Below are 113,530 nucleotides of genomic sequence, written 5' to 3'. Positions count from 1 at the left end.
TGGAGAACAGCGGCAATTTCGCCCCGATTTGGAAGCCCCCCTTCATCGACAAGATTGTTGGCGAGGATCGCTGCCACCTGAACGGCTTCTGCCTTGAGAAGGGTGAGCTTGCCTATGTCACGGTCATCGCGCCGACCAATAAGCAGGGCGCGTGGCGTGAGCATCGCGCCGATGGCGGCCAGGTCATCGATGTGCGGACCAACGAGGTCATCGCCAAGGGGTTGGCGATGCCGCATTCGCCGCGCCTGCATGAAGGACGCCTTTGGATAACCGAGGCCGGCACCGGCTGGATGGGCTGGATTGATCGCAAGAACGGTGAGTTCAAGCGCATGGTTTGGTGCCCGGGCTTTGTTCGCGGGCTTCGCCTTGCCAACAACGTGGCACTGGTCGGTGTCTCCAAGCCGCGCAACAAGGTCTTCACCGGATTACCGCTCGATGACGAGTTGAAAAAGCGCGCCTGTGACCCGGAGTGCGCGGTCTACGTCATCAATATCGCGACCAAGGAAGTGGTCCACAAACTCCAGATCACCGGGTCGGTGGAAGAGCTTTACGACGTGGCCTTCCTGCCCGGCGTGCGGCAGCCGCTGCTTGTCGGATTACAGGGTAAGGAAATTGCGCGCCTCGTGCGTGTCGGCAAAAACACAACCGGCTAACCTCCAATGGTTTCGACGAGGGAGTGCGCGCCATCCGGTGTGTAGATTCAGAGGGTGTTTCGCTGATTCGTGTCTAGCTACTTTACTGCAGGCCGAACAGCGCACACCCGAAATCCAGCATGTAACCTGAACCCACGTGTCAAGAATCCTCCGGAATGTCTTAATATTGTAATATTAAATCAATTTTAATATTAATTTTCGTAATAAAGCGTCTCCTTCTTTATAATTCTACAAAGAAAAATACAAAGGGAGGCGGATATGCGTTTTGGATTTTTTCTCACTGTAGCTCTTGTCGTCAGTCTCGGTGTTGGCCTAGCAGCCGTGGATCGGGCGCAAGCCCAACTGGCCACGGATCTGGTTTGCAACGGCTGCGTGGATTCGACGGACGTTCAAGATGGCTCGCTGGGTCCGCAGGACCTGATCCCCGGTTCGATCAACACCACGACCATCGCCAATACCTCGATCACCGGCAATAAGATCTCCGGCGGGGCCGTCACCGGCGCCAAGATCGCGAACGGCACCATCAGCCCGTTGAAACTCATACCGGGTTCGATCAACACCTCGACGCTGGCCACCAACTCGATCACCAGCAACAAGATCAACAACGGCGCCGTTTTGCTGGAGGATTTGAACGCGGAGGTCGTGGGCAAGCTGGAACCGGTCAACGTCGTCGTCGTGGGCGCCGATGGCACGGCGACGGAGAACTGCACGGCGCTGCGTAATGCGATCGCTGGAATCACCGATGCTTCGGTCAGCAATGGCTATCTGGTCAGGGTGGGCCCTGGAGACTTCGACTGCGGTGGCAATGCGGTGGTGATGAAATCCTTCGTCGATGTTGAGGGCTCGGGCCAGAACGTGACCTTGATCCGTGGCATAAACACCAGCGACGTTTCCGCAATTGTGATCCTTGCGGACAACAGCGAGTTGCGGCAGGCGACGATCCAGAATGATGGTGTGGGGGATAACAGTACTCTGTTTCCACACACTCTCCGAAAAAACGGTGGCGTCGGGCGTGTATCGGACCTACAGATCGTGGGTTTCGATGCCGAGCTGATTTTTTGTAGTAGCAGCCGCGTGATTGTCAGAGATTCAAGGTTGGTGACACCGGAAAACGCAACGGTTTTTTGTGGCAGTGGTGTGACTTTTATTGGCAGTGAGCTTGATGTCGATTTAGCCGTCGACGGCTTGGGCAGTTCCGGGTCACTCTGCACCGCGACCGTGGACGAAGCGGGCGCTCTGCTCAGCAATAGCTGTGGTCCTCTACTCTGAGCCTTTGGTCCAGAAAGGGTAGGTCCTAGAATCTACAACCACCCCCGTCCGACGGCGGGGGTGGTACTCGTTGCTTCAATCGCATAGACGAACCGGCCCTATTTTGGCCCCATACGGGCCTTTTTGCTGACGGATTCCCATAAGACCCTCTTCTTGTCGCAACAGGAGTTGCGGTGCCGGGGGAGTTTCAGGGAGACGCCGTCATGCAGACCACCAGGATTTTCAGCGCCGCATTTTTCATGGCCGTGGCAACGCCCTTCGTGGCGGATGCCAAGATGGCCATTGAACTCAGCCAGGCCCCCATCGATTCGGTCACGGTTTATCCGCAGGGTGCGCGTATCGAGCGCCGCCTGGCGCTGGCCATGTCGGTCGGATCGGATACGTTGGAGCTATCGGGCCTGACCGCCGCCCTTGACCCCGGCAGCATCCGCGTCGCCACGACGAACGGCGGGCTGCGGATCGCCTCGGTCGAGAGCCGCCTTGCCTACAGCACGCTTGCGCCGCGCGCCGAGGTGCGCCGCCTGGAGGCCGAGATCGAGGCGCTGCAGGACGAAAGGACGATGCTGGAGGACCGCTTGCGGGTCGCCGACCGGCAGCTCGATCTGGTCGGCGCGTTGATCGATGCTGCCGCCAGCAGCGAGGATGCAGAAACCACCGCGCCGCGTTCGGCGGATCATTGGCGGCAGATGCTGACCCTGATCGGCGAGGGGTCCGAAGCGGCCTACGCCCGCCAGCGCGAGGCCCGCAAGGCTCTGCGCGGCTTGATCCGTCGGCTGGAGACGACGCAACAGGAACTGGCGGCCCTGCAAACGCCGGGCCGGGAGACCTACAGTCTGGTCCTGGCGCTGGAGGCCAGTGAGGCCGGATCGGCCGAGATCAACCTTTCCTATCAGGTACAGGCGGCCCAGTGGCGGCCGCTCTATGATGCGCGCCTCGACACCAGCGAGGGTAAGCTGGCGCTGACCCAGCTTGCTGAGGTGACCCAGAACAGCGGCGAGGATTGGTCGCAGGTGGCGCTGACGCTTTCGACCACGCGACCGCGCCAGATGGGCGCTTTGCCAAATCTGGGCCCCTGGTTCCTCGACCTATACGATCCGCGCCGCCGCGCGTCCATGGCACAGGACAAACTGGCCGAGGCACCGGCGGCTGAGTCGGAATCTTTGCGTAAGAATGAGCTGGCGGATGCCGCCGGCGCTGGCTGGGAAGCACAGATTGTCGCCAGCGAGTTCGCCGCCGAATGGCGGGTGCCGGGCCGGGCCACCTTGCCCGCCGACGGTGCGGCCCACAAGCTGCGCCTGGAGGAACGGGGCTTCGAGGTGGCGCTGAGTGCCAAGATCATGCCGAAGGTCTCGCCGGTTGCCTATCTGGTGGGCGAACTGGACTACGACGGCGACGCGCCGCTGCTTCCGGGTGAAGTCTCGATCTACCGGGACGGCGCCTTCGTCGGGCGCCAGAGTTTCGGGCTGTTACGCCCTTCCGAAACCCGCGAGATCGCCTTCGGGCTGGATGATCGCATCGCCGTCGAGTACCGGCTGGTGACCGGCGAGGTTGCGAGCGCCGGGATCATCGCCAATGACCGCAAGGAAAGCAGGCTCTACGCAATAAAGGTGCAGAACCATCACGCCCGGCCCATTGCGATATCGGTGCTCGATCAGTTGCCGGTTTCCCGCCACGAGGAGATCGAGGTGGCGTTGTTGGACGAAAGCACCACGCCCAGCGAATTCGATGTGGAAGAGCGCAAGGGCGTGCTTGCCTGGCGCTGGAATGCGGAACCCGGCGAAGTGAAGGACCTGCGATTCGGTTACAGCATCCGCTTCCCGGAAAACATGGCGGTCGTCGGTCTTTAGGCGTTGCCCGCCGAATGGGCGGCTCGGTCCAGGTTCCGGGCCGCCGCGGTGTAACCGCCGTCGATGCCGTCCAGAAAGTGGAAATGACGGTTGGTGTAAATCGAGGGAACGATGCAGGTCATGATCGCCGCATCCTGCGTATGCTGTCCGAACTGCAGGATGCCTCGGTCACGCTCCCGGCCAAGCAGCACGTCAATCTCTGCCTGGGTTTCCGGGCTGCAGTCCAGGGTCATGCGCAGCCCGTCCTCGAACTTCCGATAATCGGAGTTCATCATGGTGTAGCGGCGATAGACGGTCGGGTCGAATTCACCGAGATTCCATCCGGTGCGCCCTAGTATCCACGCGAGGCAGCCGACGAGCCACAGTCGGATTTTTCGCGCCGCGAGACTGCCTTCCTCCGAGGTCAGCGCCTCCAACGTCACACCGCGGGGCGGCCAGGCGAACTGCGCGCCTGTCGCCGGAATAGGGTGGCCGTCGCGCTCAAGCTTGTTCACCAGAGTCAGCAGCCTGTCCACGGCGACCGAGAATTCCTCCCAAGCGGCTTCGGGTTGCTTCTTGACGATCAACGAGAGGATCACACCCTTGCGGCTGGGCGATGGCGCCCAACGACAGGAAAGGCCGGTCAAATCCGCAAAGGTTGGATCGTCTTCCCGGCTCAGATGAAAACGGCCGACCTTCATCGCCTCGGCCGCCCAGTCCGCGCCGCCACCCGAAAACATGGCATAACTGACGGCGTCAGAGGGGGCGAAGCGCGCAACCGCGACCTGGTGCCCGCTCAGGCGGACCTCCGATACAGGTACCAGAGCGGCGCGCAGTTCCAGGCCCAGTTTCTGTTCTACCCAATGGCGCGTACCCCGCAGGGCGGCAGCCAAGGCCTCGGCGTCGTCTCCCGGCACCGCGATCAGGGCGCCATCACCGCCAAAGGAATAGGGAAAACTTTTCCCCGACAGGGCGTTCATGGCCGCCGATATGGCGGCCGCACCAGCCATGTTAACGGCTTTATAACGCCCTGCCGCAATGGCGCCGGTCGAATCGACCACATCCGTCAGACCGAGCACCCAGTCGTCGGGCAGAGCGGTATAGACCTTTCCGTCGCAAAGCTGCCGGAAGTCGGTGAAGGGCTTGATCTCCTCGAAGCTGAACATGGAATCTCCCGCTATCGTCCCGCAGTATGCACGGCTTCTCCCTAGGTAAGATGGTGCGAATTTTGACGATGGCAAAACCACGTTGCCACTTGACGGTTTTTGAGTCGCGAGATTATACTTACATGTAAGTCAGTATTGCCACTAGAACCACATTAGCCGCCTTTTGAAAGGATCCGCCATGCCGGGACGCTTGCAGGACAAAATTGCCATTATTACCGGTGCAGGCTCTGGAATCGGCCATCGCACGGCCTTGACCTTTGCACGTGAGGGCGCGGTGGTGATTGCGGCGGACAAGAACGCCGAAGCCGCCGAAGCAGTAGCAGCCGAAGTGCGCGCGGCTGGCGGAACGGCGGAATCCTGTAGTGTGAATGTCGCCAAGTCCGATGAAGTCAGGGCCATGATAGACGGTGTCGTGCAGCGGCACGGACGTCTGGACATCCTGGTAAACAACGCTGGTTACGGGATCGCGGGCAACGTGGTGGAAACCAGCGAGGAAGATTGGGACGCTATCATGGCGGTGAACGTCAAGGGCGTCTTCCTCGGCTGTAAGTATGCCGTGCCGGTGATGGAGAAACAGGGCGGCGGCGTGATTGTCAACACAGCCTCGACCACGGCCAAGGTCGGCATTCCCGACCGTGCGGCCTACTGCGCCACGAAGGGCGCGGTAGCCTCCTTGACCCGAGCCATGGCGATCGACCATGTCGCTGCTGGCATCCGGGTGAACTGTGTTGCGCCGGGCACCATTGAATCGCCATACTTCAACGAGATTTTTGCCAAGAGCCCGGATGCGGCACAGCTGCGCGCCAAGCTGGAGGCTCGCCAAGTGATGAACCGCCTCGGCCAGCCGCAGGAGATCGCCAACGCGATTCTGTTCCTGGCGAGCGACGAGGCCTCGTTCTGCACGGGTTCCACCATGCTGGTGGACGGTGGCTGGACGGCGAAGTAAGGCCGACATCATGCCAAAAAACACCTTCGATGTGGTCGTTGTCGGCGGCGGTGGTTCCGGACTCACGGCGGCACTGACGGCGGGCCGCCTGGGCCGCGAGGTCGTGCTGTTGGAAAAAAACCCCGCGCTTGGCGGGACTACCGGCTTGTCGGTGGGCTCGATCTCTTGCAACTCCACGCCACAGCAAAAAGCGGCGGGCATCAGTGATTCGCCCGATGAGCATTTCGAGGACATGGGTAAGTTCGCCGGGGCGCTGGAGCCGCGCGACAATCTTGATTTGCGGCGGCTTTACGTTGAGAACGTACCCGAAGCCTTCCGTTTCTTGATGGACCTCGGCATTGAATTCATGGGGCCGGTTCCAGAGCCGCCCCATCGCTATCCGCGGCTCCACAATATTGTCCCGCATTCGCGCGGTTATATTTACCGGCTGGTCAAGCACTGCCGTCGGGAAGGGGTGGAGATAAGAACCAACGCCCCGGTCGTTGAACTGCTGCGCGATGGAGATCGTGTCACGGGTGTTCGGCTGGCTGACGGAACGGAGATCAAAGCGCGCCGCGGGGTCGTTTTAGCCAGCGGCGACTACAGTTCGGCGGATGGTGCGCTGAAATCGGAGTTCCTGCCGGAAGCGCTGTGCGATGTTGAGGGAATCAATACCACCAGTACCGGTGACGGACAGCGTCTGGGACGTGACGCCGGCAGCGAAGTGCTCAATCCCGATCTGGCCTGGGGCCCGGAGATGCGCTTCATCGCGCCGCCGAAGCCCAGCATCATCACGCGAATTCCGCCGATCCGCCCCTTTGCACGCCTAGTGAACTGGGCGATCAAGAATTTGCCGCAACCTATTCTGCGTCCCTTCCTGATGTCTTTCGTGACAACCTTTCTGGCGCCTTCGCACGGGCTATTCAAGGAAGGCGCACTGCTGGTCAATAGCGAGGGGAAACGTTTCTGTGACGAGCGGGACGGACCGCAACACAAGGTCTCCGCCCAGCCCGGCAGAACGGCCTATATCCTGATGGACGACGCGATGGCGCGCAAGTTCACGGCCTGGCCGCATTACATCTCGACGGCGCCAGGCGTGGCCTACGCTTACCTGCCTGACTATCAGCGCAACCGAAAGGACATCTGCTTCAAGGCGGCAACCGTTGCAGCGCTTGCGGCGAAGGTAAATCTGCCCGCAAAAGCTCTCCAGGAAACCCTGGACCAGGCCAACGCGGAAGCAAGAGACAGCGGACGGGCGCCGCTCTCGGAGGGTCCATTCTATCTATTGGGGCCCCTGAAATCCTGGATCTGCTTCACGGAAGGCGGATTGAAGGTCGACAAAACACTGCAGGTACTGCGTGGCGACGGCTCTCCCATAACGGGGCTTTTTGCGGCCGGATCCACGGGGCAGGGCGGCCTGCTGCTCGAAGGTCACGGGCATCATCTTGGGTGGGCTGTAACCTCGGGTCGCATCGCAGGGCGCTCCGCCGCATTCCAGACTGTCGTTTGACAAGCACTAGCTGGCCGGAAAGGCCGATGAGGGAGAAAGAAGGCTCATGTACGAACTGAAAGGCAAGAAGGTCGTTATCACCGGCGGTGCGGCGGGCATCGGGCGTTCCATCGCGCTGCGGTTGGGCCAGGAGGGCTGTGATGTCGGGCTTTTCGACGTCGACGGCACGGGTGCGGAGGCAACCGCCGCCAAAATCCGGGACTTGGGATGCAAGGCGGCCGCGGTGACCGGCGATGTCGGTGACAAGACCTCGGTCGAGGCAGGCATGAAAACGCTGGTCGAGACGCTGGGTGGCGTTGATCTGTTGGTCAATAATGCCGGTATCCTGCGCATGGGCCAGTTGCTTGAGATGAGCGAGAAAGACTGGGCTGACACTTGGCGTATCAACGTCGATGGCATTTTCCACTGCACGCGTGCCGTGGTTCCGCATATGGTCGCTCAGGGGCACGGCAATGTCGTTAACATGTCGTCCTGGATGGGCAAAAAGGGTGTGGCCAGCTACGGGGCCTACTGCGCCAGCAAGTTTGCCGTTGTTGCCCTGACACAGAGCCTGGCCCACGAGTTAGCCGGTAAGGGAATCCGGGTCAACTCCGTTTGCCCGGGGTTGATCGTCGACACCAAGATGCGTGAAGAGGCCGAGGAAGACCTGGCGCGTCGCGGCCTGCCGCTCGCCAACCAGCGCTTGCACACCATCCCCTTGGGACGTACGGGCCTGCCCGATGATATTGCGCGGGTCGTCGCTTTCCTTGCTTCCGATGAAGCCGCCTATATGACGGGGCAGGCCATCAACGTGACGGGCGGTCTTTGGATGAATTGATTGGGTCGATGACCCATGCCACTCGGGCTGCACGCGCGAGTATGCGATAATGAGGTACGAAAGGAGATTGCACGATGGGACGCTTCAAGGACTTTGAACCCAAGGGGGTGATTCCGGCGACTTTGTTGGCGCTCAACGAAGACTACTCGATCGATGAGAAGAGCACGCGCCGTCATCTGGCGGACTGTGCCCTGGTCGAGGGTGTCGCAGCCGCAACGGTCAACGGCCATGCATCGGAAGTACATGCCTGCACTTTCGAAGAGCAGAAGCGAATTCTCGAGATTTCGCTCGAGGAGGTCGGGGATAAGGTGCCGCTGGTGAATGGTGTTTATGCGGACGGCAGCCATGAGGCGGCGCGAATCGCCAAGATGTCCGATGCCGCCGGCGCTTCCTGTTTGCTGGTGTTCCCGCCGCAGAGCCTGGGTATGGGCGGCGTGGAGCGTCCGGAATCGATCCTGACACACTTCAAGATGATTGCCGAGGCAACCGATCTGCCGATCATCGCCTTCCGTTATCCGGTTTCCTCGGGGCTAGCCTACCCCTATGAGTCCTTGTTGCAGTTGTTCGAGGAGGTGCCGACGGTCCGCGCCATCAAGGACTGGTGCAACGATCCCATGTTGCACGAGCGGCATATCCGGACCTTCCAGTCGTTGGATCGGCCGGTCAACGTCCTGACGACGCACAGCGCTTGGTTGATGGCGTCGTTGACCATGGGCGCAAACGGGCTGCTGTCTGGTGCGGGAAGTGTCATCGCCGACCTGCAGGTCGCGCTCTTTCGGGCGATCAAGGGGGGCGACTTGCCGGCGGCACAAGCACTCAACGACCGCATCTATCCGTTGGTTCAGGCTTTCTACGCGGCGCCTTTCGTGGATATGCACAATCGCATGAAGGAATGCCTCGTGATGCTCGGGCGTCTGGAGCAGGCCGTCATGCGGCCGCCCCTGATGAAGCTGCATCAGCAAGAACTGGACCGCCTTCGGGCGGCTCTGGAAGAGTCCGGCCTGTTGAACCGCGGCGCTGCGCGCAGCGTCGCAGAATAAAAGCTGCGGAAAAATTAGCTTGAACGGAGAGCCGGCAGTGCTCCTGCAAGGTGACAAAAAGGCGGGTCGGGCTTTGCTGTTCGAGCCCGGTCGGATCGGTGGCGTTCGGTTGCCCAATCGTGTGGTGATGCCCTCGATGACAACGCGCGCGGCCGATCCGGATGGTTTTGTCACGGAAGGCAGCCTCGCCTATTACCGCGCCCGGGCAGTCGGCGGTGTCGGTCTCGTCACCGTGGAGATGGCGTCGCCCGAAAAAGCCGGGCGGCACCGCTTCAATGAACTGGGCATCTATGACGACCGGTTTCTGCCGGGTCTCAAGCGCCTGGCCGCCGCAATTCATGATGCGGGTGCCAAGGCCGCCATTCAGCTCGGCCACGGCGGCGGCCACACGCGGCGTGATATCTGCGGTGAGGACCCGGTTGCGCCATCGGCGATCCCTCACCCGGTTTTCGAAGGACACCTGGAAACCATTATCCCGCAGGAAATGAGCCCGGCGCGGATTACCGAATGCGTTTCCGCTTTTGCGGCCGCCTTCGCACGTGCCGCGGATGCAGGTTTCGATGCAGCTGAGATCCATGCTGCGCACGGCTACCTTGTTTCGCAGTTTCTTTGCCCGGCGGAGAACAGGCGAGACGATGACTATGGGGGCTCCCTGGAGAACAGAGCCCGCTTCGCGCTTGAGATCGTTCGCGCCTGCAAGGAGCGCCGACCGGAGATGGCGCTGATTTTCCGTCTGAACGGCGACGACTATTTCCCAGCGGGCATGCCTGCGGAAGAAGCTCTGCAGGTATCCGTCTGGGCGGCGGCAGCGGGCGCAGATGCCATCCACGTCACCGGCGGACACTACCGATCGCAACCTTCGGCCGCTGTCATGATCCCGCCGATGGACATGGGGTATGGACCCTTTCTCAAGTTTGCCAAGATGATTCGGGAGGCCGTGCCGGTGCCGGTTATCGCGGTTGGAAGGCTGGGCGATCCCGAAGTGGCAGCAAGAGCGCTGGAAGAAGGGTGTGCGGATTTCGTGGCGCTGGGGCGCCCACTGTTGGCCGATCCGGATTGGGTAGCGAAGGTCGGCTCGGGCAAGCCGATCCGGACCTGCTTGGGTTGCAACACCTGCGTTGACGAAATGCGGGCCGGACACCCCTTGCACTGTCTGGTCAACCCGACGACCGGGCGTGAGCAGGGTTACCAGGACGACGGTGGCCCCAGAAATGAAAGGATCGCGGTTATAGGTGCCGGACCGGCAGGTTTGACCTATGCCGGACTGGCTGGAACGCGAAACCAGGTTACGTTATTCGAGAGGACGCCAAGCGCAGGTGGCTCCTTCAATCGGGTAAGCGCCGCACCGCTGTTCCAGAACGTGCGACCGGAAGCCTACAGCTTTGCAGCCTTCATTCGTTCGCTGGAGGAAATCTGCGATCAGTCGGGCGTTGAGAGGCGCTACGGCGTGAACCCTCTGAAGGACCTGGCGCAGCTTGCCGGTTATGACCGCATCGTGGTGGCGTCCGGGGCTACCTATCGCTGGGGCTTGGGCGGATTGGTGTCCGGTCTGCTTGCATCCGGTTTGCTGCGAAAGACCCCGCTTCGGCAGCTGGCGGAGAGTGAACGCTTCCGTCATTGGTTCTATTATAAGGCACGGCGTCGTCAGGAGAGCCTGTTGTCGACCGTACGCAAGCTAGGGGTGACTGTGGAAGTCATTGGCGATGCGAAGTCCCCCGGTAAAAGCAAAGAGGCTATTCGCAACGCTTTCGAGGCTGCCCTGGGGGTGAGCGCCTGACGCCAGGGAGTCAAGAATTTGCATAAGGCGCATATGTTTGACTAGACTACTTACATGTAAGTAAGTATTCTCTCGGATCGCTCAAGGCGGGACAACACCGTTTGATCGAGGGGAATGTGGGAAAATTTAGGGAGATCAATATGCTTTCCAACTTCAAGAAGTCCATCAAGGCCGTTGCGTTGGGCACGGCCTTTGCATTTGGCGTTGCGATGCTACCGGCCGTCAGCAAGGCCGAACCCGTCGAGTGGAGCATGGCGACACCTTGGTCCGGCGGTCACTGGATCGATGTCGGCGCCAAGCAGTTTGCAGAACTGGTTGAAACGCTTACCGAAGGTCGCGTGAAGATCAATGTCTTCCCCGCGGGTACGCTGGGCAGTGCATTGAAAGTCACTGAGTCGGTGCAGACGGGTGTAGCCGAGGTTGGTCACAACTGGCCCGCATATGACTGGGGTATTGATCGCACCGGCGTCATCTTCGGCGGTTGGGCCGGCGGTTTGACCCCGGAAGAGTATCTGTTGTGGCTCTACAACGAAGGTGGCGCGGAACTCTGGAAAGAGTGGCGCATGGAGCTGTCGGACGTTGTCGCTATTCCGTGCGGCGTTCTTGAGACCGAAATTTTCCTGCACTCGCATAAGCCGGTCCGCACCCTTGAGGATTATCAGGGCATGAAGGTGCGTACCTCCGGCGCTTGGGCGGAGATCGCTGCCAACATGGGCGCTTCTACGGTCATCATGCCGGGTTCGGAAGTGTTCAGCGCCTTGGAGCGTAAGGTCGTTGACGGCATTGAGTGGGGTGGTCCCGGTATCAACACCTCCGCGGGTTTCCACAAGGTTGCCAAGTACATCGTGACTCCCGGCGTGCACCAGCCCTCCGGCGCGCACGAATGCATGTTCAACAAGGACGCCTGGGCCAAGTTGTCCGAGCATGACCAGAACATGATCGAGGTCGCGGGCCGTCTGATGACGCTCAACACCTTCCTGGCCTATGCCAAGGATGACATCGACGGATTTGCCTTCTTCCAGCAGGCAGGTGAGAACGAGATGGTCGTGCTCGATCCCTCCTTCATCTCTGCGGCGAAAGAGGCTTCCGACGCTTGGGCTGCTCAGCAGGCCAAGGAGAACGATTGGTTCAAGCGCGCTTACGAACATCAGAGCGCTTTCCAGAAGAAGGTTGGCGACTGGCAGAAGTTCCGTCTGCCGATCGGCAACAACTAAGCAATCCGGCACGGGGCGGCTTCACGAGAGCCGCCCCGTTTCGCTATAATCAATGAACCTCTCTGTTGGGCCGGGGTTTGCTATGTATTGGATCCGTAAAATAGAAGCCGTGACGGATGTCGCTGCTGCCGTGGGCGCGTTTTTGCTTTTGCCCTTGGTTGGGTCGATGGTCTATGAGGTCTTGAGCCGCTACCTGTTCTCGGCGCCGACCTTCTGGGCCTATGAATTGGCCTACATGATGATGGGCTCGATCTTTATGCTGGGTATGGCCTACGCCTTGAAGGAAAAGGCGCATGTCTCGGTCGATCTTTTCTATCTGAGCATGGGGGTTCGCGCGAAGGCCATTGTCAATCTGCTTGGCTTCCTGCTGCTTATACCCTGCCTGCTTTGGCTCACTTATGCGTTGTTCGGCTACATGGTGAAAGCCTACGAGGGGCATGAGCTATCAGGCCAGTCTGCCTGGAACCCGGTGATCTGGCCCTACCGAACCCTGTTTGTCGCCGGTTTCGTGATCTTGACGCTGCAAAGCTTTGCCGAGATCGGGAAATCCATCTGTGCGCTCCTTCGGGGCGAAGAATTCGGAACCGACGTATGACTGAGTATCTTGGACTTATGATGTTCCCAGCACTGATGGTGCTGGTCCTGACGGGATTCCCGATTGCTTTTTGCCTCATGTCGGTAGCCTTGGTCTTTGGCTTGATCCGGTTTGGCGATGCGGCGGTCTTCCAATTCATTTCGAAAGTCGATGATGTCGCGTCGAACTACGTTCTGGGCGCAGTACCCCTGTTCATTTTCATGGGCGCGCTGTTGGAACGGTCTGGTATCGCCGACCGTTTGTTCGATGCCATCCATATATGGACCAAGCGGCTGCCCGGTGGTCTATCGGTCGGCGCAATCATCATGTGTACGGTGTTCGCCGCAGCCAGCGGGGTTGCCGGAGCAACCGAAACGGTCGTCGGCATGCTGGCGGTGCCGCCAATGCTCAAGTACGCCTATGACAAGCGTCTGATCTCGGGCACGATTTGCGCTGGCGGATCGCTTGGCACGGTGATCCCACCTTCCATCACAGTTGTCGTTCTGGCCCCGGTGGCGGACCTACCGGTCGGCGACCTTTTTGCAGGGATTTTATTTCCGGGCCTTATCATGTCCGGCCTGTTCTTCACCTATGTGATCGTACTTTGCTGGTTGAAGCCAGAGATGGCGCCGCGCGAGCCAGAATCCGAAGACACGATGCCGCTCCTTGAGAAACTGCGTATCACGGCAGTTGCGCTTTTGCCGCCGGTGGTTCTGATCTTCTCGGTTCTGGGAACGATTCTCTTGGGCTGGGCGACCCCGACGGAGGCTGCTGCATGCGGTGCCTTTGGAAGTTTGGTCATGGGCATCTGTTATCGCCGGATTACGATTTCGGTGCTTATCCAGGCGCTCTACAGAACCTTATCAATCACTGCGATGATTCTGCTGATCGTCTTGGGCGGCAGCATGTTCGCCGGGGTGTTCTTCGCATCCGGCGGTATGGTGACAGTCCAGAAACTGCTGGCCGAGTATGGCCTGCACGGTTGGCCGGCGGTATCGCTGATCTTTGTGTTGACCTTCTTGGCGGGATTTGTCCTGGAATTGATCTCGGTGGTGCTAATCATAATACCGATCGCAGTTCCCTTGGTGATTTCCTATGGAATAGACCCGCTCTGGTTCAGCATCATGTTCCTGGTCGTGTTACAGACCAGCTACCTGACGCCACCCATGGCTCCTGCCATCTTCTACCTGCGGGCAATAGCGCCTCCGGAAATCACCTTGATGCATATGTATCGAGGGGTTATCCCATTCATTTTATTGCAACTGGTGACCTTGGGATTTGTTATAGCGTTTCCCGAGCTCGCAACGTGGCTGCCCGAGCAGCTCTATGGTTTCAGATAGAAAATGGGACATTCCGGCCACCTTGCGCTATATAGCCCCGGGGGGTGGAAATCGGGGGACATAGATGCGTGATAGGATAAAGGACGTCGCGACCGAACTGTTGGTGCTGCATGGCTACCGCGGCTTTAGGTTTGGGCATATCGCGGAGCGGCTCAGTCGAACCCGGGCCAACATCCACTACCACTTCCGTACCAAGGAGCAGTTGGTCGAAGAGGTTGTTTGCGATTACGTTGCCGGCACCGAGGAGCAGTTCCGCGACATTTGGTTGAATGAGAATGCCTCGCTCAACGAAAAGATTCGCCAAACCATGGGGTACAACCACCAACGCTACATCCATTACAACCCAACTGGGAAAACCGGGCATCCATGGAGCTTGATTGCGCGCATGCGCAGTGATCAGGACCTCTTGACGGCCAAGGCGCGCGAAGCGCTGCAGGATTTTGGGCCCGCCATTGAGTCGCATGTGCGCGCGGCGATCATTCTGGCGAAGAAGAAGGGTGAATTAAAAGCCAATGCGCCCGTCGATGACTTGGCTTTGCAGATTGTCAGCATCGCAAACAGCGCCGGACCGATTACGCAAGACGCGGGCAGCTTTGCGCGGCTGGAAGAACTCTATCTTGCCTTCGCGCGGATCGTGAACCACGCTTACGGCATCAATCCAGAAGCCAATGACCCGGAGCGGACGCTGAAGCTCAGCAACAATTAATCGCCAAGCGGATCAAATGACGATGCGTGACCAGCGGTTACGCACCGTGCGTTCCAGGCTGAGGATCGTCAGAAAAGAAGTCTTGGGGTTGTCCGGGCTGGGGAAGTTTGCAAGGCGCAAGGCGAGCGTTCCAAAAGCGCCCTCGGCCTCCACTTCATGGCAGTTTCTATCTACCTTTGGATCGGCGATCACCTTTATGCGGGTATCGTCCAGTCCAAGACCGGCAAGTGCAACCGTTGCCGCCACATTGGCGTTCTTGGGAAACAGGCGGCTACCTTCTCGCGCAGTCCCTTCAAACAGCAGAGTCTCGTCTTTAAGGCTGTCGAGATCGCAGAGAGTCTCGGCGTGCGTCCCCTTCCAAGCGTTTGGCGGCTTGCGCGATACATAGGTCACTTGGGTAAGGCCCGCCAGTTTGGCGGCGGTCAGGCCATCGATTCCTGCGACCGCCCCGGCCGGCAGGAACAATCGCGCCGCGCCTTTCCGTGCGGCTGACTCAAGGCGCTGCTCGAACCCCGGTTGGGAAAGAGCGCCGATCGATGCGGCGACAAGATCAACGCCCGCCGTCAGCACGGCCGGTCCATGCTGCGCCAGCGCTTCCTGGCTGGCGCATTCGACAACCAGCTCAGGCTTGCTCCGGAGCAGCGCCTCAACGTCTGTTACGAAAGTAAGGTTGGAAAGGCCCTGTGATTCAGGCGCGTGGCGAACCAATGCCGTGATGGTGAGGTCAAGCCCGTCCGTGTCTTTGTTCAGACGATCCACGAGGCTGCGGCCTATTGCGCCGAACCCGATCATGCCGAGTGAGAAGCTTTTCATGGCTTAGGTCTGTCCCATTCTCGATGAGTCGGTTAATGCCGCAGGAACGGTATGCTTGCGTCCAGGAAGGCGGTGGGAACGACGAGGGGAGTGAAGTGCCCCCCATAGCTCAATTCGATGAAGTCTGCGCCATCGATCCCCGCAACGATCTCCTGCGATAGGGCCGGTGGCGTCACCATGTCGTCGCGGGCGCAAATCGCCAGTGTCGGCTGGGTGATCGTACCAAGCTGGCTCCGGCGGTCGAACGCGATGAGCGCATCGAGCCGTGCCGCCAGGATCTCCACCTCCACAGCATCATGAGTCGCATTTGCTCCCAGGGCGTCGAGTTCTGGTCCATGGTCGTGCCAGTAACCAGGGGGGCGCAGGAAAAACGCGCTGGTCTTCTGATAAAGGCCGAGACCGCCAGCCATTAAGACAGCTTTGCGGTTGCCGAACAGGTTGGTGACATAAGCTTCCGGGCCGCACCAGGTAGCGCTAAGGACCATGCGTTCCACCAACCCCGGCTGCGTGATCGCCAGGGTTTGGGCGATGGCGCCGCCGGTCGAATGGCCCAAAAAGGCAGCGCGCTCGATACCCAGAAATTGGAGCAATTGGTGAAGGTCGTCCGCCATCTGGTCCACGGAGAAGCGTCCCGGGACATGACTGCTTCGCCCACAGCCACGGTGATCATGCAAGATAACGGTGAATTGCTGTGCCAGCGTCGGCCCAACTTTGTCCCAGAAACCGGCCACGCCGCCAAGGCCAGGTACGAGAACGAGGGGCGGGCCTTCGCCTCTCGTCTCGTAATATAGCTCCTGGCCGTCGGATAGCGTGAACAGCGGCATTGTTCGTTGCCGCCGGCTACTTGCGGATCGGCGCAAAAATGGAATCTACCTCGATCTTCTCGACATCTTCCGGACGAGCGAATGGCTCGGGGGCCGGTTCACCGGGCGTACGGGGGCGTCCGATCTGCTCGAAGAAGTCCTCCAACCCACCGGGCATGATGGTCCAGAACATCTTCAAATCGCTCGTACCGGTGTTCATGATCTTATGGCGACGGTAGGACGTCAGGTAAAAGGTCGTACCCGGCTGTACCGGATGCGGCTCCCCGTCCAGTTCAACGACGCCCGTGCCCTCGTAAAAGAAAAGAATTTCTTGGTGATCGGGGTGCTGATGATCGCGGATGAACCCGCCCGGCGCGATTACTTGAATACCGGAAGCAAGGTTCAGTCCGGGAACGTTGCGGCGCGAGATGCGCACTTCGCCGTAGCCGTTGGCCGGTTCCGGCTGCCACCAGCTTTGGCCCTCGTCCGGCTGCACGCAGATTGCCGGGCCTTTGGTCGGATCCGCTTTCTGAGGATTGCTCATATCTTACTCCTTCGCGAGTTTACTTGCCCGGGTCGTTGTCCTCTGCGGCCGTCTCCCGGATATAGTTTGGGTCTGATCAGGCGCTCTTCTGCTCCTCGAGCAACGCCAGGAGGCTATCGAAGGCGCGCATATAGGTCTGGATGCCCATGCCCATGAACACCCCTTTGGTTGCTTGGGCGGTCACGGAAAAGATCTGCCGGGTATAGTGGTTGGTCATGTGAACCTCGACAGTAGGCACTTTGATGCCCCGGATACAATCGCGCAGCGCATAACCAGCATAGCAGAAGCCGCCGGGATTGATCACACAGCCGTCCAGCTTGCGATTGTGAGCATCGAACATCTTGTCGATCGCCTCACCTTCAATGTTGGTGTAGTAGATCTCTACTTCGAAGCCTTTTTCCGCCGCATAGGCGCGAACCATTTCGTCCAACTCTGGTGCCGTTGTGCGTCCGTAGACTTCTGGTTCACGAATGCCCAAAAAATTCATGTTGCCGCCTTGCAGCAGAAGGAATTTCGGCATGGTAATCTCCCTTGCGAGGTGCCGCATCGGGGCACTATTGGATATTCAGATGCGCCGTCGTCGGCTGGCTAGCTATAGCCCTGCCGATGCTGCCGGAAATATGCGCCATAGCGGTCTGCGAGTCCATACTAACTTTCATGCAAGTCAGTTTTTGATCCAGGTAACTGACGGGACGTTTAGATGCCGGAATTGACTTGCGGCGGCACTGCGCCGGACGTCATTCTGAGAGCGGTATCAATCGTGCGCCGAACAGCCGAGAATCCTGCAGTATGACGGTCATCAGCGATGCTTCTCCCGTGACTTTTTCCGGCGTATTGCCGGAGGCTGTGGATGTCGTGATCATTGGCGGCGGAATCCTTGGGGTCTCGACCGCTTGGTTCTTGGCCGGGCAGGGCGTCTCGGTTTTGCTATGCGAGAAAGGCCGGATAGCTGGGGAGCAAAGCAGCCGGAACTGGGGCTGGGTCCGCCAGCAAGGACGTGATCCGGCGGAGCTTTCAATCATGCAGGAAAGCCTCCGGATATGGGATCGGCTGTCTGCCGACACGGGCGCGGACTATGGCTTTGCCAAGCAGGGCGTTCTCTATCTGGCTGAAAGTGAAGAGCGGCTGGGGGAATTCGAAAATTGGTTGACGCTGGTCGAGGACCACAAGCTCGACAGCCGGATGTTGAGCGCCGCCGAAGTTACGGCGCTGCTGCCGGATTGTCGCGGAGCATTCAAGGGGGGGCTGTTCACGCCCAGCGACGGACGAGCGGAGCCCGAGGTGGCGGTGCCGAATCTGGCGCGCGCTGCCCAAGCGCAAGGGGCGGTGATCCTGGAGTGTTGTGCGGCGCGCACCCTGGACGCAGTAAATGGCGCCGTCACAGCGGTGATTACGGAGAAAGGACCGGTGCGCTGCGGTGCCGTCTTGCTGGCCGGTGGCGCGTGGTCGTCGCTGTTCTTGCGCAATCAAGGGATTTCCCTCCCGCAATTGAGCGTAAAGGCGACGGTCGCCCGGACGGCGCCGGGACCAAGCGTGTTCGAGGGCAACGCCTCCACCTCGGAGTTCGCTTTCCGCCGCCGCCAGGATGGCGGCTATACGATAGCCCTTTCCGGATATCACGAGCATTACCTATCGGCGGAAACTTTCCGGCATTTCTTCAGCTTCCTACCCAGCTACAAGGCTTCGTGGCGAGAAACCAAGTTGCGAGTATTGGGAAGCGGCATCGAGCGTGGTTTGACGACGACCGAGCGTTGGAATGCCGGGCAAACCAGCCCGTTCGAACGCACGCGGGTCATGAACCCACTGCCTGACCGGCAGGTGTTGCGTCGGCTGCGCCAGCACCTGGCCGCGCGGTTGCCGCGTCTGGCAGACCAGCCGTTCGTAGAGTCCTGGTCCGGTATGATCGATAGCACGCCGGATTTACTGCCGATCATGGACTCGGTCGCACCGATCCAGGGTTTATTTCTGGCCACAGGCTTCTCCGGCCATGGTTTTGGCATCGGTCCTGGCGCCGGCCGGGTCATGGCCGATTTGATCCGAGGCCGTGACTGCGGGCATGACCTCAAGCCTTTCCGCTTGGCCCGCTTTGAGGACGGCAGCCCAGTTCGGCTTGGCCCGGCACTATAGAGCTACGGGGAGGGAATTTTGCAAAAGCACGAATGGGCGGTTTTGGTATTCACGGCCAGTTATGTGGTGGGCTTCGGGATATATTTCATTTCCATCGGCAACAATGAGTTTCTCTGGTACATCGCAACGTTGATCGGCTTCATGCTGCTGATCGCCTACGGCGCCAAGCGGGCGCAGTTCCCTGCCATGCTGCTCTGGCTGCTGAGTATTTGGGGACTGGCCCACATGGCCGGTGGCGGGGTCGTCATCGATGGCGCTGTGCTTTACGCCTATCGTTTGTTGGATATTGTCGGGACCGGGGAACTGTCGATCCTGAAATACGATCAGGTCGTGCACTTCTATGGATTTGGCGTCACCGCTCTGGTGCTGCGCCACTTGCTGCGGCGTAACTTCCCAGTGCTGGCTGGCACCGCGACGCTTTTCTGCTACCCAATTCTGGGGAGCATGGGGCTCGGCGGCCTCAATGAAATCATCGAATTCGCTGCGGTCATGGCTTTGCCGAACACCAACGTCGGCGGATACTACAACACGGCGCTCGACCTGCTGTTCAATACGGCGGGAGCGATCACCGCCGTTGCGCTGATTACCAAGCTGGAGCGCAGTGCCTAGCTGGAAGCCTTGGCCGCCAGCCAATCCAAAGCCCGGGTCGGCAAGAGGCGCCGCGCCCAACCCATGATATAGGTCGGTGTGGTCACGTAATAACGTGGGCGTGGCCGTGCCGATTCCAGCGCATGCACCAGCTTGCGAACCACCGCCTCCGGTTGCAGTTCAAATGGTGTCGGCAGGGTCTCCGCTTCCAGTCGGGGGATCAGGGCGGTCTCGTAAAGATGGCGATTGGGGGAGTTGCGCCAATCGATCCAGCGCTTGAAGTTCGGATAGGCGTTGATGCGTATCTTCGTGTTGATCGGCCCTGGCTCGATCAGGATTACCTCGATCGGCAGACCACGAAGCTCCAGCCGGAGGGTGTCGGTTAGACCTTCTACGGCGAACTTGGTTGCATTGTAGGCGCCGCGAAAGGTCAGGGCGGCAATCCCCAGCACCGAGGAATTCTGGACGATGCGGCCAGACCCTTGCGCCCGCATGACCGGCAGCGCCAATCGGATCAGACTGTGCCAGCCGAAGAAATTCGCTTCGAAAATCTGTTTCAATGCAGCGGTTGGCAAGTCTTCGACCGCGCCTGGAATCGCATAGGCACCGTTGTTGAAGACCGCGTCCAGGCGGCCTCCGCTCTCGTCGAGTGTCTGTCGGAACGCGCTTTCGATCGTCTCCGGCACTTCGTAATCCAAACGGAACGAGCGCAGGCCTTCGGCCTCCAGCCGGTCGCAATCCTCTTGTTTGCGGCAGGTGGCAAAGACCTTCCATCCTCGTTCGTTCAGGCCTCGGGCGGCGGCGAGGCCGATGCCGGACGAGCAGCCGGTGATCAGGATGACGCGCTGATTTTCTTTTGTTGCCATGTTTTCAGACCCGCGCGGCGACGACGGCCACGACGTCGCCCATCTGGATCGTGCCCGGGTAGTGGCGGCCCGCAAGGACACCGTCTCGGAAAGCGCGATACTCGATTGGTGCGCGACCCGTGCGCTCGTAATCATGAACCCTTGCGATCAAGTCTCCCTTGACCACCTCGCCGCCCAGATCGACCGAGTATTCAATCAATCCGGCCGAGCCGCTGGTGATGTAGCAATCCTCGCCGGGCATATCGAGCAGCACCGACTCGCAACGCTCTTCGACGCCTTCGACAATGCCTGCGTGGATCAGCAAATTGCGCACACCGCGTTTGGCGATACCGACGCTTTTTGCTGTCGTGGAGCCGCCGCCGCCAAGCTCGGTGGACACGAACACCTTACCCATCTCTTCAGCCGCGGTGTCGTACATGCCCACGGCGTCAATCTCCAGCAACAACATGGAATAGGGGGCCGAAAAGGCCTCCATGGCTGCCTTACAGCGCGCCTGCTGGTCCTTGTCCTCCAACAGATGAGTGGCGGCAAAAGGTATGAAATCCAAGGTCTTGCCGCCGGAATGGATGTCCAGCACATAATCGGCCATGGGCAGCAATGTGCGCTGGAAGAAATCCGCTATCTTCTCCGTCACCGTACCGTCGGGCCGGCCTGGGAACGTGCGGTTGAGATTGCCGTTGTCGATCGGCGACGTGCGGCGATTGGAGCGAAAGGCCGGATAGTTCATGGCCGGCACGATGATGATCCGGCCCGAAACCTCGTCCAAGTCCAACGAATGGGACAGATTGAAGAGCGCCACCGGCCCCTCGTACTCGTCACCATGGTTGCCGCCGGTCAGCAGCGCCGTTGGACCCTCGCCATTTTTGATCACCGTGATTGGAATCATGATGCTGCCCCAAGCCGAGTCGTCGCGGCTGTAAGGGAGCTTCAGATGGCCGTGAAATATCCCATCTTTCTCGAACTCGACAGTTGGAACGATGGGGTTGCGCCGAAGCATGCCACTGACTGAGGTCATGGCCTTCTCCTACTCCTTGACGAATAGTTGGCGTGGCGTGCTGCAGAAGCACTCATAGCCGGATTCAGTGATTCGTAAGGGCTCGGTAATTTCGATACCGCCATCGTCCAACCAGAGGGCGGGCATAAAGTGAAAGCACATGTTCGGCTTCAGCTCCGTGTGATCGCCCGCGCGTAGAGACATTGTCCGCTCGCCCCAGTCGGGCGGATAGGAAAGCCCGATCGAATAGCCGGTGCGATTGTTCTTTTCAAATCCGAAGCGCCGCAAGGTGGAAAAGAAAGCCTCGGCGATGTCTTCGCAGGTGTTGCCGGGCTTGGCTTTCTCCAGTCCGGCCTCCACGCCCTCCAGCACCGCCTTTTCGGCGTCCAGGTATTTTTGCGGTGGCTTTCCCAAAAAGAGCGTCCGCGACTGCGGGCAGTGATAGCGCCGGTGGCAGCCGGATATCTCAAAAAAAGTGCCCTCGCCGGTCTTCATGGGCTTGTCGTCCCAAGTCAAATGCGGCGCTGTCGCGTCCATTCCGGACGGCGCCATTGGGACGATAGCCGGGTAATCGCCCCAGTGCCCGTCGGCGCCCATAATGCTGGTATGGTAAATTTCGGCGACCAACTCGTTCTTGCGCAAGCCGGGCTCCGCAACTTCGAGGATACGCTGATGCATGGCCTCCACGATGCGCGCGGCGCGGCGCATGTACTCGATCTCCCGGTCGCTCTTGACCGCCCGCCGCCAGTTGACGAGGCTCGTGGCATCCCGGAATCGGGCGTTGGGCAGACCCTTCTGCAAAGCGGCGAAGGCGGCGGCCGTGAAGTAGTAATTCTCCATCTCGACGCCAATCGCCAGCGTGTCCCAGCCCCTCTCCGCCAACACCGTAGACAGCTGGTCCATGGGGTGGCGTTCGTCTGATTGCACGTAGTGGTCCGGGTAACCGATGATGTGGTCATGGCTCATGTAAACCGTGCGCCGTGCGCCCAGCGCGTCAATCCCGCGGCCCCACCATAGGGGGTCGCCATCCGGTCCTACGAGCACAGCCTGATGCGTGTAAAATGACCAGCCGTCATACCCGGTAAGCCAGGCCTGGTTGGAAGGATCGGTCACGATGAGCAACTCGATCTCAGCATCCGCCATTGCCTTGCGGGTCGCTGCGAGGCGGTCTGCGTATTCGTTCCGGGTAAAATTCAGCGCGATATCCGACATTCCCGTGATCCCTGTAAAATTCACAAAGCTATCTACGATTCGAAAACAACCCCTGCATTGGCCGCCTGGGCCTTGGCCCGGGCGAGGGTGGCGATGGCGGTGTCCTGAACGCCGGTACCGGTGAGATCCGCCAAAGTAACCTGGGTCCGATCAAGGCGGCCAGGCTTTTGGGCGGCTAGAATCTCTCCAAGTTCCGGCGCTTCGAAATCGGCCGGCACAGCCCCTGCGGCAATCGCGTGATGAAGCTCGCCCAGCGCGGCACACTGCGCGCGGCGATCCGCGACATATAGATCAGCGGCTGCGACCAGCGCCGGTTCTATCTCGTTCTTGTGGGGCGAGTCGGACCCCATGGCGGTGATGTGCTGACCGGGCTCAAGCCATGCGGCTTGCAGTATGGGTTGCTCCGCCGGTGTTGTGGTCACCAGTATGTCGGCACCCCGTGCAGCATCGCGCGGGGTGTCTTTAGCCTCTACGGGAATGCCAAGCTCTTTGCTGAGCTCATCGGCCGTGCTGCGTGCCTGCTCGGGTCTCCTGGCCCAGAGGGCTGCTTGCTCAATTGGGCGCACCAGCATCAAGGCTTTCAACTGAAGGCGCGCCTGGACCCCCGCACCGAAGACCGCCGCTTTTTTTGCGTCGTCACGCGCGAGATGCTTCGCGGCAACCGCACCTGCAGCGGCGGTTCTAACGTCAGTCAGATAACCATTGTCCAGCAATAGGGCCTCAACGACCCCTGTCTTGGCGCTGAACAGGATCATCAGACCGCCCAGGCTTGGGAGGCCGAGAGCCGGGTTATCGAAAAAGCCCGTGCTCATTTTGATGGCAAAGGAGTCGAGACCGGGGACATAAGCGGTTTTGACATCGACCTCGCCATGATGCTCGGGGATGTCCAGCCGCAGGATCGGAGGCATCGATACGGCTTTGGTCGCCAGAGCCTGAAAAGCCTGCTCGACACACGCGACGGCTTCCCGGTCCAAAGCCACCGCTTGGCGGAGTTGCGCTTCGTTAAGGAGGCGGATGCTGGTCATGCCTGGTTTCCTTCCGCTGAACTGCCGGGTCGATGATCGGTGATGATTCTATGGTGCAGATCGAGGTCGATATTCGCGCCGCTGAGCAGCAGCACCGTGGGTTCTGTCACGTTGATCTTCCCCGCTAACAGCGCAGCCATCGTCACAGCGCCCGCGCCCTCTACGATCTGGCGCTCTTGCCAGTAAGCGTGCGCAATTCCCGTCGCGATCTCGGCCTCGTCGACCAGAACGATCTCGTCAACGAGTTCGCGCACGATTCCAAAAGTATACCGGTTGTCCGAACCAATGCCGCCGCCCAGCGAGTCGGCGAGCGTCTCCATCTCTTCCACCCGTGTCGGCTTCCCCATTCGTTGGCTCTCGTACATCGCCGCACCGCGCTCCATGGATACGCCGATGATCCGTGCGGTTGGGTTGATCGCCCGCAGAGCCACCGCCATGCCGGAAATCAAGCCGCCGCCGGAGAGCTGAATGACGAATGTCCCGGCTTGCGGAAGCTGCTCCATGATCTCCAGGCCAAGCGTCCCTTGTCCGGCGATGATGTCGGGGTGGTCGAAGGGCGGCAACATCGTCATACCTTGCTCGGCCACAAGGCGGTCGACTTCCACCTGGGCCTCGTCCTGTGAGCGACCGACGATTCGAACATCGGCGCCTTCCTCGCGAATCGCCGCCACCTTGTTGGCGGGCACGAGCGATGACATGCAGATGCTGCAGGCTACCCCCGCCGCGCTGGCCGCATGCGCAAGGCCACGGCCATGGTTCCCGGTGGAGACGCCAACCACGCCGCGCGCCTTGGCTTCCTCCGGCAGGCAGGCAACCGCGTTGCTGGCTCCGCGCAGCTTGAAACTGCCGGTTCGCTGCTGCTGCTCCAGCTTTAGCCATACCGGCTGGCCGCTCGCCTGGCTTAGGTAACTCGACTGAACGAGGGGCGTTCTGAGCACCTTTGCGCCGATGCGCTTACGGGCTGCCAGGATATCGGCCAGAACTATGGGCGAACGCCAGGTAGATTCTTGCGGTTTGTTCGGCATGCTGCAATCACTCGAACTGCTCACGCGAGAGCAGGACCCTTACGGCTGAATTTCTGCTAATGAAAGACCGTGGCGGCTTTGCACCTGAGCTGTCAATCACTAACCCTCCGGCGTGACAAGGAGCCTCTTTCCAGGCGAGCAAGGTCGAGTATAAGCTGCCCGGCGAACGGAACTTAGAGGGAGCGATCGAGATGCAACTGGCGCCAGTGGCTGGTCACATCGGTGCGGAAGTGCTGGGCATCGATCTTACCCAGGATATTTCGGAGGCGACGGCGACTTTTCTGCGTCAGGCGCTGGATGACCGTCTGGTTTTGTTTCTTCGCGATCAGTCCCTGGATTTGCCGACATTGAAGCGTGCAACGACAGTGTTTGGACCCCTACTCCGCGTTCCCTATGTCAAGCCGTCACCGGAAGATGCGGATGTGATAGCGGTTCTCAAGGAAGCCGACGAGGTGCGTATTGGGGTATTCGGCGGTGATTGGCACTCGGATTTCAGCTTCCTTGAAGCCCCGCCCGGTGGGTCGCTGCTCTACGGCGAGGACATCCCGACCTACGGCGGTGATACGCTCTGGTCGAACCAAATTCTAGCATATGAAACTTTACCCGATGATCTGCGGAGCATCGTCGATGGGCGCGGGGCTATCCATACCGGCGGACCCTATGGCAGGCAGAACGCACCGGATGCCACCGTGGCAACGAGTCGCTCCATCGGGATTTCGCGGGGTAACAGCGACGCGGACAGGGAAGTGCTGCATCCAGCGGTGCGGCAGCACCCGACCAGCGGGCGAAGAGCTCTCTTCGTTAACCCGATCTACACCCGGCGTTTAGAGGGCATGAGCGAGTCGGAAAGTCGCCCGATTCTCGAACGTCTCTACGCCCATGCCACGAGGCCGGAACTGACTTGCCGTTTTCGCTGGACCCCGGGTTCCTTGGCGATATGGGATAATCGTTCGACCATGCACTATGCCATCAACGATTACGACGGACAGCGGCGCTTGCTTTATCGCACCACGTTTGCCGGTGAGCGGCCGGTCTAGGTCACGTCGATTGTCTGAAAGAGAGGCCATGAACATTCTTCTTCTGTCGGTCGATCAGTGGCGCGCCGACTGTTTTGGATTTCTTGGGCATCCGGCGGTCAGAACACCAAATCTGGACCGCCTGGCTGCGGAAAGCGTGGTGTTCCGCAGGCACTTCACCGTTGCGGCACCCTGTGGTCCTGCGCGCACCAGTCTCTTGAGTGGACTCTATCCCTTCAACCATCGCTCGATCACGAACGGCACACCGTTTGACGCGCGCTTCCCGACCCTGCCGGGCGGCCTGAAGTTGGCAGGGTATGATCCGTTGCTTTTCGGCTATACGGATACTTCCGTTGATCCGCGCACTTTAGAGCCCGATGATCCCAGGCTGCTGACCTATGAAGGTGTCATGGAAGGCTTTCGGCAGATCGTGGATGTCAACGGCGACAATCTCGGCGCCTGGCTCGACGTTCTGGAGGCCAAGGGCTATGACCGGCCTGAAAGAGATGGCGACATTTACCTGCATGCCGAACGACCGGCGCAAGCGCAAGGATTCTGGGACGGGCCTGCCCGCTATAAGGCGGAGGATAGCGATATGGCCTTTCTAACCGACTGTGTGTTGGATCGGTTGACGCAGGAGACGGGAGACCCCTGGTTCTACCACCTGGTCTATCTGCGACCGCACCCGCCTCTGATTGCGCCGGAGCCTTACAATAGGATCATCCCGCGCGACCGCGTTGAAGCACCTTTACCGATGGGCGACGGCGAAGCGCACCCCTTCTTGAAGGTATGGGCCGAGCAACACCAAAAGGGCGGATACTTCGATCCGGAGATCGATTTCTCGGCCTTGTCGACAAGCGATGGGACCGCCATGCGCGCGGTTTATTATGGCTTGATGGCCGAGATGGACTTTCAGATCGGGCGGCTGCTCAAAGCACTGGAGAGCACGGGCCAGCTCGACAATACGCTGCTGGTGTTCACCTGCGACCATGGTGAGATGGCAGGCGACCACGGTCTCTGGGGCAAGGGCGGTTGGTATGATGGCGCCTACAGGATTCCGCTCATGATTCGCGACCCGAAACGGCGCAAGACGGTGGGGCGGCAAGTCCAGGCTTTGACGGAGAGCGTTGATGTCGCCGCAACGGTCATGGACTGGCTGGGCAAAAAGGCGCCGCAAAGTTGGGACGGCGTCTCCCTCCTGCCGTGGCTCGACGGAGACACGCCGCCTGTCTGGCGCGACCATGTTTTCTGGGAGTTCGATTTTCGTGACATCGAGAGCGGGACCTACGAAGCGGCGCTCGGCCTGACTCCCGACCAATGTACGTTGAACGTCTGGCGCAGTGACAACGTCAAGTACGTACACTTCACAGGCCTGCCGCCGTTGTTGTTCGATCTGGCGAACGATCCGGGCGAACGGCATAACCTGGCGGGAGATCCCGCTTGGTTGGGCAAGCGTCTTGAGATGGCGGAGGGCTTGCTGGCCCACCGCATGCGCCATGCCGAACGTACGCTGACCAATCACAAACTGACGGCCAAGGGTGTTTTGACCTATGAGGGGCCGCGACGCTTGGGATAACATCCGAGGATATCGCTAGAGGAGAGGTTCCATGCAGGCGACGGCGCCCAACTATTTGAACCCCGGCATCCCGCCCGACCTTCCGCGTCGGGTCATGGAAGTCGTGGAGGCCACGCCGGACTCGCTGAAGGGCTACGGCAAGCTCGTCGCGCGCCCCGAAGAGTGCGATATCGAGATCGTTCGTTGGCCGGCGCAAGGTTGGCGTCCTGTCGATAGCGATAGTGGAGACGAGGGCGGCACCACCGAAGGAGTCTTCGAGGGATCTTGGGTCGGGGATATTCTCTATGGCCGCAACGCAGCGGTCGGTGGGCATTACATTTTAGGCTACGGCGAAGAGCCGTCGATAGCCAGTGAATCCGCCCAAAACGATCCTATCCGTATTCTGCTGTGGCACGCCAATTACCACCCTGATGGTGGGCAGCTTTTCTTCCCGCTGGACAAACGCCCCTTTGTCGTTCCCTTGGCTTTGCCGGGGGATGATCTGCGGCCGGAAGACTTCGTCTGTTTTCGCTTCGACGGCAGCCAGGGCCTTTATATCCATCCGGCCATCTGGCACGAGGGCGTTTTCCCGCTGTCGGGCCGCCAACGTTTCTTCGATAAGCAAGGAGCCGTGCACGCGCGGGTCTCAGTAGACTTCGCGCGTGAGTTCGGCGTGCTTCTTGAAGTGCCTCTGACCTAGAGTCCGGCGGTGCGTTACGCGGGCCAGGGCATGGAGAAGGTCTTGATGTTCGTATAGGACTTCATGGCCTCCTGAACGCCTTCCTTATATCCGAGCCCCGAGTCCTTGATCCCGCCGAAGGGCGACATCTCGATACGATAACCGGGAACCTCCCAGATGTTCACGGTCCCGACGTTCAGGCCATTGATGTAGGCCGTCATCCGATCCAGACGATTGGTGCAAACACCGGAGGAAAGACCAAAGGCCGTCGAGTTCGAAATCCGCCGGACCTCCTCGTCATCGGAGGGAACGCGGATAATGGGGATAATGGGGCCGAAGGTCTCTTCCAGCACAAGCTCGCTCTCATGCGGCACGTGATCAACCACGATCGGCGGCAGCACCGCGCCCTGCCGGCCCGGATCGTAGAGCACCTCCGCACCCTGCTCGGCGGCGGCATAGACGCGGGCTTCGAAGGTTCGGGCAGCTTTCTCGTGGACGACGGTTCCCAGGTCGGTGTCCGGATTCATGGGATCGCCGAAGCGTATCTTCTTGGCCTTCTCCAGCACCATCGGGACAAAAGCCTCGGCAACCGCTTCTTGAACCAGAATGCGCTTGACGGCCGTGCAGCGCTGGCCCGAGTTCTTCGTCGCACCGGCGACCGCCAGTTCGGCAGCTTTGTCTAATTCCGCCTCACTGAGATCGTCGCAGATGATCAACGGATCATTGCCGCCCAGTTCCAGCACCGTGCGCCTGTAACCGGCTTTCTCGGCGATCATCTTGCCCACTGGCACGCCGCCAGTGAAGGTAATGAGTTCGGCATTGGGATTGGTGATCATCTCGTCGCCGATATCCGCTGGCCAGCCGGTGACGACCGAATACATTTCCGGCGGCAGTCCGGCCTCATACAACAGATCGGCCAACAGGAGCGCCGTCATTGGCGTCAACTCCGTCGGCTTGCAGACCATGCAGTTGTTCGTCGCAACGGCGGGTGCCACCTTGTGGGCGACCATATTCAGCGGATGGTTAAAGGGTGTGATCGCCGAGATCGCCTTCAAAGGCTCGCGGGTGGTGAAAATCTTGCGAGCCTTGCCCTGAGGCGTGACATCGCAGGAGAAGACTTGGCCATCGTCCAGGATGGCAAGCTGTCCGGCGAGGGTCAGGACATCGTAGCAGCGTCCGACCTCGTAGAAGGAATCCTTCTTGGAAATGCCAAGCTCGAGAGTGATGACGTCTGAAATCTCGTTCTTGCGCGCTTCCAGCAACTCGGCAGTGCGGAAAAGAATTTTCTGGCGGTCGTAGCGGCTGAGTTTGGGCTTATAGTCAGCGGCGATTTGAAACGCTTCTCGGGCGTGCAGTGCGTTGCCTGCCGGAACCGTGCCGATTACCTGGTCAGTGTAGGGGTAACGGACCTCGATGACATCGTCGGCATCCACCTTGCGACCGGCGATGCGCATCGGCTCGTGGCGCGGGCTGGAAAGAGCTTTGGCGAGAGACATGATTGGATTCCCCTTACTCGGCGGCGCTGGCGCGACGCGCCTCGGCGTGATTGAGCGCGATGTCGAAAGCGTCGAAGTTGCGCAGGCTGCGGCCTTCCAGTCCTTGAACTTTGCGATTCACGATCAAGGGGACGCGCTGTTCGGAGACGCCGCCGTGCGAGCGCAACGGCACGGTCAAACCGGATAGATCATGATTCTCGGGGCTGGTGCCGATGACACGGTGCTTGGTAGAAACGACGACGAGCTCGCCAATGCGGTCGGTCGGCAGTTCAAAGGCCTCGGCGGCTTCTTCCCGGGTCAACACCCGCTCCACGCCTTCAAGGCCTTCGATAAACTCCGCGACTGCGGCGAAGTCCGCGTCCTTGGGCAGATAAACCGTGGCGTAGGAGCCAAGAGCACCGTGATGGACCACGTAAGGGTCGGTAATCGGCAGGATGGTGCGGGCTTTGGCTTTTCCAAGAAAGCCGTCGAGTTCGCTCTGCAAATATAGAACGTCGGGCGTACCGTCTTCTCGATGCTTGGCGTTCATGCCGTGGTCGGCCGTGAGGACAAGAATGGCCCCGGCGGCATCCAATGAAGAAAGGTAGCCGTCCATCATCCGATAAAAGGCATTGGCGCCTTCGCTGCCGGGTGCGTGCTTATGCTGGATGTAGTCGGTGGTCGAGAGATACATCAGGTCGGGGCGCATGCGTTCCATCAGCTTGACCCCGGCGGCAAAGACGAACTCGGACAACTCGGCGGAGTAAACATCGGGAACCGGCATCCCGACCATCTCGACCGCATCATCGATTCCATTCTCGGGCAAGGTTGCCTGATCCGCCTTTTCCGAGGAAAAACAAACAACCTGCTCGGGTGCCATGTTCAGGCCGTGGCCTAGAAGGCGACGCAGCTTGTCCTTGGCGGTGACGATGGCGATCTTGGCGCCGGCATTGCGAAATGCCGGAAACAGCGTGGGCGCACGCAGAAGGGCTGGATCGTTCATCATCACCTCCGCATCCCTGGCGGGGTCGTAGAAAAAGTTGCCGCAGATGCCGTGTACCCTGGGGGGTTGCCCGGTGACGATCGACAGGTTGTTTGGGTTGGTGAAGCTAGGCACGACACAGTCGGCCCGCAGATCGGACCCGTGATTCAGCATTCCGGCGAGCCAGGGCATGTCGCCGGATGCGACTGCTCGTTCCATGTAATCCGGCTCGGAGCCGTCAATGCAAACGATCACGACCGGTGCTTCCGGAAAACGGTAGCTGCGCTGGTTAACGGTAATACTCTTGGTCATCGTGCTACTTCCTTGTGCTGGTTTCAGGCCGCCGCGGCGCAGTTTGTCACGCCCATTTCCGTCAGCGTTTTCTCGACAATCGCCAAGGCGCCTCGCATTTCCTCCGCGCCCAGGCGGCCGATGCAACCGATCCGGAAGGAGGGGGCGACGGTCAACTTTCCTGGGTAGATCACGAAACCCTGCTCGGCCAGGCGATCATAGAACCGCTGAAAGTCGAAGCGAGGATCCTCGGGCATTTTAAACGTGATGATGATCGGCGCTTGCAGCGCGTCGGGCAGCAACGTCTCGAAACCTAGCTTGCGCATGCCCTCGACCAGGATCGTCCGATTGTTGCTGTACCGTCCGCCGCGTCCGGGCTGCCCCCCCTCGGCAAGAAACTCCTCGATGGCCCGGTCGAAGGCCAGGATGACGTGGGTTGGCGGCGTGAAGCGCCACTGCCCGTTCTTCTCCATCGCCTGCCATTGATCGTGCAGGTCCAAGGTCAAGGCATGGGCATTGCCGGCGGCCGCTTCCAGAATGGTCTGCTTTACCAGGCAAAAACCCATACCCGGTACGCCCTCCAGGCATTTGTTGGAAGACGCGACAACGGCATCGAACGGCACCTTTGCGGCGTCGAGCGGCAGGGCGCCAAAGGCGCTCATGGAATCGATCAGCAAGCTACGCCCGAGGCGCGCCGTAACCTCTGCGACCTCTGCAATCGGATTGAGAATGCCCGAAGTTGTTTCGCAATGAACGACAGCCACATGACTAATGCCTGGGTCGGACTCTAGCCGCTCGGCAAGGGCGGTCGGGTCGACGGGCTCATTCTCGGCCCATTCCATGACCTCGAAATTCCGGCCGATTAGGCCGCAAATGCGCGCCATGCGCTGGCCGTAGGCGCCGTTGATCAGGATAAGCAGCTTGCCGGCCCTGGGAACCAACGTGCCGATCATGGCTTCCACCACGAACGTACCGCTTCCCTGTAACGGCACGCAAACGAACCCCTCGCCGCCGATGATCTCCAGCAATCGCTGGCGCATTCTGGCGTTGACCGCAATGAAGCGGGAATCGCGTGAGCCGAAATCATGAAGCATTGCTTGCTTGACACTGCTTGACGTCGTCAGGGGACCGGGTGTCAGCAGCCAGGGGTCGCCGTCGGGGGAGGCAGCGATGGCGGGATTCGTTTGCGCAGTCATGGGGCCCTACTCCTTGGAGACCATCAATAGAGAAACAACGTGATGCAATCTGTAGCTTGCACTGATATATATCAAATCGATATTTTCGATTTATTACATTGGTGTGACCTATGAATTCACCAATCAACAAGCTACAGCTTCGGTCGTTCCATGCGGTCGCGGAGGAAGGTTCCTTCACCAAAGCCGCAGACCGCCTTGGTGTGAGCCAGCCAACGTTGTCAGAGCAGGTGCGCGCGCTTGAGCAGCGATACGGCGTCCGGCTGTTCGAGCGGGTCGGACGTGGCGTCGATCTAACCGATCTAGGGCGGCGTTTGCGGGATGTAACCCGCCGCATCACGGCAGACGAAGTGGCCGCGGAAGCACTTTTGGCTTCGGCACGGGGTCTACGCAGCGGTCGCTTGCGGGTTATGGCGGATGCGCCGCACCTGTTGCTGCCAATTCTTGGCCTGTTTCACCGCCGCCATCCGGAGATTCAGTTATCGATTGGTTTCGGCAACACCAGCGCTGTCCGCCTAGCCCTCAAGGATCGACGCTGCGACGTCGCTGTATTGCCGGATCTGGAGAATGACCCGGGGGTCGTAAGTCAGTTACTACGCCGGGATCGGCTGATTGCCATGGTTGCCCGCGATCAGGTTTGGCGGGAAAGACGCAGTGTGGGTCTCGAGGATTTGCTTCAGCAGACACTTCTTCTGCGCGAGCAGGGTTCGGGTACCCGCGCACGGCTGGAGCGCGCTTTGGCGGAAGCGTGCCTAACACCGACCAACACCTTGGAGGTGGGCAGCCGGGAGGCAATTGCCGAAGCGGCCGCTGCCGGATTAGGGGTCGGCGTGGTCTCTGAAAGTGAATTTGGGCACGACAGGCGGTTGCGGAAGCTGGAAATTCGAGGGGCCAACCTGACAACCAGCGAGTATCTGGTCTGTCTGGCCATCAAGAGTGAGGAACCAACCGTCAGGGCGCTTCTGGAGGCGGCGCAGGAACTAGCTGAATGACGCTGTCCGGCCGCGCGCGACCCTAATTAACCCCAGCGCCTAACTCTTCCGGTGTCCAGATGGATAAAATCAGATTTCGGATAGTACCCGACACCGCCCAACTGTAGGTCCCAAGCCTTATCGCGCAGGGCTGCAAGCTGTCGACCGGGCAGGCGGACATCGATGGCCATCCCTTCCATATGCAAGGACCGCTTGGCGACACCTGTACTGACGCGCCGGAGTGCATCGTTGGTCTGCGGGGACCGATAGGCCGATATAATCTCGAAAGGTGAGTTGGTATCCATCCGGCGATGTAAGGCATAGAGGAACTGGTAAAGCCCCTCGTCGATCTTATGCTGTGCGCCGTTGCGCCAGTCGCGCATCAGACGTTCGAGTTTTCCGAGGCCTTGAGGTTGAAACTTGCCATCGGCCCAAAAGGTCGTTGTCAGTGTTTCACCCGTGTGCAAATGGTGGAAGGACAGTTTTCGAACCGAAGGGCCGGAGGCGGCAAGAGCGGGAGAGAGTGGCAGTAGGCTTGTTGCGGCTAGGCTGGCGCCTGCAACAAGCAAACGTCGCCGCGTGAGGTTGTTTGGGGCGTCGTCGGTCACGCTGATCCTCTCCGTTAAATCTATAACTCTGTACTTATCGCTGCGGTCCCCGCGCTGCTGGCGCTGGCCAGTCTTCGCTAAATTCGCCCCAGTCTGGAGTTGAAACCCCTGGTATTGACCCGATGGCATCCCTGCTGCCGAGTCGAATCATAATGTCTTAAGATAGAAAGATACCTTAAGAAGCGAAAAACGCAACAAACATTCTATTCCAAGGCCCGAGCCAACCAAAGAGTGAGGGTCAATCGGTCGGTAAGGATTCGGCGGTGCTGCGCGGCCCCAATAGGGCGCTGATCAACAAGGCGTCGCGGCCATAGACGTCGCCCCGGAACTGGAGCACCCCTGCGTCGTTGACCCAAGCGGTTTGGTAGTCGATTTGGACCGGTAGCGGCTTGGCGAGGCTGACGACCCGCCGCTCGCCCTTCTCGATTGCCGCGACAACCAGTTCACGATTCCAGGTGGCTTCGTCCTGCAAGACCGCAACTGCAAGATCAATTGGCTTATCGACCCGCACGCAACCATGGCTGAAGCTTCTTTCCGCGCGCGAAAAGAGAGCCTTGGCCGGGGTGTCGTGAAGGTAGATGTTGAACTCGTTGGGCAGCATGAACTTAATGCGGCCGAGGGCGTTGTCGATACCAGGCTTTTGGCGGATCTTGTAGGGAAAGCGTCCAGCGGTAACGGCGCCCCAGTCAACGGTGTGCGGATCGACCAACGTGGCGGAATCGCTCCAACTCGAGAACAGCTCATAGCCGTTCTCTTCGAGGTAGGCCGGGTTCTTTCGGATCTTGGGCAAAAGTTCTTTGCCGGCAATCGAGGGTGGAACGTTCCAGAAGGGATTGATTTCCAAGTAGGTCATGTCACGCCGGAACACCGGTGTTCGATTGTAGGGCGTTCCGATTACGACCTTGGAAGTAAATACCTCGCGCCCCTCGTCATAGAGGCGGAGGGTAAAGTCGGCAAGATTGACGGCGAGGTGGCGACCGACGGGCTTGCCCGCGACCCAGCGTTCTCGTTCGAGGTTCGCCAAGATCTGTTGGACACGGGCTTCAACGGATGTGTTGAGGTGGGCCAAAGTGTTCTTGCCAACCCGCCCGTCGACACCCAGGCCGTGGTTTGCTTGGAAACGCTCGACCGCGCGTTGCAGCGTCGCGTCGTAGAGCCGGGGGTCATCGGGAATGCCTTCATCGGCGACGCGCAACTCGCCCGTGGTGCGCAACCGCGTTCGCAGAGCGATCACGCGATCATCCCGTACGCCGGGGTCGAGCGTCGAGCCGTCGCCGATTTTATTCCATCCGCCCATCGCGGCAAGCAATCGGTAACGCGCCAATACCGACTTTAAGGCCCGGTAGCTGTCGTCCTGGGGGGCAAGGCCTGCCAGAATCTCCGAAACGTCGCCACCTCCCGCAACCGCTTGCAGCAAAGCGTAACGGTCGAGGTCGCGCGGATAAACGAACAATTCCGGGTCCACCTGACGCGGGACCAGGCGTCCCCCATTCAAATCGGCGCCATAGCGAACCAGGGACTGGGTCAGACGTATTTCCAGGGGCGCCAGCAGGTCGACCTTGGCTGAAGCCAGAAGCGCCTGGATTGCGGGTGAATGGTAATCCGTCGGATCGAGTCCTTCCTCGTCCGCGTTCTTAAGGACCTCGCCCAGCCGGAAGGCGGAGGGTAAGGCACGATCTTCCCCGACCCACAGAGCCTGCCAATCCCGTTCCGTGTAGAAACGGTGAAGCAGGGCCAACTCCGCGATGTCGTCCTCACCGGTGGTCGTGGCGGCGACTTTATCCAGGGCTTCCCGCAACGCTGCTTCGAGCGCGGCGCTCGCAAAAGCCTTCGAAGCCCAAACCTGAGGAGTGAGAAAGAGCAGTAGAAATACGGTTGCAAGCCAGATTTGCGAAAGCCTCATGCAAATAGAATAGCATGTCGTTTTGCCCATTCCAGGGCTTTCGGTCGTGGTAGGGATGGGCTAGCCTCGGGTCTAGGCCCCATCAAGAGGCAAGGGTGTTGGAAAGTGGTCCGGATCGCCGGGAAAAGTGTCCGGGGCCCATCCAGTTTGCGGTTATGAAGCGGAGGGAAAGTCATGGCCAAACGGGCCGAGCAGCTCAAGGAAGAGCTGGTTGAGAAGGTTGTAGCATTGGTTCGTGAGCGCGTGGCGGCGGATCGCGCGACGGAGACGGAGCGGTTTGTGCGGGCGTTCTACAGCACCGTGCCGGCGATCGACTTGGCCGATGAAACCGCCGACAACCTATACGGTGCGGCCCTGTCCATCTGGAACTTTGCCCGCAAACGCGCTGTTGTCGGACAGCCACAAGTTCGCGTCTATAACCCGCAACAAGAGGAACACGGTTGGAAAAGCTCCCACACGGTTGTCGAGATCATAAACGACGACATGCCGTTCCTGGTGGACTCGGTTACGGCGGAGCTGGCTAGGCATGAGGCAGATGTCGCTCTAGTCATCCACCCGATCCTGCAGGTCTCGCGGGATGCCAAAGGTTGTCTGACAGCCTTCCAGTTGCCGGGAAAATCAGCCGGTAACGGCGCGAACGAATCCATCATGCATGTTCAGGTTGCTGAGCAGCCTGCCGAAAATCATAAAGTGATCGAGGAGCGGCTGCTTTCTGTGCTGGCCGACGTACGGGCGTCGGTTGTGGACTGGAAGGAGATGCGCCAACGCTTGCGTGACCGCGTGGCGGAACTGAAGAAAATGCCGCCGGACTTGCCCAAGAAAGAGCTGGATGAGGCCTTGGCCTTTCTATCCTGGCTAGACGACGATCATTTCACCTATCTGGGTTATCGCGAATACAGCTTCGAGGGGCAGGGCAAGAAAGCCGTAGCCCGCATCGACGAGAAGAGCTGTCTGGGCGTGTTGCGGGACACCGAGTATTCGGTTTTCGATGGTCTGCGCAATCTAGGGGACCTGCCGCCCGACGTTCAGGATTTCGTACGCCGCCCAACCTTGCTGCGGATTACCAAGGCCAATCGCCGCTCGACCGTGCACCGGGCGGTTCACATGGATACCGTGGTCATCAAGTCTTTTGACGCCAAGGGCAAGGTCAAGGGCGAAAAGCTTTTCCTCGGCCTTTTTACCTCGGCGGCCTATTCACGCAATCCGCGCGAGATCCCTGTGCTGCGCCAGAAGGTGGAAAACGTTATCGCTAAAGCTGGGTTTGCGTCCGGTAGCCACGACGCCAAGGCCTTGCAGCACATACTGGATAGCTATCCGCGCGACGAGTTGTTTCAGATCAGCGAAACCCGCTTGCTGGAGATAGCGCTCGGCATTCTTCACCTGCAGGAGCGCCGTCGCACGGCTTTGTTTGTTCGGCATGACCCTTTCGAACGCTTCGTCTCCTGTTTGGTTTTTACGCCGCGCGATCGTTTCGATACGAACTTGCGGGTTAAGTTCCAGGAAATCCTGGCCGATGCCTACAACGGCGTTGTGAATGCGACCTATACCCAGCTATCGGACGAGGCTCTGGCGCGCGTCCATATCGTTGTCAGGACTCAACAGGGCAAGGTGCCCGCCGTCGATCACGATCTTCTGGAGCAGCATCTCGCGGAAGCAAGCCGCGCCTGGACGGATTTGCTCGAAGAAGCCCTGGTCGAGGAAATGGGCGAAGAGCGCGGCCTTACGACGGCTCGGCGTTACCAACGCGCTTTTCCAGCTAATTACTCTGAGACCAACCTGGCGCGCACGGCGGTGTTCGACATTGCCCGCGTTGGCGACACTTTGAAATCCGGCAAGTTGTCGATGAACCTTTATCGACCATTGGAAAAGGCCGAGGATCACATTCATTTCAAGATTTACCATGGCGCAGAACCGGTTCCGCTTTCGGATGTTTTGCCGATGCTGGAGAACATGGGTCTGAAGGTCATCTCGGAGGTCCCCTTCGAAGTGCGCCCTCAACAGGCGGACAAGTCGGTATGGATTCACGATTTTCATGCGCGCACCCGCGACGGTCACGCGATTGACCTCACAAGAGTAAAAGCCGCCTTTCACGAGACCTTCGCCCGTGTTTGGGCAGGGGAGATGGAAGACGATGGCTTCAATCAGCTCGTGATTCGGGCTGGCTTGGGCGCACGGCAAGTCATCATTCTGCGCGCTTACTGCAAATTCCTGCGTCAAGCGGCGATCCCCTTCAGTCAGGATTACATGGAAGAGACACTTTCAGCCAACCCCGAGCTTTCGCGACTGCTGGTTGAGCTGTTCGAGGTGCGCTTCGATCCGGCGCTAGGCAACGAGCGGGCGAAGCTGCAGAAGGAGCTGGTAGCCCGTATTGAAGAGGGTTTGGAAGGGGTTTCGAACCTGGACCAGGATCGCATCATCCGACGTTTCTTGAATGCGATCCTTTCGACACTGCGGACGAACTTCCACCAGCAAACCAGCGACGGTGGTGAGAAACCCTGCCTGTCCCTCAAGTTTGCCTCCCGCGATCTGGAGGAACTGCCGCAACCCAAACCGTTCCGCGAGATTTTCGTCTACGGGCCGCGGGTCGAAGGCGTGCATCTGCGTTTCGGTAAGGTTGCCCGCGGCGGGTTGCGTTGGTCGGACCGTCGGGAGGATTTCCGTACCGAGGTTCTGGGATTGGTCAAGGCCCAGCAGGTCAAGAACGCGGTGATCGTACCGGTTGGTTCAAAGGGCGGTTTCGTGCTCAAGAAGTCGCCGCCACCCGAAGCCGGCCGCGAAGCCCTCTTGGAGGAGGGGATAGCTTGTTACCGATTGTTCATCAGAAGCTTGCTGGACGTCACCGACAATCTCGTGAAGGGCGAAATCGTACCGCCGCCCTATGTCGTTCGGCACGATGAGGACGACCCCTACCTGGTTGTGGCCGCCGATAAGGGTACGGCGACCTTCTCCGACATCGCCAATGGTGTTTCGGCTGAGTACGGCTTCTGGTTGGACGACGCTTTTGCGTCCGGTGGATCGGCCGGTTATGACCACAAAAAGATGGCGATCACAGCGCGCGGCGCTTGGGAATCGGTAAAGCGCCACTTCCGGGAACTTGGCAAGAATATTCAGAAGGAACCCTTCACGGTTGTCGGCTGCGGCGACATGTCGGGTGACGTGTTCGGAAACGGCATGTTGCTATCGCCCTGCATTCGCCTCCAGGCTGCCTTCAACCATCTCCATATTTTCGTGGACCCCAACCCTGACCCGACAAGCAGCCACAAGGAACGCCAACGATTGTTTGATCTGCCGCGGTCCGCCTGGAGTGATTACGACGCCAAGCTGATTTCCAAAGGCGGCGGCGTTTTCGAACGCAAGGCCAAGTCGATCAAGCTCACGCCCGAGATCAAAAAACTCTTCGGCATCAAGGTGGATCAGGTCACCCCGAACGAGTTTATCCAGGCAATCCTACGCTCCGAGGCGGAACTGCTTTGGTTTGGCGGCATCGGCACTTACGTCAAATCATCGGAGGAGTCGCATCTTGAGGTCGGAGACCGCGCCAACGACGCGCTCCGGGTCGATGCGCGTGAGCTTCGATGCAAGGTTGTCGGGGAGGGCGCCAATTTGGGCATGACACAACGGGCCCGTACGGAATGCGGCCTGCTGGGCGTGCGCCTGAATACCGATGCCATCGATAACTCAGCGGGCGTCGATTGCTCCGACCACGAGGTCAACATCAAGATCTTGTTGGGAGATGCCGAACAGGCCGGCGATCTGACGCGCAAGCAGCGCGACAAGCTGCTGGTCCAGATGACCGACGAGGTGGCGGATCTGGTGCTGCGGGACAACTACCTACAGACCCAGGCCATTTCGGTCACCCACGGTATGAGCGCTCACTTGCTGGATCGGATCGCTCGTTATATGCGGTCTCTTGAAAAACAAGGGCTGTTGAGTCGCGCGATCGAGTATCTGCCGGACGACGAGGTGATCGACGAGCGCATGAAAAAGCGCCAGGGCCTCTCGCGCGCCGAACTAGCGGTGCTCCTTTCCTACTCCAAGATCGCGCTTTACGACGAACTGTTGGGATCCGATCTGCCGGACGATCCGGACCTGATGGAAGATTTGGTCAACTATTTCCCGACCCCGCTCCGCAAAAAGTACGGGCCGCAGATTGAGAACCACCGCTTGCGGCGGGAAATCGCGGCAACCGTAGTTACAAACTCGATCATCAATCGCGCGGGTATTTCCTTCGTGCATGAGGTTGCCGAGAAAACCGGTTTGCCCTCGGACGACATCGCGCGTGCTTACACGGTCGCGCGTGAGATTTTTGAGTTGCGCGATCGCTGGTCGGACATCGAGGGCCTGGATAACAAAGTGCCAACGAAAGCGCAGTACACCATGATTGCCGAGTGCGGCCGTTTGGTGGAACGCGGCACCGTTTGGTTGTTGCGTCACGTTGCCCAGCCAATGCACATATCCCAGACGGTTAAACGCTACCGGGACGGCACGCGGGCTTTGGCGGCCTGTTTGAAAACCGTTCTGCCACAGGAGGATGTGAAAGTCCTGACAACCGCTGCGGGCCGCTTGACCGCCGAAGGTGTCCCTGAGGAGCTGGCTGAGCGAATTGCGGCCTTCCCCTGGCTGGTGCCCGCTGGCGATATCGTCGACACCGCGCATGCCGCCGGGCTGTCGGTGGAAGACGCCGCGCGCACCTACTTCGCCGTCGGGCAGCGATTCGGCTTCGATTGGCTGCGGCGGGCGGCGGCGAAGCTGCCGAGCGACAACGCCTGGGACAAGTTGGCGGTCACGGCCATCGTGGACGACCTCTATGAACTGCAGAGCGAGATGGAGAACCGCATCCTGGATGGTATTAAAGCTAAACAGAATCCCATGCAGATGCTGGACGCCTGGACGGAGGAACGGCGTATGCTGGTCAGCCGAGCCGAGCAGATGATCGGAGAGCTGCGGGCCGCGGGCCAGCCGGACCTGGCCATGCTGGCTGTCGCCAACAGAAGGTTGAAGTCCCTGGTAGCCCGGTGAGGCGATGAGCGACGACGTTCTGAACAGGCTGGAAAAGGTATACGGCGCCAAGGACCGCGCGGCTCTGGAGCAAGAGTACGCAGCTTGGGCGAAACGCTACGACGGCGATGTGATGGCGCTCGGCTACACCCCTCATGCCCTGGTGGCGGGTATGGCCGCGCGGTATTTGCCTGCCGGGGAAGGCCCGCTGCTCGACTGTGGCGCCGGAACCGGGTTGGTTGCGGTTTTGCTGCATGCGTTTGGGCTGCGTGACCTGGTGGCGTTGGACATGAGCGACGCCATGCTGGCCGTTGCCAAGTCGCGCGGCGTTTATCGGGACTGTGTTCAGGGCGTGCTTGGCGAGCGTCTGCCGTTCGACGACGCCAGCTTCGCCGCTGTGGTTGGAGCCGGGACCTTCACGGCGGGGCATGCGCCGGGCGATTCCTTTCATGAAATGACGCGCGTTCTGCGCCCGGGCGGCGTGATGGTCGTCGGTTTGCGCGGTGATGGCGATCATGCCAAGCGGTACCTCGATTGCTTGACGGTGCTTACCGAGGCCGGAAAGCTTACCCACCTAGCGGACAGCACGCCTTGCCCGGCTTTCTTGCTATCGGCGGAAGAGGCCCATGTTCTCACGGTTGTGAAAGTTTTTCGTCGAACCGGCGCCTAGAGCGCAAGCTTCGGAGTGCGGGAAGCCGACGCGCTTGTCAGGATGAAGATCGATGTACTTAATCCTGCTTGCCGGAGGTCACGATGACCCGAATACGTTTTACGGCTCTTGCGACAGATGTCGTTGAGACCTATCAGGCCGGTGGCCTGGACGCCAACGACCAAAAACCCGAGGTTCACATCTCGGATGGTGACGGCGTTCCTTGCCGTCACTGCTTGAGCACGGTGGCAGCCGGGGAGCCGTATTTGATCCTGGCGCACCGGCCATTTCCCGATAAGCAACCCTATGCCGAGCTCGGCCCGATTTTCTTGCACGGCGATTTCTGCCCTCGGCACGAGGAGACGGCCGGGGTGCCGCCCATGCTGCGGGGCTATCATCAAGTTTTGGTGCGCGGCTACGGTGCCGACAATCGTATCCGCTATGGCACGGGCCGAATAGTGCCCGGCGGTCAGCTGGCCGAGACGGCCGAAGCAATGCTGGCAGAAGAAGGAATTGTCTATCTCCACGTCCGCTCGGCCAGCAACAACTGCTTCCTTTGCCGGATAGACCGGGCCTGACGGTCCAAAGCGCCTGGCACGGGACACTTTGGCTCGGTGATCGGCGTCTTTGGCACGGCGGTGCGTTGACTTGATGCTGCACTGCAGTCTAAATAAACTCATTGAGATGTGGTGCCTTGGACCAAGGTGCCTTTCCCTGGCGCACCATAATGCCGGCGTTCGCCGGTGGTGTGCAATTAGTCGGGAAATCCTATTGCCTGCGGCCTTCGTGGTCGCTTCTGGCATGCTGTACAAGAGGGAAGAAAGACTGGGCAATGACGAGCAACAGTAAGCGACCGCTTTCCCCGCACCTACAGGTTTACCGCCCGCAATTGACCTCCATGCTGTCGATTGCCCATCGCCTGACCGGCGTGGCTTTGGCAGTGGGTACCTTGCTGCTGGTTTACTGGTTGGTCTCTGCCGCGAGTGGCCCGGAGAGCTATCACGCAGCACAGGATTTCATTGGCTCGTTCTTCGGACAGCTGCTGCTGTTCGGCTGGAGCGCGGCGCTTTTCTATCATCTATGCAATGGCATTCGCCATCTGGTCTGGGATGCGGGCTACGGCTATGAGCTCGACGTGGCTTACCTGAGCGGCAAGATCGTGCTCGGTGCGACGGCGGTTCTAACGCTGCTGGCCTGGGTTCTCGGCTATTCGATCGGAGGTTGATACTATGAGCTTGCGCACGCCGCTCGCCCGGGTTCGCGGTCTGGGATCCGCTAAGGACGGCACTGGCCATTGGTGGAGCCAGCGCCTGACGGCGATCGCCTTGGTCCCCTTGTGTCTCTGGTTTGTCGTGTCGGTCATCTCGATGGTTGGCGCGGACTACGGAACCTTCCTGCATTGGCTTTCGTCCCCTTTGTCCGGGGGTCTGATGATCCTGTTGATCATTGCGACCTTTTATCACGCCGCCCTGGGTTTGCAGGTCGTGATTGAGGATTACGTCCACCAGGAAGGCATCAAGATCGCCAGCATCATCGCCGTGAAGTTCGCCTGTATCGTACTGGGTCTGGCGGCCACGCTCTCTGTTCTCAAGATTATGGTTTAAGGGGCCAACAATGGCTGAAGCGAAGGGCAACAAGACCTCAACGGCATCCACCGGCGGAAAGGCCTACGAGATCGTCGATCATACCTACGACGTCGTGGTCGTCGGCGCTGGTGGCGCGGGGCTGCGCGCAACGCTGGGGTTGGCGGAAGCAGGGCTGAAAACGGCCTGTATCACGAAGGTTTTCCCGACCAGAAGCCACACTGTGGCGGCACAGGGCGGCATCTCCGCGGCGCTGGGAAACATGGGCGAGGATGACTGGCGCTGGCACATGTACGATACCGTCAAGGGATCGGATTGGCTGGGCGATCAGGACTGCATCGAATACATGACCCGGGAAGCCATTCCGGCCATCATCGAACTGGAGCACTACGGCGTTCCCTTCAGTCGGACCGACGCGGGCAAGATTTATCAGCGCCCCTTCGGTGGCATGACCACAGAATACGGCAAGGGTACGGCGCAGCGCACCTGCGCCGCCGCCGACCGGACCGGGCATGCCATCTTGCATACGCTTTATCAGCAGTCTTTGCGGCGGAACGCCGAGTTCTTCATCGAGTACTTCGCCCTCGATCTCATGATGGAGGACGGCGAGTGCAGGGGTGTGGTTGCCTGGAATCTGGATGACGGCAAGATTCACCGCTTCCGCTCCAAGATGACCATCATGGCAACAGGCGGTTATGGCCGCGTCTACTTCTCCTGCACCGGCGCGCATACCCAGACCGGCGACGGCAATGCCATGGCCGCTCGCGCGGGCCTGCCCTTGCAGGATATGGAGTTCGTGCAGTTCCACCCGACCGGCATCTATGGTGCGGGCTGTTTGATTACCGAAGGCTCGCGCGGCGAAGGCGGTTATCTCACCAACTCGGAAGGTGAGCGTTTCATGGAGCGCTATGCCCCCTCCGCCAAGGACTTGGCGAGCCGCGATGTCGTCAGCCGCTCCATGACCATGGAAATCCGCGAAGGTCGTGGTGTCGGCGCGAACAAGGATCATATCCATTTGCATCTTGAGCATCTCGATCCCGAGACGCTGCACCAGCGTCTACCGGGTATTTCCGAGACGGCGAAGATTTTCGCCGGCGTCGATGTGACCCGTGAGCCAATCCCGGTACTCCCGACCTGTCACTACAACATGGGCGGTATCCCGACCAACCTGCACGGTGAAGTGCTGGCGGGCGATCCCAAGGACGAGAACCGGACCGTCCCGGGCCTGATGGCCGTAGGCGAGGCCGGTTGCGTCTCGGTGCATGGCGCCAACCGCCTCGGGTCGAATTCGCTGCTTGACCTGGTTGTCTTCGGGCGTGCAGCCGCGCTGCGCTGCGCGGACATACTGAAGCCCGGGGAAAGCCAAAAGCCCCTACCCGCAGATGCGGACGAGCGGGCGCTGGAGCGTCTGGACCGCCTTCGCCACGCCAAAGGCGGCCAGGCAACGTCCGCGTTGCGCGCCAAGATGCAGCGCGCCATGCAGGATCACGCGGCGGTCTTCCGAACCGGCGAAGTGCTGGAGGAAGGCGTCAAGAAGCTTGAGGCCGTCTGGCAGGAGAGTGGTGATGTGGCGGTCAGCGACCGCTCGCTCATTTGGAACTCCGATCTGGTGGAGACCTTGGAGTACGACAATCTGATGTACCAGGCGATGACCACCATGACCACGGCGGCGCGCCGGGAGGAAAGCCGCGGCGCGCATGCCCGCGAGGATTTCCCGGATCGGGACGATGAAAAGTGGATGAAGCACTCGCTGGTGTGGTGCGACGACGAGGGTAAGGTCACCTTCGGCGACCGCCGCGTCAACCTGCAGCCCATGACCAACGAAGTGCAGTCCTTCCCGCCTAAAGCGCGGGTTTACTGAGCGCTGGACCGGTAAAGACGAGACAAGAGAGGCAAGGAAGATATGGCCGAATTTGCGCTGCCAAAGAACGCCCGCGTTCAAGAAGGCAAGACCTGGGGTAATGCTGCTGGCGCCAAAAAACCCAAGACCTTCAAGGTCTACCGTTGGGACCCCGATGACGGGCAGAACCCGCGCGTCGACAGCTACACGGTGGATATGGCCGACTGCGGGCCGATGGTTCTGGATGCGCTGATCAAGATTAAAAACGAGATCGATCCGACGCTGACCTTTCGCCGGTCCTGCCGCGAGGGCGTTTGCGGTTCCTGCGCTATGAACATCGATGGCACCAACACGTTGGCCTGCACCAAGTTCGTCGAGGAAGTGAAGGAAGACGTGAAGGTCTATCCCTTGCCGCACATGCCGGTGGTCAAGGACCTGGTGCCCGATCTCAATCAGGTATACGCCCAGTACACCTCGATCGAACCCTGGTTGAAAAGCACGACGCCAGCACCGGAGCGCGAGCGTCTCCAAACCCCGGGCGAGCGCGCCAAGCTGGATGGCCTGTGGGAATGCATCCTGTGTTTCTGCTGCTCCACCTCCTGCCCCAGCTACTGGTGGAACGGTGATCGCTATCTGGGTCCGGCTGTGTTGCTGCAGGCCTATCGCTGGATCGCCGACAGCCGCGACGAGTTCACCGGGGAGCGTCTGGATCAGCTTGAGGACCCCTTCCGCCTCTATCGCTGCCACACGATCATGAACTGCACCAAGACCTGCCCCAAGAGCCTCAACCCCGCCAAAGCCATCGGCGAGATCAAAAAGCTGATGGTGGAACGCCGGGTCTGAAGGTTCGAGGCATGTTTTGCTGTTGCGTAACGGTGCTCTTTAGCCCTAAATGATTGGTACAGGTCGGATCGCTGAACGATCCGGCTGTGTCATAAGAAGTCGGTGCCTTCCTGGAAGCAGCAACCGACCGGTGACAGTGGGGGCCAGGACGTTCCGGAAAAATGGACGTTCGTTTGGGCTTTGCGCTGATGGGTTTCGGGCGTTTCTTGCCTGTTTCCTTGGCCGGCGAGCTATCGGTATCCGTCCCGGTGTAATCCGGACAGAAGACCGCTTCCTTGAAACACCGACCTAATAGGTCGCAGTTCATCACTGAACTGCTTCGTCCCGGGCCGGTCGACTCTCCCTCTCCCTCTCCCACAGACCGGCCCGGGGCACTTCCACCGGCCAGCCGCCTTCCTTCCTTGGTATCTTGCAACCCCGCCATGTTGGACTCAGGGGTGGTTTGGGCTTGAGATCGTGGCCCGTGGCTGGGAAGCTTCGGGCAGGCGTTTCGATAAGTTAAAAGCGAGAGGGATGGTCGCGATGGCAGATAAACCTTGTCTTCTGGTGACCGGTGGTGGTCGCGGTATCGGCGCTTCCGTCGCACGGCTTGCCGCCAACCGTGGTTACGCCGTGGCCATCAACTACAGTCGCTCGGCCGCCGAGGCCGAGGCACTGGCCAAGGAGATACAAGCAGCCGGTGGCAGAGCCGTGGCCCTGCCCGGCGATGTCGCGGACGCAACCCAGGTGGAAGCGCTTTTTGACGGGGCGGAATCTGTATTGGGCCCGGTTCGCTATCTGGTGAACAATGCGGGCCTGACGGGCCGCGCCAGCCGTCTTGACGAGGCCGAAACCGCTACAATGGAACGCGTCGTCGCGGTCAATGTCATGGGTGTGATCAACTGCGCGTGCAGCTTCGTGCGCCGCGCCTCTACCCGCCATGGCGGTGCGGGTGGCGCTATCGTCAATATCTCCTCCAGTGCCGCGACCCTGGGCTCTCCGAACGAGTACACCTGGTACGCCGCGACCAAGGGTGCGGTCGACTCCTTTACCCAGGGTCTTGCCAAGGAATTGGGCGATGACGGTATCCGCGTGAACGCGGTCGCGCCGGGTCTGACAGATACCGAAATTCACGAGCGCGAGTCCGGCGTCATAGGCCGCGTGGCGAAGATCGCGCCCATGATTCCCCTGGCCCGTCCCGGCAGTCCCGACGAGATCGCCGAGCCGGTCTTGTGGCTGCTCTCGGACGCAGCTTCTTACGTTACAGGCGCTATCTTGAGGGTGGCGGGGGGACGTTAAGCGGCGCGGTTCGCCAGGATAGGTTTGCCAACGCTCCGCGCAGTGCTTGGGCTAGGTCGAGCCGTTCTTCGGCAGTCAGGAACGCCCCGATTGTAAGGCTGCGGCCGTGAGATCGCAGCAGGAGCGGGCTGTCCGGTTCGGGAGGGTCGTCGATCTCGACTTTTAGCCATGCGGGTTGAAACCTCCATTCCCACGCCTGTCCGCTGGGCCCCACGCGCTGCACGTGAAGCTGTTGCGGCGTCAAGGATAACCGCTCGAACATCCGGGCACTGCGGTAGTTGGCGCGAAAGGCCAGATAAACCAACAACACGTCGAGGCCCAGGAATCCGACTACCGGCCAGGCGCCCACGAGGAAAAAGAAAAACCCCGCCGCCCCGCTGAGGCAGCAGATCGCTGTCATCAGCAACAGGAAACCGAGCGGGCTGAGGCTGCGGTGCGGCTCCAGCAAAGCGTCGAAAACGACTGCTTCATTTCCTTCGGGCAAAGGGTTGCTCTGTGTCATAAGAGGAGAATAAAGCCGAGAGGCGAACGGTGCCAAGAGAGAGGCTGCAAAGGGCCCAAGACTCACAAGGGAAATAAGATTCATGAAGAAAGCCGATGTTGTCACCTTTTTTGATCGTTTGGCGGCCTCGATGCCGGAACCGAAGAGCGAGCTGGAATATACCTCACCCTTCACCTTGCTGGTCGCGGTCGTACTTTCGGCCCAGGCGACCGACGCGGGCGTCAACCGGGCAACGCAGAAGCTCTTTCCCGTCGCCGACACGCCGGAAAAAATCCTGGCGCTGGGCGAGGAGGGCTTGAAGGACTATGTCAAAACCATCGGACTCTTTAATTCCAAGGCCAAGAACATCATTGCCTTGTGCCGTATCCTTATAGAGGAACACGGCGGCGCGGTCCCTGCGGACAGGGAAACCCTGGAAAGCTTGCCGGGGGTTGGCCGCAAGACCGCCAATGTCGTGCTCAATGTGGCTTTCGGCCAGCCGACCATGGCCGTGGATACGCACATTTTCCGTATCTCGAACCGCACTGGGCTGGCACCTGGAAAGACGCCGCTGGCGGTTGAGTTGAAGCTGCTGAAAGCCGTGCCGGAGGATCGCATGCTGCATGCGCATCACTGGTTGATCCTGCACGGCCGCTATGTTTGCAAGGCGCGCAAACCCGAATGCCCGCGCTGCGTCGTCAATGATCTTTGCAGCTTCAAACAGAAAACCAGCGAACAGGACTTTGTCAGCAAGCCGCCCAAGGCGAGTCGGCGTAAGTCCTGATCGGCCGGCGTTAGTCGGCGTTGGCGGTCAGGTGCCGGGAGGGGTCTGAAAGTTCCGCCAAGCAGGCGCCGGTTTCCAGAGGGCTGGCGTCATCGTCGCTGCGCGCTTCCACATGCACGAGCCGCTGGGTTTTATCCGGCGCATTGGCATAGAGGAATAGATCTAGCACGCATCCGCGAGCGTGATACTGCCATATCATGGCATCGGCCTCGCGTCGGATCACGGTCGGCCGTCCCAGAAGCGCATCAAGGCCGTTAGCATCGAGCCCGGCTAGATCCGACGGTGTCGCTGCGGGCTTATTTGGCGCTGGAGCCGGGGACTGCGCTGGCAGGGAGGCGCTGGGCGCAAGCGCAGTCTGTTGGCAAGCACTCACGGTCAAGGCAAGCAAAAGAAGCGATGCGAGGCGGGCGGTCGGCAGGTGCATGGGGGTCAGGAGTCCAGTTCGTTCTTGTCGCTCTTGCCGGTCAGGCGGCCGCCGCGTTCGATCTCAAGTTCAGTATACTTCGTGTCGCCCTCGACAAGGCCACCTCGCTTGACGCTTAAGCAGCCGCGAACTGTAAGCTCGCCGATAAAGGAACCGCTGATTTCGGCATTTTCAACCGTGGCCGTACCCTTGACTAAGCCGCCTGCCGCAATCTTCAACCACTTGCAGTCCGTCAGCTTGACCTCGACCTCGCCTTCGACAAACAGGCTCTCGCAGTTGCGAATCTCGCCGGTTAGGCTGATGCCCTTGCCAACGGACAGGCGCTGACCCTCGCCTTCGCTGGAATCCCTGGTGCCGGGAATGCTGGGCGCTGGAGCGACCGGCGCAACTGGTGGCGGCGATGGTTCCGCGGTGCGCGGCGCGCTCGTTGCATAGCGCTCCGTGGGGTCGTAACGCTCAGTGGGACCGGCGAATTCCTGGCGACTTGGCGGCGTGAGTGGCAACTCGCCGGTTGTACGGCGCAGCGGTCTCGTCTCCTCACGTTCCGTCCCGGCCGGGCGTGGGCCCCGTGGGATTGTATCCCTTGTCCGCGGATCGCTGGGGTTGTTTCCGCCGTCTTTGTTTTTCTTCCCGAACATCCCCTGAAACTCCCTTATGAACCACCGGACTGCCGGCTTGCGAACGGTCGCCGCCCTCAGGCCTTTGATGCGTTCTGAAAGAGGTGAACCATGAAGGCCGTGGCCACGACGGGCGCTATCAGATTAACCAGCGGAATGGTTAGGAGGAAGGTTATTAACGCACCTGCTACCAGATAACGCCCCTTCCTGGCTTTCCAAGCCGGTTTCAATTCGCTGCGCGCCAAGCGTCGGACCGCAACCAGCTCGAAGTACTCCCGACCCAGCAGATAGCCGTTGAGCAGGTAGAACAGCAGTAGGTTGAGGCCAGGTATGAAGAGGAAAATCAGATAAAACGGCAACGCCAGCAAGTTGAGCGCAACCGTCGCGCCGACCAGGCGTAGGGCGTCCAGCAGCATTTCAGCCAAGCGCTGCGGACGCGCTGGCGGCAAGCCGGGATAATGCCTGTCCTCGACGGCGTCGGCTACCTGATCCAGGTAAAGCGGAATCAGAATTCCGACCACACCTGGAAAGACCAGGAGCGAGACAATCAGCAGTGCGCCGACAGAGGCGGCGGCAGCCAGCCACTCGACCGAGCGCAGGAGGAATCCCTCCCAGCCCAGCGACTGAAGCCAGGCGGCCAGTGAATCGCCACCCCATGACAGCAGGAAGCCGAAGCCGATCCACAGCAGAACGAAGACGCCGAGCGCCAAGAGAATGCTCCACCAGACCACTTTGCGGACGCGCGGGTCGGAGAGCTGGGCGAAGGATTTGGCAAGGCTTGAGAACATGAGCAGGGGTTTAGCGCGACCCGAGGCCTCGGGGCAAGGCTCTCGCGCATCCCTTCATGATGGCGTTGGACCGAATGCCGTACCGTTGAAGGCCGGATTCAGCCTTCGCCATTGCTCCTCGGGCGGTCAGGCGGTAAAGCTGCGCGCGCAAAGCAGAATTGCGCGAAAGGAAACGACCTCATGACCCAACAGCCTTATGACGTGGTTGGTATCGGCAATGCTATTGTCGATGTCCTGTCACCTGCAGATGACGCCTTCTTGCAGCAAGAGGCATTGGAGAAGGGGGTCATGACCCTGATCGACGCACAGCGTGCCGAGAGCCTGTACAATGCGATGGGACCGGGCCGCGAGGTCTCCGGAGGGTCCGTCGCCAACACGATGGTCGGTTTGGCCCAGTTGGGGAGCCGCGCCGCCTTCATTGGAAAGGTGCGAAACGATCAACTCGGCGGCATCTTTCGTCATGACATTCGCGCGTCCGGCGTTGCATTCGAAACCCCGGCTGCGATGATCGGCGAGCCGACGGCGCGTTGCTTGATTCTGGTAACGCCGGATGCCCAGCGGACCATGAACACCTTTTTGGGGGCATCCGTGCAGATAGCGCCGGAGGATGTTGATACCACCACGATTGCGGCGTCGAAGATCACCTATCTAGAGGGGTATCTTTGGGACGCGCCACCAGCGAAGGCAGCGTTCCTGCGCGCCGCCGAAACCGCTCATGATGCCGGCGGTGAGGTTGCGCTCAGCCTTTCGGACCCTTTCTGCGTGGACCGTCATCGCGAGTCCTTTCTGGACCTCGTGGCGGGGCATGTTGATCTATTGTTCGCCAATGAGCAGGAGATTCTCTCGCTCTATCAGGTGACCACCTTCGACGAGGCGCTGGAAAAGGTGCGCGGGCACTGCAAGGTTGCTGCGCTGACCCGCAGCGAGAAGGGCTCGATCATACTTTCTGGCGATGATATGCAGGTAATTGATGCAGAACCGGTACAAAAGGTGGTAGACACCACCGGCGCCGGAGACCTTTACGCTGCAGGTTTCCTCCATGGCTATGCTCAGGGGCTCGATTTGGCGACCTGCGGCCGTCTGGGCGCGATAGCAGCGGCGGAGATAATTTCCCACTACGGCGCGCGGCCGGAGACCAGCTTGAAAGAGCTGGCGAAGACGCGCCTCGGCATTAACTGAGCCACGGACTCTAAAAACCATGAGCGGACGCATCCGCAATCTGGCGATCATCGCCCACGTTGACCATGGAAAGACCACGTTGGTCGATTCAATGCTCCGCCAGTCGGGCACCTTTCGTGAGAATCAGCATATGGCTGAACGCGCGATGGACAGCAACGATCTGGAGCGCGAGCGTGGCATCACCATCCTTGCAAAATGTACCTCGGTTGAGTGGAAGGGCGAGCGTATAAACATCGTCGATACGCCCGGTCACGCCGATTTCGGCGGTGAGGTCGAGCGTATTCTTTCGATGGTCGATGGTGTTTTGCTGCTGGTCGATGCCGCTGAGGGTCCGATGCCGCAAACCAAGTTCGTGACCATGAAGGCCCTGCGCCGCGGATTGCAGCCCATCGTGGTCGTCAACAAGATTGACAAATCCGATGCGCGTCCCTTCTGGGTGCAGGATGCGGTCTTCGATCTCTTTAGCGCGCTGGATGCCGATGAGGAGCAGCTGGACTTTCCCACGCTCTTTGCCTCTGGTCGTGATGGCTGGGCGGTCGATGACCTGGAAAATGATCCGCGCGAGAATCTGGCGCCGCTTTTCGACGCCATTGCCCGGCGCGTGCCTTTGGCCGAGGGCGACCAAACGAAGCCTTTCAAGCTTCTGGCGACGACCTTGGAGTATGATCCCTATCTGGGGCGCATTCTGACCGGACGCATCGCCGAGGGCGTGGCGCGGGTAAACATGCCGCTGCATGCCATGACCCGTGACGGCAAGGTGATCGAGCAATCTCGCCTGACCAAGCTGTTGGCGTTCCGTGGCCTAAGGCGTGAGGCGGTCGAGGAAGCGCGCGCAGGTGATATCGTGGCCATCGCCGGATTGGAGAAACCGACCGTAGCCGATACCCTTGCCGATCCAAGCGTGACAGAGGCCATTCCCTCGCAGCCCATTGATCCGCCAACGCTGGCAATGACCTTCTCGATCAACGATTCCCCCTATGCGGGACGCGAGGGGGACAAGGTGACGTCGCGTATGATTCGCGCCCGCTTGCTGCGGGAAGCGGAGGGCAACGTCGCGATCCGTGTCACCGAAACCGGTGAAAAGGATTCCTTCGAGGTCGCCGGACGTGGCGAGTTGCAACTGGGGGTTCTGATCGAAACCATGCGCCGGGAGGGCTACGAACTCTCCATCAGCCGTCCGCGCGTGCTGTTCCGGAACGATCCGCAGACCGGTGACAGACAGGAGCCTTACGAAGAGGTTCAGGTAGACGTGGACGAAGAGTACAGCGGCGTCGTCGTGGACAAGATCAGCCAGCGCAAGGGCGAGTTGCTGGAAATGAAGCCCTCGGGCGGCGGTAAGCTGCGCCTGGCCTTCCAAGTCCCCGCGCGTGGCCTGATCGGATATCACGGCGAGTTCCTGACCGATACCAGGGGTACCGGCATCATGGCCCGCGTCTTTTCGCACTACGGGCCGTACAAGGGCCAGATCGCGGGGCGCCGGGTCGGCGTTTTGATCTCCAACGGCCAGGGATCGTCCGTAGCCTATGCGCTATGGAATCTGGAAGAACGGGGCCAGTTGTTCGTCGGTGCCGGTGAGCCGGTTTACGGCGGCATGATCATCGGCGAGCACAGCCGCGGGAACGATCTTGAGGTCAACCCCCTGAAGGCGAAGAAGTTGACCAACGTGCGTGCCTCCGGCAAGGATGACAACGTGCTGCTGACGCCGCCACGGCGCATGAGCCTGGAGCAAGCGCTCAGTTACGTGGAGGAAGACGAACTGGTCGAGGTGACACCAAAATCGATCCGGCTGCGCAAACGCTACCTTGACCCGCATGAGCGTAAGAAGGAAAGCCGCCTGAAAGATGCCGTCTGACGCCAGCAACAGCAATGGACGGTCCGATCGTCGCTCTTGGAGCGAAGCTGTCACCGTCTATCGCCACCCTCGGGTGCTGGCGATGCTGTTTCTGGGGTTCTCCGCCGGCCTTCCCTTTCTGCTGGTCTTCTCGACGCTCTCTGCCTGGCTGACGGAAGCGGGCATTAACCGCGCCGACATCGGTTACCTTTCCTGGCTGGGCATCACTTATTCGATCAAGGTCTTCTGGGCGCCGGTCGTCGACAATCTCAAGCTGCCGGGATTAACCCGTCTGCTCGGCAGGCGGCGTTCCTGGATGCTGGTGGCGCAGGCCGGTATCGCCGCAGGCCTGTTTGGCCTGGCCACGAGTGATCCGGCAATGTCGTTGGCTCCCGTGATTGCTTTCGGGTTCCTGGTGGCCTTTTCCTCGGCAACGCAGGACGTCGCCATCGACGCCTATCGCATCGAGGCGGTCAAGAAGGACCTTCAGGGCGCGATGGCCGCGACCTATCAGCTGGGCTATCGGTTCGGGCTGCTGGCCGCCGGGGCGGGCGCCCTGTACATGGCGGATTTTTTCACCTGGTTTGCCGCTTACACGACCATGGCGCTGCTGGTAGGGGTTGGCATCGTCACTGTCCTGATAATTCATGAGCCGGAAATCAATAAGGATCGTTTGGAAGTCCTGAAGCTGCCCGAAGTGGAGGCTTTCCTCGGTGGCCGGCCAGCGCAAGGCGGTCTTGCCGTGGCGGCCTGGCTCTATGGCGCAGCGGTCTGTCCCTTCGTGGATTTCTTCCGCCGCAACGGGCGCATGGCCTTGGTGATTTTGATGTTGGTCGCATTCTACCGCATCTCCGACATCACCATGGGCGTCATGGCCAATCCTTTCTACATCGATCTTGGGTTCACGAAATCCCAGATTGCCAGTGTCAGCAAGCTCTATGGCCTTGTCATGAGTCTGGCCGGCGCTTTTGTTGGCGGTGTTCTCGTCGTGCGCTTCGGACTCCTGCGCCCTTTGTTCCTGGGGGCCTTGCTGGTGGCTGTCACGAATCTGCTGTTCGCCACACTCGCCAGTCTCGGCCCCGACCTCGGTTTCCTGGTGGTGACCATCAGCGCCGACAATTTGGCCGGCGGACTGGCCGGCTCGGTATTCATCGCCTACCTCTCCAGCCTCACGAGCTCCAGTTATACAGCGACGCAGTACGCGCTCTTTTCATCGCTGATGACTCTGCCGGGCAAGTTCATCGGCGGGTTCTCAGGCGAGGTCGTGGAAGCGCTGGGTTACCACTCATTCTTTCTTTATGCCGCGGTGCTGGGTATTCCGGCGATGCTTTTGGTCATTTGGGTTGGGCGCCTTGAGGTGTTGAGGTCGGCGCGCTTGGAAAGCACAGCCGAATCAGCGTGAGACCGGAGATAAAGGCGCCCAGCAGATAGCTCTGCCAGACGCCGAACCCGGCAGACCAGACGACGAGCAGGCAAAATCCAAGACCGGTTGCAAGCTGTACACCTTGCGGGTTCATCCAGGACAGCAGCTTGACCCAAGCCAGGGAGAATCCTGTGTAGATCACCAGCATGCCCAGAATGCCAACCTCCATTAGAATCTGCAGGGTGAAGTTGTGTGGATGGAGAATATGGGCCGGTGGGTTGCCCCCGGTACCGGCTTCCAGGATAAAGCGCGACATCCGGAAGCCGTGCCCGAACCAGGGTTCTTCCAGGAACACCCGGAATGCCTGCAACCAGATCATTTGGCGGTCGCCCGCGTTCACTCTGGCAAGTAGCTCGGAAAGCGCCCCAGCGTTTCGATCTCCTTCGACGACGGGGCCGCCCTGTGATTGGAAGTAAATCGCCGCAAGAATAATGATGCTACTGGCCGCCAGCGCGGCCATGGGCACGATCCATTCAGGGCGTCGGAAATGCGCCGCAACAGGCAAAACGAAGGCAGTGAGCGCAAAAGCCAGAGGTCCGACCACGTGCTCGCCGCTCAAGAAAATCAGCGCGATCAACCATAGAACCAACCATGACTTCCGTAGGTCGGCTCCCAAGCAAGCCGCCAGAATCCACAAGAGCGGAAAGGCCGTGGCTAGCAGCTTGTTGACGTCCGATAGCAGGGGCACGGCGTTGGGTTGGAAGAGGCTGTCGAAGGCCGCCCCCGCCAGGGTGACGACGGCAACGATCAGAACCAAGGGTAGTAGCCATGCCGCTCCGGCAAGGCGCGTTGTCCAGGTGGCCAGGATGTGACGCGAGAAATGCGGCGAAACCGCGAGGCTTCCGACCAATAGGAGAATCAGTAATTTGCCGGCCGCAAGCAGGCTGAAGCCGGGGTCGTTTGACCAGAAACTCGAAAGGAACATGTAAGCGAGGGGAAGACCCAAAGCGATCCAAAGCTGCTTCACGCCGGAGCCGGCAATGCTGGAGCGGGAGGGCTCTTGCGCATTGAGAAAGAGCAGAACCAGCGCCAACGAAAGGAATGCCAAGGTAAACACCTTGGACGCAAAGAGAGACGTGAGCAGCGTGGCGGTAACAATCAGGCAAAGGAACGGCGCACTGTCGGCCGTTCCGGGCAGGCGCACTGCGCCAGAACTGTTGCTCATCGTCTCGCTACTTGTCATGCCAGACTCGCTTTCATCAACTCCTGTACGGCTTCTGCGGCCGCGATGGTCTTCTGTTTTAGGCGGCGCTGTAGCGCTTGGGAAGGGCATCCGCCGCGAGTCCCCTTGGTTTTGGCCTGGGAAACTCAATATGTTGCACTGCAGCATAGAAAGAGTACTATGAAGCTATCCGGTTCGATATTTCACCCAAGAGGTCACAAGATGCGTGTCTTGAGTCTCGGGCATTTGTCGATGACTTACTTCAGAAACGCACTGCGGGCGGGCAAGCTTGGGCGCTCCATTTATTGGTCTTCTTCCGACCCGATCGCAACAAGGGATGCGGCCAAGGAGTCTCCAAAGGCGCGACCGGCGCGTTACCCGAAAGAATTGGCCCGGATCATAAGAACGAACGCCGGAGATGTCCTCGTTTTAAGGCCGATCAGAGCGAACGATCAGGGCGCCTTGCGGGAAGCCTTCACACATCTGACACCGGAAGATGTTCGCATGCGGTTCTTTGGCCCTATGAAGGAATTGAAGCAGCCTCTCGCAGCGCAGTTGGCGCAGGTAGATTATGATCGGGAAATGGCGTTTGTGGCCGTTCGGAAGACCCTCTTCAAACAGGAGATTTGGGGAGTGGTCAGAGCCATAATCAACCAAAACGGCGACGCAGGTGGTCGCAACGCGGAGTTTGCCATCGTGGTCCGCTCCGACAAGAAGGGAAGCGGATTGGGGCACGAACTGATGGCCCGAATCGAGGAGTACTGCCGGTCCCGTCAAGTGTCTGAGATAACGGGGCAAATTCTGGCAGAAAATCGGCCGATGCTGCACCTCGTGAAGGATTTGGGCTATCAAACTGCGACCACCAGCGACGAGCCAGGCATCGTGTTGGTGCGCAAGTGCATTGATAGCAAGCCGCCTGAAGCGACGAATTTCTAGCAATCCTAGGCCAGCCTCCAATGCGTAGAGTAAATTACGGCTTGGTGATCCTCTCGAGGTTTTGTCTGGCAGACTGCGCGGCCGCGCTTTGTGGGGCGACCTGAATCAATCTTTCCCAGTCCGCCTTGGCACCGGTTTCATCCCCGGTCAAACGCCGCAGAATACCTCGCTCCAGCAAGCCTTCGGGTAGGTCCGGCGCCAGCACCAAGGCCCGGTTGGCATCGTCCAAGGCAAGCTCTGGGGTTTCCAAGAACCGATAGGTGGTGGCGCGGTAGACAAGAATGTCGGGTCGGTTGGGTGCCAGATCGCTGGCTTTGTTGAGATCGTCCAAAGCCGCCCAGAAGTCCCTTGTCAGGGCATGGCTGAAGCTGCGATCGATCAACAACTCCACATTGTCGGGATCAAGCGTTAGCCCTTTGGACTGGGCCGCCAGAGCCGCTTTGCTGTCGCCGGCCATGGTCCAGGCCTGTCCCGCTTGTCCGTAAGCACCAATCCGGAGTTCAGGGCGCATGCCGGTCATGGCATCGGCCATGGCGGTCAAGCGGCTGGCCCCCTCCTCGAGCCTGCCCATGTTCAGTAAGGCGACGCTCGCACAGTGCTCGGCCGGCAAGCCGCCGCCCTCCTTGCCCCATGCATTGGCTTCGTTCAACGCCAACTCCGGCGTACCGAACGCCATCTTCATGCAGATGTCGTAGCGCTCGGCGCCGCCAGTGGGTACGCCGTCGCCTTGCCCGGTCGTTTGCGCCCAAAGAGGAACAACGACGGCGAACATTCCAGCGACGGCCACGGCAAGGAAGGCTGAGGACCTGCGGAAGCGGCGAAAGGGGGAGGTGTGTGTCATGGCCGCCATTACGCCGTCACAGCCCGGGCCAGTGCAAGGGGCTTTTCCTGCTTGCTTGACGGCATCCCAGCAGCCACCCTTAGCGGATGGAGAACGCTGTTTCACGCAACGGCAACGAACGCCGCCTGTTTGTTTTCGGACTGGGCTATGTCGCCCAACGTCTGGCCACGCGTTTGCTCCCCGAGGGCTGGAAGGTGGCGGGGACGACTCGAAGTGCCGAGAAGGCGGCCGCCATGAAGGCACAGGGCATACAGGCTTTTCTGTTTGATCGCGGCCATCATCTGGCCGACCCGAAATTGGCCCTTCGTGGAACGACGCATCTCCTGATTACGCTTCCCCCAGATGCCGAGGGCGATCCGGCTCTCGATCATGAAGATGAGCATATAGCCGATCTTCAGAATTTGGCATGGGTGGGGCTCCTCTCCACGACAGGAGTCTACGGCGATCATCAGGGTGGGTGGGTTGATGAAACCACGCCGCTCAATCCCAGCGGTCCGCGTGGTCTTCGCCGGGTCAAGCAGGAACAGGGTTGGCAAAAGCTTGCCGCGCGCGCCGCATTGCCGCTGCATATCTTTCGGCTGGCGGGCATCTATGGACCAGGGCGCAATGCGCTCGAGGAAGTGGCAAGAGGCACGGCCCGTCGTATCGACAAACCGGGTCAGGTGTTCAGCCGCATACACCTGGATGATATCGTCGGCGCATTGCGGGCTTCCATCGCCAAGCCGGAACCAGGCGCGATTTACAATCTTGCCGACGACCTGCCGGCTTCGGCCGAAGAGGTAACGGATTATGCCTGCGGCCTGCTGGGGCGGCCTTCGCTGCCGTTGATTCCCTTCGAGGAAGCGGCCAAGACCATGACCCCTATGGCGCTGTCCTTCTACGCGGACAGCCGCCGGGTCTCGAACGCAAAGCTCAAGAACGAACTGCGTTACCGCCTACGATACCCGAACTATCAGGTTGGCCTAAAAGCGCTCAAGTAAACGCTCCAATGTCATCGCCAGGCGATCCAGGTCGGCTGGTTCCGACAGGCGGTGATCGCCACCCTTGACGAGTGTCACCTCGACATCGCTGCTTTCCAGCGCGGCGCAGAGTTTGAGGGCGTGCTCCCAGGGCACGTCCCGGTCTTCCAGCCCTTGCAGAATGCGCACCGGGCAAGAGAGGGGGATCGGGTCGCGAAGCAAAAGGTTCTGGCGGCCATCCTCGATCAGTTTCCGGGTAATGACGTACGGCTCGTCGCTATAGTCGGACGGCTCCCGATAGGCACCCGTCTCCATAATTTGGGTGCGCACTTCCGCCGTGAATCCGGCCCACATCAGGTCTTCGGTGAAGTCGGGTGCGGGGGCGATGCCGACGAGCGCCGCGACACGCTCAGGCATGGCCAGCGCAGCCAGCAACATGATCCATCCCCCCATCGACGAACCCACCAGAATTTGCGGGCCCTGGGTCAACGCGGCGATGGCAGCCTTGGCGTCCTCGGCCCAAAGGCCGATCGAGCCGTCCTCGAACCTGCCGCTGGAAGCACCGTGTCCTTGATAATCGAAGCGCAGAAAGGCTTGTCCCCGATCGCGTGCAAAGGCTTCCAGGGCGAGGGCCTTGGTGCCGGTCATATCCGATGCGAAACCACCCAGGAAAACGATTCCAGGGCCCTTCCCCTGCAAGCGATGATAGGCGATCCTGGCATCGTTGGGACACGCCAGATAGCTGACTTGATTGCTTGCCGGGTTGCTCGATTGCGTCATGCTGTCACCTTCTTCGATCTAGGTCCTTTCGCGGAAGACAAAAACAAGGCATAAGCTCGGCCCTATCATGTCTGAATCGAAGAGTAACATCTCCGCGCCTGCTCCTGTCGAGGGGCGCCCGCCCGTCGTGCTGCAGGTCCTGCCGGCATTGGTCGCCGGCGGCGTTGAGCGCGGCGCCGTCGATATCGCGGGCGCACTGGTGCAGGCGGGCTGCGTTTCGCTCGTTGCCTCGGAGGGCGGGCCGATGGCCTACGAGCTGCAGCGGGTTCAGGCTGAACACGTTACCCTTCCGCTGGGAACCAAGAATCCTGTCGGCATGTGGCGCAACGTAAAACGGCTGCGCCAGCTCATTCGCGCGCGCAACGTCGATATCATCCATGCCCGCAGCCGCGCGCCGGCCTGGTCGGCTTACTATGCGGCCCGCGCGGAAGGCATTCACTTCATGACGACCTTCCATGGCGCCTATGGCCATGGTTCGGAGATCAAGCGCACCTACAACTCCATCATGGCCCGGGGCGAACGGGTTATCGCGCCGTCGCGTTATATTGCCGACCATCTGGCCTCTGTTTACGGGGTCGGGCCCGATCGCTTGCGCTGCATACCGCGCGGCGTGGACACACGGATATTCGCACCGGAAGCTGTCTCCGCTGAACGGGTGATTCAACTGGCCGAACAATGGCGTTTGCCAGAGACCCTGCCGTTGGTGCTGTTGGCCGGGCGCTTTACCCGGGGTAAGGGGCAGACTGACCTGATCCACGCGTTGGCCCGTATGAAGGATATGGAGTTTGCCTGTGTGATCGCCGGTGCCGACCAGGGCGGCAGCCGTTTTCGTACGGAACTTGAGAAACTAATAGCGTCGGTTGGTTTGGGCGACCGCGTGTGGCTCGTCGATCACTGCAATGACATGGCGGCGGCCTACATGCTGGCCAATGTCGTGGTTTCGGCTTCCAGCCATCCCGAATCCTTCGGCCGGACGATCGGCGAGGCGCAGGCCATGGGCCGGCCGGTGGTGGCAACCGACCACGGCGGGGCTCCCGAGCAGATTCTGGCGGGCGTGACCGGCAAGCTGGTCAAGCCGGGCGACCAGGAGGCTCTGGCTGAAGGTATCCGCTGGGCGCTTGGTCTCAGTCACCATATGCGTGAGCAGATCGCGGCGGCGGCCATTACAAACATTCGCGGGCATTTCACCAAAGAGCAGATGTGCAACGCGACTCTGGCGGTATACGGGGAACTGCTCGGGTGATTTCGCTTGGCCGGTATCTTGACAGGTCCTCTATTGTTCATAAAGTCTGCCCCAGCCCGGGGTGCAACACAGATAGCCCTTTGGGGCGGTCTCGGGGCCGGCATCATTGACGATCTTCTCGCGGTGATCGTTCCAACCCCGCAACGCAAATACTGGAGTTAACAGCGCCATGTCATCGGCAGAGGTCAAGATCACACTTCCGGACGGTTCCGCCCGCAGCTACCAGCGCCCGGCGACCGGGCGGACAGTGGCGGAATCCATTGGCCCTCGCCTTGCCAAGGATGCTCTTGTCGTCAAGGTGAATGGCGCATTGTGGGATCTTGACCGCGAGCTGGAGTGCGACGCGGCGTTGGAGATCGTGACGCGCAGTCACCCGGATGCGCTTGAGGTGCTGCGACACGACTGTGCACATGTTCTGGCCCAGGCTGCGCAAGAGCTCTATCCGGAAACGCAGATTACCTTCGGACCCGCCACGGATGACGGCTTCTACTACGATTTTGCCCGGAAGGAGCCCTTCACCCCAGAGGATCTGGAGCGCATCGAGGAACGCATGCACGAGATCGTCGAGCGGGACATCCCGATCAAGCGCGAAGTTTGGGACCGCGCGGCCGCGATCGCACACTTCAACGAGATTGGCGAGAAGTACAAGGCCGAACATATCGCGACCCTGGCCGAGGATGCGGTGATCACCATCTATCGCCAGGGTGACTGGCTCGACCTTTGCCTGGGGCCGCATTTGGCCTCGACAAAGCAGCTTGGCCACGCGTTCAAGCTTTTGCGGTTGTCCGGCGCTTACTGGCGCGGCGACGCCAAGAACGAGCAGTTGCAGCGTGTTTACGGCACCTGCTGGGAAAGCGAGAAGCAGCTCAAGGCCTACTTGCTTCGGCTGGAGGAGGCCGCCAAGCGCGACCATCGCCGCGTGGGTCGTGAGATGGACCTTTTCCATCAGCAGGAAGAAGCCGTTGGTAGTGTCTTCTGGCATCCCAAGGGGTGGACTCTCTACCGTACCGTCGAACGCTACATGAGCAGCCGTTTGGAAGCCGCGGGTTATCAGGAAGTCAAAACGCCGCAGCTCATTGACCGCGCGCTTTGGGAGGCTTCGGGCCACTGGGAGAAGTTCCGCGAGCATATGTTCATTGCCGAGTCAGAGGACCGGACGCTAGCGGTCAAGCCGATGAACTGTCCCGGCCACGTGCAGATTTTCCGCCAGGGCGTAAAATCCTACCGCGACCTGCCGCTGCGCATGGCCGAATTTGGCGCCTGCCACCGCAACGAGCCGTCGGGCGCGCTTCATGGATTGATGCGGGTTCGCGCCTTCACTCAGGACGATGCCCATATATTCTGCACCGAAGAGCAGATCGTCAGCGAGACCAAGATTTTCTGTGATCTGTTGCAGACGGTTTACCGCGATCTGGGGTTTGCGGAGGTGAAGGTGAAGTTCTCCGACCGGCCCGAGGTGCGCGCCGGATCGGATGCGACCTGGGATAAAGCCGAGCAGGCACTGATAGAAGCAACCGAAGCGGCGGGGCTCGCCTACACCTTGAACCCCGGCGAGGGCGCGTTCTATGGGCCGAAGCTGGAGTTCGTCCTGACGGACGCTATCGGCCGTGACTGGCAGTGCGGTACGTTGCAGGTGGACTTTGTGCTGCCCGAGCGCCTGGATGCCAGCTATATCGGACAGGACGGCGAGCGGCACCGTCCCGTTATGTTGCACCGTGCGATTCTCGGGTCCTTCGAGCGGTTCCTGGCAATTTTGATTGAGCAGTACGCTGGCAGGTTCCCGCTTTGGCTGGCGCCGGTGCAAGTGGTTGTCGCAACCATCGTGAATGATGCCGATGCTTACGCGGAAAAGGCCAGTGCAGCGCTGAAAGCTGCCGGTTTGCGTGTTGAAACCGATCTGCGGAACGAGAAGATTAACTACAAGGTTCGTGAACTCAGCCATCGCAAAATTCCGGTGATTGCGGTCGTCGGCCAGCGCGAGGCGGAAGAGGGCACGGTAGCTTTGCGGCGGCTGGGCGGCAAAGAACAAGAGATTCTTGCGCTTGAGGACGCTATAGTTAGACTAAAGGAAGAAGCGGCTCCTCCTGCATGATGCGGAGGACGTGCTGCTTGTGCGTTGCAGACAGGTGTTCTGCAGGCAATTTGCTTTAACGAAGACAGGAGATTATCCATAGCCAGACCACCAATGAACGCCGCGCCCACCCGTGAGGGTCCGCGCGTGAACGACATGATCAACGTTCGCAAGGTGCGTATCATTGACGCCGAAGGTGAAAACCGCGGCGTCGTTACCATTGAAGAAGCTTTAGACCTGGCCGCAGAGTCGGGGCTCGATCTCGTGGAAATTTCCCCGAACGTCGATCCACCGGTCTGCAAGGTCATGGACTATGGCAAGTTCAAGTACGAAGCGCAGAAGAAAAAGAACGAAGCCAAGAAGAAGCAGAAAATCATCGAGATCAAAGAGATCAAGATGCGCCCGAACATCGATCAACATGATTACGATGTGAAAATGCGGGCAATCAACCGGTTCCTGGAAGACGGCGACAAGGTGAAGGTTACTTTGCGCTTCCGCGGTCGCGAAATGGCGCACCAGGATCTCGGCCTGCAGCTTCTCGACAAGGTGCGCAACGATCTTGAAGAAGTGGCCAAAGTCGAGCAGTTACCCAAGCTCGAAGGACGCCAGATGATCATGGTGGTGGCGCCGCGCTAGTGGATTAGCTTGGATCGCCGCGAGAAATGAAAGGGACGGCCGCCGGGCCGTCCTTTTTGTTCGGGCCTGGGGCTAAGGCTATCACCCGTCGATCACTGGGTGGGCCGCTCTTGCCAAGGTGGTGGCTAGACGTTATAACCCGGCTCTCCAAAGCAACGGCGGGCTTGAAAAAGGGCATGCCCGGTCGTTTTGCTGTTGGTTCATCAAACGCTCTAAATCTAAAGAGGATGACAAAATGCCCAAGATGAAGACAAACAGCAGCGCCAAAAAGCGCTTCCGTTTGACCGCGACCGGTAAGGTTCGCATGAACGTCGCCTTCAAGCGGCACAATCTTCGCAAGCGTTCGCAGAAAATGAAGCGCCATGCGCGCGGGACGACCATCATGGCCGAGACCGACGCAAAATTCGTGCGCAAGCATTTCCTGCCGAACGGCTAAGCAAGCCAAACAGCTAAGCAAGAAGGAGTGTCGTAATGGCTCGTGTCAAGAGAGGCGTTACCGCCCGCGCCAGTCACAGTAAGGTCCTGAAGGCAGCCAAGGGCTACCGGGGCCGCAATTCAACCGTTTATCGCGTCGCGAAGGAAAAGGTCGAGAAAGGCCTGCAGTATGCCTATCGCGATCGCCGCGTCCGCAAGCGCAATTTCCGCGCCTTGTGGATTCAGCGCATCAATGCCGGTGTGCGTGAGCATGGCATCACCTACTCGCAGTTCATTGACGGCATGAACAAGGCCGGCATCGAACTTGATCGTAAGGTTCTGTCGGACCTCGCGATCCGCGAGCCGGAGGCCTTCAAGGCTCTGGTCGATCAGGCCCAGGCCGCCCGCGCCGCTGCTCAGAAGTAATCGCTGACTGCGGGCTCTGCCGGAACCTTCCCGCCCGGGGTGCGTTCCGGCTGGCCTGCGGTGGCGTTTCACGGAAAGCGAGCGATCATGACCGTTTCAACGATCAGCCGAAAGCTGCTGTTCGCCGGGATTTTGTTTCTGGCGGCCTGCGGCGGTTATTCGAGCGATATCGATGCGGTCAAGCGTGCCCAGAGCCTGACCGGACAAACCAACGAGGAACTGGTCAAGGAGATCGCAGGCGCACGCGGAACCTTCGATTGGTCCGCCCGCGATTATGTCGCAGGCAAGGACGAGATTATTCTGGTCGAAGCGCGGATTGAGAAGACCGATAACAAGGGCAGCGATCATGTGATCCAGCTGCAGTGGATACACAATCGCCAGACGGGCAAGATTGCGTCCGAGGATGTCATTGTCGATGGTCGGGCCCGCGGTATTCTGCAGGGTGCGCTTGATCTCATGCTTTTGGAGCTGGAGTGACGGTTTGAAGGCTTGCTGATCGGAACGGCGAAGTGGTTGACGAAGGAACTGGGATGAGTGAGCTGGAAAAGCTGAGGGCCGAACTAGGTAAGCGTATCGAAGGCGCTGGCGATCTTCAGTCGCTCGAGCAACTGCGGATTGAGGCCTTGGGTAAGAAGGGCCTCATAACCCAGCAGATGAAAAGCCTGGGCCAACTGGACGCGGAAGAACGTCGTCTGCGCGGCCAACAGCTCAACGCCCTGAAAGACGAGATCGCAGAGGCCCTGGAGGGTCGAAAGGGTGCGCTGGAAGGGGCGGAGCTGGATGCCCGCCTGCAGGCAGAGCGCATCGATGTAACCCTCCCGGCGCGACCGGCCGAACTGGGACGCCTTCACCCGATCAGCCGCACTGTCGATGAACTGGTCGCGATCTTCGGCGAGATGGGGTTCTCGGTGGCGAACGGTCCCCACATCGAGGATGATTTCCACAATTTCACCGCCTTGAACATTCCCGAAGAACATCCGGCCCGGCAGGAGCACGATACCTTTTATCTGCCCGAGCGTGAGGACGGTTCGCGGCTGGTGCTGCGGACCCACACCTCTCCGGTGCAGATTCGCACCATGCAGAAAACCACGCCGCCGCTGCGCATCATCGCACCCGGGCGCACCTTCCGATCGGATTCCGACGCCACCCACAGTCCGATGTTTCATCAGATCGAAGGCTTGGTGATCGACGAGAAGACCCACATGGGTCATCTGAAAGGAACGTTGATCGATTTCTGCAGGGCGTTCTTCGACGTGGACGATTTGCCGGTACGTTTCCGGCCCAGCTACTTCCCCTTCACCGAACCCAGCGCCGAGGTCGATATCGGCTGCTCCCGCGAGGGTGGTCAGTTAAAGATAGGTGCGGGTAAGGATTGGCTGGAGATCCTGGGAAGCGGGATGGTGCACCCAAAGGTTCTGGAACACTGCGGCATTGACCCACGCAAGTATCAGGGCTTTGCCTTCGGCATGGGAATCGAGCGGATCGCCATGTTGAAGTATGGCATCCCGGATCTAAGAACCTTCTACGACAGCGATCTGCGTTGGCTGCGGCACTACGGCTTTCTACCGCTTGAGACGCCGTCCATGGTAAGGGGGCTCTGAGCGCCATGAAGTTCACGCTTTCCTGGTTGAAGGATCACCTGGATACCGACGCCACGCTTGAGGATATCGTCAAAACTCTCTCGATGGTCGGCCTGGAGGTCGAGGGGGTCGAGGATCGCAGCGCCGAACTGGCGCCCTTTACGGTCGCGCGGGTGAAGGAAGCTAAACCTCACCCGGATGCCGACCGGTTGCGCGTTTGCATCGTGGAAACCATTCAGGGTGAGGTCCAGGTTGTCTGTGGCGCACCCAACGCGCGTACCGGCATGATCGGCGTTTTCGCACCCGCCGGCACGCATGTGCCAGGCACGGGTGTCGATCTCAAGAAGGGCGTGATTCGGGGCGTCGAATCCAATGGCATGCTCGTTTCCGAACGGGAAATGGGTTTGTCGGACGAGCACAGCGGCATTATCGAATTGCCCGAGAATGCACCCTTCGGTGCGCCCTTCGCCAAGGTCATGGGTCTCGACGATCCGGTGATCGACATAGCGATCACGCCGAACCGTGGTGATTGTCTGGGGGTGCGCGGTGTGGCGCGCGATCTGGCCGCCGCTGGCCTGGGGACCCTCAAGCCCCTGCAGGCGGCTTCCATCGGCGGCAGCTTCGAAAGTCCCATCAAATGGCGTCGCGATCTTCCAGCGGAGGCCGAGGACGCTTGTCCATATGTCGCAGGGCGCAGCTTCCGTGGCGTCAAGAACGGTTCCAGCCCCGCTTGGATGCAGCGTCGCCTCAAGGCGATTGGATTGCGTCCGATTTCCGCGCTGGTGGATATCACCAACTATGTGACCTTTGACCTTGGCCGCCCCTTGCACGTTTTTGACGCAGGCAAACTCAAGGGTGACCTCACCATGCGCTTGGCGCGTGGTGATGAGGAAATCCTGGCATTGGACGAGCGCAGCTATCGCCCTGATAGCGAGACGGTGGTTATCGCCGACGAGACCGGCGGCACGCTGGAGGGAATCGGCGGTATCATGGGCGGCGAGGCTTCCGGCTGTACGCTGGAAACGAGCGAGGTCTTTCTGGAGGTCGCGCTTTTTGATCCGGTAAGGGTCGCAACCTCCGGGCGGAGGCTGGGAATCCTGTCGGATGCGCGCTATCGCTTCGAGCGCGGTCTGGACCCACAGTCAGCCGACTGGGGTGTCCAGGTGGCGACCAAGTGGATCCTGGAGCTCTGCGGCGGCGAGGCGAGCCATCCGGTGAGTGCCGGGGCAATCCCCGATGTTTCCCGGAACATAAGCTTGCGGCCGGAGCGTCTTTCGACCCTCGGCGGATTGGATTTGCCGAAAGCCGAGCAGGCACGCATTTTGGGCGATCTTGGTTTCGAGGTATCCGACGACGGCGCCACGCTGATGGCGGCCGTGCCCTCCTGGCGGCCGGATATCGAAGGCGAAGCCTGCCTGGTCGAGGAGGTTCTGCGCATCCACGGATTTGACGCCATCCCAGTGGTGTCCCTGGCGCGCGATACGGATTTGCCCAAACCGGCGTTGGATCTGCTTGACCGTCGCACGAGCCTGGCCCGGACAGCGCTTGCCTGGCGCGGGCTCAATGAAACGGTGACCTTCTCTTTCATGCCGTCGAAGCTCGCCAAGCTCTTCCGGCCGGTGCCGGACAGCTTGATGCTGGTTAATCCGATTTCCAGCGACCTCGACGCTATGCGGCCGACTTTGATCGGCAACCTTGTCGAGGCTGCCGCCCGCAACAGTGACCGCGGCTTGACCGATGTCGCGCTGTTTGAGATCGGCGGGGCCTATCAGGGCGACAGTCCGGAGGATCAGCAAGAAGTCGCTGCCGGTCTGCGGTCCGGCCAGGCTGTCGGTCGCCATTGGAACATGACGTCACGGACTTTGGACGCCTTCGATGCCAAGGGCGATGCCCTTGCAGCGCTGGAAGCCTGCGGCGCGCCAACGGAGAATCTCCAAGTCACGGCCGATGCACCGGGTTGGTACCATCCGGGACGCTCCGGCAGCTTGCGGCTTGGACCGAAGGTTTTAGCGGTCTTTGGCGAGGTGCACCCAAGGATATTGAAGGCAGTCGGGTTGCGTGGTCCGGCCGTGGCGTTCGAGGTTTACCTGCAGGAAATACCGGTGCCAAAGAAGAGCACCAATCTGCGCCCGGCACTTGAGGCATCTGCGTTCCAGCCGGTTCGCCGCGACTTCGCCTTCGTGGTCGATGCGGACATTACCGCCGAGAAGCTGTTGCGCGCGGCAAGGGGTGCGGATCGTGCGCTGATCACCGAGGTCAAGCTGTTTGACCACTACGTCGGCAAGGGCGTGCCGGACGGCAGCAAGTCGCTGGCCATCGAGGTGACGCTGCAACCGCGCGACAAGACCTTGACGGATGCGGAAATCGAGGCGGTGTCCGCCAAGATCATCGCACAGGTCGGCAAGGCCACCGGCGGTACGCTGCGGGGATAGGAGCTAAAGTGCGGCCCTTTGCAGGTGCTTTACCTGGGTCACCGCGCATTTTCGGGCATAGGCTCTCCAGACGTTGCTTTGCGTTGCGTTCGGCCTTATGTTCCGGGGCGAATTTTCCTCGCATCTTTAAGAGGCTATACGGGCAGCGGGCATGACCGACCTGACGCACATACGCAACTTCGCGATCATCGCGCACATTGATCACGGTAAGTCGACGCTCGCCGACCGTCTGATCCAACGCTGCGAGGCGGTATCGCTGCGCGAGATGAAAGAGCAGTTGCTGGACTCGATGGATATCGAGCGCGAGCGCGGCATCACCATTAAGGCGCAGACGGTTCGTCTCAACTACAAGGCGCGCGACGGCCAGACCTATGTCTTGAACCTGATCGACACACCGGGTCACGTGGACTTCTCCTATGAGGTCAGCCGCTCGCTGAAAGCCTGTGAGGGATCGATCCTGCTGGTTGACGCCAGCCAGGGCGTCGAGGCGCAAACCCTGGCCAATGTTTATCTGGCGATCGAGCACGACCACGAGATTGTACCGGTTCTCAACAAGATTGACCTGCCGGCCGCCGAGCCCGAACGCATCAAGGAGCAGATAGAGGAGGTCATTGGGCTGGATACCAGCGAGACCGTGGCCATCTCCGCCAAGACCGGCATGGGGATCGACGATGTTCTGGAATCTCTGGTCAAGCGCCTGCCCTCTCCAAAAGGCGAACGCAATGCGCCGCTAAAGGCGCTGGTCATCGATTCCTGGTATGACAGTTATCTGGGCGTGGTTTCGATCCTGCGGATCATTGACGGGGTTCTAAAACCCGGCATGAAGGCCAGGTTCATGGGTTCACGCGCGCTCCACGACGTGCAGGAAGTCGGCGTCTTCGGACCGGCGCGCCGCAAATGCACTGACCTGGGGCCGGGCGAGATCGGCTATCTCGTTGCCGGGATCAAGGACATCAACGATGCCAAGGTCGGCGACACCGTCACAGACGAACGCAATCCCACGGACAAGCCGCTTTCAGGTTTCAAGCCCAGCGTGCCGGTGGTGTTTTGCGGCCTCTTTCCGGTTGACGCGGGCGAATACGAGAACCTGCGCGATGCGTTGGGTAAATTGGCCTTGAACGACTCATCCTTTGCCTTCGAGCCGGAAAGCTCAACGGCTCTGGGGTTTGGTTTCCGCTGCGGCTTCCTGGGCCTCTTGCACCTGGAGATCGTGCAGGAGAGGCTGGAGCGTGAGTTCAATCTGGATCTGATCACAACGGCTCCCAGCGTCGTCTATCGCCTTTCGATGACCGACGGTCGGACGGTCGAGCTTCATAATCCGGTGGATATGCCGGAGGTGACCCGGATCAACTCGATCGAGGAGCCTTGGATCCGCGCCACGATCTTGGTTCCCGACAATTACCTTGGTGCCGTCTTGAAGCTATGCGAGGAGCGGCGAGGCGAGCAGGTCGAACTCACCTATGCCGGCAGCCGGGCCATGGTGGTCTACAAGCTACCGCTGAACGAGGTGGTTTACGATTTCTACGACCGGCTTAAATCGGTGTCACGCGGCTACGCATCCTTCGATTACCACATGGAGGAGTACCGCGAGGGCGATCTCGTGAAAGTCACCGTCCTGGTTAATCAAGAGCCGGTGGAGGCGTTATCGATCATCGTCCACCGTGGTCAAGCTGAATCCCGGGGTCGGGCGCTTTGCGTTCGCCTCAAGGATTTGATCCCGCGCCAGCTCTTCAAGATTGCCGTGCAGGCAGCGATCGGCGGCAAGGTCGTCGCCCGCGAAACCATCTCCGCCATGCGCAAGGATGTGACCGCGAAGTGTTACGGCGGCGATATCAGCCGTAAGCGGAAACTGTTGGAAAAGCAGAAAGCGGGCAAGAAGCGTATGCGGCAGTTCGGTAACGTAGAGATTCCGCAATCCGCCTTCCTGGCGGCTTTGAAGATGGATGGCGATTGACCGCCGCTTTTGGGAGGCAGGGTCAACGCCGCCGGTGGCGGCGTCCTTTCCAGGTGACGAGCAGCAGCAGACCTCCTAACCCCAGCAGGGGCAGGAATGCCGGCAACTGAAGGATCGGGAAGATTATCCCCTCCCAAAGTGCCGGGTCTATGTAGCGTTCGACACCAGCCTGCAGACCGTTTAGCGAGCCGGGGTCTATCTGGAACCATAGGTCGCCGCCTGCGCGCAGCTTAACTTCTCCACCGGTGAGAACCGGCCACAAATCCCGGCCTAACAGAGCCGCGGCCAACAGCACGAACACCCATCCGATGAGCCGTAATACCTTTCGCATTGCATCTTCCCTTCCTCAGCCTCCTCAAGGTGCAGTTCCCAAATTTGGCGCCTAGCGGCTCATCGTTGCAGTCATAAGGCCGCTTTCGGGCGCTGCGGAGGCGTTTATAGAGCTTCACATATATACGCTTTTCGGCCCGGCCTGACATCCCTCACGCAAAGAGCGGTCCAAGACGCGCTTCTTCGATTGCATTGGCCTCACGGCTCGGTTAGGTTCTGCGCCGTTCCTGGATCGTTGCGATCAGCGGAGAGGTGGCCGAGAGGCTGAAGGCGCACGCTTGGAAAGCGTGTAGGCGGGAAACCGTCTCGTGGGTTCGAATCCCACCCTCTCCGCCACGCAGTCAGCCCCAACATTGTCGGTATCGTAGTGCGCTGAACTCTGCGCGTGATCTCAATGGCTTGTGGGGATAGTGAGCGGTGTGTTCGGTCACTTTCTCTGAGCAATGGCTGCTCTTCTGGGCGGCAAAGGACCGACTTTCTCTACGATGTCTTTTGGCGGTGCGCTTTGGCTTTGGGGGGGCCCCTGTTCCAGGCGGCGTTCAGGCCGGATTCCCTCGAGAATCAAAAGCCTTACGCTGGGTCGACCAGTCCAGCGGAATGCCCTGCTGGAGTTCCTGTTGCAGGAGGGTCGGTGAGGCGTCGCCGCGGAGAACCGCCTCGACGATGTCGGGGGCGAGGAAGGCCAGGTTCAGGATGCGCCGCGGAGTTGTCAGAGCAATTCGAACCTGTCTCAGTATGCCTCAGCAATGGCGAGCGTTAGAACGCGAGAAGGCCGCGCCACTCGGAGAGAGCGGCGGCGCGGTTTAGCTTGAATATAGTTCGAGAGGAAAGGCCGCGTTCTGAGTTGAAGAGATTATAGACGGCGGCATGGACGGCGGCGAATTGCTGCAAACTTCGCATTCGGCGGAACCTCAGCATTGCTCGCTCCCTTCGTCGGAAGGGCAGATGTGAATTCTCAGCACGATTGTTCATCCAACGGCCAGTATGCTGACGATCGATGTTGCCGATCTCTTTCATTGCGGCCCCATAGGACCGAAGCCGATCGGTTACGATAGCCTCGGGTCGTCCGTGTTTGCGCATTGCTTTCCTTAGGAATTTCAACGCAGCTTTCTTATCTCGTTTTTTCGTCACGAAGGATTCCAGGACTTCGCCCTCGTGATCCACGGCGCGCCATAGGTAATATATCTCGCCGTTGATCTTCACGAACACCTCGTCCAGGTGCCATCGCCAGAGGCTTGATCGCATGCTCTGGATCCGTCGCTTGCGGATCTCAGAGGCGAACACTGGGCCGAACCGCTGCCACCAAAAGCGCACCGTTTCGTGGCTGATATCGATCCCGCGCTCGTGAAGGAGATCCTCCACGTTCCGTAGTGAGAGTGGGAACCGAATGTACATCATGACCGCAAGGCGGATGATCTCGGGCGATGTCTTGAAGTATCGGAATGGGCTGCGTTTGCTCATGGCCGGACGCTACGAAATCGCCCGACCTTGCTCAAGGCGATTTGCTCTGACACTGCCGGGAGAGGTTATGGATTTCCTGGTTCAGAAGAGACGCAATGCCCGCGTCGCCAGGAAACTGATGAAGAAGCTGCTCAAGAAACAAGGTTTCGCGCCGAGCAGTATCGTGACGGATAGGTTGCGCTCCTATCAAAAAGCCTTCGTCGATCTTGGCCTGTCCGCACGGCATGATCGAGGACTTAGAGCCAACAATCGAGCTGAGAACTCCCATCAGCCCGTTCGACGACAAGAGCGAAGGCAACAAGGCTTCAAGTCACCAAGTTCCGCTCAACGCTTCCTATCCGTTCACGCCGCTACCTACAACACCTTCAATTGTCAGCGTCATTTCCTCAGTCGATCCAGCCACAAGATCCTTCGCAGCGAAGCATTCACGCTATGGAAGACGGCCTGCCAAGCTGTGTGAAGCCCGCAGTCACAGCGAGGTTCTTTGATCTTCGTGAGTTAATGTGTCAAAGCCCTCGTGGCTGATATCGATCCCACGCTCGTGCAACAGATCCTCGACGCTCCGGAGTGAAAGTGGAAACCGAATGTACATCATGACCGCAAGGCGGATGATCTCGGGGCTGGCCTTGAAATAGCGGAATGGGCTGCGTTTGGACATGGCCGGACGCTACGAAATCGCCCGACCTTGCTCAAGGCGATTTGCTCTGACACTGCCTGTCAACGGCCTCGCTATTGCTGAGACATACTGGGACAAGTTCGAATTGCTCTGACATCTCCCTCAGGCCAGCAAACCGCGTGCAATGATGGTTCGTTGAATTTCCGAGGATCCTTCGTAGATGCGGAATATCCGAAGGTCGCGCAGGTATCGTTCCAGCGGGAAATCGCGGGTATATCCGTATCCGCCATGGATTTGCAGCGCCCTGTCGGCAACGCGCCACGCCGCTTCAGTCGCATAAAGCTTGGCCAATGCGGACTCGGTCGAATAGCGCTGTCCCGTTCCGCGTTTGACAGCCGCCTGCATCGACAGCGCCCGGGCCGCAGCCAGTTCGGTGGCACTGTCGGCCAACATCCATTGCAGGCCCTGGAAGTCGGCGATCGGGTGGCCGCCGACCTTGCGCTCCTTGGCGTATGAAATCGCCGCCTGCAAGGCCGCGTGGGCGATGCCGGTCGCTTGCGCCGCCACCTCGATCCGCCCGTTGTCCAACACCTTCATTGCAGTGCGAAAGCCAGTGCCCTCGTCGCCAAGCCGGTTTGCTTCTGGCACCCAGCAATCAAAGGTGATGCCAAACACGTGGCCGCCCTTCAGGCCCATGGTACGCTCATTCGACGCGATATCGACACCAGCGATTATTTTCGGTTCGACGATAAAGGCGCTGACGCCCCGCGCACCGGCGCCTCTGTCGGTTTTTGCATAGACCACGATGAAATCCGCGGCCCCTGCATTAGAGATGAAACACTTGGACCCCTTGATCCGATATCCATCGCCTTCACGCACCGCGTAAGTCGTCATATCTGCCGGATTGGAGCCAGCCTGCGGTTCAGTCAGAGCAAATGCGCCAAGCTTTTTCCCCGCCGCGGCATCTGGCAAAAAGCGCGCCTGCAACTGCGCGTCGCCGCCCAGCAAAACCGAATCGGTTGCTAGGAAATGGGCGGTTAGCATCGAGGCAGTGGAGCCGCAGGCCCCGGCGATGGCTTCGACCGCAGCATACAGCGCCGGACCCGAAAGGCCGATACCTCCCATTTCTTCGGGCAGGTTGATGCCCAGTAGACCCATCTCAGCCATCGCGGGCAAATGGAGAGTGGCAAACATAGCCTCTTCATCCAGTTTTGCAGCCTGCGGCGCGAGTACTTCCGCGGAAAACCGCTCGATCTGGTCAATGACGGCAATCTCGTCCTCGGAAACAGGATAGTTCATTCGGTCTCTCCTTTGTCCAGGCCGCCCAGAATTTCCTCGGCATCGGCATTCAAACCCGGCGCAGCCTTACGGCCGCCGCGCGGCGCGTCACTGAAATGAACTGGTTGCTCCGGCACATTCAAGCGCCCAAGCACAGGATGTTCGACCTCGGATGCTAGCCCCCGCTCGACCGCCTGTGGCGATGCCCAAGCCTGCGCAACTGATTGGATTTCGGATGCGGGAATTCCAGCAGCAGATAGGCTGGAAACGATCTGATCAACGGTCTTAGCCCCGGCCCAGACTTCAATCCTCTCGGCAAGCGCAGGCTCGTTTTCGTGACGCAAAGCGTCTGAGGAGAACCGTGGGTCTTTTGCCAGTTCAGGCTGGCCAATCACCTCACAGAATGTTGCGAATAGGCGGTCATTCAAAACCGCCACGGCGAAATGCCCATCGCTTGCTGGATACGTACCAAACGGTGCCGAAAGCGAATGACGGTTGCCAGTGCGGGTCGGGGCGTCACCGCCCATCAAAGTGCGGCAGGCCAAAAGTGGCATCATCGAGGTCAACGCATCAAAGAGCGCAACATCCACATGCCGCCCCTTACCGGTTCGACTGCGGTCAAACAGCGCCACCATGGTGCCCCATGCAGCAAAAAGACCGCCCGCAACATCACCCAAAGCTTCGCCGATCATCGTTGGCGATCCGTCTGGTTCTCCGGTTACGTCCATCAATCCGCTCATTGCCTGAATGATAATGTCATAGGCTGGTTTGGCCGCGTTGGCGCCAGTTTGGCCAAAGCCTGAGACCGACACATAAACCAAAGATGGAAATTCAGCCCGCAAAGCGTCGGCGCCAAGTCCGAAATTTTCCATCACGCCAGGCCTGAAGTTCTCAACCAACACGTCCGTGTCACGCAAAAGATGCTTGACCTTAGATATGTCTCCATCTGACTTCAGATTCAGAGAAATCGAACGCTTTCCCCGGTTAATGGCTTGAAATAGTAAGCTTTCGTTCTGATTAAAGGGGCCGACATGGCGATAATCATCCCCATGGGCTGCCTCCACCTTGATCACGTCGGCTCCAAGATCGGCCATCAGTGCCGTGCAATAAGGGCCGGCGAGAACGCGGGTGAAATCCAGAACGCGCACACCATCGAGGGGCTTTAGGTTGCCGGATATTGGGTTCTGTTGCATTGGCATCTCCAGTATTGCTCACTGGAGGTTAGGGCAAATTGTGCTATAGTAAAAAATACTAAAAACTGATATCATAATAAATGAAACCTATAGCTATCACACTACGACAGATCGACTTTGTGATTGCAGCAGCCGATGGTGGCAGCACGGCCGCAGCTGCGCGCATTCTGAACGTCTCACAGCCGTCAGTGTCACTGGCGATAGCAAAAGTTGAGGGTTATCTTGGCCGTCCTTTGTTTGCGCGCACTTCCGGACAGGGAGTCGTTCCAACATCTTACGGGCTTCAAAAATTGGGAGAATTCCGAGCCTTGCGTGCGCAGGCTCAGCAAGTTCTCGATACTAGCGCTGCGACACAGGCAATTCTTGATCTGGGCGTATTTTCAACTCTCGGCCCGCGCTATGCGCCGTCTTTGGTTCGCAGATTCCAGGAGGCACATCCAAAGGCACATATTCGGCTCCACGAGGCAGATCTGGAAACCTTGTCGGGTTGGCTAGAGTCCGGGCAAATAGATGTCGCGTTGACTTATGATTTTGGTCCCCCGTCAAGTCTCAATATCACACCGCTTGCTGATGTGCGCCCCTATGGTCTTCTGCCAAGCACTCACCCCTTGGCAGGCCGTAAATCCGTAAGCATGGCCGAGTTGTTGCAGGACCCACTGATCCTGATGAATCTACCGCACAGTCGCGGGTATTTTCTGACACTGGCGCAAATGCATGGGATTAGTCCAAAGATTGCGTATGAAACCGGCTCGGTCGAAATGCTTCGGTCGATGGTCGCAAATAACTTGGGCGTCGGGCTTTTGGCGACCGATATTACCCATAACACTGCTTATGATGGGCAGCCCGTTATACGAATGCCTCTTGAGGGGAATCTCGCGCCGCATCACATTGCGCTGGCGAGATCAATGCGGTTGCGGTCAAGCGCTCTGGTGGATCAATTCTGCAGCTTTGCGGCTCAGTCCTTCAAAGCTTGATCTGCGGCGTTGACGCTCTAGCTCACGAAGGTCAAGGAACCGCCCCACTTTTCAGGTTTTCTGGGAACACTAGTCGCGTCCCTTGACAGTGATTCCTACATTATCAAGAGGCGTTATCTCCCCAGTTCGGGCGCCAGTGATGCGATCCGACCCAAAATCTCTGCCAGAAGGGAACGCAGGTGGGCGCTTTTCAACTCATCATATGTAAATGGTGGAGCTTCATTTTCTAAGTAGGTGGATTGCGCCAACTCCATCTGAATAGCGTGAATGCCATGAAGAGGTCGGCCATAGTGGCGCGTGGCCCAACCGCCCTTGAAGCGCCCATTGGTGGCAGTCGTCCCCCCTGTTGCTTTACAGATTGATTGCACCAAATCTTCGAGCCTTTCATCACAACTGCTGCTTGATGCGGTGCCAATGTTAAAGTCCGGTAATTTTCCGTCGAACAGATAAGGTATTTGAGATCGAATGGAGTGGCAGTCGTAAAGAATGGCAACGCCATGGCGCTTCTGCACCCGCTTTAATTCGACCTCCAACGCTGTATGATAGGGAGTGTGAAAGGCTGCTCGCCTTGCAGCTACTTCCGCAGCGTCGGGCGCGGTGCTCCAGATCGGCCGGCCGTCAAAATCCGTAACGGGCACCAGGCTAGTCGTATTTTGACCCGGATAGAGACTCTCGTTTTTTGGTGAGCGATTAGCATCAATCACATAACGATGAAAAGTTGCTCGCACTGTTGTCGCGCCGGGTAATAGACCGTGATAAAGGCGGTCGATGTGCCAATCAGTATCGGCGAGGGTTCGACCGCGGTCATTTAACTGTGCCTTGATGTGGCCTGGCAGCCATGTACCGCTATGCGGTATCCCCAATACGATCGGCCCGTCGCCGCGTGACACCTCGACAGGTTTCATCCCCCAAGCTCCGGCAAACTGAGGTCGTGGGTGAGGCGACCGTCGGCGATCATCGCCGCAGCACTGGCGATATCATCGGCCAAGTAGCGGTCTTCGGTAACGCGAGGCGCTTCGCTGCGCAGTCGCCCCATCACGCCCTGGAGCGTGGTGCTGGTGTTCAGCGGCGCGCGAAACTCGATGCCTTGAGCGGCGCACATGGCCTCCACGCCAAGAATGACGTTCAGGTTGGCGTTCATACGGTGCAGCCGCCGGGCGGCATGGGCGGCCATGCTGACGTGATCTTCCTGGTTGGCCGAAGTCGGGGTGGAATCGGTGGAGCAGGCGTGGGCTAGGTGCTTGTTCTCGCTCATCAGCGCCGCCGTCGTCACTTCGGCAATCATCAGACCCGAGTTGAGCCCCGGATCGGGTGTCAGAAACGGTGGCAGGTCGAAGCTGAGCGTCGGGTCCACCATCAAGGCGACGCGGCGCTGCGCAATGGCGCCGATCTCGGCCACCGCCAGCGCGATCTGGTCGGCCGCGAAAGCGACGGGTTCGGCATGAAAATTGCCGCCGGAGACGATCAGCCCTTCCTCGACGAGGACCAGTGGATTGTCGGTCACGGCATTGGCCTCGACCTCCAGAGTCCGGCCTGCGAAACGCAATAGGTCGATCGCAGCACCCGTTACCTGCGGTTGGCAGCGGATGCAGTAGGGGTCCTGGACCCGGGTATCACCTTCCCGGTGGCTTTCGCGAATCTCACTACCCGCCATCAAGGCCGTTTGCGCGCGGGCCACGTCGATCTGGCCCGGATGACCTCGTAACGTGTGGATCGCATCCACCAACGGAGCGGTGGAGCCCATGATGGCGTCGGTGGAAAGAGCCGCCGTGACGACTGAGGCGCGGGCGTTGGCCCAGGCGCCGAACAGGCCAACGAGCGCGCAGGCCGTCGAAAACTGGGTGCCGTTGATGAGCGCCAAACCTTCCTTCGGTCCGAGCACGATAGGCGTCAGTCCGGCGCGCTTAAGGGCCTCCGCCGCCGGGAGCTCCTCGCCGTCATGGGTTGCCCGGCCTTCACCCAGCATGGCCGCAGCCATGTGCGCCAGCGGTGCCAGATCACCGGAGGCGCCGACCGAACCTTGATCGGGGACGACGGGCATGACCCCTGCGGCCAGCATATCCTCCAGCAAGCGAACCGTCTCCCAAGCCACGCCCGAAGCGCCGCGTCCCAGGCTGAGGAGCTTCAGCGCCATCATCAGCCGTGTCGTCGCCTGGTCGAGCGCTTGGCCCACGCCGCAGCAGTGACTGAGGATCAAATTGCGTTGCAGCTTCGCCGTGTCCTTTGCCGCGATCTTGACGCTGGCAAGCTTGCCGAAGCCGGTGTTTACGCCATAGATAGCGGCATCGCCTGCCGCCGCGTCACGGACCAACTTGGCAGCGGCCTCAATGCCTGCGCGGGCCGATTCATCGAGCCGTATGGGGCCTGTCCCACGCCAGATCGCCTCCAGCGTCTCCAGTGTCGCCTGACCGGGCACGAGCGTGAGCGTCATGTGGTTCCTCCAAAAATACGGCTATGGAGCGGGTTAAACCCGATCCGATAAGAAAGCTCAGCCGGGTCGGCCACATTCCAAACGGCGAGGTCAGCGCGCTTGTCCGTCTCGATCGTGCCTACGTCATCTAAGCCAAGCGCTTGAGCAGCATTGCGGGTAACGCCAGCCAAAGCTTCTTCCGGCGTCATGCGAAAGAGTGTGCATCCCATGTTCATGACCAATAGAAGAGAAGTGAGCGGCGAGGATCCAGGATTGCAGTCGGTGGCGAGTGCCATCGGTACGCCGTGGGCTCGTAAGAATTCTATCGGCGGCGCTTTGGTTTCGCGAATGGTATAGAAGGCTCCGGGCAGTATTACGGCTACTGTGCCTGAGGCAGCCAGTGCTTTCACGTCGTCATCAGTTGCATGTTCCAGATGATCTGCAGAAAGCGCTCCATAGCGCGCCGCGAGCGCAGTGCCTCCGAAATGAGAAAGCTGTTCCGCATGCAGCTTTACAGGCAAGTTGAGTGCTTTTGCCTTATCGAATACCCGTCCGATTTGTGCGGTATCAAACGCTATGCCTTCGCAGAACCCATCTACCGCATCGACGAGTCCCTCCTGATGGGCAGCTTCGAGCGTTGGGATCGCGACTTCGTCTATATAGGCGTCCGCACGGCCTGCATACTCAGGTGGAATAGCGTGCGCTCCTAGAAAGCTCGTTATCACACGGACTGCGCGCCTCGCCATGATCGAACGCGCGGTGCGTAACATCTTCAGTTCTGTCTCTAGATCGAGCCCATAGCCGGATTTGATCTCGATCGTCGTCATACCTTCCGCGATCAGTGCATCGACTCGAGCGAGCGCTTCAACCAATAGGATCTCTTCTGGGGCAGCCCTCGTAGCCTTTACGGTTGAAACAATCCCGCCGCCAGCGCGTGAAACCTCTTCATAAGTAGCGCCTTCCAAGCGCATCTCGAATTCACGTGCACGGTTACCACCGAACACAGCATGCGTGTGGCAATCGATCAATGCGGGAGTGACCAGACGACCGCCAAGATCGCGAATTTCACCACCCTTCAGGTGACTGGGAAGATCAGCCACTGGCCCCACCCAGGTAATTGAATCTCCGGAGAGAACAATCGCTCCATTCTCTATGAGCCCGTAGCGGTTGGAGCCTGTCATCGTGGCAATTTTTGCGTTACTCAGCAGCACTGTGAAAAACCTTGTTTGATATGATTGTATATGATTTATGTATATACATAATAAATCTGTCAAGGTGGAAGTGAAATGACGACGATATGGGCCCGCCAGGCGCTGCTGGCAAAGGGTTGGGCGACGGATGTGGCTGTCAATATTGCTGCTAATGGGCGAATTGCGTCGGTATTGACTGGGCAGCCGATGTTCGGGACTCAGGTGGATGTACTAGTTCCTGCTCCGGCCAACTGCCATTCGCATGCCTTCCAACGAGCCTTGGCCGGTCTGACCGAAAAGCGCGGCCGGGATGTGAGCGACAGCTTCTGGACTTGGCGCAGCTTGATGTATCGCTTCTTGGACGGGATCACACCTGATCACCTGGAAGCCATCGCTGCATTTGTTCAAATGGAAATGCTAGAGGCGGGATTTGGTGCCAGTATCGAGTTCCACTATCTTCACCATCAACCGGACGGCACGCCTTATGCAGCCCTGGGCGAGATGTCCGAACGGATCGCAGCCGCCGCAGCCGCGAGCGGAATCGGTCTGACGCTATTGCCAGTGCACTATCAGTACGCGGGTTGTGGTCGTCGTCCGCTCGAAGTTAGACAGGGTCGATTTGGCAACGACCCCTCAAGGTTTGCACGTCTGTTAGAAGCGGCGGGAAATGGGCTGACCCATTTATCCTCAGACGCTGTATTGGGCGTGGCGCCACATTCACTGCGCGCAGTCGCTGCAGAAGATTTAGTAACTACGGCGTCTTTGGCTGGGGCCGGGCCTATCCATATGCACTTGGCCGAGCAACAGGCCGAAGTCGATGAAGTTTTGGCTGCCTATGGCGCCCGGCCGGTGGAATGGGTACTTGATCATCTGGATATCGACCCGCGCTGGTGTCTAATTCATTGCACTCAGATGCAGCCCCATGAAATTGAAGGGTTGGCCCGAACAGGGGCAGTCGCCGGTCTTTGTCCGCTGACGGAGGCGAGCTTAGGCGATGGTATTTTCGACGCGGTGCGATGGTTTGATTCAAGAGGCGCTATCGCAATTGGGTCGGATAGCAACATTCGTATTTCGCTGGCCGAGGAGTTGCGTCAACTCGATACGTCACAGAGGCTTCGCGACCATACACGCGCAGCTTTGGCCAGCGCCGAACAATCCACGGGGCGGCGAATTTTCGAGGCGGCTGCCAAGGGGGGCGCGCAAGCGGCGGGGCGTGGTAGCGGAACAATCGCCCAGGGCGAATGGGCCGACTTGTTGGCACTGGATATGCGGCACCCAGATCTCGAGGGATTGCAGGGCGACACCGTGCTCGACAGTTTCGCCTTTGCGGGCGGCAACGACATGCGGCGTGATGTATGGTCCGCAGGCCGGCATTTGGTGCGCGATGGACGCCACGTGGCAAAGGAATCGATTACAGCCGCCTATCGCGCTGCGGTGAAGTCGCTGCGGGAAGGATTGTGACTTCAGGTCGAAGAATCTGCATCCTGCCTCATCATCCGATCAACCAGACAACGACAGTAACATTCAGCATCACCGCTCGACAGGGCAGGTGTGTTAAAGCGCACTGCGAAAGGCTTTACCACGAAAGCCGAATTGCTCGGACAGATCATTTGCAACGGACAGTGTCGAGGTGAGAACCGCGGCTTGGCGATCCTGGTCGAATCGGTACGCTGGAATGGTGACGGTCAGGGCACCTACCAGGCTTCCGTCGAGATCGCACACAGCCGCGCTTACCGCGCAGACATCTAAAGCGAACTCACCATGGTTAACCGCATATCCCCTTGCCCGTATCTCTTGCAACTGCTGGCGTATAATTCTGGGGTCGACCACGGTGCGGTCGGTGTATTTCTCGAGCGGTTGCGAGAGGACATGCTCTACGACCTCGGGCGGTTCAAAAGCTAAAAGCACCTTGCCAGATGCCGTGCAATGGGCCGGATTTGTCTGTCCAGGCGAAGCAAAATGGGTAATTGCATTCGATCCAAGCGCCTGCGCAATGCTCACCGACTCGCTTCCACTCCATACACTGAGATTAACAGTTTCCCCGGTACGCTCTGCCAGTTCTTCCAGACTTGGCCGTACCCGAGTTGACAACCCAAGATCGCGCATCAGCGGCGCGGCGATTGCCAACAGCCCTAACCCAAGGCGTATCCCGCCATCTCGACCCTTCTGCAGTAATCGCTCTTGTTCCAGCGAAGCAATGAGGCGGGAAACCGAGCTCTTGTCGAGACCGACTTGGCGAGCAACCTCGTTCACGCCGATAGGGTCGGATGATTTAGACACACAGCGCAGGATATCTGTCAGGTGTTTAACTGCGTGTACCGTCCGCGCGCTCTTTTCTGGGGATGGATTTCTTTTCAAAGCCTCAACCTTTCCACGGATTTTTTATTGACAGCAGTGGCGTCAACAAAGGATAGTATATTTAACCAACAGCGTTGGCAACACGCCAACACACTTTTTTCACTGAGGAAGATATGCCGGCTTTTGAGACTTTTCGACAACTTGTGGAAGTTATGCAGCGCAGTGGGGAGGTGGCTTTCGTTGACCGCTCGGTCGATCCACGTCATGAACTGACGGCTGTCATGCGTCGCATGCAGAAGGGTCCGAACCGGCCACTTCTGTTCCGCGATGTTAAGGGTTCTGACATTCCGGTCATCACTAATGTCTTCGGTTTTCGTAAGACTGTCGCTCAATCACTCGGTTTAGCCGAAAGCGATCTCCTGCGCACAATGGTGTCATTGGAAGCTAAGGGATTGCCTGTTGAGCATGTTGACGTGGCTCCAGTGCAGGAAGTTGTGAAGATTGGTGACGGCATCGATGTCGCCCGAGACCTCCCACAGATCGTTTTCTCCGAACATGACGGCGGAGCCTATATTACCGCCGGTATATTGGTGGCGCCGCATCCTGAGACCGGCGCATACAATGCGTCTTGGAACAGATGTCAACTTGCGGGAGGCAACAAGCTGCGCGTCAGGATGATGCCGCCTCAGCATCTTGGGCGCTATCACGCCGAGGCCGAGGCACAGGGGAAGAACCTACCTTGTGCTATCGTCATTGGCGCGCCTCCGGGCCTGATGTTCTCCGCCGCATCCAAGGTGCCCTATGAGGCCGACGAACTTGAAGTGGCGGGCGCATGGCAGGGTAAATCACTGCGCGTGACCCGCTGCAAGACAATCCCTGTCGATGTTCCAGCCGACGCCGAGATTGTGATTGAGGGCGAGGTTGTCGCCGGTGTTCGCGAGGACGAAGGCCCCTTTGGAGAATTCACTGACGGATATGTTCCCGTCATGAAAAATCATGTTTTCAGGGTCACTGCAATCACGCGGCGGCGTGATGCGATGTACCACGCTATCCTTGCCGGGGGCACTGAAGATCTGAACCTCGTTGGCGTACCGATTCAGGCGGAGATTTATAAGAAGGTCTCCAGCTTCGTCCCGAAAATCCGTGATATCGCCACGCCTGGCTACGTGTTCGGATGCGTCATCTCCATCGACAAGCAGAATGAAGATCAGGCCAAGAATGCCATGTTGGCGGCTCTAGGCGGGTACTCTTGGACCAAAGTGGTGGTGGTGGTGGACAAGGACGTCGACCCCTTCGATGCAGCGGATGTTCTCTGGGCAATCCAGACCCGCTGCACGCCAGAGACCGGCATCTACGTCGTGCCTCGTGTTCCAAGTTACACACGTGAGGACGTTCGAGACGTGCACCGGGGCAAAGTCGGTATTGACGCCACCGCGCCAATTGTCATGCAGCAACTTTTTGAGCGCCGCCGGTTTCCCGGTGAAGCGGAAATCCGGTTGGAGGACTATATAAATGCAGACCACAATTCTTGACCCAAAACGTATCGGCGATGCGATCGATCATCTTGTCACCGCCCCTATTTCCAACTGGACAATTCTCAAAGGCCTGCCGCTGGCCAAGCTTCATGCCGCCGCGCGCGAATTGGCGGGTGGATCGGTAACTCTGTCTGCGGCGAATCTCCTGAAGGAAAAGGTATCCCGTGGCGACCGGGTGCTGGTTTTGAGTGGGTTCATCATGCGCGATTATGGCTTGCCGGAAACCGATGGGCCGATTGGCGCCGCGGTGATGGCCCGCGCCTTGTCGGTTGGGCTTGGGGCAGTTCCGATCGGCATTTCAGAAGACTCGATTGTCCCTTGTATGGAAGCCTGTTTCTCTGCGGCGGGATTAGTGCCAGCCACGGACGACCAACTGGATTCCGGGCGTCACCGTTACGGACTCTCGGGTTTTCCGGTTGATGAAGCCGAGGCAGTCCGCGCCGCAAAGGAGTTACTTGACCGACACAAGCCCAAAGCCCTGATTGCGATTGAGCGGCCAGGCGCCGGCGAGGACGGTCACTATCACGGCGGCGGTGGCTTTGAGATTTCATCCTTCACCGCAAAGACCGATATTCTGTTCTCTGAAGCACGGAAGGCCGGGATTCCGACAATCGGTGTCGGCGATCTCGGAAACGAGCTCGGTATGGGGGCGGTTGCTGGCATTGTCGCAACTGACGTTCCCCTTGGCGATGTGATCGCGGCACGCCAGGAAGCGGATATCACAGTCGTCGCCAACATTTCGAATTGGGGTGCATACGGTATTGCCGCTTGCCTTGCCGCTTTGGTAGGCAACAGCGACGCGTTCCACGACGGAGAGCATGAAAAACGTTTGATCGAGGCTTGTGTGCGAGCCGGTGCGATTGATCCCGTTGGCGGGCAACACAGGCTTTATGTGGATGGCACCGATGCGCACGCCAACGCGTGTCTAGTTGACTTACTGCGCTCAATCGTCCTGCTCAGCCAGCGCGAAGGCGCGAACATCAGCGGATATCAGAACTCATGGCAGACGAAGTGACACAAATGCGGGTTCGACCAGCAGGTCGTCGCGTCGGGATGATCGTGCCTTCCGTCAACGCGGTGGTCGAGCCTGATTTCGCCTGGATAGCGCCTGCAGGGCTCACTTTCCATACGACACGGGTGCCGCTTACTTCGACCACGCCTGAGGGGCTCCGCGCGATGAACGAGTGTGTCGAGTCGGCGGCTTCGTTGCTTGCTGACCTATCGCCTGACGTCATTGCGTTCGCCTGTACGAGTGGCAGCTTTGTTGACGGCGAAGCTGGACTGCAAAACCAGGTTGATCGAATTGCCAGTATTGCAGGGTGTCCTGTGGTCGCCACATCGCGCGCGATCATTGATGCGTTTTGCCACTTGGGCGTGACGAAACTTGCACTTGCAACACCATACCGTGACGAGATCAATGAGGCCGAGCGATCATTCTTCGCCAGCCACGGAATCGATGTCCGTTCGGTTGTGGGACTGGGCCTTTCGGGATCAGCGATCCGCGAAGTGCCTACTGAAGAAATCGTCCAGCTCGCGCATCAAGCCGACACGCCCGACAGCGAAGCGCTGTTTCTGAGCTGCACCGACCTTCGCGCACTAGAAGTGATTGGCAGACTGGAACGGGAGCTTGGGAAACCGGTGCTCAGCAGCAACCAAGTCACACTTTGGGCAATTCTACGGGCGTTGGGCGCGCCCACAATTCACCCAGGATTTGGCAAGGTGCTATCATCATGACTCTTAACAGTCAGAGTAGAGAGCTCGCCTCGCTGCGCCTATACGAGGCTGAGACGTCGGTAGAGACCATTGCCTTACGGTACGGGCTTGAGGCGTCAGCGGTCATCGACTTCTCGCTAAACGTCAATCCACTTGGTTCGCCACCCTCGGCAATCGCCGCCGCAAGTGCAGCGCTAGAACGGTCAAACCTTTATCCTGATATCAATTTCCAGCGACTCCGGAGTGCGTTGGCGGCACGGCACGAGCTGTCGGAAGAGTGCTTGTTTTTTGGAGCGGGGTTGGATGATGTCATTAAGCTGCTACTCCAGGCTTGGACTAGCGAAGGTGATAAGGTCCTAATCCACATTCCAACCTTTCCCCGCTATGAGCTCGAAGCACGGCTTAGAGGTTGTACCCTTGTCGTTGTCGAGAATGATCCACCAGAGGAAATAAGTACGGCAGCAATCGCACGTGAATTGACCGCTTCCGATATTGCGCTTGCTTTTATCTGTACGCCTAACAACCCGACGGGCGCGACTGTATCGAATGACGACATCGAACGAATGGCTAGGCGTCACCCCGATACCATTTTTATCATCGACGAAGCGTTGATCTACCCCTCCGAGGATGGCGCAATGCCTCTCGCCCGCAAACACGATAACATCGTGGTGTTGCGTACTTTCTCAAAGTATTTCGGATTGGCCGGACTTCGAATCGGATATGCGGTTGCCCCGTCTTCGCTGGTCCGAGTGGCAGAAGTAGGCCGGCCACCATTCAATATGGCCGCATCAGCGGTGTGCGCTGCTGCGGCCGCGCTTGCGGACACTACCTTCCTGCCAGCCTGCAAAGCCCAATTCCGCAATGAAGTCGCTTGGTTTCTGGAAAGGGTCGCGTCCATCCCCAGGTTGTCGATCAGGGGCGGCAACGCAAACATGCTGCTACTGGACATTGGCGACCGTGATCCAGGAGTTGCCGCGGCCGAGCTGGCAGCCAATGGGATCGTCGTTGCGGATGCAACTTCCTTCCGTGGGCTTGAGAAACATAACGTGCTCCGCGTCTCGCTACGCGGACACGCTGAGAACCTCAAATTGATCTCAGCATTGGAGGCGCTTCAATGACATCCGAGGCCCCAAACAAATCGAATTCTAGATGGTGGCGTTGGCCGTCGTCTCTGGATAGCACGCTTCTGGCATTGGGATTGCTTCTGTTATGGGAAGCCGTTGTGAGAATTGGCGAGGTGCCAAGCTATTTGCTGCCCCCACCCTCGGCCATCTTTGTGCGCATCGTTGCGGATCACAGCTTACTGCTGATGCACACTTTGGTAACCGCAAATGAGGTAGTGGTTGGGTTTGCGCTGGCTATCGTCGTCAGCATTCCACTAGCAGCAATCTTAGCCCAATTCCGTACGCTGGAGCGGGCGCTTTATCCCATTCTAGTCGCGTCTCAGACGATTCCGAAGGTCGCAATTGCCCCGCTTATCGTTGTTTGGTTCGGCTTCGGCCTTTTTCCGAAGATTGTGATCGCATTCCTGATCTGTTTCTTCCCAATCGTCATTGATTCGCTAATAGGGTTCCGCTCGACGCCTAAAGAGGTGATCTGGCTGGCGCGGTCAATGGGGGCCCCACGGCGGAAAATATTTCTCAACTTTCAGCTGCCCGGCGCCCTTCCAAATATTTTCGCTGGGCTGAAAGTCGCCAGCACACTGGCGGTGGTCGGTGCCGTGGTTGGTGAGTTCGTAGCCGCAGACAGTGGGCTTGGTTACCAACTTATCGTCGCGAACGGGACGCTGGACGTAGGCCTTTCATTCGCAATTCTCGTCGTGCTGAGCCTTGTCGGGATAGCGCTGTTCGCAGTGGTCGATCTTGCCGAACGTTTACTGCTCCCGTGGCATGTCTCACACCGCACCTCTGGCCACGGCAAGGAGAAAAGCTGATGGCTGATACGCTCCAATTCCAGAATGTCAGTAAATCCTATCACACCTCGAGCGGTCCGATTGAAGCACTGCGAGATTTCAGCCTGCAAATTGCAGAGGGTGAATTCATTTCCATTGTAGGTCCAAGTGGGTGCGGTAAAAGCACGCTCTTGTCTATGGCGTCTGGGCTGGCATTTCCGACCAATGGAACGATTTTAGCCAATGGCAATGAAATCACAAAGCCCGTGACTGAGTTGGGCATTGTGTTCCAGACGGATGTTCTCCTGGATTGGCGCAGCGTGCTTGACAATGTGCTCATCCAGCCAGAAATGCGCGGGCTTGACCGCAAAGCTTATGAGGACCGAGCGCGTTCTCTATTGGATAAAGTCGGTCTAGGTGGATTCGAGAAAAAGTTTCCTTACGAGCTGTCAGGTGGCATGCGCCAGCGTGTCTCCATATGCCGGGCGTTGATTCACGAACCACCGATCCTGTTGATGGATGAACCATTTGGTGCACTCGATGCACTGACTCGTGAACAGATGGTGATGGAGCTTCACCAAATCTGGCTCGAAACACAGAAAAGCGTGATCTTCATCACGCACGATATCCAGGAAGCCGTCCTTCTGGCGGACCGCGTCGTAGTGATGACGCCGCGTCCGGGGCGTATTGCCGAAATTATCAAAACCGACCTGCCACATCCCAGGCGGCCTGGAACGATGGAATCCCAGCAGTTTGTGAACACAGTGGCGCGAGTGCGTCATCTGTTCGAGCAACATGGGGTTCTGAAAGCGTACTAACAATTAGCGAATAGGAGAGGAACTTATGAGACTAACACGCAGAATGATTGTCATAGCAGCAACCGTTGCGGTGGCTTTATCAGGGGTAATTACCTTTGGAGCACCTTCCAATGCGGAGGAACTGAAGAAGGTGACCGTCCGACTGGCCTTCAGCTACAACGGCCACCGCTCGCCCTATCTACTCGGAGTGGACAAGGGGTTCTACAAAGAAGCAGGTCTCGACGTTGAGGTCTTGGAAGGTAAGGGCGTTACGTCATCCATGCAGCTCGTAGCGGCCCAACAGGATACCTTCGCGATCATCGACCCGCCGTCGTTGATGCTTGGCGTGGCGCAAGGCATGCCCATCAAGCAGGTCGCTCAACTTTACCAAACCAGCCCCAATGCACTGATCAGCTGGCCTGAGCAGAACATTAAGGAGCCTGCTGATCTCGTAGGCAAGAAGGTTGCGACCCTTCAGGGCGACATGACCACCACGATGCTGTACGCCTTGCTTGCGAAGAACGGCATCGACTCATCGAAAGTGCAGATCATTGCTTCCGATGGCGGTACGCGAAACCAGACCTTCCTAGCCAAGCGTACGGAGGCTATCACAGGATTTCCCAATGACAGCCTTCTTAGCCTTTCCGATGCGGCCGAAGTTAAGCTGAACCACTTCACCTATGCATCATTTGGTGTTGATACGATGGGTGACGGAATTGCCGCCCATACAGAGACTGTCGAGAATTCACCCGAAATCGTTGCCGCATTCGTGAAAGCGACCCTGCGGGCCTACGACTACGCTCTCCAAAATCCCGAAGAGTCTATCGACGCGCTTCTAAAACGTTCACCCAGCCGAAAGAAGGCAGTGGAAGTCGAAAAACTGAAGGCAACCGCTGCGTTGCTGCATGCGAAAGGGTCCGAGGGAGACACGGTGGGCTTTTCCGTCAAAGAGCGTTGGGAAGCGACCCAGGCTCTGATGAAGGAGTTTGGCGGCCTCAATACGACCGTGGAGGACGTCACTACCTATTACACCAACGACTTTATCCATTAAAGCCGGACTAGGTCGGAGACTCAGCCCATGAAAAAGGCGCCTCCACGTAGAATGATTGTAGCCATCAGCGGTGCTTCAGGTGCCATCTATGGTGTGCGCGCTTTGGAAATGCTGCGCGGAACGGATATCGAGGCTCACCTTGTCGTGACCCGTTCCGCGCAGATTACTCTTGCCCAAGAACTCCATATGAAAGCGGCCGATCTGCACCAGTTGGCCGATGTCATTCACAAGGCTGATGACATAGCGGCAAGCATATCGAGCGGCTCTTTCATCACGCTGGGGATGCTTGTTGCGCCCTGTTCGATCCGAAGCCTTTCGGAAATTGCTAGCGGTGTTACCTCGGGTTTGCTTTCCCGGGCGGCCGACGTCGTTCTGAAAGAGCGCCGCCGGCTTGTTCTCATGGTGCGCGAAACGCCACTTCATTTGGGTCATCTGCGCAGTATGACCCAGGTTACCGAAATGGGAGCGATCATCATGCCGCCGCTCCCTGCTTTTTACACCAAACCAAAATCCATTGATGACATCGTCAATCATAGTGTCGGCAGAGCACTGGATTTGTTTGGAATCGATGTTGGCACCTTGCAGCGCTGGGGCGAGACAATCGGCCTTCGCGGGCCGTTGGATTCTCCTAATGATTAATGAGGGCTTTTCGGTGCTCGAAGATGCCTTGTGCAGTTAATCAGCACCGAAGCGTCTTGCTTAGCTTAAACGCTGGGACAGGGATTTTGCGGCTTCCAAGACCATTTTACGAAGTTCTTCTTGGCGGTCCCTGCCAAACCGGTAAAGGGGTACACTGACGGCGATGGCACCTGCTATGGCACCATGTTCTTTGCGGACGATGGCGGCGATTGCGCCGACATCACTGGCAAGTTCACCGATATTTAGAGCAACGCCATTCGCACGGATATCCGCGAGTTGTTCTCGCAGTGTAACCGGGTCCGTGACGCTGCTGGGCGTATACTTGTGCAGGCCAACCGATAAGACGGCATCGACCTCGGATTCTGAAGCAAAGGCCAAAAGTACTTTCCCAGTTGCAGTGCAGTGCGCGGGGTTTCTCATCCCCAATGGGGCGAAGTGCGTGACCGCGTTGGGCCCAACCGCCTGATCGACGACGACAGCTTCACTGCCGTCCCAGATGTTGAAATATGCTGTTTCCTCAGTTGTCTGCGAGAGCTTTTCAAGCACTGGGCGGACCGCATTCAAAAATCCCATCTTGCTGAATAAGGGCGCTGCGATCGTCAACAGCCCATCGCCAAGGCGCAATCGTTTGGTTGCGGTGTCCCGTTCTAAAAGATGAGCTTCTTCCAGCGTAGCGACGAGGCGCGATACGGAACTCTTATGTAGGCCCGTGCGGCGTGCGATCTCGTTCACGCCAAGTAGAGATTCAGCCACTGAAAAGCAGCGAAGTACGACGATTGCATGTCGGACGGTCTTCATGCCTGCAAGGGGTGCCATCTTGTTTGACTCCATCGTCTTCGTTGTAGGTCCGGTAGTGGTTAACGGAAACAGATTGGCGTTGACAGTGGATATTATAATAGTATCATTAAATGCAACAGTGTTGCAAAATATGCAACAGATGACTCGGGCCGTTTTATGCGCTCCGAGACGGTCGGGTGGGGAGGGGAACCTGTGATCGCAGATAATCTGCATCCGCAGAGAACGCGTCGCATTATTGTTGGAATTAGTGGCGCATCTGGGGTTGTCCTTGGCGTCCGCGCGTTAGAAGTGTTGCGTGAAATCGGAGTTGAGACCCACCTTGTCATGACCCGCGCAGCACAAGTTACCCTGGCTCACGAATTACCTATCAAGGTTTCGGCGGTAACAAACTTAGCCTCGGTGGTATACCGCGAGGATGACATCGCAGCGGCGATTTCAAGCGGTTCTTTTCGTACAGACGGCATGCTGGTGGCGCCCTGTTCGATCCGTAGTATGTCGGCAATTGCAAGCGGCGTCACAACCGGCCTGCTAGCACGGGCAGCCGACGTGGTGTTGAAAGAGCGCCGACGGCTGGTTTTGATGCTCAGAGAAACACCGCTGCATCTGGGACACTTGCGTGCGATGACCCAAGTCACGGAAATGGGAGCCATCGTCATGCCGCCAGTTCCCGCCTTCTATGCGCGACCGCAGACGGTTGATGACATCGTCGACCATTCGATTGGGCGAGCCCTTGATCTGTTCGGCTTGGATACGGGCCGCATAGCGCGGTGGGGCGAATCTGGATTGGACCAAACTACAGAACGGGCCGCCCGGAACGAACCATCGGAACCAATCAGAACAACATCAGAAATTGAAAGGCGAAGGGCTTGAAGTCGGCAAAGACTTACAGCCCACCACCGGGTGCGGTCGTTGAGCGCGCATGGCGGTGCGGCCGAATTTGCGGATACCAGTGAATCAAGAAACGGATCGAGGTGATTGAATGCGTGAGTATATTGAGCGGCTGCGGCAACGTGGCGAACTCGTTGAGATAGATCGTGAAGTTGACCCTAAGCACGAACTTGCCGCTGTGACGGCTGCGGCGCATAAGCGATGGGGTAAACCGATCCTGTTTCACAACGTGGCGGGAACGACACTTCCTGTGGTCACTAATCTCTATGGCGCACGCGAACGAATTGCGGAGATCCTCGGTATTGAGCCGGATGACTTCTGCCGGCAATGGAACAAGCTCGCTACTCTTGGCGCTCAGTCTGAAAGCGGTAATGCCCAACCTATAGAAATCCCGGAAATCGTCGACTGCAAGATGAGCGACCTGCCCCTGATTACCTATTCGGAAAAGGACGCTGGGCCATACTTCACGTCGGCGATGTTCTTTGCGAAGGACCCGGAAACTGGTGTGGGCAACCTCTCGTTTCACCGCTCTATGTATGTCAATGACGATGAGTTGCGGTGTCGGCTCGCGCCCCGGCATCACCTTACGCTTTATCATGAGAAAGCCGAGCAGAAAGGGCAGTACCTGGAGGCAGCAATGATAATTGGCACGCCGCCGACCGCGTTCCTCTCGGCGGCGGCGCCGCTGCCCTACGATGTCGATGAACTCAAGGTGGCGGGACAGCTAGCAGGCAAACCCATTCCTCTGCGTAAATGCAAGCACATCGACCTGATGGTGCCAGCGCACACGGAGATCGTCATTGAAGGCCGATTTCTGCCGAATGAGCGACGCGAGGAAGGGCCTTTCGGCGAGTTTATGGGGTATTACACACCTGTCGGTTTAAATGCTGTCTTCGAGGTGCTTGGCGTCACACGTCGTAAAGACGCTATTTTTCACAGCATCTTGTGTGGTTCGGCTGAGGAAGTTCTGACCCTCGAGCTTTCAGTGGCCGCCAACATTTACCAGAAGATCAGCGCCGTCCTTCCAGGCATCGTCGATGTCACCTGCCAGCCGTTCGTGCTGCACACAGTGGTGAAAATCAAGCAGCAGTACGAAGGGCATGCGCGCCAGGTTTTGATGGCTGTGATGGGCGCAGATCCTACGTGGGCGAAGGTCTGCACCGTCGTCGATGAGGACGTTGATATCTACAGCATGGACGACGTCATGTGGGCAACGCTAACACGCAGCAGGCCCGACAAGGACATGATCGTCATTCCCGAAACACCAACATTTTACCGTGATCCCGACAAGGACCACTGGGGGCGAGTCGGTATTGATGCAACAGCGCCATTCTCACGTCGTGCTGAGTTTGAGCGAAAGCGGATTCCAGGAGTTGGGGCCGTGCGACTTGAGGACTACGTCACGGACCCAAGTGCACACGGCGCAATCAAGTAGTTCCACGAGTCGAAATAGGGAGGATCTAATGAAGTATGTTACAAAGCGAGTATTCTACTTCGCCGCTTTGGCGGCACTTTGGATGGCAGCTGTGGTTCCGGCGGCTGCAGATAGTTTGACGAAGATCGAGTTCTTAACGAACTACGCTTTCCATGGGCGTCACTCCCCTTACTTCGTCGGGCTTGAAAAGGGATTCTATAAGGAGGCTGGGTTTGACATTAGAATCTCACCGGCCACCGGTAGCGGCTTTGTCGTCGCGGCTGTAGATGCTGGTCAGGCTGACTATGGCATGGCGGACGCTGGCCCGGTGGTGCAGGCGGTCGCCAAGGGCGCCAAAGTCAAGGGATTTATGGTTTTTATGGATACCGCTACGAGCGGCCTCGCTTCGCTCAAGCCCTATGAAACCCCGGAATCTCTTAAAGGGGCAAAGATCGTCGCGTCGCAGACAGACAGCGCACGTGTGATCCTGCCGATTATCTACGCGCAGCACAATTTGAACCCTGCCGATGTACATTGGGAAACAGCCGATCCCAGTGTTTATCTATCGCTTCTTGCTGGCGGCCAGGCAGATCTCATGACGGCGTCGATTGATGGGGACGTGCCATCCCTTCAGCGCACGATTGGCCAGACTAGGGAGGTGTATTTTTCGTCCTTCGCGAACTGGGGCTACGACGTATTCGGATATTTGCTGATAGCGAAGGCAGACAGGCTGAACGAGAAGCCTGAGGAGGCGCGCCGTTTCGCTGAAGCGACCAAGCGGGCTGTTGAATATGCAATCGAGCATCCCGAAGAAACCGCTGAGATTATGGTCAAGCACAATGCTGCGCTGAAGTACGAGACGACTCTTGCCCAGTGGCGGCAGTCCATAAAGGCTATCAACACAGACTATGTTAAGCAGCACGGGTATGGCACCGCGACCGATGACCGTCTGCAACGCACGATCGATCTGATGGCCGAGGCGATGAAGTTGGAAACACCACCGGTTGTCGGTGATACCTTCGCGCCCGCTATTCCCGCTCAATAGTTGAACTCACAGACGTGAAACTGCTGGCTCTTGGATAAGGGGCCAGCAGTTCCATGGCCGACGTTCCGTCGGCGAGCCGCGTACAGCGGAACACAAGGACAGGCGCAAATGTCAGTTAACATAGAAATTAAAGGTGTCAGCAAGCATTTCGGCGACGTCGTGGCCGTCGATAACGCTAGCTTTGACATTCCGGCGAATCGATTCGTCTCGATCATAGGCCCAAGCGGTTGTGGAAAGTCCACATTGCTTCGTGTGGTTTCAGGGTTGTCGGAGCCAACGTGTGGGGAAGTCCTGATTGGTGGTGTGCCTGTTTCCGGCCCGGCAAAAGACACCGGTATGGTATTCCAATCGCCTGTGCTGCTGCCGTGGCGCACAACCTTGGACAACGTACTGTTGACCTGTGAAATGAGTGGCGCAAAACCCGAGAAGTACCGTCAAAGAGCGATGGAGCTTATCGCGCTCGCGGGACTTACTGGATTTGAGAATTCCTACCCCCACCAGTTGTCGGGGGGAATGCAGCAGCGCGCGGGTATCTGTCGGGCCCTCCTGCTCAACCCAGCTCTGATACTTATGGATGAGCCGTTTGGTGCGCTTGACGTGATAACCCGGGAACGGATGGGATTCGAACTGCTCAAGATCTGGGCTCACAGCCGGAATACGGTTCTCTTTGTGACGCACAGCATCACCGAGGCAATCCTTTTGTCCGACACAGTGATTGTCATGAGTCCGCGACCTGGCCGAGTTCAGGATGTAGTGGAGATCAACCTTCCGCGACCGAGGACACGCGAAACCATGCGCGGGAGTCGTTTCACGGAACTGGCCGAGAGGCTGGGCGGTGAGATTCAGTCCAATTGGAGCGAATAATATGTACGACAGGTTACTTCCTAAGATCGTGACTCAATTAGCAGGCCCGGCCAAAGGGGTACTCGGTATCGTGTTGGCGTTGCTGATATGGGAGTATGGCGTGCATTTTGCTGGTCTGCCGGAATATGTACTGCCTGTTCCGTCGGCGATTGCTGAGCGGTTTTGGCAGACGTTTCCATTGCAAGTACATCATCTGAGCAGGACTGGCTTTTCGACGTTGGTTGGTTTGGCACTGGCACTTTTTTCCGGTGTCCTGCTGGCGTTGCTTGTTGTCTATGTTCGTTCCCTACGCAACGTCATCGTTTCAGTTCTCGCGGCCTTCAATGGTATTCCAAAGGTTGCGATTGCGCCGCTCTTTGTGATCTGGTTTGGGCTAGGTGTTGAATCCAAGATTCTGTTGGCCTTCCTGCTCGCACTGTTCCCAATCTTCGTAAATTCTCTAACTGGACTCGACGAAATCGAATCCGATGTGCTTGATTTGTCCAAACTTGCTGGCGGGACAAAATGGCGCATCTTCTTCAAGATACGGCTCATGAATGCTATCCCCTATATAACCGATGCGCTGAAAGTGGCATTCCCCTTGGCTCTCGTCGGCTCGATCGTCGGAGAGTTCATCGGTGGTAATACCGGAATGGGATATCTGATCCTTTCCGCACAGTTCAACCTTGATACATCGCTTGTCTTCGCCTCGTTGCTATCCATCACCGTTTTTACATCACTTGGCGTGGGTGCGGTTGCGGCTTACGAGAACATTTTTCTGAAGTGGCGTCCTTCACGGAGGCGTTGAGAGGGCGTTGACAGGTTAACTCGGCAACACGAGAGCAATCACCCCTCGCAGTTGGATCCTATGCAGCTTTGCAGGCGCCAGCCCACACCTCAAATGCGTTGGATCTTAGGACCTTGTAGCCTGGTCGACTGAGGAGATGACGCTGACAGTTGAAGGTGTTGTAGGTGGCGTCGTGAACGGATGGCAACCGTTGAGCGGAGTCTGGTGACTTGAAGCCTTGTTGCTTTCGCTTTCGTCGTCGAACGGGCTGATGAGAGTTCTCGGCTTTATTGTTGGCTCTAAGCCCACGATCATGCCGGGCCGACAGGCCAATATCGACGAGGCCGCGCCACTCGGAGAGAGCGGCGGCGCGGTTTAGTTTGAAGGTGATTCGAGAGTAAAGGTAGCGTTCTCATGTTGAAGAGATTGTGGACGGATGCAAGGATGGCATACCGAAACGATCATCTAGAAGAAATGAGACAAAGAGGCACTTTCTTAAGCGAGCCCGCCATTTCCCTGATCCTGAAATATAATTCCCTGTTCATTGAAAAATATTCCCTGTTCTTCCTAGTAGGGAATTTCACGATAAACTAACGCAAATACAATGAGTTAGAGCGCCAATTTTCATCCAGAACCCGGAAAATATCGAATTTTCCCTGTATTTTCCCTGTTATCAGGGAATTTCTCGCAGAGATCAGTTCGCAGCAGACTGCATCCACCGCCACGCAGTCAGCCCCAACATTGTCGGTATCGTAGTGCGCTGAACTCTGTCCGCAATCTCAATGGCTTGTGGGGATAGTGATCGGTGTGTTCCGTCGCTTTCTCTGAGGAATGGCTGCGGAGGTGTCAGACTAATTCGAACTCGTCTCAGTATACTTCAGTCGAGCCGATCGTCAGGCAGCGAAAAGACCACGCCACTCGTTGAGGGCGGCATCACGGTTGAACTTGAAAATTCTTCGACTTGAGAGGCTGCGTTCCCGTGTTGAAGAGGCTATAGATGGGGGCATGGACGGCGGCAAATTTCTGAAGACTTCGCATTCGGCGGAATCGAAGCTAGCCCGCTCCCTTCGTCGGAAGGGCAGGTGTGAGTTCTCAGCGCAATTGTTTAGCCAGCGGCCGGTTAGCTGACGATCGATATTGCCGATCTCTTTCATCTCGGCCCCATAGGATATTAGCCGGTCGGTTACAATGATCTTAGGCTGGCCATGCCTGCGCATTGCTTTTCTTAGGAATTTCAGTGCCAACTTTCCTTAGTAGAAATCAAAGCCACTCGCCATTGCTTTGACGTCGCGGCGCACGGCTTGGGGCGACACAGTTCGGCCAAGCAAACAATCGGCGATCCAGGACCCGATCTGACGCGCGTCCGCCTCGACCATGCCCCGCGAAGTCATTGCCGACACACCCAACCGCAGTCCTGAGGTCGTTGCAGGAGAGCGCGAATCGTTCGGAATCAAATTCTTGTTGCAGGTGATCCCGATGGCGGCAAGTTTGTCGCTCGCTGTCTGTCCGTCCATATCGAGGTTCATCAGATCGACGAGCATCAGGGGCGTATCGGTTCCGCCCGTGACGACGCTCAAACCGTCGGCCGACAACTGACCGGCGAGGGCACGCGCATTCCGTTGCACTTGTTCGGCGTATTGCCGGAACGACGGCTGCAATGCCTCGCCAAGCCCGACAGTCTTCGCCGCCAGCATGTTCAAGAGCGGGCTGCCCTGGACGCCGGGGAACACTGCCGAGCGGAGGCTTCGGCTCAGGTCGTCACGGTTCCATAGGATCATACCGCCGCGGGCGCCGCGCAGAGACTTGTAAGTGGTGGTCGTGACCACGTCTGCGAATTCGACGGGATTGTCGAGGACGCCACCGGCCACCAATCCGGCGAAGTGGGCCATATCGACAAGCAAATAGGCACCGACATCGTCGGCGATCTGCCTGAATGCCTTCAAATCCAGAGCACGTGGGTAGGATGACCCGCCCGCAATGATCAGTTTCGGCCGATTGGCCCGCGCCATGTCAGCAAGTTTGTCGAGATCGATGAAACCGCTGTCCGGACGCAGGCCATAGGTGTGGATCGTGAACAGCTTGCCGCTGATGTTAGCTTTCGCCCCGTGACTGAGATGTCCCCCAGATTTGAGATCGAGAGCGAGCACCGAGTCGAACGGCTCAAGCAGGGCCGAGAAAACGGCCAAGTTAGCTTGAGAACCCGAATGAGGCTGCAGGTTGACCTCGGCAGCGTTAAAAAGCTTGCAAGCGCGTTGCGACCCCAGGGTTTCCAGGGCATCGGCGATCTCGGCCCCGCCGTGATAGCGGGCACCGGGATAGCCTTCGACTGTCTTGTTCGAAAAGATCGAGCCCTGCGCTTCCATAACGGCCCGGCTGACGACATTCTCCGAAGCGATCAACTCGATGTGCTGATGCTGGCGGTTTCGCTCCGATGCGACGAGGGCAGCGACGTCAGGGTCGGCGGACGAGAGCGGAGTGCGGAAGTAGACCGATGCGGTATCATCCATGCGCTCGGTTCTTAGGTTGTTCGGGCTCATGCCGCAGGCGCCCTTAGTCTGTTCACATAGGTTTCCAGGCAATCCTCTGCGAGAGGTTCGAGCGGCGTAAGATTCCGATGATGCTTGTAGTCAGGCCGGGTTGGGGCCGTGTAGGCATTCGATACCGGGTTGACGATGAGCGAGAAAATCGACCGGTCCCATGGAGACATGTTGTTCGGGGAGCCATGAATGAGCGTGTCATGGAATATGAGCATGGTGCCGGGCCGTCCCTTTGCGGCGACGATGCCTCCGCGTTCGGCCATTTCGCGTACGCGCGCATGGTCGGTCGCCCAAAGGGTATAGCTTGTCGTCTTGTTGTCGAGCTTGGCTGCATGGTCGCCGGCACGGTGCGAACCGGGCAGGAAATAGAGCGGGCCGTTGAACTCGGTTACCTCGTCAAGAAGTATGTGCAAGTTGAGGGCGCGAGGCAATGTGACCCCGTCTTCCTCGTGATGCGTTGCAAAATCCGCGTGCCATTGCCACATCTCGCCGGAAAATGCCGCCTTCACGTTCACTTTCACCTGTTGAGCGTACATCGGTTCGCCGAATAACTGCTGCGCCGGTCCGATCAGGCGGGGATGTCGGACAAGAGCAGCGAACAGATTATCACGCAGGTGCAGACCCATCGCTGTGCGGACGACACCGGAATTCCGCTCAATGATGTTTGCCTCATGGTGCTGCGAAAAGATTTGCGGAAGGCGGGAACGGATTGCCGCAACCTCGGCCTGAGTGAAGCGTTCCGGAATAATGATGAATCCGTCCGTCTCAAGTTGTTTGATCTGCGCATCGGTCAGTTTCATTTTCGCCACCACCCGATAGTCCTTGAATGAGGCTATCAGCATTGACGGCTTTTCAGCGCGGTGCAATCATCAAAAACTACGCTACTGAATAGGCAAACTAAACAATGGTCCGCGCCATTCCACCCTTGGGAACGATCCGGTACTTTGAACTCGCGGCGGAACACGAGAGCTTTGTCCAGGCCGCTAATGACCTTAGGGTATCAAAAGGTGCCGTAAGCCAGCAAATAAAGCAGCTTGAGCAGTTTCTGGGCGTTTCATTGTTTAGAAGATCTGGTCGACGGGTGGTCTTGACAGCCGCGGGCCGCCGGTATCATTCCGCGGTCCGAAACGCTTTAAACATCCTCGAGAAGGAAACGGAGCGCGTTGCCGGGTCGCGGGTCCGTGGCCAACTCAAGATCACAGTGTTACCGGCATTCGCATCCATTTGGCTCGTGCCCCGAATGCCCGGCTTTCAACAGTCCATGCCGCACATTGATATCGTCGTATCTGCGGACGCGGAGATGGTCGATTTCTCACGCTCTGACGCACAACTCGGGATCCGCTATGGGACGACGGACACCGAGGGATTGACCGCGACATACCTGGGCCACGATACGCTGGCGCCTGTATGCACACCGAACTATGCGGAGAAGATGGCAATTCACAGAGCCGAGGATCTTTCGCGATGCCTGCTACTGCACGACACCTATTGGTCCGACGACTGGACGCGTTGGCTGACGACGGCCGGTGTTGCAGGGTCATTGGGTGGCGACGGCCAATTCTTCACACATTATAGCATGGCCATCGACACCGCGCGGGCTGGCGGCGGTATCGCAATGGGGCACAAGCTTCTGCTGCGCGATCTTTTTGCGCGCAATGAACTGGTGTGTCCTCTGGAACAAACAATTGCGGCGCAGCAGGGATATTTTGTCGTGGTGCCGGATAAATCCGCCCATCTGGATTACGTGAAACGCTTTCGAAGCTGGCTGACGGCGTCGTTCGGCAATGTATGTGCACCTGGGCCTTAGGTGCAGTCAGGGCGTTAAAGTTCAATTGTCTGCTTGGGGCCCGGCAAGCGGACTTCATCAGGGCTAGCGGTCGCATTCACCGCGCAAAAAGGCTGGACACATGCCAGCACCAGCGCAGTCGTTCCTCTTGAGCCATTTACAAGCTGAACCGCACCGCCGCTCTCGCCGAATGGTGCGTGCTTCTCATTGCCAGACGTTTGGCGCGAGTGGTGTAAGTCAACGCCGGTTCGAATTTGTCTAACAACACTTCCCTTGCAATTGGAGAGGCGTCCATAGGTGACGGCGTGGGCGATCATGCAAAAGGTTGTTGACGATTTTAATAGCTTGTGGGCAAAATTGATAATCAATATGTATTATTGATATACAATATTCGATTAACAGATGAGGGGCCCAATGAAAGGTGGCGTGATAGCAAACAAGGAGGGCTCCCTTCTTTGGGTTACGATCTCAAGACCCGAGCGATTGAATGCGTTGGACGCAGCGGCGCGGGACCAAATCGTTGAATCATTGGATTTTGCCTCTCGTAGCCAGGATATCCGCGCCATTGTCATCACCGGTGCTGGCAACAGGGCTTTTTGCGCCGGGCAGGACCTGAATGAGAGCGCCGCGTTGGGCCATTCCGATGGTGATCGCTGGATGGCTGGGTGGAGGCGATTTTTCGAGGGCGTAAGTCAATGCACTAAGCCAATGGTCGCCGCTATCAATGGAACGGCGGCAGGCGCCGGATTGCAGTTAGCCCTAATGGCGGATATCCGGATCGCGGTGCCTTCTGCACGGTTGCTTATGGCTGAGGCGAATGTGGGGCTCCCTGCAATCGTCGGCAGCTATCTCCTAAGCATTCATCTCGGCCAATCACGTATGCGCGAACTTGTTCTCACAGGGCGGATATTCCATGCCGAAGAGGCGCAGGATTGGGGTTTGATTCATCGTTTAAGCGAGCCTGACCAGCTCGTTGCCGAAGCCAGAATGGTGGCTGCCGAGATAGCGGAAAAGGCACCGACTGCGATGGCTTTGACACACAGATTCTTGCATAGCCTCGCGAGCTCCGGACTTGGGGATGCAGAGGCAAAGGCGGCGAAATATCAGGCCGAAGCAATCAGGACTGGCCAGCCTCAAGCCGCTATGGAGCAGTTTCTTAGATCTCGCAGTCAGCAAACCAACACTTAGAGGCAATAGGAGACATTGATGTATGACTTTCTCATAACCGATATAAAAGACGCTATTGGCACTATCACCTTGAACCGTCCGGCCGTTCTCAATGCCTGGCATTCGCCGATGCGCAAGGAACTGGCCAAGGCGCTGAATGCCATGAACGCCGATGACTCCGTGCGGGCGGTCATTCTGACTGGCTCTGGTGATAGGGCCTTCTCCGCAGGCCAGGACTTGAACGAGACAAAGTCTTTTGATACTGCCCGCGCGGGTGACTGGGTCGAAGAGTGGCGCAACCTTTACGCAGCAATCCGCGGAATGAACAAGCCGCTGATTGCAGCGCTCAATGGCGTGGCTGCCGGATCCGCGTTCCAGGTTGCTTTGCAGTGCGACATCCGAGTTGGGCATGCTGCGAGCCGTATGGGACAACCAGAAATCAACTCGGGCATCGCTAGCACTCTGGGCCCCTGGCTCATGAACCAAATGCTGGGTCTTTCCCGGACCATCGAACTGACTCTGACGGGCCGTATGATGGACGGCGACGAATGTTATCGCATCGGCCTTATCCATCATCTCGTGCCCGCAGACCAAGTCGCAGCAAAAGCGCGTGAAGTCGCGGCGGAACTCGCGGCAAAACCACCGGTTGCCATGGCGCTCAACAAGCGTCGTTTTGCGGAAATGACCGACGCGGGATTTAAGGACGCTGTCGCAGCAGGTAGCCGGAATCAGAAAGAAGCATACGCCAGCGGTGAGCCTCAGCGAATGATGGAAGAATTCTTTGCAACCCGCGCCAGGCGCAAGCAGTCGGCCTGAGGAGCAACGAAGCGATGGATCTTCTGGAACACCAGGGTAAGGCGCTCTTCGCGCGGCACGGGATTCCCGTGCCGTACGGCACTCTTTGGCCCAATCGACCAGACTGGGACGGAGGTTATGTACTCAAGGCCCAAATGGCGACGGGCAAGCGCGGTAAGCGCGGCGCTATCCAGTTTGCCGACAGTATTGCAGCCGTTGAGGAAATGGCGCCCCGACTCTCCGATCTGACTCTGGATGGCCAGCGCTGCAAGGGTGTCTATGTAGAACAGCGTTTGGATATCGCGCGGGAAATTTACCTGGCCATAGCCCTTGACCGGGATCGCAAGAGCCTAGTGATTCTGGCGTCTCCCAATGGAGGTGTGGACATAGAGGAGACTAGTTCAGGAGAACTGCTTCGGTTGCCGATTGACCCTTTGGTCGGTCTGCGGGAATACCATGTGAGGGCGGCGGTGAAGCATCTTGATTTGAGTGCTACCCTCGAGGTGCCTGTCGCTGAAGCTCTAACTTCACTTTACGCTCTGGTCGTTGCTGAAGATGCGACGCTGGCCGAAATCAATCCCTTGGTGCTGACTGTATCGGGCGAGGTCTATGCCGCCGACGCCAAAGTGACTTTGGACAATAACGCAGCCTTTCGGCGAGAAGCGTTGGAACAAATGCAGCAAGATTCGGCGGACGACCGCAGCCCGCTTGAAACGGGCGTCGCTTCTGCCGGTGCAACCGGAATCGAAATAAACACCGGCGGCGAGATCATGGCCGTTGTTAGCGGCGCCGGTCTGATGATGGCCACGCTTGATCTGCTATCCGAAAGGGGACTGTCGGTACGCGGTGTTGTAGATCTAGGCGGGTCAGTGCTAGCCGGCGGCGAGGCGCTTGGCCGCGTTTTCGAGGCGGTATCCGACGCTAACCCCCTCATCACGTTCTTCAATGCTTACCTGCATACAGCGCTTTGCGATGAGCTGGCGCGGATGCTGGTAGAAGCGCAAAAGATAGCGCCGTTGCGGGGCCGGGTCGTGATCAGGCTCAAGGGACGTAACAGTGAAAGCGGACGGGCCATGCTCACTGAACAAGGGTTTGAAGTATTCGAAGACCTCAGTGCGGCCATAGAGGCGGTCACGCATTATAAGGGGCGCAGTTGATGGCGATACTGGTGAATGGCGATAGCCGGATCGTGATTCAAGGCATTACAGGCCATACTGGGCGAAACTTGGCGGATAAGCTCCTTTCTGAGGGCACGCCTCTGGTTGGCGGAGTTTCGCCTAAGCGTGGTGGCGAAACGGTTTCCGGTCTGCCGGTATTTTCCTCGTGCCATGAAGCAGTTGCCATCGCCCGCGCTAACTGCGCGTTCCTTTCGGTACCGGCAGGGCAAGCGTGTGCGGCCGCCTTTGAGGCGATTGATGCCGGGATCAAAACCATGGTCGTCTATGCCGAAGGCGTCCCGGTCCAAGACGCCGCGCGCATTGCCGCTTATGCGGCTTATCGAGGGGTGAATCTCATAGGACCAAATGCTGCGGGCTGCATAAGCCCGGGGCTGGCAAATCTTTCGGACCTCAATGGGAAACTGTTGCGGCGCGGGCCGATTGGAATCGTCTCAAAAAGTGGAACGCTGACCTATGAAGTCATCGATTCTCTCAATGCGAAGGGCCTTGGTCAAAGCAGCGTCGTTTGTCTTGGCGGCGACCCCATCATTGGAATGTCCCATGCCGATGCGTTGCACCTATTCGACGCAGACCCAGACACCACGGCAGTGGTCTTGATAGGAGAGATTGGGGGGCGGAGTGAACTGCAGGCGGCTGAGGTCGCGCGGCACATGAAAAAGCCCGTAGTGGCCTATATCGCGGGCCTGCACGCACCAGCTGGCAAAACAATGGGGCATGCGGGCGCCATCCTTGGTTCCCCTGAAGAAAACGTCCCCGGGAAGCGCGCCGCTTTAGAACGCGCAGGAGCCATCGTTGTCAATGATGTAATCGGAGTTGGTGCGGCCTTGGCGCGGCTCAAGGCTCCTGCGGAAGTTGATTGAAACGCCATTGTAGAAGAGTGGCAACTAGGGAGGAGAACATGCCGATGAAGTACGACAGTGGAAATATGAAGGTCACGCGAAGGGATTTGTTGTTGGCTGCAGGTGCGGGGGTTGCATCAGTGGGCGCCATGGGCTTGCCGAGCAAATTGCTTGCCGCCGAGCGCATCACGGTTGCGGATCCGGGCGGTCCCTTCAAGGACGCTTTTGGGGAGGCTTTTTACCGGCCCTACGAAAAAGCCTCGGGAATCACAGTCGCGAACATTGCGCGAGAACATCAGCCCACCAGTCATATCCAGGCCATCGTAGAGACTAAGTCTTATACCTGGGACGTTGTAACTGTCACGTTGGCAGGACAAGTATTGCTGGGTGCGCGTGATCTGCTAGAGGATCTGGATTGGTCAGGTGAGCACATGCAGGACATTATGCCTGAGGCTCGCGCCAAAAACTGGATGGGTACAGACGTTTATGCGACGACCTTGGCCTACCGGCAAGATACCCTCAAGGGTAAAGAGCCTCGCTCCTGGGCGGATTTTTGGGACGTGAAGGGCTTTCCCGGCCGTCGGGCATTGCGCCGCAGCCCTATTGACACGTTAGAGATTGCTCTGTTGGCGGATGGCGTGGATCCGAAGGATCTCTATCCACTCGATATCGAACGCGCTCTGAACAAGCTCGACGATATAAGAGGCCACATTGATGTCTGGTGGACAGGTGGCGCCCAGACAAGCCAACTTCTGCAGACTGGTGAAGTAGATATGTTGCCAACTTGGAATGGGCGTGCACAAACCGTCATTGATGGTGGTGCGCCAGTGTCCATAGAGTGGAACCAAGGTCTCTATTCGATGGAAGGTTGGGCAATTCCCAAGGGGAACCCGAAGGCTGATCTCGGTCGGAAGTTCATCTCCTATTGCGCCGACCCTGAACGCCAGGCAGCCTTCACCAACAAGCTCGCTTATGGACCGACGAACCCCAAGGCCTACAATTTTATTTCTGCTGAGCGGGCGAAATCTCTGCCGACGGCTCCGCAGAACATTGAACGTATGGTCCTTGCCGACCAGGGTTGGTGGGGCGAGCATAAGGAAGCGGCCGAGCAGCGTTTCAACGAATGGCTGCTCTCCTGATTTCCTGATAGATAAAATGCAGGTAGCTCCGGTCGCTACGGCGACCGGAGCTGCTGCTTCCCCCAAGGCTTCTTGCGTCAAGCACTTGTTGACTGACGCGTCAAACCTGGAATCTGCCTATGACCTCACTACAGGATCAGAAAAAGCTGGAAGTGCGTGCTTTGCGCAAAACCTATGGGGACTTTGTCGCTCTCGAAGGTGCGGATCTGTATCTTGCGGATGGGGAATTCCTGACCCTTCTAGGACCGTCAGGCTCGGGCAAGACAACTTTGCTGCTTACGATTGCCGGCTTGAATGAACCGGATGGTGGTGAGATACGAATCGACGGGCAGCTAGCGACTTACCTACCACCCTTTAAACGTGACATCGGCATGGTGTTTCAGAACTATGCCCTGTTTCCGCATATGACGATCTTTGATAATGTCGCTTTCGCGCTCAAGATGCGCAAATGGCCCGCGGCTAAGATACGCGAGGCGGTCGAGAAGGTTCTTGAAGTCGTCCAACTCCCACATTTGGCCAGCCGCTACCCCCGACAGTTGTCCGGTGGTCAGCAACAACGAATCGCGCTGGCCCGTGCCATGGTCTACGAACCTTCGGTGATTCTGATGGACGAGCCACTCGGCGCACTTGACAAGAAGCTGCGCGACCAACTCCAGCTCGAAATCAAGAGATTACACCAGGAGCACAACATCGCTGTCCTTTATGTCACTCACGATCAGGAAGAGGCTCTGGTGATGTCCGACAGAATCTGCCTTATGCGCGATGGTCGTATAGAGCAGATTGGTACACCCGACGATCTATACTTCAGGCCGCAGTCAGTCTTTGCCGCGGATTTCCTTGGTGAAGCCAATCTGCTCGCAGGGCAGGTTGTCGGGTGCGATTCGGAAAGAGTCGCAGTCGAGTTGACCGACGGCACGCGTGTCCTGGGAGTTAGCGATCATTCGCTCCTTAAGGGTCAGAAAGTCAGTGTCATGGTGCGGCCGGAAACTGTCAGCCTAGATGTCGACGTGATATTGGACAACCGGGTTGAAGCGCGGGTCACGGATGTGATCATGACCGGTGGCATGACCCAGACTTTCTGCAGAGCTGCCAGCGGATTGGAGATAATTGCAAAGTCCCTGACAAGCGGGCCGGTTGGCGCGCAATCGGGTGACCGTGATGTTCATCTCGGGTGGTCCGCCGAGCGCGCTGTTGTCCTTCCCGATAATTGAAGGGTGGACCGTCATGGCAAGTCTCACTGGTTCTAACAGAAGCGTAATTCGAAAGGCCCAGCAGTTTTGGCCTATCCTTCCGGTAATCTTGTTCCTTGGTGTGACATTCGTTTTCCCGGTGGTGCTTTTGCTGTCGCTCAGTGTGACTGGTTCGGGCAACGAACTCACCTTCGAGCACTATCTAAAACTCCAGGATTCCTTTGTCGTTGGTCGGGTTCTAGGTATCACATTCAAAATCGCGGGTTGGACAGCATTCATATCGATCGCGGCTGCATTTCCCGTAGCCTATCTTCTTTCAACGCTTGGGAAGAACCAGAGGAATTTCTGGGTAATTTGGGTCCTGATGCCATTTTGGACCAGCTTTCTGGTGCGCACCTTTGCCTGGATCGTGCTGTTGGGGCGAAACGGCGCCGTCAGCCAATTGGCGTCGGCGCTGGGGCTGCCGGACCCACCCAGCCTGCTATACAACTTCACCGGTGTCATGATCGGTATGGTGCATGCACTGATGCCGCTTGCCGTGCTCACGATGCTGTCCGTCATGGAGAACATCGACCGCAACCTTTCTAGGGCTGCTGCCACTCTTGGAGCCCGCCCGGCCCAGGCCTTCTTGAGGGTCTACCTGCCGTTGTCATTGCCGGGTGTCGCGGCAGGCGGCCTCCTAGTCTTCATCACTGCGCTCGGTTTCTTCATCACCCCGGCCTTGCTCGGGAGCGAGCGGGAGACCGTGATTGCGCAACTCATTATCTTCCAGATCAAAGACCTGCTGAACTGGAGCTTCGCCGGGGCCATAGCCGTCGCCTTGCTGCTCGTGGCGCTGGTCATCTTTTTGATCTACGATCGCTTGGTAGGACTGTCGACGTTGTCGGGAGGCGCTATGCGCCAGGACGGTTCGGTCTGGCGCAATCCCATTGGTTGGGTTGGCCGCCGCCTCGGCTCTCTCCTGGTCGAGTGTACAGCGTTCATTTGTGAACTCCTTGCCGAAATCCTTGAGAAGATCAGACCGATCCGGGCCGACCGTCGCAGGCCGGATGTAGGACGCCGAATGCTCTGGATGGGTGTACTGCTGATTCTCTTTTTCCTGGCGGGTCCGGCGTTCTTCGTGATTCCAGTTAGTTTTACCGAGGGGCAGTTCCTCGGATGGCCCCCGGAAGGGTTTTCGTTCCAATGGTACGGGTCGGTCTTTGACAATGTGCTCTGGGTTGAGGCGGCGATAAGGTCCTTCGTCGTAGCGACGCTTGCTGGTCTGGCCGGATTGCTACTTGGTGTCCCTGCTGCCTTCTACATTGTGCGGCGTGCACGCTTTAAGACCGCACTCATCGGATTCCTGGTGTCGCCGATCATCATGCCCAACATCATTATCGCGGTTGCCTTGTTCTATCTTTTTGCGGACATCGGGTTGGTCGCCACCACTGCAGGGTTGGCGATAGGACATACTGTTTTGGCGGTCCCCTACGTTGTGGTCACTATGGTGGCCGTGCTTAAGCAATATGACGAGCGGCTTGACCATGCTGCCTACACGCTAGGCGCCGACAAGGCGCGCACGTTGCGTCATGTAACGCTGCCTCTGCTCAAGTCTGGTCTAATTGCAGCTTTCATGTTCGCCTTTGTCATTTCTTTTGATGAACTGACCATAGCGCTCTTCGTTGCAGGGGGCGATACGACGACCTTGCCCAGGCAGATGTGGGACAACGCGCTATTGCAGGTTTCACCAGCACTGGCTGCCGTCGCGGCGATGGTGTTGGTCTTCATGACTGCTGTTATCCTGACTTCGGAATATCTAAGACGGCGCGGCGAGAGGATGCGGTGATCGACGCTCCTTCCTACCCTGACCCTTTGGGGATGAGTCGACCACTCACTGCTCAACCCGTCACACCCACCTACTGGCAAGCGACAGCGGGGACAGCGCCCGATGACGATGGTCGGCTAGAGAGCGATTTAGATTGCGATGTCGCCATCATTGGCGGGGGCTACACGGGGCTTTCCTGCGCATATCACCTCACCAAGCTGCGGGTCGCCAGCGTTGCGGTGATCGAGGCGAACCAACCGGGATGGGGCTGTAGTGGGCGCAATGGAAGCTTTGCGCGCCCGGCTATCGGCCGGGTTCCCCACGCGGATTGGGAGAGGAAATGGGGTGCGGAGATCGCGGACGCGATGTTTGCGGAAGCCCTTGCCGCCCTTGAGACGGCGCGTAAAGTAATTCAGGAAGCCGACATCGACTGCGATGTGATGCCGGAAGGTTGGTTAAAGATTGCCCATCGGGCCGGGCGGGTCGCCGCGCTCCAACGAGAAGGCGACTTGCTTCGTAACCGTTATGGCATGGCTGTTGAGTTTTTGGATGCCAAGCGTCTGGCTGCCGAACATGTTGCATGCGGTGATGGCTATGGCGCCCTCAGATGGCCACTATCCTTTGCGATGCATCCTTTGAAACTGGTCTATGGGCTCGTCCGCGCGGCGCGTGGCCAGGGGGCAGTGATATTCCGCGATACACCTGCGCTTGGCCTGGATAAAGATGGAGACAGGCACGTGATCTCTACGCCCCGCGGATTGGTACGTGCTCGGCACCTGGTCATCAGTACCAACGGCTATACCGTCGAGGGTTTGTTTCCAAAATTGCGCCACCGTCTTTTACCTGTCATGTCCAACATCGTTGTCACCCGACCAATGACGCTGGAGGAAAAACAGGCGGGGAATTTTGTGACTAGCGATTGCATGAGTGATGCCCGCACATTGCTGCACTACTACCGGCGATTGCCGGACGATCGCATCATGCTGGGGGGTAAGGGGCCGGTCAGAGCCACGCCTCGCCAAATGGCGGCACACAGGCAAGAACTTCTTCGGGTTATCGAACGTAAGTTTCCTTTCATGAAGGCGCCTTCAGTCGAATATTTCTGGGGAGGCTGGGTTGCCCTGACCCCTGATTCCCTTCCCCATATAACCACGGCGGAAGATGATCAAAGCTTGCATTACGCGTTGGGATACATCGGAAGCGGCGTATCCTGCAGCTTGCATGCAGGACGCCGTATCGCCGAGAAAATCACTGGCCAGCAGGTGTCGCTGCCGACGCCTCTTACCGCTGCCCTGCCGAAATACCCAATGGCGGCCTTCAGGCGATTAGGGCAGCGCGCAGCGATGAAATGGTATGCTTTAAAAGACGAGAGGCTGTAGCGATGCTGGGGTCCGGCAAAGGAAAGAAGATTGTGGTGGTGGGTGCGGGAATCGTAGGGGTTTCCGTAGCGCGACGGCTTCAGGAGAAGGGTTATCAGGTGACCCTGATCGACAGGCTTTCGCCGGGTGAGGCCTGTTCTCATGGCAATGCGGGTGTCATCTCGACAAGCTCCTGCGTGCCACAGATTCTCCCGGGGACCTGGAAGCAAGTCCCCGGATTGCTTTTAGCGCGCGACGGCCCGTTGGCAGTCGATTGGCGCAGTCTCCCGACGCTGCTGCCCTGGTTCGCTACCGCACAGCGAGCGGCCACGCCGAACCGGGTCATGAAGGTGGGGCAGGCTTTGCATGCCCTTCATGTAAAGGCAGTTGAAGATCACCTTGCGCAAGCCGAAGCCGCTAACTGCAAGCAATTGGTTCAGCGCTGTAACTATCTGCATGTATACCGACGCAAGGAAGCTTATGCCAAAGACTGCAATGTCTGGAAACTGCGACGTGAACTGGGCATGTCGATCGAAGAACTGAGTGCGGGAGAGCTGCGCGAAGCAGAGCCTGCGCTCGCTGCTGGCTTTACTAACGGGGTGCTTCTAAGTGGTCACGGCCGAACTCTAGACCCTGGTGGTCTTGTGAAGGCACTGGCGTCCGATTTTGAACATCGACAGGGTCGCATCCTGCAACGCGAAGTTCGGGCGCTTTCGCAGAATGCAGAGAGAGGCGTCTCAATCGTCACCGAAGAGGAGACGATCAATGCCGACACCCTCGTCCTGGCTGCGGGCGTTTGGTCGGCACAACTGGCGCTAGGCCTGGGTCATGCCTTTCCCTTGGTTGCCGAACGTGGCTACCACATCATGTACGCAGAGCCAGGAATTACCCTCCACAACGCAATCATGTTTGCCGAGGAAAAGCTGGCGGCCAACAGCATGGCCCAGGGGCTGCGCGTCGCAGGCACGGCAGAGTTTACAACGAACATCGACAAAGCGCCCAACGGGCGCCGCATTGCAATGCTTGAGCGACTTGCCACTCGTTATATTCCAAATCTCAACCGGACGCGACCGCGCCATTGGGTGGGTTCAAGGCCGACCTTACCCGACACCTTGCCTGTTATCGGCCGCTCCCAGTTGAACCGAGATGTGATCTTTGCCTTCGGTCATGGACATACCGGTTTGACGGCTAGTGCAACAACGGCGAATATCGTTTCCGCCCTGGTCGCCGGGGAAGAGCCGCCGATCAATATTCATCCCTTTCGTCCAGAGCGTTTCGCGACGCACGGGCTCATCAGAGGATCGAAGGGCGATTCCGTGGAAAGCCATGCTGGGAATTTAGGATGACCCGCTTGCTGTTCCTCAATGAGGCCGAGGTGGCAGCACTTGCACCCCCCGCACCTAAGCTTGCCGACGCTCTGGCGGACGCTTTCAAGCTGCGCGCTGCAGGCAAAATTGCCATGCCTACGAAAACCAAACTGACGACGGTCGGGAATGATACCTTCTTTCATGCCATGCCCGCTCTTGTGCCGGGAATGGCGGCGGGCGTTAAGTGGGTGGGTGGAGCCGCTGGTAACAGCGCCCGGGGATTGCCACATATCAACGCTCTGCTGGTGCTGTCCGATCCGCAGAGCGGCCGACCGCTAGCGGTCATGGAAGCCAACCACCTGACTGGATTGCGAACTGCGGGCCTGACATTACTTGCGGCCCGCTACCTAGCCAAAACTGATGCTAGTAGGCTCGCGGTCATAGGCTGCGGGCTGCAGGCCTGGACCCATCTAGAAGCTCTAGCTTCGGAATTTTCACTCGAACAAGTGGCGATCTACGGGCGCAGGCTGGAAGCCGTGAACGTCTTTGCCGAGAAAGCGTCGGAGCGAGGCATCGCGCCACGGCTTTGCAAAGAGGCAGACGAGGCCATAACGGACGCTGATATTGTGGTTAGTTCGATCCCCGAGCAACCCGGGCTAAAGCCCTTCCTAAGGGCGGACCGCCTAGCGCCTGGCGCATTTGCAGCGATGGTAGACCTGGGCCGTTCTTGGCGGAGCGACTGCCTTCGAGGGTTTGATCAGACCTTCACGGACGACAATCAGCAAAGCCTAACGCTGCGTGCGAGCAATCCAACCTTTGAGGCGGCCGATTTCACCGGCGACCTGGGAGATTTAGCCACGGGCCGGGTTGCAGGCAGAGTAGATGCCGACGCAAGGATAGCCTTCTTGTTTCCAGGTGTTGCTCTTGCGGATATTGTTATCGGCCGCATGCTCTTGGAAGCGGCGGAACTGCGTTAAATCCTGTTGTCACGCACCACCCAGGGTTTTTCCGATGGCTCGTGCGGTTTCCATGACGACGGGCGCAAAAGTTTGTTCTGCCTTTTTCGGCGACCACCTGGGATGTGGCACAGCAATATTCACAGCTGCGATGACGCCGCCTTTGTGATTCCGGACTGCAGCGGCGATGGAAATATCGCCCATGAAGGCCTCTTGATTGCTTATCGCGTATCCTTTCGCGCGAATGACATTGAGCTGCGTCAGAATCTTTTCTGGCTCAATGATGGTATACTTTGTTCGCTTGATTCGGTGAGAGCGATTCACAATTTCAGCGGCTATCTCATCTGGCAAGGCAGCGAGCATTGCACGTCCGGGTGCCGTACAGTAGGCGGGAAGCCGTTGGCCAAGCACGACATCGACGCTGATTATGTTTCTGCTAGGAAGCCGGGAGACGTAAATCACTTCCGTATCATCCAGTTCCGTGAGGTTGACGGTCTCTCGTGTCGTCTTGCTCGCTTCTAGGATGTAGGGAAAGGCTTTTTCAATGAGAGCATCGTTGCGCAGATAGGCAAAGCCAAAATCCAGGACCTTCGGCGATAGTGTGTATCGGCGCGTTGCTGTGTCCTGCCTCAGATATCCTAGAACCTTTAATGTATAAAGGAACCGCTGAGCCGCACTTCTGCCGATACCGGTTGATTTGGCAATCTCGCTCAAACTCAGTGCTTGCGTTTGGTCATAGAAGGCTCGGAGTACGAGCAAAGCTTTCTGAACCCCGCCGATGAAAAGGCGTTCGTCGATTGGGTGAGGCTCGTTGCCATTCAGGGGAGGCCTGCTGGGAATCTGTGACATGCTAATTTTGTACTTTATCAGGGCCAGAATAGGAATCGTTAAAAGTGTGGCAATGTCGCTATAAAGAGTATCCTAACTACCCAGAGGCTATGCCTAACAGGCGCATAGCATCCCATACAATCGAGGGGGAAATCACACTTTAACTCACCAAGCTCAAGGACGCTCACCAAGCTTTGCCATTTTGCCCTGAAAGCGCCCTCGGGATTGATCTTGCCAAGTCCGCCTTTCAGCTTCACGGAGTGGATGTTGATGGTGCTGACCTTTGAGTAGTGGCGGCTCTTTTGGGCGGTAAAGGACCGTCTTTCTCTACGATGTCTTTTGGCGGTGCGCTTTGGCTTTCGGGGGGCTTGGGTTCCAGGCGACGTTCAGGCCGGATTTTCTAAGGAATCATAGGCCTTACGTTGGCTTGAGCAGTCCAACGGAATGCCCTGCTGGAGGTGCTGCCGTAGGAGGGTTGGCGGCGCATCGCCGCCCAGTATCGTGACGGATAGGTTGCGCTCCTATCAAAAGCCTTCGCCGATCTTGGCCTATCCGTTCATGCCGCCACCTACAACACCTTCAACTGTCAACGTCATCTCCTCAGTCGACCCAGCTACAAGATCCTAAGATCCAATGCATTCGCGGTATGGGCTGGTGCCTGCAAAGCTGCCTAGGATAAAATGGCGAGAAGCGATTGCTCTCGTGTTGCCGAGTTATCGTGTCAATGCCTAGCAGAGGATCTCATTGTCCTCGCGGCCAGTAGGAGCAGAGCATGAAATTCCATCAGGGAGCGGCTTGGCAGCGCGGGCGACTGATTCCCGTCGGGGAGGCTTCCATCGGTGTCACCGACTGGGGGCTCACGCATTCGGACATCACCTACGATGTGGTCATGGTGATCGATGACGCGTTCTTCCGCCTTGAGGATCATCTCGATCGGTTTGAGGCCTCCATGGCCGCGTTGCGTCTAAAACCCGCCGAAGATCGCGAGGCTATTCGCGGTGCGTTGCATACCATCGTCGCAGCTTCAGGGCTCACCTGGTCCTATGTTTCTATGGTCTGTTCGCGGGGAGCTCCTGAGATTCCCGGCATCCGAGATCCACGTCTCTGCGGCAATCATTTTTTTGCTTGGTGCGTGCCCTACGTGAATGTCATTCCAAAGGATGTAGCGACCCGAGGGGCTCACCTTTGGGTTGCCAAGTCTGTGCGGCGCATAGGCGAAGATGCCGTCAATCCGCGCGTAAAGAACTACCACTGGGGGGACTTTACCGCCGGGCTGTTCGAGGCCTACGATCAGGGTGCGGACACTGTTCTTCTGACTGCTGCCGACGGGACGGTAGCTGAAGGCCCGGGCTTCAATGTCTTCGCGGTGAAGGAGGGCAAGCTGGTCACCCCTGCCCGGAACTGCCTGGAAGGCATCACAAGAATGACTGTGCTGGAAGCAGCAGCAGAGGCCGGAATCATGGTGGAGATTCGCGACGTCCCCCTCGACGATTTCCTGGAGGCGCACGAAATCTTCACGGCGACATCCGGCGGCGGGCCTGTACCTGTCGTGCGCGTCGATGATCGGATCTATGGCAATGGCGTCGAAGGGCCGGTCACAAAACAACTACGAGAAGCTTACTGGGCAATGACGACTCGGCCCACTCTGAGAACACCCGTCCAGAGGAAGACGGATTTGCGATAGCTTGCCTGGACCAATGTCCTGGGCACTGACACGTTAACTCACCCTTCGAGTTGAATCGGCAGTTGCTAGGGAGGTGTCATGTGTGGACGGCCCCGTTTGCGCAAGGGTTGATTTGAGCTTCTGACGATCGTTGCGGGGTGCGGTCATGTGTCCGGCCTTTTGGCGCGGT

General features: G+C 58.6%; 103 protein-coding genes, 1 tRNA gene and 2 pseudogenes (1 of these 106 cut by a window edge). 70 read left to right on the top strand and 36 right to left on the bottom strand.

From position 1 onward, the window contains the following. The 3 genes from FHR98_RS00530 to FHR98_RS00520 form a co-directional block, all read left to right on the top strand. On the top strand, positions 1-653 hold the 3' portion of the coding sequence (locus tag FHR98_RS00530; protein ID WP_183414657.1) for a TIGR03032 family protein. Its footprint begins 493 nt before the window's first position; only the last 653 of its 1,146 coding nucleotides appear in the window; the start codon falls outside the window, past its left edge; its stop codon occupies positions 651-653. Positions 654-911: 258 nt separating this feature from the next. Further along, the gene (locus FHR98_RS00525) at positions 912-1,922 is read left to right on the top strand and encodes a hypothetical protein (RefSeq protein WP_183414656.1); all 1,011 of its coding nucleotides are present in this window, start codon (positions 912-914) and stop codon (positions 1,920-1,922) included. Positions 1,923-2,125: 203 nt separating this feature from the next. Beyond that, complete coding sequence (locus FHR98_RS00520; RefSeq protein ID WP_183414655.1) at positions 2,126-3,769, top strand: mucoidy inhibitor MuiA family protein; 1,644 nt, start codon at positions 2,126-2,128, stop codon at positions 3,767-3,769. Here the strand turns inward: FHR98_RS00520 and FHR98_RS00515 are convergent. After that, entirely contained in the window at positions 3,766-4,914 is a 1,149-nt protein-coding gene (locus FHR98_RS00515) for a DUF3095 domain-containing protein (protein ID WP_183414654.1), read from the bottom strand. The genes FHR98_RS00520 and FHR98_RS00515 overlap by 4 nt on opposite strands. Before the next feature lie 178 nt (positions 4,915-5,092). Here FHR98_RS00515 and FHR98_RS00510 point away from each other — a divergent pair, with 178 nt between their 5' ends. The 9 genes from FHR98_RS00510 (at position 5,093) to FHR98_RS00470 (ending at position 14,817) form a co-directional block, all read left to right on the top strand. Next, positions 5,093-5,860 carry an SDR family oxidoreductase gene (locus tag FHR98_RS00510; protein ID WP_183414653.1) on the top strand — a complete coding sequence of 256 codons (768 nt, stop codon included), beginning with the start codon at positions 5,093-5,095 and terminating at the stop codon, positions 5,858-5,860. A gap of 10 nt (positions 5,861-5,870) precedes the next feature. Next, the gene (locus FHR98_RS00505) at positions 5,871-7,349 is read left to right on the top strand and encodes an FAD-dependent oxidoreductase (protein ID WP_183414652.1); all 1,479 of its coding nucleotides are present in this window, start codon (positions 5,871-5,873) and stop codon (positions 7,347-7,349) included. Positions 7,350-7,395: 46 nt separating this feature from the next. Next, positions 7,396-8,166 (top strand): SDR family NAD(P)-dependent oxidoreductase, encoded by a 771-nt coding sequence (locus tag FHR98_RS00500; protein ID WP_183414651.1) that lies wholly within the window; start codon positions 7,396-7,398, stop codon positions 8,164-8,166. Positions 8,167-8,240: 74 nt separating this feature from the next. Beyond that, positions 8,241-9,206 (top strand): dihydrodipicolinate synthase family protein, encoded by a 966-nt coding sequence (locus FHR98_RS00495; protein WP_183414650.1) that lies wholly within the window; start codon positions 8,241-8,243, stop codon positions 9,204-9,206. A 19-nt stretch (positions 9,207-9,225) separates the two neighbouring features. Further along, positions 9,226-10,983, top strand: a complete 1,758-nt coding sequence (locus FHR98_RS00490) for an oxidoreductase (RefSeq protein WP_183414649.1) — start codon at positions 9,226-9,228, stop codon at positions 10,981-10,983. Positions 10,984-11,123: 140 nt separating this feature from the next. Beyond that, on the top strand, positions 11,124-12,197 hold the full coding sequence (gene dctP, locus FHR98_RS00485) for a TRAP transporter substrate-binding protein DctP (RefSeq protein WP_183414648.1): 1,074 nt from the start codon (positions 11,124-11,126) through the stop codon (positions 12,195-12,197). Between the two features lie 82 nt (positions 12,198-12,279). Then, positions 12,280-12,792, top strand: a complete 513-nt coding sequence (locus tag FHR98_RS00480; RefSeq protein WP_183414647.1) for a TRAP transporter small permease subunit — start codon at positions 12,280-12,282, stop codon at positions 12,790-12,792. Continuing rightward, positions 12,789-14,111: a TRAP transporter large permease gene (locus FHR98_RS00475; protein ID WP_183414646.1), complete on the top strand. Its 1,323-nt coding sequence runs from the start codon at positions 12,789-12,791 to the stop codon at positions 14,109-14,111. The genes FHR98_RS00480 and FHR98_RS00475 overlap by 4 nt, the downstream gene beginning before the upstream one ends. A gap of 64 nt (positions 14,112-14,175) precedes the next feature. Next, the gene (locus tag FHR98_RS00470; RefSeq protein WP_183414645.1) at positions 14,176-14,817 is read left to right on the top strand and encodes a TetR/AcrR family transcriptional regulator; all 642 of its coding nucleotides are present in this window, start codon (positions 14,176-14,178) and stop codon (positions 14,815-14,817) included. A gap of 12 nt (positions 14,818-14,829) precedes the next feature. Here the strand turns inward: FHR98_RS00470 and FHR98_RS00465 are convergent, their stop codons facing one another. From FHR98_RS00465 to FHR98_RS00450, 4 genes are all read right to left on the bottom strand, one after another. Further along, a complete protein-coding gene (locus FHR98_RS00465; protein ID WP_221205658.1) occupies positions 14,830-15,630 on the bottom strand; it encodes an aspartate dehydrogenase in 801 nt (266 codons plus the stop codon). Positions 15,631-15,662: 32 nt separating this feature from the next. Further along, positions 15,663-16,454 (bottom strand): alpha/beta fold hydrolase, encoded by a 792-nt coding sequence (locus FHR98_RS00460; RefSeq protein WP_183414644.1) that lies wholly within the window; start codon positions 16,452-16,454, stop codon positions 15,663-15,665. Positions 16,455-16,470: 16 nt separating this feature from the next. Next, positions 16,471-16,977 carry a cupin domain-containing protein gene (locus FHR98_RS00455; protein ID WP_183414643.1) on the bottom strand — a complete coding sequence of 169 codons (507 nt, stop codon included), beginning with the start codon at positions 16,975-16,977 and terminating at the stop codon, positions 16,471-16,473. Between the two features lie 76 nt (positions 16,978-17,053). Beyond that, the gene (locus FHR98_RS00450; RefSeq protein ID WP_183414642.1) at positions 17,054-17,497 is read right to left on the bottom strand and encodes a type II 3-dehydroquinate dehydratase; all 444 of its coding nucleotides are present in this window, start codon (positions 17,495-17,497) and stop codon (positions 17,054-17,056) included. A gap of 269 nt (positions 17,498-17,766) precedes the next feature. Between FHR98_RS00450 and FHR98_RS00445 the strand changes: the two genes are divergently transcribed. Together FHR98_RS00445 and FHR98_RS00440 are read left to right on the top strand one after the other, a co-directional pair. Then, the gene (locus FHR98_RS00445) at positions 17,767-19,104 is read left to right on the top strand and encodes an NAD(P)/FAD-dependent oxidoreductase (RefSeq protein ID WP_183414641.1); all 1,338 of its coding nucleotides are present in this window, start codon (positions 17,767-17,769) and stop codon (positions 19,102-19,104) included. An 18-nt stretch (positions 19,105-19,122) separates the two neighbouring features. Next, on the top strand, positions 19,123-19,713 hold the full coding sequence (locus FHR98_RS00440) for a DUF2238 domain-containing protein (protein ID WP_221205657.1): 591 nt from the start codon (positions 19,123-19,125) through the stop codon (positions 19,711-19,713). On the opposite strand, the gene FHR98_RS00435 is transcribed toward FHR98_RS00440, so the two are convergent. The 5 genes from FHR98_RS00435 to eutB are packed head-to-tail and all read right to left on the bottom strand — an operon-like array spanning position 19,710 to position 24,814. After that, on the bottom strand, positions 19,710-20,558 hold the full coding sequence (locus tag FHR98_RS00435) for an SDR family NAD(P)-dependent oxidoreductase (protein ID WP_183414640.1): 849 nt from the start codon (positions 20,556-20,558) through the stop codon (positions 19,710-19,712). The genes FHR98_RS00440 and FHR98_RS00435 overlap by 4 nt on opposite strands. Positions 20,559-20,562: 4 nt before the next feature. Next, positions 20,563-21,573, bottom strand: coding sequence for a N(2)-acetyl-L-2,4-diaminobutanoate deacetylase DoeB (gene doeB, locus FHR98_RS00430; protein ID WP_183414639.1), 1,011 nt, complete (start codon positions 21,571-21,573; stop codon positions 20,563-20,565). A gap of 9 nt (positions 21,574-21,582) precedes the next feature. Beyond that, positions 21,583-22,764 carry an ectoine hydrolase DoeA gene (doeA, locus tag FHR98_RS00425; protein ID WP_183414638.1) on the bottom strand — a complete coding sequence of 394 codons (1,182 nt, stop codon included), beginning with the start codon at positions 22,762-22,764 and terminating at the stop codon, positions 21,583-21,585. A 32-nt stretch (positions 22,765-22,796) separates the two neighbouring features. Continuing rightward, complete coding sequence (locus FHR98_RS00420) at positions 22,797-23,789, bottom strand: cyclodeaminase (RefSeq protein ID WP_183414637.1); 993 nt, start codon at positions 23,787-23,789, stop codon at positions 22,797-22,799. Further along, positions 23,786-24,814: a hydroxyectoine utilization dehydratase EutB gene (eutB, locus tag FHR98_RS00415; RefSeq protein WP_183414636.1), complete on the bottom strand. Its 1,029-nt coding sequence runs from the start codon at positions 24,812-24,814 to the stop codon at positions 23,786-23,788. The genes FHR98_RS00420 and eutB overlap by 4 nt, the downstream gene beginning before the upstream one ends. Positions 24,815-25,005: 191 nt before the next feature. Here eutB and FHR98_RS00410 point away from each other — a divergent pair, with 191 nt between their 5' ends. Genes FHR98_RS00410 through FHR98_RS00400 form a run of 3 tightly spaced genes read left to right on the top strand, consistent with a single transcriptional unit; the run spans position 25,006 to position 28,085 of the window. After that, on the top strand, positions 25,006-25,851 hold the full coding sequence (locus FHR98_RS00410) for a TauD/TfdA dioxygenase family protein (RefSeq protein ID WP_183414635.1): 846 nt from the start codon (positions 25,006-25,008) through the stop codon (positions 25,849-25,851). Between the two features lie 28 nt (positions 25,852-25,879). Continuing rightward, positions 25,880-27,406 (top strand): alkaline phosphatase family protein, encoded by a 1,527-nt coding sequence (locus tag FHR98_RS00405; protein WP_183414634.1) that lies wholly within the window; start codon positions 25,880-25,882, stop codon positions 27,404-27,406. 31 nt (positions 27,407-27,437) lie between these two features. Then, on the top strand, positions 27,438-28,085 hold the full coding sequence (locus FHR98_RS00400; RefSeq protein WP_221205656.1) for an ureidoglycolate lyase: 648 nt from the start codon (positions 27,438-27,440) through the stop codon (positions 28,083-28,085). A gap of 14 nt (positions 28,086-28,099) precedes the next feature. Here the strand turns inward: FHR98_RS00400 and phnY are convergent, their stop codons facing one another. From phnY to FHR98_RS00385, 3 genes are read right to left on the bottom strand one after another with little or no spacing between them, the layout of a single operon-like run. Next, positions 28,100-29,560 (bottom strand): phosphonoacetaldehyde dehydrogenase, encoded by a 1,461-nt coding sequence (gene phnY / locus FHR98_RS00395; protein ID WP_183414633.1) that lies wholly within the window; start codon positions 29,558-29,560, stop codon positions 28,100-28,102. 13 nt (positions 29,561-29,573) lie between these two features. Continuing rightward, positions 29,574-30,833, bottom strand: coding sequence for a phosphonoacetate hydrolase (gene phnA, locus FHR98_RS00390; RefSeq protein WP_183414632.1), 1,260 nt, complete (start codon positions 30,831-30,833; stop codon positions 29,574-29,576). Between the two features lie 23 nt (positions 30,834-30,856). Then, the gene (locus FHR98_RS00385) at positions 30,857-32,008 is read right to left on the bottom strand and encodes a 2-aminoethylphosphonate--pyruvate transaminase (RefSeq protein ID WP_183414631.1); all 1,152 of its coding nucleotides are present in this window, start codon (positions 32,006-32,008) and stop codon (positions 30,857-30,859) included. Positions 32,009-32,118: 110 nt separating this feature from the next. Here FHR98_RS00385 and FHR98_RS00380 point away from each other — a divergent pair, with 110 nt between their 5' ends. Next, positions 32,119-32,997 (top strand): LysR substrate-binding domain-containing protein, encoded by an 879-nt coding sequence (locus FHR98_RS00380; RefSeq protein ID WP_183414630.1) that lies wholly within the window; start codon positions 32,119-32,121, stop codon positions 32,995-32,997. A gap of 26 nt (positions 32,998-33,023) precedes the next feature. Here the strand turns inward: FHR98_RS00380 and mepK are convergent, their stop codons facing one another. Both mepK and FHR98_RS00370 read right to left on the bottom strand, forming a co-directional pair. Next, positions 33,024-33,584: a peptidoglycan L,D-endopeptidase MepK gene (mepK, locus tag FHR98_RS00375; RefSeq protein ID WP_221205655.1), complete on the bottom strand. Its 561-nt coding sequence runs from the start codon at positions 33,582-33,584 to the stop codon at positions 33,024-33,026. 238 nt (positions 33,585-33,822) lie between these two features. Further along, positions 33,823-35,487 carry a L,D-transpeptidase family protein gene (locus FHR98_RS00370; protein WP_183414628.1) on the bottom strand — a complete coding sequence of 555 codons (1,665 nt, stop codon included), beginning with the start codon at positions 35,485-35,487 and terminating at the stop codon, positions 33,823-33,825. A 174-nt stretch (positions 35,488-35,661) separates the two neighbouring features. Here FHR98_RS00370 and FHR98_RS00365 point away from each other — a divergent pair, with 174 nt between their 5' ends. The 8 genes from FHR98_RS00365 (at position 35,662) to FHR98_RS00330 (ending at position 46,678) form a co-directional block, all read left to right on the top strand. After that, positions 35,662-40,506 carry an NAD-glutamate dehydrogenase gene (locus tag FHR98_RS00365; protein WP_183414627.1) on the top strand — a complete coding sequence of 1,615 codons (4,845 nt, stop codon included), beginning with the start codon at positions 35,662-35,664 and terminating at the stop codon, positions 40,504-40,506. Between the two features lie 4 nt (positions 40,507-40,510). Next, a complete protein-coding gene (locus tag FHR98_RS00360; protein WP_183414626.1) occupies positions 40,511-41,155 on the top strand; it encodes a class I SAM-dependent DNA methyltransferase in 645 nt (214 codons plus the stop codon). An 83-nt stretch (positions 41,156-41,238) separates the two neighbouring features. Next, positions 41,239-41,712: a DUF1203 domain-containing protein gene (locus FHR98_RS00355; protein WP_183414625.1), complete on the top strand. Its 474-nt coding sequence runs from the start codon at positions 41,239-41,241 to the stop codon at positions 41,710-41,712. Between the two features lie 254 nt (positions 41,713-41,966). Next, a complete protein-coding gene (sdhC, locus tag FHR98_RS00350) occupies positions 41,967-42,359 on the top strand; it encodes a succinate dehydrogenase, cytochrome b556 subunit (protein ID WP_183414624.1) in 393 nt (130 codons plus the stop codon). Between the two features lie 4 nt (positions 42,360-42,363). Further along, positions 42,364-42,738 (top strand): succinate dehydrogenase, hydrophobic membrane anchor protein, encoded by a 375-nt coding sequence (sdhD, locus tag FHR98_RS00345; protein WP_183414623.1) that lies wholly within the window; start codon positions 42,364-42,366, stop codon positions 42,736-42,738. Positions 42,739-42,748: 10 nt separating this feature from the next. Then, positions 42,749-44,578 (top strand): succinate dehydrogenase flavoprotein subunit, encoded by a 1,830-nt coding sequence (gene sdhA / locus FHR98_RS00340; protein ID WP_183414622.1) that lies wholly within the window; start codon positions 42,749-42,751, stop codon positions 44,576-44,578. A gap of 42 nt (positions 44,579-44,620) precedes the next feature. Further along, entirely contained in the window at positions 44,621-45,400 is a 780-nt protein-coding gene (locus FHR98_RS00335; RefSeq protein ID WP_183414621.1) for a succinate dehydrogenase iron-sulfur subunit, read from the top strand. 522 nt (positions 45,401-45,922) lie between these two features. Then, positions 45,923-46,678 carry an SDR family oxidoreductase gene (locus FHR98_RS00330; protein ID WP_221205654.1) on the top strand — a complete coding sequence of 252 codons (756 nt, stop codon included), beginning with the start codon at positions 45,923-45,925 and terminating at the stop codon, positions 46,676-46,678. On the opposite strand, the gene FHR98_RS00325 is transcribed toward FHR98_RS00330, so the two are convergent. Next, positions 46,650-47,180 carry a DUF2244 domain-containing protein gene (locus tag FHR98_RS00325; RefSeq protein ID WP_183414619.1) on the bottom strand — a complete coding sequence of 177 codons (531 nt, stop codon included), beginning with the start codon at positions 47,178-47,180 and terminating at the stop codon, positions 46,650-46,652. The genes FHR98_RS00330 and FHR98_RS00325 overlap by 29 nt on opposite strands. An 82-nt stretch (positions 47,181-47,262) precedes the next feature. Here FHR98_RS00325 and nth point away from each other — a divergent pair, with 82 nt between their 5' ends. Beyond that, positions 47,263-47,943 (top strand): endonuclease III, encoded by a 681-nt coding sequence (gene nth, locus FHR98_RS00320; protein ID WP_183414618.1) that lies wholly within the window; start codon positions 47,263-47,265, stop codon positions 47,941-47,943. Between the two features lie 10 nt (positions 47,944-47,953). On the opposite strand, the gene FHR98_RS00315 is transcribed toward nth, so the two are convergent. Genes FHR98_RS00315 through FHR98_RS00305 form a run of 3 tightly spaced genes read right to left on the bottom strand, consistent with a single transcriptional unit; the run spans position 47,954 to position 49,772 of the window. Beyond that, positions 47,954-48,367, bottom strand: a complete 414-nt coding sequence (locus FHR98_RS00315; RefSeq protein ID WP_183414617.1) for a hypothetical protein — start codon at positions 48,365-48,367, stop codon at positions 47,954-47,956. Between the two features lie 5 nt (positions 48,368-48,372). Further along, positions 48,373-49,005, bottom strand: coding sequence for a bactofilin family protein (locus FHR98_RS00310; protein ID WP_183414616.1), 633 nt, complete (start codon positions 49,003-49,005; stop codon positions 48,373-48,375). Between the two features lie 56 nt (positions 49,006-49,061). Then, entirely contained in the window at positions 49,062-49,772 is a 711-nt protein-coding gene (locus FHR98_RS00305) for an EI24 domain-containing protein (RefSeq protein ID WP_183414615.1), read from the bottom strand. A gap of 180 nt (positions 49,773-49,952) precedes the next feature. Between FHR98_RS00305 and FHR98_RS00300 the strand changes: the two genes are divergently transcribed. Genes FHR98_RS00300 through FHR98_RS00290 form a run of 3 tightly spaced genes read left to right on the top strand, consistent with a single transcriptional unit; the run spans position 49,953 to position 54,184 of the window. Next, a complete protein-coding gene (locus FHR98_RS00300; protein WP_183414614.1) occupies positions 49,953-50,951 on the top strand; it encodes an adenosine kinase in 999 nt (332 codons plus the stop codon). 19 nt (positions 50,952-50,970) lie between these two features. Next, a complete protein-coding gene (gene typA, locus FHR98_RS00295) occupies positions 50,971-52,803 on the top strand; it encodes a translational GTPase TypA (protein ID WP_183414613.1) in 1,833 nt (610 codons plus the stop codon). After that, positions 52,793-54,184 carry an AmpG family muropeptide MFS transporter gene (locus tag FHR98_RS00290; protein WP_183414612.1) on the top strand — a complete coding sequence of 464 codons (1,392 nt, stop codon included), beginning with the start codon at positions 52,793-52,795 and terminating at the stop codon, positions 54,182-54,184. The genes typA and FHR98_RS00290 overlap by 11 nt, the downstream gene beginning before the upstream one ends. Here FHR98_RS00290 and FHR98_RS00285 read toward each other — a convergent pair. Beyond that, positions 54,117-55,370 (bottom strand): O-antigen ligase family protein, encoded by a 1,254-nt coding sequence (locus FHR98_RS00285; RefSeq protein WP_221205653.1) that lies wholly within the window; start codon positions 55,368-55,370, stop codon positions 54,117-54,119. The genes FHR98_RS00290 and FHR98_RS00285 overlap by 68 nt on opposite strands. A gap of 219 nt (positions 55,371-55,589) precedes the next feature. Between FHR98_RS00285 and FHR98_RS00280 the strand changes: the two genes are divergently transcribed. Further along, a complete protein-coding gene (locus FHR98_RS00280; protein ID WP_183414610.1) occupies positions 55,590-56,303 on the top strand; it encodes a GNAT family N-acetyltransferase in 714 nt (237 codons plus the stop codon). 34 nt (positions 56,304-56,337) lie between these two features. Here the strand turns inward: FHR98_RS00280 and FHR98_RS00275 are convergent, their stop codons facing one another. Further along, positions 56,338-57,144 (bottom strand): tetratricopeptide repeat protein, encoded by an 807-nt coding sequence (locus FHR98_RS00275; RefSeq protein WP_183414609.1) that lies wholly within the window; start codon positions 57,142-57,144, stop codon positions 56,338-56,340. An 86-nt stretch (positions 57,145-57,230) separates the two neighbouring features. Between FHR98_RS00275 and FHR98_RS00270 the strand changes: the two genes are divergently transcribed. Then, positions 57,231-58,124, top strand: coding sequence for an SDR family oxidoreductase (locus FHR98_RS00270; RefSeq protein ID WP_183414608.1), 894 nt, complete (start codon positions 57,231-57,233; stop codon positions 58,122-58,124). Here the strand turns inward: FHR98_RS00270 and FHR98_RS00265 are convergent. Beyond that, positions 58,107-58,883: an alpha/beta hydrolase gene (locus tag FHR98_RS00265; protein ID WP_183414607.1), complete on the bottom strand. Its 777-nt coding sequence runs from the start codon at positions 58,881-58,883 to the stop codon at positions 58,107-58,109. The genes FHR98_RS00270 and FHR98_RS00265 overlap by 18 nt on opposite strands. 67 nt (positions 58,884-58,950) lie before the next feature. Between FHR98_RS00265 and FHR98_RS00260 the strand changes: the two genes are divergently transcribed. The 9 genes from FHR98_RS00260 (at position 58,951) to lepA (ending at position 69,639) form a co-directional block, all read left to right on the top strand. Beyond that, a complete protein-coding gene (locus FHR98_RS00260; RefSeq protein ID WP_183414606.1) occupies positions 58,951-60,126 on the top strand; it encodes a glycosyltransferase family 4 protein in 1,176 nt (391 codons plus the stop codon). Positions 60,127-60,295: 169 nt separating this feature from the next. Further along, entirely contained in the window at positions 60,296-62,218 is a 1,923-nt protein-coding gene (gene thrS / locus FHR98_RS00255; RefSeq protein WP_183414605.1) for a threonine--tRNA ligase, read from the top strand. A gap of 93 nt (positions 62,219-62,311) precedes the next feature. Then, a complete protein-coding gene (gene infC, locus FHR98_RS00250; protein ID WP_183414604.1) occupies positions 62,312-62,833 on the top strand; it encodes a translation initiation factor IF-3 in 522 nt (173 codons plus the stop codon). Positions 62,834-63,068: 235 nt separating this feature from the next. Continuing rightward, positions 63,069-63,269 carry a 50S ribosomal protein L35 gene (gene rpmI / locus FHR98_RS00245; protein WP_183414603.1) on the top strand — a complete coding sequence of 67 codons (201 nt, stop codon included), beginning with the start codon at positions 63,069-63,071 and terminating at the stop codon, positions 63,267-63,269. A 35-nt stretch (positions 63,270-63,304) separates the two neighbouring features. Beyond that, on the top strand, positions 63,305-63,673 hold the full coding sequence (gene rplT, locus FHR98_RS00240) for a 50S ribosomal protein L20 (RefSeq protein ID WP_183414602.1): 369 nt from the start codon (positions 63,305-63,307) through the stop codon (positions 63,671-63,673). Positions 63,674-63,760: 87 nt separating this feature from the next. Further along, positions 63,761-64,150, top strand: a complete 390-nt coding sequence (locus FHR98_RS00235; protein WP_183414601.1) for a hypothetical protein — start codon at positions 63,761-63,763, stop codon at positions 64,148-64,150. A gap of 53 nt (positions 64,151-64,203) precedes the next feature. After that, positions 64,204-65,274, top strand: coding sequence for a phenylalanine--tRNA ligase subunit alpha (gene pheS, locus FHR98_RS00230; protein WP_183414600.1), 1,071 nt, complete (start codon positions 64,204-64,206; stop codon positions 65,272-65,274). A gap of 5 nt (positions 65,275-65,279) precedes the next feature. Continuing rightward, positions 65,280-67,685: a phenylalanine--tRNA ligase subunit beta gene (gene pheT, locus FHR98_RS00225; RefSeq protein WP_183414599.1), complete on the top strand. Its 2,406-nt coding sequence runs from the start codon at positions 65,280-65,282 to the stop codon at positions 67,683-67,685. Positions 67,686-67,836: 151 nt separating this feature from the next. Then, the gene (gene lepA, locus FHR98_RS00220) at positions 67,837-69,639 is read left to right on the top strand and encodes a translation elongation factor 4 (protein WP_183414598.1); all 1,803 of its coding nucleotides are present in this window, start codon (positions 67,837-67,839) and stop codon (positions 69,637-69,639) included. Between the two features lie 22 nt (positions 69,640-69,661). On the opposite strand, the gene FHR98_RS00215 is transcribed toward lepA, so the two are convergent. After that, positions 69,662-69,970 (bottom strand): hypothetical protein, encoded by a 309-nt coding sequence (locus FHR98_RS00215; RefSeq protein WP_183414597.1) that lies wholly within the window; start codon positions 69,968-69,970, stop codon positions 69,662-69,664. Positions 69,971-70,215: 245 nt separating this feature from the next. Between FHR98_RS00215 and FHR98_RS00210 the strand changes: the two genes are divergently transcribed. Continuing rightward, positions 70,216-70,305, top strand: a tRNA-Ser gene (locus FHR98_RS00210). Between the two features lie 420 nt (positions 70,306-70,725). Here the strand turns inward: FHR98_RS00210 and FHR98_RS00205 are convergent. Then, positions 70,726-71,430 (bottom strand): IS6 family transposase, encoded by a 705-nt coding sequence (locus FHR98_RS00205; protein WP_183414596.1) that lies wholly within the window; start codon positions 71,428-71,430, stop codon positions 70,726-70,728. 43 nt (positions 71,431-71,473) lie between these two features. Between FHR98_RS00205 and FHR98_RS00200 the strand changes: the two are divergent. After that, positions 71,474-71,890: pseudogene (locus tag FHR98_RS00200) on the top strand (DDE-type integrase/transposase/recombinase); the annotation flags it as partial. Positions 71,891-71,944: 54 nt separating this feature from the next. Here FHR98_RS00200 and FHR98_RS00195 read toward each other — a convergent pair. From FHR98_RS00195 to FHR98_RS00185, 3 genes and pseudogenes are all read right to left on the bottom strand, one after another. Next, a pseudogene (locus FHR98_RS00195) lies at positions 71,945-72,088 on the bottom strand (IS6 family transposase); the annotation flags it as partial. Positions 72,089-72,208: 120 nt separating this feature from the next. Next, positions 72,209-73,345 (bottom strand): acyl-CoA dehydrogenase family protein, encoded by a 1,137-nt coding sequence (locus tag FHR98_RS00190; RefSeq protein ID WP_183414594.1) that lies wholly within the window; start codon positions 73,343-73,345, stop codon positions 72,209-72,211. After that, the gene (locus FHR98_RS00185; protein WP_183414593.1) at positions 73,342-74,517 is read right to left on the bottom strand and encodes a CaiB/BaiF CoA transferase family protein; all 1,176 of its coding nucleotides are present in this window, start codon (positions 74,515-74,517) and stop codon (positions 73,342-73,344) included. The genes FHR98_RS00190 and FHR98_RS00185 overlap by 4 nt, the downstream gene beginning before the upstream one ends. A gap of 80 nt (positions 74,518-74,597) precedes the next feature. On the opposite strand from FHR98_RS00185, the gene FHR98_RS00180 reads away from it, so the two are divergent. Beyond that, complete coding sequence (locus FHR98_RS00180; RefSeq protein ID WP_183414592.1) at positions 74,598-75,491, top strand: LysR family transcriptional regulator; 894 nt, start codon at positions 74,598-74,600, stop codon at positions 75,489-75,491. A 113-nt stretch (positions 75,492-75,604) separates the two neighbouring features. Here FHR98_RS00180 and hutG read toward each other — a convergent pair whose 3' ends face one another. Genes hutG through hutI form a run of 3 tightly spaced genes read right to left on the bottom strand, consistent with a single transcriptional unit; the run spans position 75,605 to position 79,082 of the window. After that, a complete protein-coding gene (hutG, locus tag FHR98_RS00175) occupies positions 75,605-76,396 on the bottom strand; it encodes an N-formylglutamate deformylase (protein ID WP_183414591.1) in 792 nt (263 codons plus the stop codon). Next, positions 76,393-77,922: a histidine ammonia-lyase gene (hutH, locus tag FHR98_RS00170; RefSeq protein ID WP_183414590.1), complete on the bottom strand. Its 1,530-nt coding sequence runs from the start codon at positions 77,920-77,922 to the stop codon at positions 76,393-76,395. The genes hutG and hutH overlap by 4 nt, the downstream gene beginning before the upstream one ends. Then, positions 77,919-79,082, bottom strand: a complete 1,164-nt coding sequence (hutI, locus tag FHR98_RS00165; RefSeq protein WP_221205688.1) for an imidazolonepropionase — start codon at positions 79,080-79,082, stop codon at positions 77,919-77,921. The genes hutH and hutI overlap by 4 nt, the downstream gene beginning before the upstream one ends. Before the next feature lie 105 nt (positions 79,083-79,187). Here hutI and FHR98_RS00160 point away from each other — a divergent pair, with 105 nt between their 5' ends. Beyond that, positions 79,188-80,552 carry a formimidoylglutamate deiminase gene (locus FHR98_RS00160; protein WP_183414588.1) on the top strand — a complete coding sequence of 455 codons (1,365 nt, stop codon included), beginning with the start codon at positions 79,188-79,190 and terminating at the stop codon, positions 80,550-80,552. Between the two features lie 93 nt (positions 80,553-80,645). On the opposite strand, the gene FHR98_RS00155 is transcribed toward FHR98_RS00160, so the two are convergent. Beyond that, positions 80,646-81,449, bottom strand: coding sequence for an IclR family transcriptional regulator (locus tag FHR98_RS00155; RefSeq protein ID WP_221205652.1), 804 nt, complete (start codon positions 81,447-81,449; stop codon positions 80,646-80,648). A gap of 113 nt (positions 81,450-81,562) precedes the next feature. Here FHR98_RS00155 and FHR98_RS00150 point away from each other — a divergent pair, with 113 nt between their 5' ends. Genes FHR98_RS00150 through FHR98_RS00115 form a run of 8 tightly spaced genes read left to right on the top strand, consistent with a single transcriptional unit; the run spans position 81,563 to position 89,015 of the window. Beyond that, positions 81,563-82,921 (top strand): UbiD family decarboxylase, encoded by a 1,359-nt coding sequence (locus tag FHR98_RS00150; RefSeq protein WP_281369905.1) that lies wholly within the window; start codon positions 81,563-81,565, stop codon positions 82,919-82,921. Further along, positions 82,902-83,939, top strand: a complete 1,038-nt coding sequence (locus FHR98_RS00145; RefSeq protein WP_183414585.1) for a DUF4392 domain-containing protein — start codon at positions 82,902-82,904, stop codon at positions 83,937-83,939. The genes FHR98_RS00150 and FHR98_RS00145 overlap by 20 nt, the downstream gene beginning before the upstream one ends. Then, positions 83,924-84,658: a maleate cis-trans isomerase family protein gene (locus tag FHR98_RS00140; RefSeq protein ID WP_183414584.1), complete on the top strand. Its 735-nt coding sequence runs from the start codon at positions 83,924-83,926 to the stop codon at positions 84,656-84,658. The genes FHR98_RS00145 and FHR98_RS00140 overlap by 16 nt, the downstream gene beginning before the upstream one ends. Next, positions 84,655-85,755 carry a pyridoxal phosphate-dependent aminotransferase gene (locus FHR98_RS00135; RefSeq protein WP_183414583.1) on the top strand — a complete coding sequence of 367 codons (1,101 nt, stop codon included), beginning with the start codon at positions 84,655-84,657 and terminating at the stop codon, positions 85,753-85,755. The genes FHR98_RS00140 and FHR98_RS00135 overlap by 4 nt, the downstream gene beginning before the upstream one ends. After that, positions 85,752-86,570, top strand: a complete 819-nt coding sequence (locus tag FHR98_RS00130; protein ID WP_183414582.1) for an ABC transporter permease — start codon at positions 85,752-85,754, stop codon at positions 86,568-86,570. Before FHR98_RS00135 ends, FHR98_RS00130 begins: the two co-directional genes overlap by 4 nt. Then, positions 86,570-87,346, top strand: coding sequence for an ABC transporter ATP-binding protein (locus tag FHR98_RS00125; protein ID WP_183414581.1), 777 nt, complete (start codon positions 86,570-86,572; stop codon positions 87,344-87,346). The genes FHR98_RS00130 and FHR98_RS00125 overlap by 1 nt, the downstream gene beginning before the upstream one ends. A gap of 25 nt (positions 87,347-87,371) precedes the next feature. Further along, on the top strand, positions 87,372-88,376 hold the full coding sequence (locus tag FHR98_RS00120) for an ABC transporter substrate-binding protein (protein WP_183414580.1): 1,005 nt from the start codon (positions 87,372-87,374) through the stop codon (positions 88,374-88,376). 27 nt (positions 88,377-88,403) lie between these two features. Next, positions 88,404-89,015, top strand: coding sequence for a UbiX family flavin prenyltransferase (locus FHR98_RS00115; protein ID WP_183414579.1), 612 nt, complete (start codon positions 88,404-88,406; stop codon positions 89,013-89,015). Between the two features lie 60 nt (positions 89,016-89,075). Here the strand turns inward: FHR98_RS00115 and FHR98_RS00110 are convergent, their stop codons facing one another. Beyond that, positions 89,076-89,831 carry an IclR family transcriptional regulator gene (locus tag FHR98_RS00110; protein ID WP_183414578.1) on the bottom strand — a complete coding sequence of 252 codons (756 nt, stop codon included), beginning with the start codon at positions 89,829-89,831 and terminating at the stop codon, positions 89,076-89,078. Between the two features lie 174 nt (positions 89,832-90,005). Here FHR98_RS00110 and FHR98_RS00105 point away from each other — a divergent pair, with 174 nt between their 5' ends. The 5 genes from FHR98_RS00105 to FHR98_RS00085 all read left to right on the top strand — a co-directional run bounded on the left by FHR98_RS00105 (position 90,006) and on the right by FHR98_RS00085 (position 94,811). Further along, entirely contained in the window at positions 90,006-90,683 is a 678-nt protein-coding gene (locus FHR98_RS00105; protein ID WP_322091194.1) for a UbiX family flavin prenyltransferase, read from the top strand. A 109-nt stretch (positions 90,684-90,792) separates the two neighbouring features. Continuing rightward, positions 90,793-92,136 carry a UbiD family decarboxylase gene (locus FHR98_RS00100; RefSeq protein ID WP_183414576.1) on the top strand — a complete coding sequence of 448 codons (1,344 nt, stop codon included), beginning with the start codon at positions 90,793-90,795 and terminating at the stop codon, positions 92,134-92,136. Positions 92,137-92,164: 28 nt separating this feature from the next. Further along, positions 92,165-93,160, top strand: coding sequence for an ABC transporter substrate-binding protein (locus FHR98_RS00095; protein WP_183414575.1), 996 nt, complete (start codon positions 92,165-92,167; stop codon positions 93,158-93,160). A gap of 108 nt (positions 93,161-93,268) precedes the next feature. Further along, positions 93,269-94,024 carry an ABC transporter ATP-binding protein gene (locus FHR98_RS00090; protein ID WP_183414574.1) on the top strand — a complete coding sequence of 252 codons (756 nt, stop codon included), beginning with the start codon at positions 93,269-93,271 and terminating at the stop codon, positions 94,022-94,024. Position 94,025: 1 nt separating this feature from the next. Then, positions 94,026-94,811: an ABC transporter permease gene (locus FHR98_RS00085; protein WP_183414573.1), complete on the top strand. Its 786-nt coding sequence runs from the start codon at positions 94,026-94,028 to the stop codon at positions 94,809-94,811. Between the two features lie 872 nt (positions 94,812-95,683). On the opposite strand, the gene FHR98_RS16820 is transcribed toward FHR98_RS00085, so the two are convergent. From FHR98_RS16820 to FHR98_RS00070, 3 genes are read right to left on the bottom strand one after another with little or no spacing between them, the layout of a single operon-like run. Then, positions 95,684-96,034, bottom strand: a complete 351-nt coding sequence (locus FHR98_RS16820; protein WP_367575440.1) for a DDE-type integrase/transposase/recombinase — start codon at positions 96,032-96,034, stop codon at positions 95,684-95,686. Between the two features lie 6 nt (positions 96,035-96,040). Next, a complete protein-coding gene (gene glyA / locus FHR98_RS00075) occupies positions 96,041-97,327 on the bottom strand; it encodes a serine hydroxymethyltransferase (RefSeq protein WP_183414572.1) in 1,287 nt (428 codons plus the stop codon). Continuing rightward, complete coding sequence (locus tag FHR98_RS00070) at positions 97,324-98,169, bottom strand: phytanoyl-CoA dioxygenase family protein (RefSeq protein ID WP_183414571.1); 846 nt, start codon at positions 98,167-98,169, stop codon at positions 97,324-97,326. The genes glyA and FHR98_RS00070 overlap by 4 nt, the downstream gene beginning before the upstream one ends. A 62-nt stretch (positions 98,170-98,231) precedes the next feature. On the opposite strand from FHR98_RS00070, the gene FHR98_RS00065 reads away from it, so the two are divergent. The 11 genes from FHR98_RS00065 (at position 98,232) to FHR98_RS00015 (ending at position 110,870) form a co-directional block, all read left to right on the top strand. Then, entirely contained in the window at positions 98,232-99,134 is a 903-nt protein-coding gene (locus FHR98_RS00065; RefSeq protein ID WP_183414570.1) for a LysR substrate-binding domain-containing protein, read from the top strand. A 393-nt stretch (positions 99,135-99,527) separates the two neighbouring features. Beyond that, entirely contained in the window at positions 99,528-100,301 is a 774-nt protein-coding gene (locus FHR98_RS00060; protein ID WP_183414569.1) for an enoyl-CoA hydratase/isomerase family protein, read from the top strand. Positions 100,302-100,319: 18 nt separating this feature from the next. Beyond that, positions 100,320-101,096 (top strand): enoyl-CoA hydratase/isomerase family protein, encoded by a 777-nt coding sequence (locus FHR98_RS00055; protein WP_183414568.1) that lies wholly within the window; start codon positions 100,320-100,322, stop codon positions 101,094-101,096. 14 nt (positions 101,097-101,110) lie between these two features. Further along, positions 101,111-102,232 carry an ATP-grasp domain-containing protein gene (locus FHR98_RS00050; protein WP_183414567.1) on the top strand — a complete coding sequence of 374 codons (1,122 nt, stop codon included), beginning with the start codon at positions 101,111-101,113 and terminating at the stop codon, positions 102,230-102,232. Continuing rightward, positions 102,232-103,113, top strand: a complete 882-nt coding sequence (locus FHR98_RS00045) for a succinate--CoA ligase subunit alpha (RefSeq protein WP_183414566.1) — start codon at positions 102,232-102,234, stop codon at positions 103,111-103,113. The genes FHR98_RS00050 and FHR98_RS00045 overlap by 1 nt, the downstream gene beginning before the upstream one ends. Positions 103,114-103,157: 44 nt before the next feature. Next, positions 103,158-104,231: an ABC transporter substrate-binding protein gene (locus FHR98_RS00040; RefSeq protein WP_183414565.1), complete on the top strand. Its 1,074-nt coding sequence runs from the start codon at positions 103,158-103,160 to the stop codon at positions 104,229-104,231. A 119-nt stretch (positions 104,232-104,350) separates the two neighbouring features. After that, positions 104,351-105,442, top strand: a complete 1,092-nt coding sequence (locus FHR98_RS00035; RefSeq protein ID WP_183414564.1) for an ABC transporter ATP-binding protein — start codon at positions 104,351-104,353, stop codon at positions 105,440-105,442. Positions 105,443-105,455: 13 nt separating this feature from the next. Then, positions 105,456-107,249 carry an ABC transporter permease subunit gene (locus FHR98_RS00030; RefSeq protein WP_183414563.1) on the top strand — a complete coding sequence of 598 codons (1,794 nt, stop codon included), beginning with the start codon at positions 105,456-105,458 and terminating at the stop codon, positions 107,247-107,249. Further along, positions 107,246-108,607, top strand: a complete 1,362-nt coding sequence (locus tag FHR98_RS00025) for an NAD(P)/FAD-dependent oxidoreductase (protein ID WP_183414562.1) — start codon at positions 107,246-107,248, stop codon at positions 108,605-108,607. Before FHR98_RS00030 ends, FHR98_RS00025 begins: the two co-directional genes overlap by 4 nt. A gap of 2 nt (positions 108,608-108,609) precedes the next feature. Further along, the gene (locus FHR98_RS00020; RefSeq protein ID WP_183414561.1) at positions 108,610-109,932 is read left to right on the top strand and encodes an NAD(P)/FAD-dependent oxidoreductase; all 1,323 of its coding nucleotides are present in this window, start codon (positions 108,610-108,612) and stop codon (positions 109,930-109,932) included. Then, the gene (locus FHR98_RS00015; RefSeq protein ID WP_183414560.1) at positions 109,929-110,870 is read left to right on the top strand and encodes an ornithine cyclodeaminase family protein; all 942 of its coding nucleotides are present in this window, start codon (positions 109,929-109,931) and stop codon (positions 110,868-110,870) included. The genes FHR98_RS00020 and FHR98_RS00015 overlap by 4 nt, the downstream gene beginning before the upstream one ends. Positions 110,871-110,879: 9 nt before the next feature. On the opposite strand, the gene FHR98_RS00010 is transcribed toward FHR98_RS00015, so the two are convergent. Beyond that, entirely contained in the window at positions 110,880-111,698 is an 819-nt protein-coding gene (locus FHR98_RS00010; RefSeq protein ID WP_183414559.1) for an IclR family transcriptional regulator, read from the bottom strand. A gap of 751 nt (positions 111,699-112,449) precedes the next feature. On the opposite strand from FHR98_RS00010, the gene FHR98_RS00005 reads away from it, so the two are divergent. Further along, positions 112,450-113,361 (top strand): aminotransferase class IV, encoded by a 912-nt coding sequence (locus FHR98_RS00005; protein ID WP_183414558.1) that lies wholly within the window; start codon positions 112,450-112,452, stop codon positions 113,359-113,361. The last annotated feature ends 169 nt before the right edge of the window (positions 113,362-113,530 follow it).

The organism is Limibacillus halophilus (assembly GCF_014191775.1).
Taxonomy (GTDB): domain Bacteria; phylum Pseudomonadota; class Alphaproteobacteria; order Kiloniellales; family CECT-8803; genus Limibacillus; species Limibacillus halophilus.
The sequence above is the reverse complement of the archived record's forward strand: the minus strand, read 5'-3'. Positions and strand labels throughout refer to the sequence as shown.

Excerpts from the sequence above, each read along its gene's own strand:
- infC (WP_183414604.1), top strand. The coding sequence starts at position 62,312 with ATGAACGCCGCGCCCACCCGTGAGGGTCCGCGCGTGAACGACATGATC.
- FHR98_RS00310 (WP_183414616.1), bottom strand. The coding sequence starts at position 49,005 with ATGTTCGGGAAGAAAAACAAAGACGGCGGAAACAACCCCAGCGATCCG.
- FHR98_RS00455 (WP_183414643.1), bottom strand. The coding sequence starts at position 16,977 with ATGAGCAATCCTCAGAAAGCGGATCCGACCAAAGGCCCGGCAATCTGC.
- FHR98_RS00115 (WP_183414579.1), top strand. The coding sequence starts at position 88,404 with ATGAAAAAGGCGCCTCCACGTAGAATGATTGTAGCCATCAGCGGTGCT.
- FHR98_RS00525 (WP_183414656.1), top strand. The coding sequence starts at position 912 with ATGCGTTTTGGATTTTTTCTCACTGTAGCTCTTGTCGTCAGTCTCGGT.
- FHR98_RS00185 (WP_183414593.1), bottom strand. The coding sequence starts at position 74,517 with ATGCAACAGAACCCAATATCCGGCAACCTAAAGCCCCTCGATGGTGTG.
- eutB (WP_183414636.1), bottom strand. The coding sequence starts at position 24,814 with ATGCCGAACAAACCGCAAGAATCTACCTGGCGTTCGCCCATAGTTCTG.
- FHR98_RS00420 (WP_183414637.1), bottom strand. The coding sequence starts at position 23,789 with ATGACCAGCATCCGCCTCCTTAACGAAGCGCAACTCCGCCAAGCGGTG.
- FHR98_RS00020 (WP_183414561.1), top strand. The coding sequence starts at position 108,610 with ATGCTGGGGTCCGGCAAAGGAAAGAAGATTGTGGTGGTGGGTGCGGGA.
- FHR98_RS00355 (WP_183414625.1), top strand. The coding sequence starts at position 41,239 with ATGACCCGAATACGTTTTACGGCTCTTGCGACAGATGTCGTTGAGACC.
- FHR98_RS00160 (WP_183414588.1), top strand. The coding sequence starts at position 79,188 with ATGACGACGATATGGGCCCGCCAGGCGCTGCTGGCAAAGGGTTGGGCG.
- FHR98_RS00510 (WP_183414653.1), top strand. The coding sequence starts at position 5,093 with ATGCCGGGACGCTTGCAGGACAAAATTGCCATTATTACCGGTGCAGGC.
- FHR98_RS00260 (WP_183414606.1), top strand. The coding sequence starts at position 58,951 with ATGTCTGAATCGAAGAGTAACATCTCCGCGCCTGCTCCTGTCGAGGGG.
- FHR98_RS00145 (WP_183414585.1), top strand. The coding sequence starts at position 82,902 with ATGCAGACCACAATTCTTGACCCAAAACGTATCGGCGATGCGATCGAT.
- FHR98_RS00380 (WP_183414630.1), top strand. The coding sequence starts at position 32,119 with ATGAATTCACCAATCAACAAGCTACAGCTTCGGTCGTTCCATGCGGTC.
- hutI (WP_221205688.1), bottom strand. The coding sequence starts at position 79,082 with ATGACAGGCTCCAACCGCTACGGGCTCATAGAGAATGGAGCGATTGTT.
- FHR98_RS00090 (WP_183414574.1), top strand. The coding sequence starts at position 93,269 with ATGTCAGTTAACATAGAAATTAAAGGTGTCAGCAAGCATTTCGGCGAC.
- phnA (WP_183414632.1), bottom strand. The coding sequence starts at position 30,833 with ATGACCAAGAGTATTACCGTTAACCAGCGCAGCTACCGTTTTCCGGAA.
- FHR98_RS00120 (WP_183414580.1), top strand. The coding sequence starts at position 87,372 with ATGAGACTAACACGCAGAATGATTGTCATAGCAGCAACCGTTGCGGTG.
- doeB (WP_183414639.1), bottom strand. The coding sequence starts at position 21,573 with ATGACCTCAGTCAGTGGCATGCTTCGGCGCAACCCCATCGTTCCAACT.
- lepA (WP_183414598.1), top strand. The coding sequence starts at position 67,837 with ATGACCGACCTGACGCACATACGCAACTTCGCGATCATCGCGCACATT.
- FHR98_RS00015 (WP_183414560.1), top strand. The coding sequence starts at position 109,929 with ATGACCCGCTTGCTGTTCCTCAATGAGGCCGAGGTGGCAGCACTTGCA.
- FHR98_RS00065 (WP_183414570.1), top strand. The coding sequence starts at position 98,232 with ATGGTCCGCGCCATTCCACCCTTGGGAACGATCCGGTACTTTGAACTC.
- FHR98_RS00330 (WP_221205654.1), top strand. The coding sequence starts at position 45,923 with ATGGCAGATAAACCTTGTCTTCTGGTGACCGGTGGTGGTCGCGGTATC.
- FHR98_RS00470 (WP_183414645.1), top strand. The coding sequence starts at position 14,176 with ATGCGTGATAGGATAAAGGACGTCGCGACCGAACTGTTGGTGCTGCAT.
- FHR98_RS00400 (WP_221205656.1), top strand. The coding sequence starts at position 27,438 with ATGCAGGCGACGGCGCCCAACTATTTGAACCCCGGCATCCCGCCCGAC.
- FHR98_RS00290 (WP_183414612.1), top strand. The coding sequence starts at position 52,793 with ATGCCGTCTGACGCCAGCAACAGCAATGGACGGTCCGATCGTCGCTCT.
- FHR98_RS00300 (WP_183414614.1), top strand. The coding sequence starts at position 49,953 with ATGACCCAACAGCCTTATGACGTGGTTGGTATCGGCAATGCTATTGTC.
- sdhC (WP_183414624.1), top strand. The coding sequence starts at position 41,967 with ATGACGAGCAACAGTAAGCGACCGCTTTCCCCGCACCTACAGGTTTAC.
- FHR98_RS00085 (WP_183414573.1), top strand. The coding sequence starts at position 94,026 with ATGTACGACAGGTTACTTCCTAAGATCGTGACTCAATTAGCAGGCCCG.
- FHR98_RS00450 (WP_183414642.1), bottom strand. The coding sequence starts at position 17,497 with ATGCCGAAATTCCTTCTGCTGCAAGGCGGCAACATGAATTTTTTGGGC.
- rpmI (WP_183414603.1), top strand. The coding sequence starts at position 63,069 with ATGCCCAAGATGAAGACAAACAGCAGCGCCAAAAAGCGCTTCCGTTTG.
- FHR98_RS00405 (WP_183414634.1), top strand. The coding sequence starts at position 25,880 with ATGAACATTCTTCTTCTGTCGGTCGATCAGTGGCGCGCCGACTGTTTT.
- hutG (WP_183414591.1), bottom strand. The coding sequence starts at position 76,396 with ATGAAACCTGTCGAGGTGTCACGCGGCGACGGGCCGATCGTATTGGGG.
- doeA (WP_183414638.1), bottom strand. The coding sequence starts at position 22,764 with ATGTCGGATATCGCGCTGAATTTTACCCGGAACGAATACGCAGACCGC.
- FHR98_RS00365 (WP_183414627.1), top strand. The coding sequence starts at position 35,662 with ATGGCCAAACGGGCCGAGCAGCTCAAGGAAGAGCTGGTTGAGAAGGTT.
- FHR98_RS00520 (WP_183414655.1), top strand. The coding sequence starts at position 2,126 with ATGCAGACCACCAGGATTTTCAGCGCCGCATTTTTCATGGCCGTGGCA.
- FHR98_RS00235 (WP_183414601.1), top strand. The coding sequence starts at position 63,761 with ATGACCGTTTCAACGATCAGCCGAAAGCTGCTGTTCGCCGGGATTTTG.
- FHR98_RS00315 (WP_183414617.1), bottom strand. The coding sequence starts at position 48,367 with ATGCACCTGCCGACCGCCCGCCTCGCATCGCTTCTTTTGCTTGCCTTG.
- FHR98_RS00140 (WP_183414584.1), top strand. The coding sequence starts at position 83,924 with ATGGCAGACGAAGTGACACAAATGCGGGTTCGACCAGCAGGTCGTCGC.
- FHR98_RS00465 (WP_221205658.1), bottom strand. The coding sequence starts at position 15,630 with ATGAAAAGCTTCTCACTCGGCATGATCGGGTTCGGCGCAATAGGCCGC.
- FHR98_RS00045 (WP_183414566.1), top strand. The coding sequence starts at position 102,232 with ATGGCGATACTGGTGAATGGCGATAGCCGGATCGTGATTCAAGGCATT.
- phnY (WP_183414633.1), bottom strand. The coding sequence starts at position 29,560 with ATGTCTCTCGCCAAAGCTCTTTCCAGCCCGCGCCACGAGCCGATGCGC.
- FHR98_RS00180 (WP_183414592.1), top strand. The coding sequence starts at position 74,598 with ATGAAACCTATAGCTATCACACTACGACAGATCGACTTTGTGATTGCA.
- pheS (WP_183414600.1), top strand. The coding sequence starts at position 64,204 with ATGAGTGAGCTGGAAAAGCTGAGGGCCGAACTAGGTAAGCGTATCGAA.
- FHR98_RS00190 (WP_183414594.1), bottom strand. The coding sequence starts at position 73,345 with ATGAACTATCCTGTTTCCGAGGACGAGATTGCCGTCATTGACCAGATC.
- FHR98_RS00285 (WP_221205653.1), bottom strand. The coding sequence starts at position 55,370 with ATGAGCAACAGTTCTGGCGCAGTGCGCCTGCCCGGAACGGCCGACAGT.
- FHR98_RS00010 (WP_183414559.1), bottom strand. The coding sequence starts at position 111,698 with ATGTCACAGATTCCCAGCAGGCCTCCCCTGAATGGCAACGAGCCTCAC.
- FHR98_RS00135 (WP_183414583.1), top strand. The coding sequence starts at position 84,655 with ATGACTCTTAACAGTCAGAGTAGAGAGCTCGCCTCGCTGCGCCTATAC.
- FHR98_RS00050 (WP_183414567.1), top strand. The coding sequence starts at position 101,111 with ATGGATCTTCTGGAACACCAGGGTAAGGCGCTCTTCGCGCGGCACGGG.
- FHR98_RS00055 (WP_183414568.1), top strand. The coding sequence starts at position 100,320 with ATGTATGACTTTCTCATAACCGATATAAAAGACGCTATTGGCACTATC.
- FHR98_RS00005 (WP_183414558.1), top strand. The coding sequence starts at position 112,450 with ATGAAATTCCATCAGGGAGCGGCTTGGCAGCGCGGGCGACTGATTCCC.
- sdhD (WP_183414623.1), top strand. The coding sequence starts at position 42,364 with ATGAGCTTGCGCACGCCGCTCGCCCGGGTTCGCGGTCTGGGATCCGCT.
- FHR98_RS00445 (WP_183414641.1), top strand. The coding sequence starts at position 17,767 with ATGACGGTCATCAGCGATGCTTCTCCCGTGACTTTTTCCGGCGTATTG.
- FHR98_RS00215 (WP_183414597.1), bottom strand. The coding sequence starts at position 69,970 with ATGCGAAAGGTATTACGGCTCATCGGATGGGTGTTCGTGCTGTTGGCC.
- FHR98_RS00110 (WP_183414578.1), bottom strand. The coding sequence starts at position 89,831 with ATGGCACCCCTTGCAGGCATGAAGACCGTCCGACATGCAATCGTCGTA.
- FHR98_RS00040 (WP_183414565.1), top strand. The coding sequence starts at position 103,158 with ATGAAGTACGACAGTGGAAATATGAAGGTCACGCGAAGGGATTTGTTG.
- nth (WP_183414618.1), top strand. The coding sequence starts at position 47,263 with ATGAAGAAAGCCGATGTTGTCACCTTTTTTGATCGTTTGGCGGCCTCG.
- FHR98_RS00480 (WP_183414647.1), top strand. The coding sequence starts at position 12,280 with ATGTATTGGATCCGTAAAATAGAAGCCGTGACGGATGTCGCTGCTGCC.
- FHR98_RS00385 (WP_183414631.1), bottom strand. The coding sequence starts at position 32,008 with ATGACTGCGCAAACGAATCCCGCCATCGCTGCCTCCCCCGACGGCGAC.
- FHR98_RS00410 (WP_183414635.1), top strand. The coding sequence starts at position 25,006 with ATGCAACTGGCGCCAGTGGCTGGTCACATCGGTGCGGAAGTGCTGGGC.
- thrS (WP_183414605.1), top strand. The coding sequence starts at position 60,296 with ATGTCATCGGCAGAGGTCAAGATCACACTTCCGGACGGTTCCGCCCGC.
- sdhA (WP_183414622.1), top strand. The coding sequence starts at position 42,749 with ATGGCTGAAGCGAAGGGCAACAAGACCTCAACGGCATCCACCGGCGGA.
- FHR98_RS00460 (WP_183414644.1), bottom strand. The coding sequence starts at position 16,454 with ATGCCGCTGTTCACGCTATCCGACGGCCAGGAGCTATATTACGAGACG.
- FHR98_RS00370 (WP_183414628.1), bottom strand. The coding sequence starts at position 35,487 with ATGAGGCTTTCGCAAATCTGGCTTGCAACCGTATTTCTACTGCTCTTT.
- FHR98_RS00515 (WP_183414654.1), bottom strand. The coding sequence starts at position 4,914 with ATGTTCAGCTTCGAGGAGATCAAGCCCTTCACCGACTTCCGGCAGCTT.
- FHR98_RS00305 (WP_183414615.1), bottom strand. The coding sequence starts at position 49,772 with ATGTTCTCAAGCCTTGCCAAATCCTTCGCCCAGCTCTCCGACCCGCGC.
- FHR98_RS00095 (WP_183414575.1), top strand. The coding sequence starts at position 92,165 with ATGAAGTATGTTACAAAGCGAGTATTCTACTTCGCCGCTTTGGCGGCA.
- FHR98_RS00130 (WP_183414582.1), top strand. The coding sequence starts at position 85,752 with ATGACATCCGAGGCCCCAAACAAATCGAATTCTAGATGGTGGCGTTGG.
- FHR98_RS00360 (WP_183414626.1), top strand. The coding sequence starts at position 40,511 with ATGAGCGACGACGTTCTGAACAGGCTGGAAAAGGTATACGGCGCCAAG.
- FHR98_RS00205 (WP_183414596.1), bottom strand. The coding sequence starts at position 71,430 with ATGAGCAAACGCAGCCCATTCCGATACTTCAAGACATCGCCCGAGATC.
- FHR98_RS00435 (WP_183414640.1), bottom strand. The coding sequence starts at position 20,558 with ATGGCAACAAAAGAAAATCAGCGCGTCATCCTGATCACCGGCTGCTCG.
- glyA (WP_183414572.1), bottom strand. The coding sequence starts at position 97,327 with ATGAGCCCGAACAACCTAAGAACCGAGCGCATGGATGATACCGCATCG.
- FHR98_RS00325 (WP_183414619.1), bottom strand. The coding sequence starts at position 47,180 with ATGACACAGAGCAACCCTTTGCCCGAAGGAAATGAAGCAGTCGTTTTC.
- FHR98_RS00270 (WP_183414608.1), top strand. The coding sequence starts at position 57,231 with ATGGAGAACGCTGTTTCACGCAACGGCAACGAACGCCGCCTGTTTGTT.
- dctP (WP_183414648.1), top strand. The coding sequence starts at position 11,124 with ATGCTTTCCAACTTCAAGAAGTCCATCAAGGCCGTTGCGTTGGGCACG.
- FHR98_RS00335 (WP_183414621.1), top strand. The coding sequence starts at position 44,621 with ATGGCCGAATTTGCGCTGCCAAAGAACGCCCGCGTTCAAGAAGGCAAG.
- hutH (WP_183414590.1), bottom strand. The coding sequence starts at position 77,922 with ATGACGCTCACGCTCGTGCCCGGTCAGGCGACACTGGAGACGCTGGAG.
- FHR98_RS00070 (WP_183414571.1), bottom strand. The coding sequence starts at position 98,169 with ATGCTGATAGCCTCATTCAAGGACTATCGGGTGGTGGCGAAAATGAAA.
- FHR98_RS00495 (WP_183414650.1), top strand. The coding sequence starts at position 8,241 with ATGGGACGCTTCAAGGACTTTGAACCCAAGGGGGTGATTCCGGCGACT.
- FHR98_RS00505 (WP_183414652.1), top strand. The coding sequence starts at position 5,871 with ATGCCAAAAAACACCTTCGATGTGGTCGTTGTCGGCGGCGGTGGTTCC.
- FHR98_RS00030 (WP_183414563.1), top strand. The coding sequence starts at position 105,456 with ATGGCAAGTCTCACTGGTTCTAACAGAAGCGTAATTCGAAAGGCCCAG.
- FHR98_RS00500 (WP_183414651.1), top strand. The coding sequence starts at position 7,396 with ATGTACGAACTGAAAGGCAAGAAGGTCGTTATCACCGGCGGTGCGGCG.
- pheT (WP_183414599.1), top strand. The coding sequence starts at position 65,280 with ATGAAGTTCACGCTTTCCTGGTTGAAGGATCACCTGGATACCGACGCC.
- FHR98_RS00265 (WP_183414607.1), bottom strand. The coding sequence starts at position 58,883 with ATGACGCAATCGAGCAACCCGGCAAGCAATCAAGTCAGCTATCTGGCG.
- FHR98_RS00280 (WP_183414610.1), top strand. The coding sequence starts at position 55,590 with ATGCGTGTCTTGAGTCTCGGGCATTTGTCGATGACTTACTTCAGAAAC.
- FHR98_RS00100 (WP_183414576.1), top strand. The coding sequence starts at position 90,793 with ATGCGTGAGTATATTGAGCGGCTGCGGCAACGTGGCGAACTCGTTGAG.
- rplT (WP_183414602.1), top strand. The coding sequence starts at position 63,305 with ATGGCTCGTGTCAAGAGAGGCGTTACCGCCCGCGCCAGTCACAGTAAG.
- FHR98_RS00275 (WP_183414609.1), bottom strand. The coding sequence starts at position 57,144 with ATGACACACACCTCCCCCTTTCGCCGCTTCCGCAGGTCCTCAGCCTTC.
- FHR98_RS00150 (WP_281369905.1), top strand. The coding sequence starts at position 81,563 with ATGCCGGCTTTTGAGACTTTTCGACAACTTGTGGAAGTTATGCAGCGC.
- FHR98_RS00125 (WP_183414581.1), top strand. The coding sequence starts at position 86,570 with ATGGCTGATACGCTCCAATTCCAGAATGTCAGTAAATCCTATCACACC.
- FHR98_RS00035 (WP_183414564.1), top strand. The coding sequence starts at position 104,351 with ATGACCTCACTACAGGATCAGAAAAAGCTGGAAGTGCGTGCTTTGCGC.
- typA (WP_183414613.1), top strand. The coding sequence starts at position 50,971 with ATGAGCGGACGCATCCGCAATCTGGCGATCATCGCCCACGTTGACCAT.
- FHR98_RS00060 (WP_183414569.1), top strand. The coding sequence starts at position 99,528 with ATGAAAGGTGGCGTGATAGCAAACAAGGAGGGCTCCCTTCTTTGGGTT.
- FHR98_RS00475 (WP_183414646.1), top strand. The coding sequence starts at position 12,789 with ATGACTGAGTATCTTGGACTTATGATGTTCCCAGCACTGATGGTGCTG.